We start from the raw sequence: 113,691 nt of genomic DNA, 5'->3' as shown, positions 1-113,691 counted from the left end.
GGCCGATTACTGGCCGTACCGCCTCGAACACGCCTGAGTGACGGTTTCGCTCGGACGGTTTTATTCGGTATGTTGGCGCATAACATACTTGTACGACGCTGATGTAGTGTCGCTAATGAGCAGTATAGAGAGACACAACGTTCCGGAGGCCGTACGCACAGAGCTGTTCGCCTCGAAGCGGCGATGTCGCCTCCTTCGCGCGCTGGCTGGCGCTGGCGGAGACGCGTCGGTGAGCGACCTGGTTGAACAAATCTGCGCAGCCGAACCAGACACTACCGACACCACCGACGAGGTTCGGTACGACCTGTACGACCATCACCTTCCGAAACTCGCGGCCACCGGCGTCGTCGAATACGATTCGGCACTCGACAAGCTCAGACTGCTCGATTTTGCGGCTGCCCGGACTGCTGGGGAAACCCTTTCGGAGTGAGCAGCCTGATTCCGCGCTTGCGTGTCAACCCCACACATATATGGAGAGTACCGACAAAAGGCTGTTGGAGATAGCTTTTTGCCCGGATGTGGTAAATACTCACATATGGAGTCGGAGTTAACCGTTCGCGAAATCATGGATCGGGAGTACGTGGGTGTGACCCAATCTGACGACCTGGTCGAGACAGTCGAACTTCTTCTCGCAGAGGACAAGGAGGCGGCAGTCGTCCTCCGCGGGAGCGAGCACGTCGGCGTGGTAACTGAACGCGACATCCTCGCGGCGCTGGCTCAGGGGCCAGACCCGACCGAGGCCACCGTTGGCGAGGTGATGTCAGAGCACGTCCCGACAGTTACACCGGATACGACGATTTCTGCTGCAGCCGACCAGCTGTCGACCCAGCACAACCGACGACTCGTCGTCACGGACGGGGCTGAACCAGAGGGCGTCGTCACCCAGGAGGACTTGCTCGCTGGCCGCAACTACGCCATCGAGCAGGAATCTGAGAAGGCGACCGTAATCCACGCCGAGGGGACCACTGCACCCGCCGATGACAGCTTCGAGAATCAGGGCATCTGCGAGGTCTGTGGCACGCTGACGCGCGGGCTCGCGTCGTTCAACGGTCAACTCCGGTGTCCGGACTGTCGTGAGGTGTGATGGCAGAAATCACCGACGCCGACACCGACGACGCCGACGCACTCGTCGAGATGTGGCTCTCGCTGGCTGACGGCCAGCGAAAGTACGGCTCACACATCCCTCCCGAATCGAACCGCACACCGATCCGGGAATCGATTCTCCGACACATTACGACCAACCGACTGTTGCTCGCCCGTGACGACCAGCTACTGGGGTTTGTCATGTTCAGCCTCGAGCGCGGCGACTTCGAGCAGGACGCGACCCGTGGTATCGTCGAAAATCTCTACGTCCGCCCCGAGTTCCGCGGCGACGGCCTCGGCAGCCAGCTGCTCGCGAGCGCCGAACAACGACTCCACGACCGTGGTGCCGACACGATTGCGCTCAACGTGATGGCTGACAACGAGGACGCTCGCCGATTCTACCGCGACCACGGCTATACACCCCACAGGCTCGAGGTTGAGAAGTCACTGGACCTCGACTGACCGTCGCCGGAAAACGATACTCACTCAAAGGATGACCCACAACGTCTGGGTGTGCCAGGGGAGCTTGGGCGGTTCAAGCACCCGACTTGTAATCGGGAGTTCGTGCGTTCAAATCGCACCCCTGGCTCTTCTCGCCGGTGCTGTCTCATCCGCCAGTGCTGCTGATATCCAGCGTCATTCCGTCGTTAGCGAAGCGCACGTCACCGTCGTAGCTGTCGGCAATCGACTCGAGCATCTCTTCGTGGCGGCCGTCAGTGTGGGGGTAGAGATGGGTGAGATAGACGCGGCCAACTTCTGCGTCGGCGTCAGCAAGTACGCGCCCGAGTTGTGACGGCGTCGGGTGGTTCGACACGTCCACGTCGTCGGGAAACGAGCAGTCGTGAATCAGTACTGCTGCGCCGTCCGCGAACTCGACCAGTTCCTCGAGGGCCTCGCTGTCGCCGCTGAACACGACCGGTGGCCCCGACTCGCGCTCGAAGCGGTAGGCCAGACACTGCATCGAGTGTCGCGTCTCCATCGCGTCGACCTCGAAGCCAGCAATCTCGAACGGCGCGTCCTCGGGGTCGAGGTCTGTAACCTGCAGGTCGAGGCGGTCCTGCATGTACTCGTGGGTGTCGAGCATTCCCTCGATTAGGTCCCCGGTGCCCGGCGGGCCGTAGATTGTCAATGATTCCGCGCCAGCCAGCCAGCGGGCTTTCATCAACGCCGGAATGTCCGAGACGTGGTCGAGATGGTGGTGTGTGAGCAGGAGTGTCTCGGCACCCTCGTAGCCGACCGATGTCCGTGCGAGGCCGTGGAGCGCGCCGCTGCCACAATCGACCAGCAGCGGTTCGCTCCCCTCGAACAGGAGCCCTGTCTGGAATCGCTCGCCGGTGGGCATTGCACTGCCAGTTCCGAGAAAGGTGAGTTCCATAGCTGCAGTTCGTCGCCGGCGGTGAAAACAGTCGGTGGTTGTGACGAGTATTGAGGGTGCACCGCCGTATAAAAAAGACCCGTGGTATTTTTTCAGCGTCCGCCACAGAACGTTTTTATTGGCTATTCACATACACGATGACATGGGGTTACCGAGCCACGACGACCAATCAATTCGAAGCGCCGTGGCTGAGACACTGGCTGACCATCCTGTCGAGGTTGGCTTCCTGTTTGGGTCACAGGCACGTGGTGAAACCCACGAACAGAGCGATGTCGATGTCGCTGTTGCGTTCGAAGACACGAGTTCCGGAGATCTGAGCCACGTCGACGCACGTTTGTCACTCGGTGCCGACCTCGCGCTGACGCTGGGCACTGACGAAATCGACGTTATCGACCTCCGGTCCGCATCGCAATCGCTCGCCAGAGCGGTTTTTCGCGACGGTGAGCGCCTCGCCGGCACCGAGACGGATGCGCGTCGTCTCCGCGACGCAGTACTCGAGCAGGGAAAATCCGACACGCGCTCACCAGCCGAACGGTTCGACGACTCTCTCTCTGCTATTGACGACCACCTCGCATGACGGTTCCGCCGGACGACGTCGAGCGGATTCTCGACGCGGTCGAAACCATCGAAACGAGCCTGTCTGTCCTCGCCGAGAAGCAGTCCCTCTCCCGGGAGACATACCGAAGTGACCGGGACACCCGTGATGTGGTCGAGCGTCGGTTCGTCAAATTAACCGAGGCGACGCTCGATATCGCTACGACTCTCGTCCTCCACGAACAGGGGGTCCCTCCGGAGAGCAATCCTGCTGCCATGGTTGCGTTAGACGAGATGGGCGTGTTCGAACGCGCCGACAGAGCTGAGATGGTTCAAGCGGCCCGTTTTCGAACATTCTCGCGCACACGTACGGTGACGCTATCAACCACGACGACGTCTACGCCGCGTTGCAGGACCTCAGACGGTATCGAGAGTTTCTCCACGACGTGCGCACCTATCTCGACACGACTGGCTCACTGTGAGCCGGGCTCGATTACTCCGCGTCGAACATCCCGGTGGTCATATACCGCTCGCCGGAGTCCCAGTAGACGGTCACCACGAGGGGGTCGTCGTGCTCGTCGCGGAGTCGGCTGGCGACGCCTTTGGCTGCGACGTTCGACGCGCCGGAGGACTGGCCGACGAAGATACCCTCCGAGCGGGCGAGACGGCGACATTCTTCCTCGGCTGTCTCGATGTCAACCGTCTCGACGCCATCCAGCAGCGACTGGTCGAGATTCTCGCTGATGAAGCCCGGCCCCATCCCCTGGAAGTCGTCGTCACCGGGCTCGTCACCGGAGAGGACGGCGTTTTCTGTGGGTTCGACGGCGATAACCTCCATTTCGGGAAACTCCTCGCAGAGGCGCTGTCCGATGCCGGTAATCGTTCCGCCGGTACCGACACCGGCGACCAGGGCGTCAGGTGTCCGACCGTCGAGTTGGTCGATAATTTCCGGTCCGGTCGTCCGGTAGTGGGCGTCGGGATTTGCGCTGTTCTCGAACTGGTACATCTGGACGTATCCATCGCGGTCGGTCAGTTCGTCTGCTCGCTCGCGGGCGTCGCTAATCGAGCCTTCGACGAGTTCGAGGTCGGCACCGTAGGCGCGCATGATCTGGCGACGCTCCTTGGACTGGGAGGCTGGCATCACGAGCACCACGTCGTAGCCTTTGGCTGCGCCGACCATCGCCAACCCAATCCCAGTATTTCCGCTCGTCGGTTCGACGATGGTATCGCCCGGTTGGAGGTCGGCCTCGCGTTCGGCGGTTTCGACCATCGACAGTGCGGGGCGGTCCTTGGCTGAGCCGCCGGGGTTGAACGACTCGATTTTTGCTGCGACTGTCGTTCCGTCGGGACTGTCGACCTCGACCAGTGGTGACCCGATGGTCGACAGAATGCTCTCGTCCATACGCGGGGCTACACACTCGGCCCTTGTAACTCCCGACGCCACCGGCAGGTCGTGCCCGCATCTCCGATGAGTTTGTGTGCGTATTTTCGGAGGTCGAGTTCGTTCATAGTCACTCAGCTACTTCGCTCTATGAAACCAACTCCTCCCCGAGCCAGCACACATACTATAAGTTCTGGGCTACCAAACGATGCGTATGCCTCTGGAGACGCTCGACCCGAATCCTGCGTGGGTCGCCGACGCGTACGCTGAGACCATCGACGTTCTCGAAGCCTACCGCGACGAAATTACGTACAAAATCTGGTGTGGCGACTGGTGTAAAGACTGCCGGGCAACGTTGCCGGATTTCGGCGCCGCACTCGAAGCAGCTGATATTCCCAGTAGCCACATTATCGAGCACCCACTCGACGAGAACAAACAGGGTGAGAGAGTCGAGGAGTACGGTATCGAACACATCCCGACCGTCGTTGCCGAGCGCAACGGCGAGGAAGTGGCTCGCTTCGTTGAGGATGAGGGCCTCCCAATCGCAGTCTATTTCGCCGACCGGTTTCGCGAGGAACTGGGCGACCCGACCGCCTAGAGCATTCGCTGGCCCCACCGCAGGGCGCGAGGCAGTTCGTTTCGCGGCGGTGAACAGGTCTGTGCCCGACAGGCGTACACCGTCGGTTCGTCGTTTTTCTGGCTACGTTCGGCCCAGATTGGCGGTGTCTCCTCGAGTTCGAGCGTCTCCAGCCACGGCGCTAATCCCTCCTCGTCTGCGGGCCGCCAGGCGAGAATCCTACCCGGGAGATACCAGTCTGGGAGTTCTTCACGGTAGTTCTCCGGGATGCCGTCGGCGACCATCGCCAGCTCCAGCGCACCGTCGAGCACCGTATCTGCCGCCAGCGTCAGCGAGGCGTGCTGGAGCGGATTCGACTCGATAGGTCCGCCCTGTCTGTCGATGACCGTTTCTGCAATCTCCGCGAACGCCCGGTCAGGCTGGAAGTGCGAGAGCTGTTCGAGCAACTCCGCAGCGACGCCCATACTCGATGGTGTCGACTGGTCGGTCGGCTCCTGTGGCCGGGCAATCAGCTCTTCGCCGTCCCGTGGCGTGAAATACAGCGTTTCGGCTTCTTCGTCCCAGAACTCCCGCTCGATGGCGCGGGCCAGTTCCAGCGCGAACGCGAGATGCTCGACCTCAGCGGTCGCCTGATAGAGGTCGAAGGCACCCCGTGCGAGGAAGGCGTAATCTTCGAGATAGCCGTCGATTTTGACCACGCCGTCCTTGTACCGCCGTGACAGTTGCTTCTCCTCCTCGTCCCAGAGTTCGCGTTTGAGGAACGCCAGTGCCTCGGCGGCGGGTTCGGCGTGGCTCTCGTCGAGGACGACTGCCGCCTCGGCGAAGGCGGATATCATCAGGCCGTTCCAACTCGCCAGAATTTTCTCGTCACGAGGTGGTCGTGGTCGCTGCTCTCTGGCCGCAGACACTTGCTCGTGGGCCGCCGCCAGCGTTTCCTCTACGTCCTCGACTTCCATATCGTGTCGCGTCGCGAGTGTCTCTGCCGACGCGGTTCGTGTGAGCACAGTCTTGCCCTCGAAGTTGCCGCCCTCCCTGATTCCGTAGTGCTCGCAGAACAGGTCTGCCGCCTGTTCGTCGTCGACAGCGTCCTCGACTTCCGAGGGGGTCCAGAGATAGAACGCACCCTCTTCGCGTTCGCCGTCTTCGCCCTCGCTCTGTGCGTCGAGTGTGCTGAAAAACCCGCCTTCGTCGTGGGTCAACTCATCCTCGACGAAGCCAAGTGTTTCCTCGACAACCTCGGCGTAGCGCTCGTCTTCGGTCACCTGATAGCCTGCGAGATACGCCCGTGGAAGTTCGGCGTTGTCGTACAGCATCTTCTCGAAGTGTGGGACCGTCCAGTCGCGGTCGGTGGCGTAGCGGTGGAAGCCGCCGCCGACATGGTCGTACATCCCGCCGTTTGCCATCGCGTCGAGCGTCTCGGTGATGACATCCAGATAGACATCGCGGTCAGACTCGTCGTAAGCGCGCAGTAAGAGATGCAGTCGGCCAGTCTGGGGGAACTTCGGGCCACTGCCCCAGCCACCGTGTTCGCGGTCGGCCCCGCGAACGGCCGCCTGTGCCGCCGTCGACAATACTGAATCGTCGAGCGTGGTCGTACTCTCCGGCGTCGATTCGAGTTCGTCGACTGCGAGGTCGGACCACTCCTCGGCGCGGGAGTTGATCTCTTCGCGGCCTTCCTCGCTGTTCCAGGCGTCGGCAATCTGCTCCAGAATGTCCAGAAAGCCCGGCGTCCGTCGCTTCTGCTCTTTCGGGAAGTACGTCCCTACCTGGAAGGGTTTCTGGTCGGGCGTCAGCCAGACCGACAGCGGCCAGCCGCCGCGGCCGCTGACGCGCTGGCAGACTGTCTGGTAGATGCTGTCGACATCCGGCCGTTCCTCTCGGTCGACTTTGATCGGGACGAACTCCTCGTTGAGCATCTCCGCGACCTGTTCGTCCTCGAAACTCTCGTCGGCCATCACGTGACACCAGTGGCAGGCGTTGTACCCAACTGAGAGAAAGATGGGCTTGTCCTGCTCTCTGGCGGCGGCGAGTGCTTCCTCGTCCCACGGCTGCCAGTTGACAGGGTTGTCGGCGTGGTCCTGCAGGTACGGGCTCTCTTCCTCGTCGAGCCGGTTTCGACTCGCTGGGGTAGTCATACTCCACAGTTGACTCTCGGGGACCGTAAAGCCGTCCGGTTAGCACGCTCAGACAGACAACCGACGTCAGTAGTGAATACTCTGCCCGCGTGCGCCCTTGATTGCCTCGTGGACTGCCTCCGACAGCGTCGGATGGACGTGAATCGTTGCAGCCACATCTTCGAGCGTCGCGCCGAGTTCGATAGCCAGCGCGAGTTCGGCGACCAGTTCCGAGGCCTCCGGGCCGACAATTCGCGCCCCCAGTATGAACTCTGTCTCGCTGTCTGCGATTACTTTGACAAAGCCCTCGCGTTCGTTCAGCGTCAACGCTCGACCCGACGCCCTGAGTGGGATTTTTCCGACGATGGGGTCGAAGCCTGCCTGCTCCGCCGCTGACTCGTCCATCCCGACACTGCCGATTTCTGGGTCGGTGAACACCGCCGCCGGAATCGCCTGATAATCGAGGGCTGACGGTTCGCCAGCGATGACCTCCGCTGCGACTTCGCCCTCTTTGAACGCTTTGTGTGCCAGCATTGGGTCGCCGGCCACGTCGCCAACAGCGAAGATGTGTTCTTTGTTCGTCCGCGCGCGGTCGTCGGTGTCAATTCGGCCGTCGGCTGTTTCGACGCTTGCCGCGGAGAGATTGAGCGTGTCCGTCACAGGCTCGCGGCCAACGGCGACGAGACACTTCTCGCACTCGAACCTCCCCTCCTCGCCTGCGTTTGTTTCCGTGTGGACTGCCAGCCCGTTTTCGGTCTCCTCCCAGCCTGCGGCCGCGTGGCCGAACTGGAAGTCGATACCCAGCGACGCCGCGCGCTCGCGGACAACCTCGGTCACCTCGTCGCCGTAGGTCGGCAAGATGTCGTCCAGTTGCTCGACAATCGTCACTTCGCAGCCGAGTTTCTGGAACACCGTTGCCAGTTCTATCCCGATGTAGCCGCCGCCGACGATGACCATCTCCTCGGGGACGGATTCGAGTGCAAGCGCGTCCCGCGAGGAGAGAATCTGCTCGCCGTCGAACTCGAAGCCGGGAATCTGGATCGGGCGGCTCCCGGTTGCGACGACTGCGTGCTCGAAGTCGATGGATTCTGCGCCCTGGCCCTCGCCGTCGGCGACGATCCGAGCGCTGTTCTCACCGGAAAACTCCGCCCGCCCCTCGATGAGCGTCGCGCCTGCGCCTTCACAGAGCGACTCGACACCTTTCGTGAGTCGGGTGACCAGCCGATCCTTCCAGCCGACCATCCCCTGCATATCGACCGCCGGGTCGGCGTAAATTCCCATTCGTTCGGCGTCGCCCGCCTTGTGGGCGATGTCCGTTGCAGAAATGAATGCCTTCGAGGGAATGCAGCCGTGATTGAGGCAGGTACCGCCGTAGCTATCCATCTCGACCAGCGTGACGTCGCGGCCGAGCTGTCCGGCGCGGATGGCGGCCACGTAGCCGCCGGGACCGCCGCCGATTACCAGTACATCAGTGCCAGTGGTGACATCTCCTACTACCATGTGTATCAGGATTCGAGCAACAGCAGCGTCGGGTCTTCGAGATATTCGATCACGGTGTTGGCGAACTGCGCCGCCTCGGCACCGTCGATGACGCGGTGGTCAATCGACAGCGACAGCGGCAGCGTCTCGGCAGCAACCACCTCACCGTCCTCGGCAACCGGGCGCTGCTCGATTGCGCCGAGGCCGAGAATTCCCGTCTCGGGGTGGTTGATGATCGGCGTGGCGTACTCGCCGCCGATAGCGCCGAAGTTCGTCACGGTGAACGTGCCGTCCTGCATCTCGTCGGGCGAGATCTCGCGGTTGCGCGCCTTCGTCGCGAGTTCGTTCACCTCCGAGGCGAGTTCGAGGACGCCCTTCTGGTCGACATTCTTCACGACCGGGACCATCAGTCCGGCGTCGGTCGCAACTGCGATACCGATGTTGTAGTACTCCTTGTACCGGACTTCTCCGGCTTCCTCGTCGAGTTCCGTGTTCAGCATTGGGAACTCTTTCAGCCCTGCAACCACCGCTTTCAGCACGAAGGGCATGTACGTCAGGTTGATGCCGCGGTCGTCGGCCCGCTCACGCAACTGCGCGCGTGTTTCGACCAGTTCGTCGACGACTGCCGTATCGTGATGGGTGGCGTGGGGAATCGTCTGTGAGGACTGCTGCATCTGGTTGCCGATGGTCCGGCGAATTCCGCGGTACGGCTCGGTGCGCACCGCGCCCTCGGCCGTCGACTCGACCGCTGATTCGCCTGCCTCGGCTGTCGTCTGCTCGGCTCCGACTGTCTCGGTGGTGCCGTCGCCAGCCTGTGCGCTCGCTTCCTGTGCACTGACGTATCGCTCGATATCCTCCGGCTCGACGAACGCCTCGCCGTCGCGTTCCTTCTCGGTGGGCACCTCGTCGATGTCGACGCCTGCTTCCCGCGCGGCGTGTCTGGTCGCCGGTACCGCGAGCGTGCGGTCGCGGTCTGCGGCCTCCGCCGAGGTCGCCGCACCGTCGTTGCTCCGCCGGCGCGTCGCGGATTTGCGCTCGCCCTCTTCTCTGCGCGATACGGCGGATTTTCGCTCACTACTTTTGGACTCTTCGTCCGGTTCTTCGGCCGCCTCGGCGGCCGCCCGCACATCACCCTCGGTGACCCGGCCGCTTGGCCCGCTGCCTTCGACGGCAGCAATTTCGACGCCGAGTTCGCGTGCGAGTCTGCGGACGTTCGGTGGCGCGAAGACTCGGCCCTCTGCGACGGGCGCTTCGCCGTCAGTCGTCGCGTCGGCGGTGGCTGTGCGTTCTGCAGTGCCAGCCTCCTCGGCCGGTTCTTGTTCCGGTTCCGCCTCGACATCGCCGGCCTCGGCCTCCTCGTCGGTGTCGATTGTAACGACGACACTTCCGACGGGAACGACATCGCCGGCCTGGGCGTGCAGTTCTCGAATTGTCCCGGCAACGGGAGAGGGCAGGTCGACGACTGCTTTGTCCGTCTCGATTTCTGCGAGCACCTCGTCTTCGGCCACGTGGTCGCCGACATCGACGTGCCAGGCGACAATTTCGCCCTCGGCAACGCCTTCGCCGACGTCGGGCAGTTCGTACTCGAACGGCATGGGTCAGAACTCCACCGTCTCCCGGATACCGTCTTTGATCCGCGCCGGCTCTGGCATGTAGTAATCCTCGACCGAGTACAGTGGGAAGGGCACGTCGAAGCCAGTCACGCGGGTGATCGGTGCCTCTTGGTACAGCAGGACATCCTCCTGAATCGTGGCGGCAATTTCCCCAGCTAGCCCGCCGGTTTTCGGCGCTTCGTGGACGACGACTCCTCGGCCCGTTTTCTTGAACGACTCCTTGATTGCTTCCTCGTCGAGTGGTGAGAGCGTCCGGAGGTCGATTACCTCACAGTCGATACCCTCTTCGGCGAGGTCTTCGGCTGCCTCCATTGTCGGGCGAGTCATCGCACCCCACGTGTAGACCGACACGTCGCTTCCCTCGCGCCGAACTGCGGCCTCGCCGAGTTCGACGGTGTAACTCTCTTCGGGCACGTCGCCACGGAACGCCCGGTAGATGAGCTTCGGTTCGAGGAAAATCACCGGGTCGGGGTCGCGAATCGCCGCGGTCAGCAGCCCTTTGGTGTCGTACGGCGTCGAGGGAACGACCACCTTCAGTCCGGGCTGGTGGGCGAAAAACGCCTCCGTCGACTCGGAGTGGTGTTCCGGGGCGCGAATGCCGCCGCCGTAGGGCGCTCGGATGACCATTGGACAGGACAGCCGTCCGTTCGAGCGAGTTCGCAGGCGGGCGGCGTGACTGACAATCTGGTCGAACGCGGGGTAGATGAATCCCAGGAACTGAATCTCTGGGACCGGGCGCATTCCGTAGGCAGCCATCCCGACAGCGGTGCCGACGATACCTGACTCCGCCAGTGGTGTGTCGACCACCCGCTCGGGGAACTCCTCCATCAGTCCCTGTGTGGCCCTGAAGACCCCGCCGTTCTCGCCGACATCTTCTCCCATGACGATGACGTCGTCGTCCTGTTCCATCTCTACGTACAATCCGTCTCGTACTGCCTGCACGAGTGTCAGGCTCTGTGTTTGAACTTGTTGGCTCATTCCTGTAGTGCCTCCTCTCCGTGGCGACTGCGAAGTCGGTTGAGATATGCGAGTTGCTCTTCGAGTCGCTCTGGCATATTTGCGTAGACGTTTTTGAACATCGTTTCTGGGTCGGGACGGGGCGCTTGTTCTGCCTGGTCGATTGCGTCTGCAACCGTGGCTTCGATTTCACTCTCGATGGTGGTGATTCGCTCGTCGTCGAGTATTCCCTGGTCGCGCAGGAACGCTTCCAACCGTGGGATTGGGTCGCGTTTGCGCCACTTTTCGACCTCTGCTTCGTCGCGGTAGACGGAGGGGTCGTCTGCCGTCGTGTGCGCACCGAAGCGATACTGAACGGCCTCGATCATCGTCGGGCGCGCCGCCCGGCCAATCTCCTCGTCGGCCCCACCGGGCTCTTTGGCCTTTTCGAGCGCTTCTTTGGTCACCTGATAGACCGCAAGCGGGTCCATCCCATCGACCTGCACCCCCTCGAAGCCGTAAGCATGGGCCTTCTGTGCGAGTGTCGCGCTGGCTGACTGTTTCTCTCGCGGGACTGAAATCGCCCACTGGTTGTTGTTACAGAAGAAGACGGCGGGCACGTCGAAGACGCCGGCGAAGTTCATTCCTTCGTGGAAATCACCCTCCGAGGTCGCGCCGTCCCCGAAGTAACAGAGGAAGGCCCGGTCTTCGTCCTGCAGTTTCGAGGCCCACGCTGCGCCGGTCGCGTGCGGGAGTTGTGTCGCGATGGGCACTGCCTCCGTGAACATGTTCACGTCCGACGGTGGGGCCTTGTACTCCTCACTGCCCATCCAGTACAGGAGAATCTCCGACAGCGGCCACCCGCGGACGTAGCCGACGGCGTGCTCGCGATAGCTGGGAAAAACCCAGTCCTCGTCGCTGAGTGCGAGTGCGCTGCCGACCTGTGCGGCCTCCTGGCCCGACATCGGCGGATACGTTCCCATCCGCCCCTGTCGCTGGAGGCTGACCGCTCGCTTGTCGAAGTGTCGTCCCAGTTTCATCGTCCGGTACATCTCGACCAGCGTCGATTCGTCGATATCTGGCACCGTTTCCCCCTCCACGACGGTGCCGTCCGTGTCGAGTATTTGTACGCGGTCGCTTGGATCGCGCTGTAAGACGCTCACGAAAAAGTCCACCTCACTGCGAGTAGCATATCTGACTCTTCAAAGCCCTGTGGCTTATTGTTTTGGTGGGCACGAGTGAAACTGTACAACCGAAAACCAGCTAGACACGCCGTGTGAGATGGTCTCGTACCACGTGCTGGCAATCCAAACAGAGTTCTTCGAGTCGACCTGCCGTCACAAGCACGGGGTATTCGACTGGGAAGTCCTCGTACAGTTGTGAGACGATGTGGTCGTTGCGGACGCCAGTCTCGACAGCGTCGCTCGTCGTCCCGTCAAGAAACGCCTGGCGGTCGGCGGCGAGTCGCTGACACGTCTCACGGTGGGCTGCCAACCGTTCGTGTCTGCGTGCCAGCGCGTCGAATCCCAGTTCGGACAGCGGTGTCTCGTCTGCCTCGACCAGCCAGCTGGTCACCTCCTCGACAGTCGCGGCGGCCTCGGCGAGTCGCTCTGCTTCGCTGTCCAGCGCCTGATACATCACCTCGAGTTCGGTCTGTCGGCGCTGTGCCTCGGAGACGATTGCCCGCTTCAACTCCGGCGAGAGCGGCGTCGCCGTCTCGGGAGAGAGCGCGGTCGCGACGGAGTCGGTCAACTCGACGCGAATCGTTTCGAGCAAAGGCTCGCCTCCGTCCTCGGGTGCGCTGTGCGGTTGCACCGTCTCTGCGAAGGCATTCCGGATTTTCCCACAGGAACCGGACGGACCGCCGTTCGTTCCGCCTGTCGCTGTCAGAGTCATTCCCTGTGCCGCTCCAGCCGTCGCCGCCGTGGAAGTCGATTCCGGTCCAATGCCGGCCACGCGGTCGATGAACGTCTGCATCGACGCTTCCTTCGCGGCGAGTGCTTCTCGCTCGGCAGTGGCGCGTTCTCGTGCGTCGTCGATATGTGTCTCAATCATGGCGCTGTCTGAACTGCTGAAGCTCGGCGGGTGCGGACTGTTCGTCACGGTGGGTTCGGTGTCGGTGATTGCCCGCCTGAACGACGACAATCTCGTGGACTGCCAGGGCGGGGTCGTACTCGCGCAGGCTCTGCCTGTATTGTTCGACGGCACGGGCGGCCACCCGGGCAGTCGCTCTGGACTCGAAGCACAGTCCTGTCGCCGGAACTGGCTCGTCGCCGTGGCGCGCACAAACGAGGCGGTACTCACCCCCATCCTGTGCAAGCGCTTCGATTGCGTTCCGGAGGTTCTCGAGTGAGGCGGTCATGCTTACCGTCGCACCTGCATCGGCTCTGCCGCGCGAATGAACGGCTCACTGTCGGGCGCGTCTGCGAGTGCCAGCCCCGCACAGTCACAGACGGTCGACGTGGGTAGCTCTGGGATGTCGTACGCCGAGGGCTCCTGAACGGCGGCAATTGCCCACCGCCGTGCGCGCATCTCGGCACCGTCCCTGGTCGTCTCGTCTCCCTCTGCCTGTCCAGACACGCGTTCGACTTCGCTCATATTCTTTAGGCTTGCCTAAAAGCATTAAACCGTTTCGATTTTTAGGCTGGCCAAAATCTAGGCGCGGCAGAGGCAGTTGCCATCAGAACGCGAGTTATTTGGCTGGTGCCGTGTCGCCGGCCGAACTCGAAAACAGGTTAGTCGTCGCTCCGGACGCGCTGGCGGGCGGTCTCGGCGTCCTCGCCGCGGAGCACCGACTCGACGAACAGTTCGCCAGCGCGGTACGAGGACCGAACCATTGGCCCACTCGCACAGTACAGAAAGCCGAGCTCCTGTTCGGCGACTTGCTGGTAGGTATTGAACACATCGGGATGCACAAACTCACTCACCTCCAGATGTGAGCGAGAGGGCTGGAGATACTGCCCGAAGGTGACGATGTCGGTGCCGACACTGCGGAGGTCGCGCATCGTCTGGTACACTTCGTGGTGATACTCGCCGACACCGAGCATAACGCTCGTCTTCGTGTACGCGTTGCTCTCTCGAGCGGCCTGTTCGAGCACCGATAACGACTGCTCGTAGCCCGCTCGCTGGTCCCGAACTGGCCATTGCAAACGCTCGACTGTCTCGATATTGTGTGCGATTACGTCCGGCTCGGCGTCGATAATCTTCTGTACGAGCTCCGGTTCACCCTGAAAATCCGGAATCAGCACCTCGACGAGCGTCTCCGGGTCTCGGCGCTTGATTTCTCTGATCGTCTGTGCAAAATGTCCTGCACCCTGGTCTTCGAGGTCGTCTCGGTCAACAGAGGTCAACACGACGTAATCGAGTCCGATTTCGGTGACTGCGCTGGCGACGTTTTCCGGTTCGTTCTCGTCGAGTGGCTCCATCCCGCCGGTCTGGACATCACAGAAATTACAGCCTCGTGAACAGCGGTCACCCATCAACATGAACGTCGCCGTTCCGGCGCTGCCGTCTGCGCCGGACCAGCACTCGCCCATGTTTGGGCAGGAAGCCTCTTCACAGACTGTGTGCAGGTCGTGGTCCCGAAGCGTTTGCTTGATCTCGGTAAACCGCTCACCCGACGGCGGTCGCATCTTTAGCCACTCGGGCTTGCGCGAACGACTCATGGGTTATTCTTCGGGGCTATCGTCAAAAGCTTGGGGCTCCGACGCTCCCGAACTCGGCGTCGCTCATCACTGGTGTTTGAGCGTGTAGTCTTTCGGCGTCTGGACGTAGGTGTACTCGATTGACTGCTCAACGATTCCCGCCGCTGCGTTCCGTTTGACCCGCCGGAGAATTGTCCGTGCCCGCTCACGAATCTCTGGTGTCCCCGTCGAATCGCTTATGAGTCGCTGGAGTTCCCGCTCGATCTGCTCACCTTCGAGTCGCTTGAGGTAGGCGGCGGTGAGGTCGACAACCGTCTTCTCGTCGTGCTGGAGCAAGGGAATCAGCGACTGCGCGAGTTTGTTGCCTTCGTCACTGCTCGATAACTCCCCCAACAGCCAGACGGCATACAATTGTACCTCCCGCTGGATCCCCTGGTCGTTCGCGTCCGTCGCAATCTCGAACACGGTATCCGCGACAGTTCCCAGCTCGCCGGGGTCGATTTCCCCTCTGATAGTGGCTGGAATCTCTCCGATGTCGAGTTGGTCTGTCGCCGAGAGGATTGTCAGCAGGGAGATGGCAGATCTGTACCGGACGTTGCTGGAATGGTCGGTTAGCGCACGAATCAATACCCGGACGGAGCGCTGTTGGTCGAACTGTCCGAGTTGGCGAGCTGCCACTAGTCGCAGGCGACTGTCGCTGGCACCCATCGCCGAGACGAGCACTTCCAGTGCGGTACTCCCACCGATACTCCCAAGCGTTTGCGCAGCGGCTTGGCGGACCAGCGACCGCTCGTCGCTTAGGAGCCCCTCGATTGGTTCGGCGCTCACTCCCTCACACTGACCGTACGCCCGGGCTGCGCGGGCGCGAACCCGCGCGTCGGGGTCCTCGAACGCCGCTTCCAGTTCTGGCAGGATCGACTCGTCGCCGAACCGTTCCATCGCCGCCGCTCCGACGATTCGAAACTCCGAGTCTGAGGAGGTGAGCCAGAGCTCGAAGTGGTCTCTCAGTTCTTTCGGCGTCGGTCCGTTGTTAAACTGTTTCGCGAGTTCGCTTACCAGCTCGTCGATGTTTTTGCTGTCGATGTAATACAACGAATCAATTGCTGCTGCCCGAACCGTGTCGTTTTGATCCTCCGAGATGACCGTCATCAAGTCGCGGACGATCGGATTCCGCACCGATTCCCTGCTTCCCTGACCGAGTTCACCGAGGGTGTTTGCGGCTTGTACCCTGGCTCCCGGACGTGATCCGTTCCGGAGCAGTTCGCGCAGATCCGCTATATCGTCGTCGTCAGCAGAGTCGCCGACATCGAGGACGTCTTCGGGATCACCGGCACCCATCAGTTGCACACCTCTGGTCGACGTTGCAGGTCGACACCGCATGGTGACGCTGTGCCGTTCGATACAGAACGCATGTAGCTATCTTTTTTTACCGGAGTATTAAATTTCGGGTCTAGCAACCGACTGTAAGAACTGGTCAGCCATCCCGTTCTTTCTGGTGATACTGAGGGGTTGAATTTAAATCAGAGAAACGACGATAGTTCTGTACGGTTCATCGCATGGTATATAAATGGAACTGTCGGGAGTGTGGCTACACGGCTTGGTCGGAACGCCGGTCCAGCCTTGATGCAGACATCAAATCGCATCTGTTCGATCATAACCTCAATAATATCACGAAACGCGACTTCAGATTCACGTGGAACTGTCCGTACTGTTCCAATGCTGCGACAATACACGACAAAGAAGAGGTAATCGAAGACTTCAAAGCGCATCTGTACAGCCACAACTCTGATCAGGTTATCAGTGATACCCACGTCGCCGATACAATCAATCGACGGGGAAACATTCTGGTCGAAGCCCCGGTCAACGGTGAGCAAGCGGATTACGCACGACGACACCTATTTTCCTGTGGGAACGTCGTAGTCGTCGTCACGAGAGACCCGGAGGCCCGGATCAGGTTGCTTGCTGACCAACTCGACGGCTGGCCCGAACATATCGTCGTCATGACGACGAAACGCCGCCCGATCGACTCCGATTTGGGAATCGATTTCTCGGACGTCGCTATCGAAATTGTCGAACTCGACCAGCGCCTCGGTCCCAACCAACTTGGCGAAACCATCTCTCGGGTCGTTGACCAGCACAGTGGCCCGAACAGACAGCTCTCCTTTAGCTTCGATATTATCTACGAAATCATCCAGTCGTTCGATCTCCAGACCTCCTACGAGTTCGTGAGCAATATTTCGAGTCGCCTCCGAGATGAGAACGCAGTGTCACATTTCTACATCAGCCCACATCCCCAGCTCGAAAGTATCCTCAATGTCCTCGACGATCAGTTTGACCTCAAAATCACGGTCGCGGACGATATCCTACGGCTGACGTAACGTGTCACCAGTAAGCAGTCCGGTCCCAGTTCTCCCAGGGGCGGCCGATGGCGATGAACACGCCAATTGCGCCGATGAACGCGACCAGTGTCGCGATTGCCGGCACTGTGTAGGGTGTCGACCCCAGGAACAGTTCGTTGCTCGTCGCGAGACTCGCCAGAATCCCGCCGAGGCCGACGGTGATCAACAGCACCGCTGCCCCGCCGAGAACGCGCATCTTGTCCATACCCCTCCTCTAGTTGGGGGATACAAAAGGACAAGGGAATCCGGCGGCTACTGTCCGCTATGACGACAGTTGTAGTCCTCGCTGCGCCGCCCGTCCCCGAGTGTGTCCCGACGCTGTTGCCCGACGCTGACGCTGAGCGCAACTGCGCGCTGTACCGTGCGATGCTCGCTGACGTTTGTGACACAATCCAGCACGGGGAGGCTGACCTCCTGATCAACTACGCCGACCCCGACACAGTCCCGGATGGTGTTGACCCGGAGGAGTCTGTCCGTGAACTTCTCGCGGCCGAACTCAGCGACCCCAACAGCGTCCGGTACGAGCTACAGGCTGGCTCTGACGACGCCAGCCGAATCGGCAATGCGGTGACGCACCTGCTCGACACTGAGGGGATTCCAACTGCAGCTTTTGCCCGCCCGAGCGCGCTCTTTCTGCGCCGCGAACACATCGGCACGACAGCGATGCAACTCCGGACCAGCGATGTCGTGATTGGACCCTCGACCGACGGCAGAATTGCCTTTGCGGCCTTCGGCACACCTGTCGATTTCACCGACGTGTTCGCACCGCCGGCAGTCGAGACACTCACCGAGCGTGCTCGCAGTGCCGACCTCACAGTTTCATTTCTCCCAACGACGCCGCTGTGGGAACAGCCGTCGGACCGCCAGACTGCGGTCGCGACACTTCGTGCGAGAGTCCGCGCTGGCGTACTCGTCCCCGACCGCACGGCCACACTTGTCGCAGACTGGGACCTCCACGCGCTCGCTGACTCCTGAGCTTACCCCATCTGTTCGCGGCGTTTGTCGAGGAGTTTCTCGGCCTGCTCGAAGGATTCCGCCTTTGCGACGGCGTACTCCTCTTCGTCTTCGCCAGCGCGGTCGAACTGCATCTGCCCGGTCGTCGACTCGGAGACAACTCGACAGGTCGCGGCGATGCCGTTCTCGACAATTCCTCGCTTCCCGCGCTCGACGTGGTCCAGTGCCTCCGGGTCCGCTGGCTCGAAGGTGGACATATCGTTGACCTGGTCGAAGCCCGGGTCCAGCGTGCCGCTGGCCTCGATGACTGCGTCGGCGGCCTTTTCGACTTCGTCGATGCTCAGCCGTCCTTCGAGTGTCAGATATAGCCGATTCTTCTGGTCGTCCGTGTCAACCTCCCAGTTCCCCATACTTGATTCACTGGTGTCCTCCAGTATGAACTATGTGCCCGATTATCACGACTGAAAAACCGCGGGACTGGACAACAGAAGTACTTTTAGCGAGGGCGGTGTAGCGAACGTTGAGGTGGGGTGGCAGAGCGGCCTAATGCGCCTGCCTTGAGAGCAGGTGTCCGAGAGGACTCATGGGTTCAAATCCCATCCCCACCGCATTTTGCTGCGAACAACTCGTGAGCAGCAAATGCGAAACGGCTGGGATTTGAACTCGATGGCGAGACTCGCGGTGCTCGTCTCGCGTAGTTCAAATCCCATCCCCATGGTCAAACTCGTTGCACTCGTTTGACCAGCCTTCGTTCGCACATTCTGTGCTCACGAAGACACCGCTGAACTCATTTCATTCGTTCAGCGAGCCCTCACTCGCTCCGTGTGTCACTCGTGAGGACACCGTCAGACTCGCGGTGCTCGTCTGACGAGCCTTCGCTCGTGGCTCCGCCACTCGCGAAGACACCGCCGGTAAGAGACAGACGAAGATTCGGAACCAACTCGAAGATGGCGAATCAAAAACTACAAATCGAGAGTCAGCCGTCTAACTCGAAGTCCAGTCTGTCTCCTTCGGTGACATTGTGCCTCGTCGTCCAGTTGTAGTTGACCTCGAACACGTACTGGCCAGTCCCAGAGAACCGATACTGCTGTTCGGTTCCGGAATCACCGTCTGTCGGCTCCGGTGCGTGGTGAATCGACGTAATCGTTCGGTCTACACCGACGTAGACGATATCTAGGCCAAAACTCATGTCTTTCATCCAAAACGTCAGTTCGCTTTCGGCGCCTGACTCGAACAGCATCCCGCCGTTCTCGGGCATCGAATCCGCGTCACTCAACCCCAATTGCCACTGCTCGCCGGGGTGCGCGACGGCCGCCTTTACTTTCCCAGAGATGGTACCGCTGTCGCTTTTGACTTCGACGATAGTCGTGTCGTAATCCGCGTACGGCCCCGTTGGCCAGTCTGGCTCGCTCCACTTGTCGTCGCCTGCCTGTGTATCCTCGCCCGTTCTGTCTTGACTCTCACTGTCGGCAGCGCGCTCGCTCCCATTCGTATCGTCCGTGCTTTCGTTGGAAGATATCTCGCTGTCCGGATTCGTCTCGGTACAGCCAGCGACCAGTACTGGCAGAGACGAGCCAGCCACTGCCAGCAGTTGTCGTCGTCGCATTACCAACCTATTCGAACTACCAGAGAATATATGCTTGCCCTCGGCCGTGTCAAGAGCCAACGCCAGTTACGTAGACCACTGCTCCACCGCTCTCGACGAAACGTAGCGGATTCGACTGTGAACGGCGAGTGCCGCTGACGAGACATAACGACCAGCGACGGGCTTGCTGAGACGTGGACCAGCCTGACCGTGACGTTATCAACGGTGTAACCGCCAACGTTCTCTGGTATTCACTCGCTACTTCCCAACCCGGTCTCGAATATTCGCAACCAGCGACTCGAAGTTGTTCATGTCCTCGACCTCGCTTACTTCGTCACCGACAGCGAACGTTCCCGGTTCCTCCACGCGAGCACAGATACCGCCCGCACCGTTGGCCAGCGCGCGCAACAGTCCGTCCTGTCCCGTCACTTTCTCCAGATACCGACAGGGCGGCCGCTTTCGCGTCCCCTCGAAGCGTGCGTCGCCGAGCGTGAATCGGTGGTTCAGAAGGTCGTGCACATCGCCGCCGCTGACGACGACGTTGCGGCGGTGCTGACCATCTAGGACCTCGAGATGTGAGCGCTCGCTGATGGCCTCCAGCGCTTCTTCCTGCACGAACGTCACCTGACAGACATCGTACGGCGAGTAGTGACCCTCGCCGGTGCAGTACCGGTCGCCGTCCAACCCGCCCGCGACCGCCTCGACCGATTCCTGTGGCTCCATCGCCTCGCCCGCAGACTCCGCAGTGTAAATCCCTTCGACGCGCATACTCGCCATTAGGGTGTCCCTGCTAATGTGGGTTCGCACGCGGGCCGTCGACCTGACTGGCACGCAGGCAGGCCGTCTCATAGAACCTCTCGGACGGCAGAAATATAGAAAGGTTGCCAAGAATTGTGCAGGGCACATGTGTTGTACGGCGCGCTGTTAAAATAGCGGGTGAAGGGTTGTTCGATCCCTTACAGACTGGATTTGCTTATTGCTTCTTTGTGCCTGCTGCTCAGCGCCATCGTTATAGTAACACCTAACAATCATTTTTGTCGTTCGGTATCATTAAATATCTAATCTCGATTTAGTTGAGTATGATCAACAGACGGCTCGTGTTGCAACAACTCACTTCGGCAGTAGCAGTTGCCGGATTGGCTGGGTGCGTAGGAGACGAGAGCACGCCTGACAGTGACACTGGCAGTGGCGGTGATGGGGCGGGAAATCCTGCACAATCTGATCAGAGCAACGGAACAGACGACAGCACTGACTCGTCGGACGACTCTTCGGACAGTGAATACAGCACTGATTCGGGAGTGAAACTGGCAATTACTCGCACTGAACCGACTGCCGAGGTAATCCTCGATGAGGACCCGCTCATTTCAAGAGATGGGTCGCACATCCTTCTCGTTCAACTCTCTGCACAAAATACGACAGACACGAAAGTGCAACTCCCTACTCCGTCACGATTTACCCTGGACGTCGAAACCGAGACGAAAGAGCCGTATCAAATTGTGTTCCAGGACGATCCGAATGGTGTCGCGTCAACACTTTCTGAACCCGTCAGTGGGGCGTTCTTTCCACCCACAGCCGAACTCTCTCCAGAACGTACCACGACTGGCTGGTTGCTTTTCTCCGTCCCTGTCGACTCATCTGAGGCAACCTTTCAACTACGTGGTTCCGACGGAGGGGTCCTGAACGACTGGGCGCTGTCCTACGACACCACCGCGTGACTACCGCAACGTGGCCAACGAGGAACTGCGATACGCTGGCTCCATATCGTACAGATGGTTTAAATATGGGTTCGAACAGTATCGACACGAACTCCTGTCACGAAGTAACATCGTATGGTTTTATTTTCCGCGGTGAGTGGGTACGGTGTATGAGAGCAGTTCAGGTCACCGAATTTGGCGACCGAGACGGACTCGAAGTTACCGACGTAGAGACACCCGAACCGGACGCCGGCGAGGTCCGAATCGAAGTCAAGGCAGCGGGGATCAACTTCGCGGACATCATGCAACGCCGTGGTCACTACCAGGGCGGACCTACACCGCCGTACACGCCCGGACTCGAAGTTGCAGGCGTCATCGACGCTGTCGGCGATGGCGTCGGCCGAGAGGTCGGCGACGAAGTTGTGACGATGGTCGACGGCGCTGGCGGCTACGCCGAGTACGCTATCGGCGACGCGATGGGTCTGTTCGATATTCCCGAAGGGCTGAGTTTCGAGGCCGCTGCAGGATTCCCGGTCCAGTATCTCACCGCCCAGAACTGCCTGCACGAGTGGGGTGGACTCGAAGCGGGCGAGTCTGTCCTAATCCACGCCGCGGCGGGCGGAGTCGGAACCGCTGCTGTCCAGATTGCACGCGAGGCGGGTGCCACAATCTTCGGCACCGCCTCCACGCAGGAGAAACTCGACAAGGCTGCCTCCCTCGGTGCTGATTACACCATCAACTACGAGGAAGATGACTTCGTCGAGGTCGTCAAGGAAAACACCGACTACGGCGTCGACATGGTGCTCGACGGCGTCGGCGGCGAGACCACCGAGCGCTCACTTGACGCGCTCAAAGAGTTCGGCCGGATGGTCGTCTACGGGGCCGCAAGCGGCACGCCCGGGCGACCGTCGACGGACGAACTCCTCTTTGGCAACCAGAAAGTGATTGGGTATCACCTCGGCCGTGGTCTCCAGCGCAAGCCGATGAAAGTGCTGGAGTCGGTCAACGAACTGTCGGACATGCTCGCGGAAGGCAAACTCGAAGTGCAGTTCGACCGCGCCTTCGATATCGAGGATGTTGCTGACGCACACGAGTACGTCGAGAGTCGCCAGTCGATGGGGAAAGTCGTCATCACGCCCTAGAGTCGCTCACTCTTCGTCTTCACTGCCGAATCGTCGCGCGAGCAGATAGCTCGCGCCGCCGAGCGAGGACAGAGCCGTCCCAATGCCGAATCCAGGGCCGCCGTCGTCGGAACTCTCGGAGCCATCACCGGTGGACTGGTCTGTTCCGTCATCTGTTTCGTTCGTGGCCCCGTCGCTCCCATCGGTGTCATCTTGGCTGCCGTCGTCCTGATTGTCGTCGCCGTCATCTGTCCCATCGTCGCTGTTTTCATCTGGTGCCAACCCAGCCTCAGCCCGGTCGTAGCTGGCGGTCAGTCGAACAGACCGCCCGTCCGTGGTGACGTTGCTGTCCAGTTCTCGCTCAATCAGTCCACTGATTCGGTCTGTCGCGACACTCGATTGGTCGGGATACCGGGCAACCGTCGTCGCGCTGAACTCTGTCGCCTCACTGTCGTAGCTGAGCGTCCCAATGTAGCCACTCGTTCCCTCTAGCGGTGAGTGGTCGAGGCCTTGGCCGTACTCGCCGACACTGAGCGTCCCGTCGCTGGTCAATCGTGTCAGGGTGTGACCGCCGTGGTCGACCGCTCGCAGGAGCGTTTCGAGTTCCGAAGACTGCTCGTATCGCGGTTGGTCCGGACCGTCGCCGGTCTGCTGGATTGCAGCGACCTGGTCGACATTGGCACCGATGAGGAGATAGCCGTCGCCCCAGGTGACGATTGCACCGTTCGGGTACTCGTAGAGTCCACTCTGACTGGTCTCCGTCGCGTCACTCTCATCGACGCGCTGTTGGATTGTATCGAGGTCGAATGGTCCCAGGTAGAGTGAGGTTGCCCGCCCGATGAGTACGTGTCGCTCTGCTGGGATGTTCGAGCTATCGACCTCGCTGATATCGTCGAGGGCAGTGAAATCAGACAACGAGCCGAAGACTGGTTCGGCGAGGTTAGTCCCTCCGAAAAATTCCCAGTACTGGAGCAACAGTGTCGAGTAGACGAACGGCTCGAACTGCAGCGGAATCGACTCTGCTGTGCTAACCTGTCCGAACAGGTCGACCTGTGCGTCGAGGCGGTAGGTTCCCAGTTCGAGTTCGCCTCTCTGGGAGAGGAACTCGTCGCCGGTTGGCACGAACTCCGCGTACGCAGGAAGTTCTCCAGTCTGCTGTGCGCTGACGGTGCCGAGTCCGACAGTCGAAACGAGACCAGCAGCCCCAACTGTGGCAGCCGAGGTCTGGAGGAATTGACGGCGGCTTTGGTCGGTCATCTTCTCACACCATATTCCATCACCGGGTTTAACCACTTCGGAGTCTGCCGTCCCGCCGAGCCTGTTCGATACGGACCAACGACCACAGGATGAGGCCGACGACAGTCCAGATGAGACAGAGTACGAATAGAATATCGGGGCCGAAGACTGCGCCAGCGACCGCTGGTAGTCCAAACGCAGCGACGACTGGGCTGGCGGCGTGGACTCGTTCTGTCGCTCCGTCCAGCGCGGCAGTCCCAGCCCCGAGGAGTGCTGCCAGTCCTCCACTCCACCAGACAGGCCACCCCGAACCGGCGAGTATCACAGTTACAACGATTGTCGCTCCAATCCAGAGCAGGCCGCCGACGGCGAGGGTCTGTTCTGAACGACCCTTTCCGCGACCTGACCGAAGCCACGCGAGATACCAGAACCACCCACCGACGGTGCCGGCGAGAAAGCCGGCCTGCGCTGCCGGTGCTCGCGAGGCAATCACTATCTGGACGCCGACTCCGAGAGTGCCGAACAGACAGTAGCCCACGACCGGGAGGTTTCGCGGGCAGTGACTCGCTCGGAGTGCAACGATAGCCGCGGCGATGAGTGGACCCGCGGCCAGCGCAGCGATAACGATGGCTGGCCCGGTCACCGTGGCTGGTCCGCCGCCCATACTGCCTCGTTCGCTGGGAGCTACCTGAAAGTACCTGTCGACGTCTCGACCGAACTGTTAATCGCTACGAGGCCGTATTTCGGCCAATGAGTTCCGGCCGTTCAGCACCGCGTCGCCTGCTCGACTGGCTTCGTCCGTCGCCGCGGGCGGTGGACTGGTCGATTTTCGGGGCGGTGCTACTCGCCGCTGGCTCCGGCGTGCTCTCCTTTCTCGGGATGCGGCCCGCCTGGCTCGGGGTCTTTTGGTTTCACCGCGCTGTCGGACTGTCGTTGATTGTGCTCATCGGGTTCAAACTCGCCCGCGTCCGGTACCGCCTCACCGACAGTCGACAGTGGCAAACCTCGACAGCGCTGTCCGTGTCGCTCGCGCTGACTGCGGCTGCCACCATCGGGACCGGTGTCATCTGGGTGTTCGGGTTCACTCCCGAACTGCCGTATTTTCATTTCTTGTCTCTCCACGTCGGGCTTGGACTGTTGCTCGTCGTGCTCATGGTTGCCCACCAGCAAACGCGGTTTCGACCGCCCCGGACGGTCGATTTCGACCGCCGTCGGACGACGATGCAGTACTCTGTGCTCTTGGTCGCCGGCGCGGTAACGTACCGCGGACAACAACTGCTCAACAGCCTGTTACACACCCCCGGCGACGAGCGCCGACTCACCGGCTCGAAACGCGAATCGGGCTCTGGAAACGGCAGTTTCCCCGTGACATCGTGGGTGGCCGATAGCCCGGACCCTGTCGACCTCTCTGCGTACGAGCTGACTGTCGACGGTGCTGTCGACGAATCACGCGCGCTCGCCTACGAAGACCTCGACCCAGACCAGTCGACTGAGGCTTTGCTCGACTGTACGAGTGGCTGGTACACCGAACAGGAGTGGCGGGGCCTCGATATTGGCAGTCTGCTCGACGCAGTCGAGCCGGAGCCGGCGGCGACGCACGTCCGGTTTGTCTCGGTCACTGGCTACCGGTGGAGTCTACCCATCGAGGAGGCTCGTGACTGTCTGCTCGCGACGCACGTCGGCGGCGACAGACTCGCCCACGGTCACGGCCGCCCCATCAGGTTAGTTGCCCCTGGTCGGCGTGGATTCCAGTGGGTGAAATGGGTCGAACGGGTCGAGGTACGTACCCACGGCGACCCGGCGCAGTGGCTCGCGACGCTGGTGAGTGGCTTCTAGTGTGTCGCTTCGACGTTGCCTTTTAGCACCTCGACGCCGGGCAACGACTCGCCGGTCAGCGCGTTGATATACGCGCCGCCAGCGATGGAGACGTGCGAGAAGTCCTCCTCGTCCATCCCGTACATCTCGATTGCACGGGAGGTATCACCGCCACCGACGACAGAGAAACAGTCACTTCGGCCGATCGCTTCCAGCACGCGGGCTGTTCCGTTGCTGAACCGCTCGTCTTCGAACATGCCGAGTGCGCCCTTGACGAAGACAGCAGACGAGTGGGCTGCAATGTCCGAATACTGCTCGACGGTGTCGCTGCCGACATCGAGATAATCGTGGTCCTTGTTCCTGACGTCGGCAACAGTCACCTCGGCCCGTTCGTTGTTCCCGTCGGCAAACGCCAGGTCCGACGGATAGACGAGTTCGCTGGGGTGACTCTCGATGAGTGTTCGGATTTCGTCCTTGTTCGCGCGCCACTGGCTCTCGTAGAGGTCGGATTCGTCGATATCTCGACCCACGTCGTAGCCAATCGCCCGCAGGAACAGTTCGCCGACAATTCCACCGAGGAGGAAGTTGTCGACGCGGTCCTGCAGTGAGGTCATCACGTCGATCACGTCGGTCGCTTTCTTTCCGCCGGCGACCATCGTCACTTCGCCGTCGAACTCCCGGGTAGCGATGGCGCTGTTAGCCTCGTACTCTGAGACCATCACGCGACCAGCGTACGACGCCATCTCGAGTGGGAGGCCGACAATCGAGGCGTGTTTGCGGTGTGCCGTCGAATATGCGTCTCCGACGTAGGCGTCAAACTCTGGGGCGAGTGTCTGGACGAGGTCGCTCTTTGCGTGTTCCTGGGGCTCGCGCTCGGGGAGTTCGTCGTCAGTCATCCGGACGTTCTCGAGCATAATTGCCTCGCCGTGTTCGAGGTTCTCGATTGCAGTCAGCGCAGTCTCACCGCAGGTATCAGGGATATACTCGATATCTGTTCCGACGTGTTCCGAAAGAATCTCGGCGTGTTGTTCGAGCGTGACGAACGTGTCCCGGCCCGGTCGGCCCTGGTGTGCGAGCAAGGCCACCGCGTGACCGTCCGCGAGCAGGTCCCGCACTGTCCTGGCGTGTCTGGTAAATCGCCGGTTGTCTTCCACGACACCGACCGACACGGGAGAGTTCAGGTCCAGACGTGCGAGCACCCGCTGCCCGTCCGCGAGGTCGTCCAGTGTCCGGTAACTCATTATGTATGTACTCGGCAACCTCCTACTAGTACTCCGCGATATTCTGTCGCCCCGGCAGTTTCACTTTCACTTTTAGGCGTCTTTTTAATGCCATCGGGAGCGAATCGTCACATATGTCACAGTCTACACTGGACGACGAAGAGCTATTCACCGAGGCAGCCTCCGAGATGCGCGAGGATGTCGAGGAATCACTTGCTGCGGCCCGGGCGGAGTTGCCCGAAGCCGACGACATCTGGGACGTCGAAGCTGACAACACTCTCGGCGTGTTGAACAGCCTCAGCACAGCGCTCGAACTCGGTGACGCGCGCGAGAACCTCCGCGACGCCAAAAAGTGGTACACGATGGGCAAGGAGGCCGACGCCTTCGACGACGCCGAGGACCTCGCCGAGGAAATCGAGTCCGTCGAAGCGCTGTTGGGAGACATCGAGGCGGCTGAAGAGCAGGCCAGTGAACTCGCGAGTACAATCCCACAGCTTAAATCTGCCCTCGAAGAGAGCGACGAGGATGAAGCCGAAGCCGAGCCAGCAGAGGCCTAGCGCTCTCGGTCTGCGACCGTTTCGAGCAGGTCGCCCAGTGATTCAGCCGCCGCCGTAAGGAGTTTTTTGCCAGTCTCTGCTGAGCCCTCCCGCGGGTCGCCGACGACGCCGCTGTCGGTGAACTCGCTGCTGTCGTATGCGAGGTTGACACCAGAGTGCCACTCTCCCCACTGTGTCGCCGCGCCCGCGGCCGCCCGCTCGAACTCATCGGTTCTAACGTAGTGCTCGTCGAGATAGTCGAGGAGACTCGTCTCGACAGGGCCTCCGTGGCCCATCTCGATGCCAGCGATATCGTCAGCATCGACCGCATCGAACCACGTGAATGGAACTGCATAGCCGGTGCCCGAGCGGGTGAACTTCCCACAGAGCTCTCGCAGTGCTGCCACGTTGCCGCCGTGGCCGTTGACGAGGACGATCCGGTTCCAGCCGTGGCTTGCGAGACTCTCGCACGTCTCGCGGACGTACGCGCGAAAGGTGTCATCACTGACCCACAGTGTGCCGGGAAAATCTCGGTGTTCGGCTGCGATTCCGACTGGAATCGTTGGGCCGAGCACGCACTCGACAGCAGCCTGCTCGATACCGGCCTCGGCCACCGCGCCCGCAGTAAACACGTCGGTGCCAAGCACCGCGTGCGGGCCGTGTTGTTCCGTGCTTCCGACCGGAAGCACCGCGACCGACGCTCCAGACGCCTCGGCCTCGGGCCACGTCGACTCGGTGAGCTTCATACTCGAATCTCCGGGCCGACCCGTTTATATGCTCTGTTCAGGGCTACTGATAAAGTTCCCCGATACTGCGGCCATCCGAAATGCATAAGACACGATAACCGTAAATCCGCATAGAATGCTCGGAACCGGATTCACAGGTCTGTCCATCCTCCGGCATATGCCGGTTGCCCAAGCCGGGCGAACTCAGGCGGAGATATTCGATACACTCCTCCTGGTGTTTCTCGTCATGGGCACCATCGTCGGGACACTCGTAATCTCGTACACGGTATACAACGCGTACAAATACCGTGTCTCCGGCGACGCAGAGGGCCGGTACGATGTCGACGAGGAGGAACTTGCTGCGACAGACGAGTACGACGTGGCGCGCCCACAGCAGGGAGAAATCCCGACAGGGCACGGTAAAGGCGGCGGAAAAAAACTGTTTATGTCGTTCGGAATGAGCGCGGTGCTCGTGCTCGGACTGATCATCTACTCGTACTCTCTGTTGCTGTACGTCGAAGACACTGGTCAGGACACGGAAGAAGCCATCAACGTCGACGTTGAGGGCTACCAGTTCGGCTGGGACTACGCCTACTTCGAGGACGAAACCAGTAACGGGTCGCAGGTGCTGACCAGCGACGATTACAACGCGACGACGCTGAATTCTAATGCCGACTCGAACGCATTAGTTGTGCCCAAGGGGACGACCATACAGTTAGACGTGACCTCGCGTGACGTCTGGCACAACTATGGGATCCCCGAATTTCGGGCCAAGACTGACGCAATTCCGGACGAAACGACACAAACCTGGTTCGAGGCAGACAAAACCGGCGTCTACCGCGCCAACTGCTTCGAGCTGTGTGGACAGGGCCACTCGAACATGCACGGAGACGTTCTTGTTGTCGAGCAAGATGTCTTCGCCGAGTGGTACGCCTCACAGACCGGAACGGACGAATCACAGATCGAATTCATGGAGGTGAGTAGCTAATGAGTGACCATTTGCCACCAAAATCATCGGTGAAACGCTGGCTTGTAACGACTAATCACAAAGATATCGGGATACTGTACATCATCACATCCCTGTTCTTCCTGGTCTTTGGCGGGATTCTCGCCTTTATGATCCGGGTCCAGTTGTGGAACTCGGGAGCTGTGATACTCAGCGACCTCGGATACAACCAGGTCGTTACCGCACACGGCTTACTGATGGTGTTCTGGTTCCTCTCGCCGTTCGCGTTCGGGTTCGCGAACTATCTGGTTCCGCTCCAGATTGGTGCTGACGACCTCGCCTTCCCGCGAATCAATGCGATGAGCTACTGGCTCTATCTCAGTTCGGGTCTGCTGTTCGGAGTGAGCTTCTTCCAGGGTTCGACGCTGCCGACCGGCTGGACGCTGTACGCACCGCTGAACCTGCCGGCGTTCATTCCGTCAGTTGCCGAGATTGGCGCGTTCGCAGGGATTCTCGCCCTTGCAGTGTTCGTTGCCTCCGTGACGCTGGGGTCGGTTAATTTCTTGACGACCATGTACCGCATGCGCGCAGAGGGACTTCGAATGCGGGACACGCCGCTGTTCAGCATCTCCATCCTGCTGACGGTCTGGATGATGCTCTTTGCCTTCACGGCACTGCTGGGGGCGGTTCTCCTGCTCAGCTTCGACCACATCTTCGCAGGCACACAAGGAAGTGGCTTCTTCGGCAGCGCAGCAGGTGGGTCCCTGCTGTGGACACACCTGTTCTGGTTCTTCGGACACCCTGAAGTCTACATCGTCTTCTTCCCTGCGCTGGGCGTGATGGGTGAAATCGTCCAGACGTTCTCCGGCCGACGACTTGTTGGTCGGAAGTGGTTCATCATCGCGATGGCCCTCGTCGCGATTCAGAGCTTCATCGTCTGGATGCACCACATGTTCCTCACCAGCATCAATCTCCCAATCAAGACGGTGATGATGGTGACAACAATCGGTATCTCGCTGCCGTTCGACCTGATGATCTTCGCGCTCATCTATACGATGATCAAAGGACGCGTGCGCTGGAAGACGCCGTTCCTGTTCGTGCTGGGCGCAATCTTGCTGTTCATCCTCGGTGGCATCACCGGGGTCTTCCTCGGTGCGATTGTGCTTGACTACTCGTTCCGTGGTACCTACTGGGTCGTTGCCCACTTCCACTACGTGATGGCGTCCGGTGCTGTTGCGCTGATTGGCGGGATGTACTACTGGTACCCGAAGATAACCGGAAAGATGTACAACGAGTTCCTCGGGAAAGTGCACTTCGCAGCCGCGTTCATCGGCTTCAACCTGCTGTACTTCCCGATGTTCATCGTCTGGGAGACGCCGCGACGGTGGTTCCACTACGAGGCTGGCTTCACGTTCTGGCACCAGACGGCTTCGGTCGGGGCACTCATCTTCGGGGCGTCGTTCCTCGTGATGTTCTACAACCTCACCGCGAGCCTCTACAGTGACCGTGACGTCGGCGAGTCACCGTGGGCCTACACTGGCTCCGCAGAGTGGTCGGTCTCCTCACCGCCGCCGGAAGGCAACTTCCCTGGCAAACCAAGCTTCGCAACGGGCAAGCTCAATTTCCTCGAAGGACCGACGACTGACGGCGGTGAAGCCCAGACCGACGGCGGTGTCGCCGCAGCAGCCGAAGCCGCACAGCCAGAAGCAGACCACACTAGCTGGTGGCCGCTCATTCTCTGTGCGACGGGGCTGGTTACCGCAATTGGTATCTCAGGTATCAGTGAGTCGTACTTCATCTGGCCGTTCGTGCTCGCGATTCCGTTCTTCATCGCCTTCGTCGCGATGAAGGGTGCAAGTACTGACGGCTTCGGCATTGTCCACGCGGTCTATCTGATGGCAGCTGGACCGATGCTGGCAGCGTTCTTGCTGGTTTTCCACCTGCATCACGGCTTCCCAGGCGGGATGTTCGCGGCGAACACCTACTTCTGGGTGACGCTGGTCGGAATCGTCTCCGGAGTCGGCGCGCTCGTCGGGATGGGCTTCGAGTCCTTCTTGGCGCCGGAGCCAGAGCTCTCCGAACAGTGGCCATTCGAGGGTGTCACCAACACCAAACTCGGTATGTGGGTGTTCATCGCCTCTGACATCGTCCTGTTCGGTGCCTTCATCGGCTCGTATCTGTTCATGCGCCTGCGCGCTGGCTGGCGCGAGTGGTGGGACATCGCCCACGCCAACGGCCTAGAGACTCACGCTGTCTGGCCGGGACTGCTCAACACGTACATCCTCCTGGCCAGCAGTTTCACCGTCGTGCTCGCCCTTGCGTACGCAGAAAAAGGCAACAAGCGCCGGACAGTTGGCTTCCTCACGCTAACGTTCCTCGGCGGGGTTGCCTTCCTCATCAACAAGGGCATCGAGTGGGTGGAGTACTACTTCCACTACGAGTGGACCTTCGACGCTGGGCCGGCCGCGTCGACGTACTTCCTGACCACTGGCTTGCACGCAGTCCACGTCGTGATTGGGATGTTGATCCTCCTGTTCCTGATCGCTCGCGCCGCGATGGGTGCGTACTGGAGCGATGGAGAGAACGCCCACACTATCGAGTACTTCGGCCTCTACTGGCACTTCGTCGACATCGTGTGGCTGTTCCTCTTCCCGCTGTTCTACATCCTCTGAGGTGACTGAATATGGCTAACATCAAACTATACGGTATCATATTCGTCGTACTGGGCATGATTAGTACCACGCAGTTCCTCGTCGAGTCCTTCCTCCCAGACGGGCTGTACTGGGTCGGATTGGTCGCCATTCTGGCGCTGTCGACGGGGAAGGCGATTGCGGTTGCCGGCTATTACATGCATCTGGTCGAAGAGCCACGGTCGATCACCTACCTCGCTCTCTCGGGCGTGCTCTGTGTGGTCGCATTGACTGCCGGCGCAGGCTACTCGGTCGTTTAAACGGCCAGTCTCGTTACCTTTTTCCCCGCACTGCAGCAACGGAACGTATGGTTACAGTCCGGGCCCCTGCGACGAGTGCGAATCTGGGAAGCGGCTTCGACGTGTTTGGCGCTGCGCTGTCACGCCCGGCAGATATTGTCCGCGTACAGAAAGCCTCGAAGACGACGATCGACGTGACCGGCGCGGGCAGTGATTTCATTCCCGAGGACCCAGACAAAAACACCGTCGGTGCCGTTGCCGAGGCGCTGGACGCCCCAGCCCACATCGAGATCGACAAGGGTGTCCGTCCGGCCTCGGGGCTTGGGTCGTCGGCGGCCAGTGCTGCTGCCGCCGCAGTCGGACTGAACGAACTGTACGACCGCGGCTATTCTCGCGAGGAACTCGTCCCAGTCGCCGCTGAGGGCGAGGCTGTCGTCTCCGGCGCAGCACACGACGACAACGTTGCGCCATCGATTATGGGCGGCTTTACGATTGCCACACCGAGTGGCGTCCGGACCGTCGACGCCGACATTCCACTTGTCGCCTGTCTCCCGGAGATTGTCGTCTCGACTCGTGACGCCCGCAGAGTCGTTCCCGAGCAGACGTCTGTCGAGAATCTCGTCGAAACCGTGGGCAACGCCGCCACACTCACGACGGGGATGCACCGCGACGACCCGGAACTTGTCGGTGCGGGAATGCACGACTCCGTCGTCACGCCCGCCCGCGCGAAACTCATCGACGGTTACGACGTGGTGCGCGAGGCGGCACTGCAGGCCGGCGCAACTGGTGTCACGATTAGCGGTGCCGGGCCGACAGTCATCGCCGCCTGTGCCGAACAGTCCCAGCACGCTGTCGGCACTGCAATGCTCGACGCCTTCGAGAATCAAGGGACAGAGGCTCGCGTCTACCAGACTGAAATCGGCCGCGGCGCTCGTATCCTCTAACGCTCTGTCTCGTCCGAACCGGGACCAGTGGTTTCGTCTGACGGCTGCTGTCCGTCTCCCTGACTCTGGTCCACTGGCTGGTCGGAGCCGTCTTGCTGCGTCTGGTCGTACTGGCCCTCTGATGTGGGCTGCCCAGACTGTTCTTGGTGGTCGTACTGCTGTCGGCCCTGCTGATACTGGCTGTCCTGAACCTGTTGTTGGTCCTGCTGACGCTGGCCTTGCCGGGATTGGTCATCGCTGTCGAGATAGCCTCGCTGTTCGGCGAAGACGACACCAACCGCGATACCCCCAATCACTGCAAGTATCAACCCCTGTGTCACGATTGTCCCGAACATACTATCGACGACAGCGACGATACCGTCACGCATCGCAGCGAACTCAGCGCTGTCGGCGTCGAGAGCAGATCTGGTGGCACCGGTCGCAATGCCTCCGCCGAAAAACCCGATTGCTGCGCCGAGGACGCCCGCGACTGCGAACGTGACGCCACCGAAGCGTGCCGTCAGGCGAACATCTCGGCCGCTGAAGAAGAACATCCCGCCGAGCAACACCAGCGCTACTGCCGGAAAGACGAGATTGAGCGTGTTGAGTAAGCTAACAGTGGAGGACGCGCCCTTAACCTGCGGCGGAACCGTTCCGTTCTCCGTGATATTTTGCTGTGCAGGGGTCTCTCGGGCGACCAGTTGGATAATCTGCTCTTGGTCGATCCGCGAGTTGTCCTGTAACGTATCGCGAATCGACTGATTGATCTGGTCTTGCTGCCTGCCGATTCGAACGCTAATCTGCCCGTCCGACTGCTCGCCGTTGAGTACGGCGTAAACCGTCCTGATGTTCCGCGTCAGTTCGCCCTCGACGAAGCGTTCGGTGAGTGCATTTGTGACGAACTCCCGCTGTTGTGACCGGTCCGGGAACTCGTCGTCGATCTCCTGTCGAATGAACTCCTTTTGTTGGTCCGAGATGTCTCTGTTTCCGATCCGTTCCTCGCGGCGCTGCTCTTTTTGCTCCTCGATTGTCTTGTTGACACGGTCGACTGTGTTGTCCTGGACCACTGCTGTCACGTCGGCGTAAGTGTTCTCCTCGCCGAGGGTTTCGATAGTGTGGTCGGCGTTGAGTGCGGTCCTGTTGGCGGCCATCGTTACGTTTGCCAACAGCAAGACGACAACCAGAACGAACGCAAGCAGATATACTGGAACCATCCGGGCATCCCTGCTCATTGCTGGTCACCTCTCGACTGCTCGATGTGGGCACAATAATGACTGTTTCCACTCATTACATACTCTTCTCTGATGACCAGTTGGTAATTATTTTGTTTTTGATCGAACAGTTTGGCTGCTGATTGTTCGATCAGTCTTCGGCCTGGGAGCTAACCTCGGCCCGTTGTTCCGCTGGCTCGCTTTCGCTTTCGCCCTCTGATACCCGATCCTGACTGACACGGTCGGACAGTTCCCGCTGTGGGAAGGGAATCTTGATCCCTTCCTCGTCGAAGCTCCGCTTGACGCCGTTTATCACTTCTCGTGTGGCACGCCACTTCCGAGGTGGTGTCGGCCTGTCGATCCAGAACCGCAGTTCGAGGACGATTGCTGAATCCCCGAACTCCGTCGGAATTGCTGCCGGTGGTGGCGAGGTCGCAACGGAGTCGACCGACGATATCGCCTCCAGCGCGACTTCTTCGGCCCGACCTGGGTCTGACTCGTAGTCGACCGCCACGTCAAGACGCAGGCGGAGGTGGCCCTGATCGCTCCGATTGACGACAGCGTGGTTGCTCACGATGTCGTTGGGAATGACGATCGACTCGCCGTCGAAGTTGCGCATCCGGGTGTTCATGATCGTGATCTCGGTCACGATACCCTCGTTGTCGCCAACCTCGACCCAGTCGCCGATGGTGAACGGCCGCGAGAACATCAACACGAATCCCGCAACCATCGAACCGAGCGTCTGCCGGGCGGCCATACCGACGACGATACCCAAGAAGCCGGCCCCGACGAGCAGTCCCGAGAGGTTCAGCCCCCACAGGGTGAGTGTTGCTCCGATGGCGAAGATAAACACCGTCAGATTGCCAACGCGGGTGACGACCTCTTGCTGGTGGTCGGTAATCTGCTCGGCGTCTTCGCTGAGGTCACGAATCGTCTGCTCGAAGAGGTCCGAGGCGATGTACGCCAGCAGGAAAATCACACCGGTAAGAGTCACCTGTCCGAACACTGGGAGCGTGAAAAAGACAAACGAGAGTGCGCTGAACGCGATATCGACCTGTCCCCAGACAATCAGCAGAGCAATGGCAGCACTGCCGAGCACCGTCACCTGCAGCGCCCGCAACAACAGCCCGCTGATCGTCCGGGGGATATACTCGCCGACAACATCGACTGCGTTGGCGGTTCGTCCCTCCGGGAAGCGCTTCCGGACTCGTCTGCCAACCCGGCGTACGATCCATGGCGTGACGACCACGAACGCCACCGCCAACAGAAAGACGCCGACGCTCACGGCGAGTCGGCCCTCGGTCGTCGCTAACCCTTCCAGGAAGAGACGTATCTCGTTAAACCGGCCCTGCCCCGCCACGCCCGAAGGCACGCCCATACCCGGGCAGTAGGTACGGACCAACTTGACGGTTACCCATCCGTGGAAACAGTCGGATTTATACCGCTCAAACTGTGAATAGCGAGTATAATGGACGAAGACAGTTCGGGCAAACTGACGCGACGATCACTGCTGAAACGCGGTGCTGCCGGGGCGACGGCCGGTGCTGCCGCTGTTACGGCAACCGGCAACGCAGCGGCACAGGGCTCGCTATACGGCGGCTACCTCTCGGATACGGGTAACTTCGAGAGCGAAACTGCCGACGCGACAGGGATGTCAGAGGTCACGATTGACGTCGGTGCAGGCAACCAGGGGCTGTACTTCGACCCGGCCGCGGTCGTTATCGACCCGGGAACGACGATCAAGTGGAACTGGACGGGTAACGGCGGCGCGCACAACGTCTACAACGACGACCAACTTTCCAGTGTCGAGGAGCGACTGTTCGACAGCGGCGAACCAGTCAACAATTCAGGTGTGCAATACGAGTTCACCTTCGAGAGCTCGAACACCGGCATGCACCCCTACGCCTGTAGTCCCCACCGTGCCCTCGGCATGCGTGGCGTCATCGTCGTTGGTGCAGACAACGTCCAAGGTGAGACCTATCCGTTCGGTGAAGTCGAAGAAACGCTGAACGCTGTTGCAATCTTCGGTGGTGCAGCGGTCTTCGGCACGACCGCCTTGCTCGGTCTCTCAGCCTACCGCGAGATGTTCGACGACGACGCCGAAACCGACCACTGAACAGCGCCGATTATAGCAAGTGCGAGGCGAAAACTCACGGCTTTAGCCGTGGGTAGCTCAAACGCCGCGGTCCTGGAGTTTCTCTTCTTCCGGCAAGTCGGCGTTTGCGTCGCCTTTCATCCCCTTGCCGATGTTCGAGGAAATCTCGGCCAGTCGGTCTGGGTCGTCCCAGTTGTTGACTGCCTCGACGATTGCGTGACCCATCTCGCGAGGGTTCTCTGCGCCGAAGATTCCAGAGCCAACGAAGATACCGTCACAGCCGTGTTGCATCATCAGCGAGGCGTCCGCAGGCGTGGCGATACCGCCTGCAGCGAAGTTAACGACCGGTAGACGGCCGCGGTCGGCGGCGTCGTGGACGAGCTGTGCTGGGGCTTCGTTCTCACGGGCCCAGCGCTCGCGTTCCTCGTGGGTCATCCCCTCGAGTTTCCGGATTGCACCCTTGATGTTGCGCTGGTGGTGGACCGCCTGGTTCACGTCGCCGGTGCCGGCTTCGCCTTTGGTGCGAACCATCGCTGCGCCTTCGTCGATGCGGCGTAGCGCTTCGCCGAGATTGCGCGCCCCACAGACAAACGGCGACGTAAAGTCGCGCTTGTCGATGTGATAGCGGTCGTCGGCGGGGGTCAGCACTTCAGACTCGTCGATCATGTCGACACCGAGTGCTTCGAGAATCTGTGCTTCGGCGGTGTGGCCGATTCGGGATTTACCCATCACCGGAATGGAGACTTCTTCGATAATCTCCTGGACGTCGACTGGGTCGGGCATCCGGGCAACGCCGCCGCGTTTGCGGATATCGGCCGGCACTGCTTCCAGTGCCATAACCGCGACGGCTCCGACATCTTCGGCAATCCGGGCCTGCTCCTTGTTGACGACGTCCATGATGACGCCGCCCTTTTGCATCTTCGCGAAGCCGCGTTTGACCAGCTCGGTCCCGCGCTCTAACTCTTCGAGATCGGTCGCGTCGCTCATGTTTGACAGTAGGTTTCCAGTCACTTAACGGGTGCTATCAACCGACTGTTTCGGCTGTTATCCGTCGCCGTCTTCATCGACGATTACGAGTTCGCCGTGCTGGATGTCGACGTTGATGAGCGTTTTCGGCTCGAAATCCGTCTCGTCAAGTTCGTTCGTCCCACCGACTTTCTTGATCACCGCGACGGTGTCGATAAGCTCGGCGCCGATCTCGTCGAGCGCGGTTAGTAGTGCTCTGAGCGTTCCGCCTGTCGAGAGCACGTCGTCGATCACGAGGACACGGTCACCGCTGTGGACATCGTTGATGAACATTTCACTCTCTGCGTAGCCTGTTGCCTTGGCAATCGACATCTCGTCGTCGAGTCCGTACGAGCGTTTTCGGACGACGACTAGCGGGATGTCTGTCATCAGCGAGACTGCCGTCGAAATATGGATTCCCATTGCCTCCGGTGCGACAATTTTGTCCACCCGGTCGAGATTCGCTTTTCTGACGATTCCGATCACGATTTCGCGCAGCAGTTCCGGCCGGAGCATTGGCACGCCATCGCTGACGGGGTGAACAAAGTAGTGATAGCCCTCTTTCTCGACGATTGGAGCCGATCTGAGCGACTCTCTGAGCCTGTCCATATCGTCTCTACTCACAGCGGTAGGAAAACGTTGCTGTCTGGAGCTAACGGTCAGGTCGTTCGTATCGCTGGAGCACGGCCGTGCCATCCCCTCTTTCCCACGTGATCCGGAGTTCGTCCTCGACGTGCATCCACAGCGTAAACTCCTCGCCGTTGGTGAGGGTATCGCTGGTGTTGTACCCGCTGTAGGCCGTTGCCCACCGCTCTGTCTCGGTGAGTCGGTTCCCCTCCACTTTGAGCCGACTAACCTCCAACGGCGGCCCATCCGTGTACCGCAACCGAACGAGACCAATCTTCTCACCGGGAATCTCTGCGTCAACCACGCGGTCGTAGCTGCCGTTGTACTCGGAGCTATTCGACCCGTAGAGCACGCCAAAGTCGTCGACGACCCCCTTGGATTCGTCGTCAAACGCGACGACAAATCCTGCCTGTGGCGGTGGCTCTCCTGGCGAGTCACTGGCCGTGAAGACAACGAATCCGACAGCAACCGCGACGAGGATAATCACCAGCCCCAGTAACACAATTCCGAAGGCCGGAGTGACTGCCTCGTCGTCGCTCAGCAGGCGAGTGAGTTCCATCGTTTTCTGGACGGGCCACGCGCGGGACCTGTTTGATTACAACCCAGATAAGCAGATTAAAAATATGTTTCCATTCGTACTGACAGTAACGCAGTTGGCTCGCCAGCCGGTGCCTTCGGTAGCCCAGTAGCTACGGGGAATGAAAATAAGAAAAACTGCGTCCGCCAAGCCGAGTCTAGCTCGGAATCTCGTAGTTCGCCAGCGTCGCGGAGTCGCCCTCACTGGACCAGATGACGCTAACTGTTTCACCATTGGTGAACGTCACATCTTCTGGGTAGGTGCCGTTCCCAACTACTGTCAGGCTGTCCCCAGCACTTATCTCATCATTCGGTCCAAATTGATCAATCCTAGTCTCAGTAAACCCAACTGAACTGTTAACACCAGGACCACCGACTGAGAGCGTGCTTGCCTCGATTGCTGGACCGGATGTGTGGGTGATTGTCACGTTTTCGTTCGCACCAACTGAAACGCTATCGTTATAATCGAACTGGAAGTTCGCGTTCGGTGCCGTGTCGCTGACCTGTTCACCCAGTCCGAGTACGAACGTCGCGATGACAGCCGCGAGGATAACGGTAATCGCGACCATCAGGATGACGCCGATAACCGGACTGACTGCGTCGTCGTCGGTAAGTAGTTGCTTGAGTTTCATGGGTCTCTCTAGTTACGCAGCCGTGATACTCTGCGCTTATATGTGCTCGGTAGGGCCTGCATAAAAACTATGCGGCCTCATTTCAACTGGTGAGAAATAAACCGCCAGACGTCGAAAGGGCGGCTATTTTCCGAGTTCGGCTCCGAGACGCTCAGCAACGGCGGCACCCAACTCTGCTTTCGACCCTTCGAACCACTCTGGGTCGTCGTCAACCAGTGCCGCCCGGGTCTCGGCTTCGCCCATGACGCTGGCTGCGTTTCCGACCACGAACGCAAGGTCGGCCCGCTCTCTGATTCGGCGGGCCTGGTCGACGATGTTGCCGTCGTCGTCGTCACTTTCGGCCTTGAAGCCGACAATCGGCAAGTCAGGATGGTCTGCGCGGACGCTGTCGATCAGTTTCGGTGTCGGCGTCAGTTCGAGGGTGAGGTTCTCTTGGCCGGACCGAATCTTCTCTTCGGCGGTTGACACCGTATAATCGGAGATAGCCGCTGCCGAGACGAGTGCGTCTGCCGCCGGCGCATGGTCTTCGACGGCGGCAAGCATCTCTGCTGCGCTCTCCACCTGCTCGACGGTCGCCCACGGCAGGTCCGTGCCGTCGTGGACGAGTATCACCTCTGCCCCGCGTGCGTGACACGCGCGGGCGACCGCACGCCCAGTCTTTCCAGAGGCCCGGTTCGAGAGCGTCCGAATCGGGTCGACGGACTCGGTGGTTGCGCCGCTCGTGATGATAACTGTCTGCCCGGCGAGACTGTGGTCGGTTGTTGCCCGTGCAACGCCGGTCACAATCGCCGACTCGGTCGCAATCTTTGCTTTTCCTTCCTCGATACGCGGGTCGACAAAGCTGACGCCCCACGACTCCAGCGTGTCCAGTGCGTCGAGGACGCCGGGGTGGTCGTACATCGGTTCGTGCATCGCCGGCACGACGACAATTGGCATGTCTGTACCGAAGGCCGTCGTCGCACAGGTCGTGACCGGGGTATCGTCGACGGCGTGGGCCATCTTTCCAACGGTATTGGCTGTTGCTGGTGCAACCAGCAAAACGTCGGCCCAGCCGTCACGGCCGCACAACTCGACGTGTTCGACCCGGCCGGTAATCTCGGTTACAACGTCGTTTTCGGTCGCGTATTCAAGCGACCACGGGTGAATGATTCCCTCGGCAGCGTCGGTCATGACGGCCCGGACCTCCGCGCCCTGACGGCGCAACTCGTGGGCCAGTTCGACGGTCTTGACCGCCGCGATCGATCCAGCGACGCCGAGTGCCACCCTGACACCGGAGAGCATACCAGCAGTCGGGGGCGGGCACAAATAAGTCTCAGCGTTCTACCGGAGAGTATAATCCGCTGGATCCCCAACACAACTGGTATGAAGGTGCGTGACTGGGAGGATATTCTGGGCGATGTTGTCGAAAGTGACGCAGACCCAAGCGGCTGGCGCGCGGTCGGCGGCGACCGAGCCAACGGCATCGGCGAAGACATGTACATCGGTCACCCTGCCGTCGGCGCCTACCAGCTCAAGACCTACGCGAAAAACCCATTCCAGGTTCAGGGTGTCGGCGCGAAGGTAGCCCGCTCGATCGACGACGAACTGGACCCGCTGTTCCCCGACGACGAGCAGGGCAGCGGGCTGTTCGGTGTCCAGCAACCCATCGAGGACGAGGACACTGCCGAAGCACGTGCGAAGGAACTCGAAACTGTTGTCGAGACCCACGCTGACGCACCGACCTCACCGCAGGCACTGTTCGAGGATATGATGGGTGCACTCGACAGTCCTGCCTACGGGCCCATGGAGTTCGACATGACTGACCGGCCCGAGCAGATGGACGAGTTCACCGAGACTTTCGAGGAAGCAGAAGAGCTGCTCGACACCGAGTTCGAGGAGATCATTGAAGAAGACGTCGAGCGTGGCTTTTACTGATGGAGCGCTCAGACGCTGCGACACAGCAACAACAGCTACTCCCGCGGCTCAAGGTTGCATTTGTTGTTCTCGTAGCGGTGTCTGCGGGGCTGATCGCTGCCTACGCAGACGGCTCGTTTCGTGAAGCCCTGTTCGCAGTTGGCGGTGGAACGCTCGTTGGGGTTGGGCTGGTCTGGATCGCGTTCCCGAGTTCGAGTGGCGAGTCGGAGTCACCAGACCGGTCGGTTAATCGTCGCTAGAGCTCTTTGCTGACGTACGGACCGTCCTGCCTGTAGTCGAGCTTCTCGCGGTAGTACTCCCGCACGCCAATGCCACTCAGCACAGCGAGTTTCTCGTGGCCCGCGTCCGCGGCGATGGTCTCGGCCTTTTCGAGCAACTGCCTGCCGTAGCCCTGGTGCTGGTGTTCGTCGACGAGTCCCTCCTCGCCGGCGAGGTCGCCGACGCCAACCTGGCTGCCGTAGACGTGCAGTTCTCGGACGACTGCGGCGTCGTCGAGTTCGCGCCGGACCGGATTGTTCGGGAAGCGGAGACGACAGAAGCCCACGAGGATATCCTTCTCGAAATCCTCGACGCTGATGAAGTACTCGGTGCCACCACCGGACTCGTACTCCATAACGTCCATTTCGACGGTTTCCGGTTTCTCGTCGCTGTGGCCGACCTCTCGACACCGGATGCAGTCACAGCTCCAGCCGTGTTCGTCCATTCGCTTGCGGGCGAGTTGGCGGAGGTTGGATTTCCAGACACCACCCTCGATGAAATCAGCCGGGATATCCCGCTGGACGCGCTGGAGGCGCGTGTATCGTGGAATCATCGACTTGATCTCTGCGACTAGTTCGGCTGCCTCGTCGTTCTCCAGTGGCTCGAACTCGCCGCGGTGGAACGAGTCGTACACTGCCGTTCCTTCGACGACGAGCGTCGGGTAAATCTTCAGGAAGTCCGGCTTGTACTCGGCGCGCTCGAAGATGCGCCGGAAGTCTTCGAGACACATCTCTTTGGACATGCCGGGCTGGCCGGGCATCATGTGGAAGCCGACCTTGAACCCGGCGTCACGCAGGCGACGGTTCGCGTCGATGGAGTCCTGTGTGCCGTGCCCGCGGTGCATCTCCCGGTTGATTCGCTCGTAGGTCGTCTGGACGCCAACCTCGACTTTCGTCCCACCGAGGTCGAGCATCCGGTCGATCTGTTCGGGGTCACACCAGTCCGGTTTCGTCTCGAAGGTGGTCGCAATGTTTCGCACGTCGCCAGTCTCGTTTCTGGCGATGACATCTTCGACGTACTCGAAGTCGTATTCGTCGGGGTCCTGGGCGAAACTGTGTTCCTGGGACGGGTCGGGCTGGGTGTGGGCGTCGAACTCGTTCATCGCCTGCAGGGCGCGCTTGACGAACCACTCCTGATAGTCGTGACTTCGGGCGGTCATCGTCCCACCCATCAGGATGAGTTCGACCTTGTCGACCGGGTGGCCGATTTCCCTGAGTTGGTTGAGACGCAGGCGAACCTGTCCGTAGGGGTCGTAATCATTTTGCTCCCCGCGTGCGGCCGCGGGCTCGTGGCCGGTGTAACTCTGAGCGCTCGAAAACTCCGAATCCGGGCCGCCCGGGCAGTAGAGACATTTCCCGTGTGGACACCGCTTGGGTGAGGTCATGATTGCCACCGGAGAGACGCCCGACGCCGTCCGCACAGGCTTGCGCTGCAGGACGGCCTCGAGTTCTTCGCGGCGTTCCTCTGGAGCGAAATCCAGCAGCTCAGAGTGTTTCGGAACTTTCGGCGCGGAGTATTTTCCACAGACCTCCTTCTTGGCAGCCTCGACGTCGTCGCGCTCGAGTTCGCCCGCGAGAATCCGGTCGACCAGCTCTGCGCAGGCCTGCTCGAACGGGTCAGGCTCGTCTGTGGTGTCCGTACTCATTGTCTACCATTGGCCGCTACGGGCGAATAAGCACATCGCTTGCTACCGGCTCCGAACTGGTGTGACCAGTAGCTTTTATAAGATGGTTTATGTATGCTTTCTCGTAATGGCACTACTCGATTCAGTGGGGGCACTCGCAGCGAGTATCATCGCGGCAATCATCTTCCTCGTGTTTGCGATTCTGAGCATGTTCATCACGGTGTTCATCGTCGACGCCGCCGCTGGCATTGCGGGGCTCGACCCCAGCGATGGCTTCGTCGTCCTCGGAGCGGCGATCATCGCGGGCGCGGCCATCGCCGCTGGTGGCTCCGGGCTCACAATCACCGAGTAACGCTACCGGCGTCCGGTGGGTTTTTTATTCGGTGTCTGTGCAGTAGAAACGATGAGTCGGCCCAATGTCGTGTTTGTGTTGCTGGACACTGTCCGAGCCGACCACGTCTCGGCACTGGGCTACAACCGCGAGACGACGCCGAATTTCGATAGCTTTGCCGAGGGGGCGACGCTGTACACCGACGCTATCGCACAGGCCCCGTGGTCGATTCCGTCTCACGCCTCGCTGTTTACGGGCAAGTACCCTGCCGACCACAGCACGACGATCGCGAGTCCCGTACTCGCTGGCGAACAGACCCTCGCTGAACTCCTCTCCGAGGCGGGCTACGAAACACATGCCATCTCGCCGAACGATTACGTTCGGCCAGCAACCGGATTCGCCCGCGGCTTCGATAGCTACGAGATGCCCAGCCAGCGACAGGAACCCGCCGTCGTCTCTGACCTGCTCGCGCGGCCGGTCAACTGGTTCACGAACACCGGGTGGGCGCGAGCACCCGTCGAAGCCGCGTTCAATCGCTTCCAGAACACTGCGGAGACAACGACTGACCCGCCGACGCCGGAAGACGATGGGCTCCTTGACGCAGTCGATGACCGACTGCAGCAGGTCGAAGACCCCTTTTTCCTGTTTGTCAATCTCTTCGACGCACATTTGCCCCGCTCACCGGACCCCGAACACGCGGCGCGGTTCGTCGACGACGACCTGGCCGACGCCGAGATTGTCGAACACGAGCGTACGCACACGTTAGGGGCACAACCGATGGACGAGCGTGGTCTCCGGCGGTTCCGGCAACTGTACGACGCCGACCTCCGGACGATGGACGCCCGGTTCGGTGCGTTGCTCGAGTCCCTTCGCGCACACGGACAGCTGGAGGATACGCTCGTTGTTGCCGTCTCCGACCACGGCGAGCACCTCGGGGAGTACGGACTCGTTGGTCACCAGTTCAGCGTCTTCGACGGCACCGTCTCGGTTCCACTCGCGGTCCGTTACCCCGGCGGTGGGCCTGACCGAGTCGACGGACAGGTCGAGATTCGCCGACTCTTTCATACGATTCTCGACGAGGCCGGGGTACGCTCGTACCCTGACCGCTCGCTCAAAACCGGCGGCAGGGATGACTTCGCCCGCGGCGCGTACTACTCGCCGATGCTCGACATCGAGACGCTGCTCCGGACGGGCGCAGTTCAGTACGACCGAGAGCTGCTGGGCGAACGACTCTCCTTCGTCCGCACCGGCGACACGAAGGTTGTCTCGTTCAACGGGACTGAGTGGTTGTTCGAGGTGCCAGAAGAGGGTGAACCCCCAATTACCGACGCTCCTGCTGCAGAATTGTCCGAAGAACTTCCGAGTACCAGCGGGACAGCCTCAACGGTCAGCCCCGACAGCCTGCTCGACTGAGTCGAAGCCGTCCCGTTCGAGTAAGGTGAGCAGGCCGCGGTTGATATCTCGGGCAATCGACGGGCCTTCGTACACCAGGCCAGTGTACAGCTGGACGACACTCGCGCCGGCCCTGATTTTTCGGTAGGCGTCTTCGGCCGAGGAGACGCCGCCAACGCCGACAACTGGAACGTCGACGCGCTCGGCGACGTGCCGAACCATCTGCGTTGCTCGGTTCTCGATTGGCTTGCCCGAGAGGCCGCCGCCTTCGATTCGGTTTGGTGAGCGCAACGACGCGGGCCGGTCTGTCGTCGTGTTTGTCGCCACGACTCCATCGAGGTCGAACTCCGTGACGATATCGAGCGCGTCATCGACGGCCGGTTCGGGCAGGTCTGGCGAGAGTTTGACCAGCAGCGGACTCGCGCCCGCGTCCTGCAGTGCCTCGATGATTGCGGCCATCGAATCACGGTTCTGCAACTCCGCGAATCCCTGCGAATTCGGACAGGAGATGTTTACAACGAAGAAATCGCCACCGTCGGCCACCTCTTCGTACGTCTCCCGGTAATCTGCTGGCGCGTCCTCCGGGTCGACGTGCTCTGATTTGGCGACGTTGACGCCAACTGGGAACGCCACATCAAGTTCGTCGAGTCGCTTGCCGATGACTGCTGCGCCGTCGTTGTTCAGCCCCATCCGGTTGATGAGGCCGCCATCCTCTGGCAGTCGGAACAGCCGCGGGCGAGCATTCCCGGCCTGTGGGGTTGCTGTTACGCCCCCGACTTCGACGAAGCCAAAGCCGAGTGAGCCAAGTGCCGGGGCGATTTCGGCGTTCTTGTCGAACCCGGCCGCGACCCCGACTGGATTTGGGAACTGTTGGCCGAATGCTTCCGTTTCGAGGCGACTATCCTCGACAGTGAACTGCGAGTCTGCAACCGAGCGCAGTGGTGTGTGCTGGTATATGGCCAGCGAGCGGTGAACCAGCCGGTGGGCTGTCTCCGCAGGCAGTCTGAAAAAGAGCGGTTTCGCAATGTCGTAGATCATCGGGTACGTTAGAACTCGTGTTCGACGTCGTCAGGGTCTGCTTTCTGGATAATAATCTTGTTATCCCGGACCCTGACGAACACTTCGTCCCCAATATCCATGCCAGCAACGGCAAGTTCGTCCTCGTGGAGATTGATATGCACGTTGTGATACTCGCCGTCATCGTCTTTCGCGCCACTGGGGCTGAGCTTCTTCTTTCGGACCATCGCGGCTTTCTATTCCGTCTTCACTGGACCATCCACTTAAGCTTACCGCGCGCGCCTGCACGCACAGGAACCGCCACACGGCGCGCGCGAGCCACCTAACCCGCGCACGCACCCGACTTTTTGCGGTATATCGTAGCTGCTGGCTACGACTGACTGACCTTGTTTATAAATGAACCGGCCGAATGCGGTCGATTAGGGGGTATATTTATTATCGATCGTGTGCTGACACCACACGGAGCGGCAAAACCATGGCACGCGACAACGACAAGCGCAACTTCGCGCTCAGAGAGGAGAACGGTGAGGAAGATAGCGTCTTTTCGGGGGGCACTCCACGACAGGCGGCACTGAAAGCCGCGCGTCGGCTCGATCCGGCGTCGTCGGAGGAAAGCGCAGACACAGAAGAACTGCGACTCCGCGAGAAGGGAACGCACAAGGTACACATCTACGAAGGCTGGGCCTGGGAGGAAGATGCACCAGACGACAAACCAGACTGGATGCCCGGCGAAATCACGAAAGGTAACGTCGAGAAACAGGGCGTCGAACACCTCGAAGACATCTGAGGTCAGTCCGGCTCCTTCTGCGGTGATTTCGATCTTAGCGTCGGACAGGCCACCTCTTGCGCGTGCCCGCGCGTGAACGAGCCAGTACCGCCGAACACAAATACGTCCCAGCCAACCACCAGACGCGCGGCTCTCATCCACCCGGACCTGACGCAACTGCGTGGGATGAGGGGTTGGCCTCCGGCCGCGCGACAGTTCTCTGTGGTGTGTCCACCCGGTAGCAACCCCTGTTTCAACTCGAGGTATGTGAACTTAACGCAGGCGTGAGCAGTTCCCGTGCGAGGGCCTGCCGATGAGCAATCCCTTCGACGGCCTTAAGTTATACCCTGCCCTCAAAACTGAATGCACTCGCGGCGTGGGCCGACGCCGGCCGAACCGCGAAGGCATCCGGTGTTCTCCACCTGGATGTCTCGAGCACATCCCACCCGAGCCCGGCACCGAAATGCCGGTTCGATGGCCTTAAGTATATATGGGCACTCGGATGGATTGCAAGCGCAAAACCACCCGACTCGGGTTGGGTCAACGGAGACCCAATCCGACGCCCTTAAGTGTAAACGGGCATTCGGTTGGAATGCACTCGCGGCGCGGGTTCACTCCCGTCGGACCGCGAAGACATCTCGATGTACTCCATCGAAATGTCGATTGCAAATCCATCCAATTCCGAGCGAACCTGCGGAGGTTCGTTCCGACGCCCTTAAGTGATAACGGGCACTCGGATGGTATGCAAGCGCGGTTCGGTCGGGGTCGATTTCCCGGCCGCACCGGACCAGAAACCGAGGCCAACTCGAAGGGTTTATGACCCTACGTGGTCTACGATTTGGTCCGAAGGAAATGAGGATTCCACCCCTGCGGTCCGCCGCCAAGATGGGATCTGATGTTAGCTCTGGTAGTTCGGTGACACCCGATCGATAGGATATGGGTGTGCCGAGCTTTATTCGATAGCAACACACTTCATTGTGTGTTACCCGCCTTCCCGCCTCCCTTTGGGAGGCACATTCCGGTTGATCCTGCCGGAGGCCATTGCTATCGGAGTCCGACTTAGCCATGCTAGTCGTACGAGTTTATACTCGTGGCATATAGCTCAGTAACACGTGGCCAAACTACCCTATGGACAGAGATACTCTCGGGAAACTGAGGCTAATCTCTGATACAGCTTCCACGCTGGAATTACAGGAAGCTGGAAATGCTCCGGCGCCATAGGATGTGGCTGCGGCCGATTAGGTAGACGGTGGGGTAACGGCCCACCGTGCCAGTAATCGGTACGGGTGATGAGAGTCAGAGCCCGGAGACGGTATCTGAGACAAGATACCGGGCCCTACGGGGCGCAGCAGGCGCGAAACCTTTACACTGCACGACAGTGCGATAGGGGGACTCCGAGTGCGAGGGCATATAGTCCTCGCTTTTCTGTACCGTAAGGTGGTACAGGAACAAGTGCTGGGCAAGACCGGTGCCAGCCGCCGCGGTAATACCGGCAGCACAAGTGATGGCCGATATTATTGGGCCTAAAGCGTTCGTAGCTGGCCAGGCAAGTTCGTTGGGAAATCCACGCGCTCAACGCGTGGGCGTCCAGCGAAAACTGTTTGGCTTGGGGCCGGAAGACTCGAGGGGTACGTCCGGGGTAGGAGTGAAATCCCGTAATCCTGGACGGACCACCGGTGGCGAAAGCGCCTCGAGAGGACGGACCCGACAGTGAGGGACGAAAGCCAGGGTCTCGAACCGGATTAGATACCCGGGTAGTCCTGGCCGTAAACGATGTCCGCTAGGTGTGGCGCAGGCTACGAGCCTGCGCTGTGCCGTAGGGAAGCCGTGAAGCGGACCGCCTGGGAAGTACGTCTGCAAGGATGAAACTTAAAGGAATTGGCGGGGGAGCACTACAACCGGAGGAGCCTGCGGTTTAATTGGACTCAACGCCGGAAATCTCACCGGCACCGACAGTGTGCAGTGAAGGTCAGGTTGATGATCTTACTGGAGCCACTGAGAGGAGGTGCATGGCCGCCGTCAGCTCGTACCGTGAGGCGTCCTGTTAAGTCAGGCAACGAGCGAGACCCGCACTTCTAGTTGCCAGCAACACCATTGGTGGTTGGGTACACTAGAAGGACTGCCGCTGCTAAAGCGGAGGAAGGAACGGGCAACGGTAGGTCAGTATGCCCCGAATGTGCCGGGCAACACGCGGGCTACAATGGCCGTGACAATGGGAAGCTATCCCGAGAGGGAACGCTAATCCCCTAAACGCGGTCGTAGTTCGGATTGAGGGCTGAAACTCGCCCTCATGAAGCTGGATTCGGTAGTAGTCGCGTGTCATTAGCGCGCGGCGAATACGTCCCTGCTCCTTGCACACACCGCCCGTCAAAGCACCCGAGTGAGGTCCGGATGAGGCCATCGCACGATGGTCGAATCTGGGCTTCGCAAGGGGGCTTAAGTCGTAACAAGGTAGCCGTAGGGGAATCTGCGGCTGGATCACCTCCACAGACCGGGACTGGGCCGTAGCGCCCAGCCCACTTTCACGGAGATGCCTCGCATCTCCACGGAGGCGTTTGGCACACACACCCGATCGATCGGGCACCGAAGAACTACCAGAGCTAACGAATGCGGACGGGCCCATAGCTCAGTGGCAGAGCGCCGCCTTTGCAAGGCGGAGGCCCTGGGTTCAAATCCCAGTGGGTCCATGTCCCGTACCCGAGCGAAGTCGTGTCCCTTAAGTGGGGCAAGACACTCAATCCGGGTACGGAGAACCGATGCACCATCCCGGGCAACCGTGGTTGGGAAGGGTCGATGCACGCCCCCCGCACAGGGGCTTGTATATGACACCGTGTGTACGTGCGATCCAGACGTCCACTGGACTCGTTCATCGAGTCACTACAGTGGCTGCTATGCCGTCTGGTGAATGGCTCGGCTCGGAAGCCGACGAAGGACGTGCCAAGCTGCGAAAAGCTCTGGGGAGCCGCACGGAGGCGTAGAACCAGAGATTTCCGAATGGGAATCCCCACCGCAATTGCTTCGCGCAATGGGGAACGCCGGGAACTGAAACATCTCAGTACCGGCAGGAAGAGAAAACGCAATGTGATGTCGTTAGTAACTGCGGGTGAACGCGACACAGCTCAAACTGAAGGTCTTACGACCAATGTGGTGTAAGGGCTAGCGATCATCACTCGAACACCGTCACGAAGTCCCCTGGAACGGGGCGCGAAACAGGGTGAAAGCCCCGTACTGACAGTAAGTACAGTGTGAGTTAGTTCCGGAGTAGCATGGGTTGGAAATCCCATGTGAATATGGCAGGCATCGACTGCTAAAGCTAAACACTCTCCGAGACCGATAGTGAACAAGTAGCGCGAGCGAACGCTGAAAAGTATCCTCCAACGGGAGGTGAAATAGGGCCTGAAATCAGACGGCGATTGAGCGACGGGGCATACAAGGTCTCGTGATAAACGACACAGCCGCGAGGCTGCAGTAGGACTCACGAGAAGCCGATGTTCCGTCGTACGTTTTGAAAAACGGACCAGGGAGTGTGCTTATTTGGCGAGCCTAACCCGATTATCGGGGTAGGCGCAGGGAAACCAACATGGCCGCAGGGCTTTGCCCGAGGGCCGCCGTGTTCAAGCGCGGGGAGTCAAATGGGCACGACCCGAATCCGGACGATCTATGCGTGGGTAAGGTGAAGCATGGCGAAAGTCATGTGGAGGCCTGCTAGAGTTGGTGTCCTACAATACCCTCTCGTAATCTACGTATAGGGGTGAAAGGCCCATCGAGTCCGGCAACAGCTGGTTCCGACCGAAACATGTCGAAGCATGACCTCCGCCGAGGTAGTCTGTGAGGTAGAGTGACTGATTACCGTGTCCGCCCTCGAGAGAGGTCGGCGCGGTTGTCAAACTCCGAACTCATGGACGCTTTTGACGCGGGGAGTCCGGTGCGCGGGGTAAGCCTGTGTACCATAAGGGAGACAACCCAGCGCTGGGTTAAGGTCCCAAAGTGTGGATTAAGTGCGATCGAAGGTTGTCTCGAGCCCTAAACAGCCGGGAGGTGAGCTTAGAAGCAGCTACCCTCTAAGAAAAGCGTAACAGCTTACCGGCCGAGGTTCGAGGCGCCCAAAATGATCGGGGCTCAAATCCACCACCGATACCTAGCCGCACCCGTTACAGGGTGGTTGCGTAGGTCGGCGCTCCGCGTGGGTGGAAGTACGGACTAGAGTTCGTATGGACCGCGTGGTGACGCAAATCCTGGTTGTAGTAGCAGCGAAAGTCGGGTTAGAATCCTGACGGCCGAAAGGGCAAGGGTTCCTCAGCACTGTTCGTCAACTGAGGGTTAGCCGATCCTAAGTGATATCGTAACTCGCGTATCACAAAAGGGAAACTGGTTAATATTCCAGTGCCACAGTACAGTGAAAGCCGACGCTCTGGGGTCGACCGAACCGGGCCTTCGCCCGGTCTAACTGTCCAAATCCGTGGAAGCCGTAATGGCACGAAGCGGACGAACGGCAGGATAGCGAAAGTCGGTTCAACCTAGAGCCCGTGAAAAGGTGAGTACTGTGTCCGTACCAAGATCCGACACAGGTGCCCATGGCGGCGAAAGCCTAGGCCTGTCGGGAACAACCGACGTTAGGGAATTCGGCAAGTTAGTCCCGTACCTTCGGAAGAAGGGATGCCTGCTCGGGAAACGAGCAGGTCTCAGTGACTCGGACGCTCCGACTGTCTAATAACAACATAGGTGACCGCAAATCCGCAAGGACTCGTACGGTCACTGAATCCTGCCCAGTGCGGGTATCTGAACACCTAGTACAATAGGACGAAGGACCCGTCAACGGCGGGGGTAACTATGACCCTCTTAAGGTAGCGTAGTACCTTGCCGCTTCAGTAGCGGCTTGCATGAATGGATTAACGAGAGCGTCACTGTCCCAACGTTGGGCCCGGTGAACCATACATTCCAGTGCGGAGTCTGGAGACCCCCAAGGGGAAGCGAAGACCCTATGGAGCTTTACTGCAGGCTGTCGCTGAGACGTGGTCGCTGATGTGCAGTGTAGGTAGGAGTCGTTACCGAGGCCCACGCGCTAGCGTGGCGCCCAGACACACATGAAACACTACCCGTCAGTGACTGCGACTCTCACTCCGGGAGGAGGACACCGGTAGCCGGGCAGTTTGACTGGGGCGGTACGCGCTTGAAAAGATATCGAGCGCGCCCCAAGGCCACCTCAGGCGAGTCGGAAACTCGCCGGAGAGCGCAAGAGCAAAAGGTGGCTTGACAGTGTTCTTCCTAACGAGGAACGCTGACGCGAAAGCGTGGTCTAGCGAACTTATGCACCCGCTTGATGCGGGCCATAAATGACAGAAAAGCTACCCTAGGGATAACAGAGTCGTCACTCGCAAGAGCACATATCGACCGAGTGGCTTGCTACCTCGATGTCGGTTCCCTCCATCCTGCCCGTGCAGAAGCGGGCAAGGGTGAGGTTGTTCGCCTATTAAAGGAGGTCGTGAGCTGGGTTTAGACCGTCGTGAGACAGGTCGGCTGCTATCTATTGGGGGTGTTTGGTGCCTGACGGGAACGACCGTATAGTACGAGAGGAACTACGGTTGGTGGCCACTGGTGTACCAGTCATTCGAGAGAGTGTTGCTGGGAAGCTACGCCACACGGGGTAAGAGCTGAACGCATCTAAGCTCGAAACCCACCTGGAAAAGAGGCACCGCTGAAATCACTTGTCTAAGACAAGATCGATAGACTTGGGGTGTACGCGTCGAGGCAACGAGACGTTCAGCCCACGAGCACTAACAGATTGAAGCCACCATTCATACCGCATTGACTCGATCAACGAGTCCAGGCGTTAACTGGATCGCACGTATACACGGATTGCACATCGGCCGACACCGACTACAGGCAAGACGCGGTTCGACACCGCAAGTCGGCGTTAAGGCGGCCATAGCGGCGGGGTTTACACCCGTACCCATCCCGAACACGGAAGTTAAGCCCGCCAGCGTTCCGGTGAGTACTGGAGTACGAGAGTCTCTGGGAAACTCGGTTCGCCGCCTCCATTCATACCGGTTCCATCTTCTGGAACCACTTCATCACCCTTCGACTAGTGACGACACTAGTCGAGGGGTATTTGTATTTCGAACCGTCGTTGAGCGTGCGATAGTATTTTGTCGCCGGATGCAAACAGTACGCACATACCTCCAAATGGCAGACAACGGGCCGATTCTCGCTGCGCACTCTCGCCCAGAACTTCCGGGCGTCGAAATCATCGACCGGATCGAACAGGTCCGGTACCAGCTGCAGACGCCCGAGTCTGTCTCGCCGTCCCCAGTTTCGACTGAGGAGTTTCTCTTTCCTGTTACCGAAGCTATTTCTCTCGAAACGACTTCGATTACGCTTTCAAATCCAGTGAGTGTCATCGTTCGTAACCGTGATGGAGATATGGTCACCGAAGTCGAACATCTCGACAGCCAGTCTCTGCCAGCAGGTTCGTACAGTCTTGACCTCAGTACACAAATAAAGACGTACATAGAAGTTACCGGCCCACTCAATATCAATGCCGAACTGTTCGGTGTAACCGTCGAGTTCCCCGAATCACAGAGTGTCAATATTGGGTTTCGCTCTCGACACACTCGTCCCGCAGCTACAATAACAACCTCTGAGTCCCCGAGAGATGTGATGGAAGCACTGAGTCAGTTCGGCTCGGCGTTGAAATCGACAAGCCCAGAACGGTCCTTTCCGACACTCCGTGGTCATCCACCGCGTATTGAACTCGGTGATAGCCTCGACATCCCATCGGAGTTGGAGCCACCGGATACCGGAATCGAAATTGTCGTGCCGCCATCGTTGGAGTACGTCTATCCGGTCGCGCCACTCGCATACTACCTCGGAGCAGACGTGGTCCCCGGCGAGCGACCACATCTGCGGACAGACCACGGCACTGTCACGGACTTCGGATTCGAGAAATTCGAGGCTGCCGTCGAACAGACGCTGAAACAGACATTCCTCCTCGACTGTATCACACGAACTGAGGGGTTCTACGATGTCTCGCTGTCCGAGCGTGAGCAACTTGACGACGTGGTTGACCTCAACTGGGCGGACCTGTACGATCAGCCCATCGCAGACCGCAATCATTCGTACCTTGATGTGCCGTACGAACGGGTAGAATCTCAAGTTCCGCGGTGGCGACTCGTCGCCCACGCCGAACCGACGGCTCAGTCTGTTGAACAGATTCCGTTTGTCGTTGATGATCTCGCGGTCGTTCGTTCTGTCCAGGGCCCCACCCGGACTGAGCCGTCGCTCAATGTGGTCAATAACAAAGATAGATCGTCTGTCCTAACCCGCTCAGCACAAACTCGGGGCAGCCACACCAACCAACAGCCGTATATCCAGTTCGAACCGACGGATTCGCTAGAACAGGGCTGGATTGGTGACGGCGTTCCCATTGGAGCAAGCAAGCTCATGACAACGGCGTTCGAGAATCGACTGGACCGCGATGTCAAAACCGGCGACATCTCGATTACCATCGTCCTGAACGATACCCGGATGGACGAAGAGCGTGACCTCGTCGACGACGCCTACGGGGACCGCGAAGAACTGCCGTTCGACGTTTCGGTCCGGCGTAACCTGACTGTCGAGGAACTCCGTGAGACACTTCAAAATGAGTGTGACTTCCTACACTATATTGGACACACTGACGCTGATGGCTTCGAGTGTACTGACGGAAAACTCGACGCAGCAGAGTTAGAATCGACGGGCGTTGACGCCTTTCTGCTTAATGCCTGTCGTTCGTACCACCAAGGTGTTGCGCTCGTCGAAGCAGGAGCCATCAGTGGCATCGTCACGCTTGCTGACATCATCAGCAACGAGGCCGTCTCTGTCGGTGAGTTGATCGCGAAACTGCTGAATACTGGCTTTCCTCTCCGCTCCGCGCTGACTATTGCACGCGAGGAAAGTATCTTGGGCGGTCAGTATATCGTTGTTGGTGACGGCGGAGTGGCTGTTACCCAATCGGTGAGCCGTACTCCAAACCTCGTCGACATAACGCCTGATGGTAATAAATACAAAATTAACATACTGCTGTTTGCTACCGATACTGCGGGGCTAGGAACTATTTATACCCCTGTGATCGAGTCGCTTGGCAACCTGTACTTTTTGATTCCAGGCCATACCGGTAATATCTCGATTTCAGAAAAGGAACTCTCTCACTTTTTAGAACTGGATAACGTTCCGGTTCGGATTAACAGCGAATTAACTTGGAGCAGTTCAGTGTCTTTCAAAGACCTTTGAGTACAGAACGAACCGTTTGATTACGGCCCGCTAATCGCACTCCCATTCGCAGCAACAGGCCCGGCCTGAGCCAGCAGGGCAGTTAGTCCGCACAGTGCAGCGAGCAGTCGTGGGTGTTCCTTCAGGAACTCCGCCGTAGTAGTATCTGACATGATACACTTCTCTGTTTCTCGCGTTTTAAATTAAATTTAACGTAATATTAGATATAGTAAACGCTTAAGTACAACTTTTGCCGACGTAATATTAACGAACTGACCTGTCACGCACACAGCAGGGGTTCCGTAGCCAAGCGGCTATCCCTGGCTGCCTGTTCCGCTTTCGGCACCGATACTCGCGGGGGAATAATTATAATTTTGGCCTTGCAAGGCATACACGTTCAAATGCTCGGCACAGAACCAGCCTGTCGGTGCAGAGTCGTCGAAGGTCTCGGAGGGTGGCGGTATGCGTGACCGCTGGACGCTCTCGCGGTCGGTGTTGCGGGGGAGCCGTCGTGCTACCCGAGAGCAATCGCCGCTGCTCCGTAACGAGAGTCCAGGGCAACTGGAGGACGAACCGCTCGAATTCGCGATTCCGGCCGCCACTGTCGACGAACCTGCGGAGATTCGTGTCCTCCACGTCGACGACGACCCGCAGATTGTCGAGCTGACGGGTGAATTCCTCGAACGGACCGACGACGCGTTTTGGGTTACTGGTGAGACGACGGCTGTGGAAGGTCTCAACCAGCTCCGAGACGGGGAGTTCGACTGTATCGTGAGTGATTACGACATGCCACAGACAGACGGGCTGGAATTTCTCGAACTCGTTAGAGAGCAGTTCCCCGATATTCCCTTTATTCTCTACACTGCCAAGGGCAGCGAAGAGGTTGCTAGCGAGGCAATTTCTGCGGGCGTCACTGAGTACATGCAGAAGGAGACGAACACCGAGCAGTACGAGGTGCTCGCCAACCGCATCCGCAACGCCGTCGACCGCTACCGCTCACAACAGCAGTTCTGGGACGCACTTTCGTGGTATCACCAACTCGTCGAACGCGGTATCGCCGGCGTGTTTGTCGTTCAGGATGGGGAGGTTGTCTACGCGAACGAGCAACTGGCCGAAATTTTCGACTGTCTGCGCTCGGACCTGCTCGGCGAGTCTCCCGACACGCTCGCTGGGACGGCCTCAGCAAGCGAGACGCTCTCGGAGCTGTCAGCCCACGACGGGTGCCACTCGTTCGACCGGACGTTTACCGGCCAGTACGGTGACGGGCCGTCCGTGACCGTCGAACTCCATGGTGGAACGATTCAGTACAGCAACGAGCCCGCCTGCATCGGCGTGCTCTGGCCAGTCGACTCCTAACTCTTCGACAGGGAGAGCCTGCTATCAGCCAGTTCATCGCCAGTACACCCACAATCCTCCTTACGTTCTGTCGACGCTCACTCGTCCGGTGTTACTGACTGTACCTGTTCGGCACCGGGGGCATCCTGCAGTGCGGACTCGACTGTCCGTTCGCAGTACGCATCGACTGTCCGGAGTTCGACGCGGATGGTGACGATAGTTGCCGAGAGCGTCGGTTTCAGCCCGACAACGGTCTGGACTTCAGCAGTCTCGACTTCGGCAGGTGTTTCGATGCGCCTGGCCGCCGCGTCGGCGAGAGTCCGCTCGCTCTCACAGGGGACACGAACCGCAACGTCTGCCCTCCAGTGTCTCGTGCGTGTCATGCCGGGAACATCGGGTGTGCTCATACGACGCGAGGGGCGAGTCGAACGCCCGAACCGGTCCACACCGCTCGCGTTATCGTCGATACCGCGCGTGGCGAGCGCGCTCGCGCTCGCGGCGGTCTGAGTGTGGCTGTGCGTGTTTTCTTGCTCTGCGGTAGAGTCTGATATCCATCATAACGACCAGCGCCGGTGACGAACCGGGGGGCTGTCGCTGGCTGGTGCTGTCGCTCCAGAGCTTTTGTTCGACCGGGGACGACGGGAACCGTCGCTTCCTGGTCGTGTCGTCGTCGAAAACGGCCCGCGTTCACCACCCCGGCTGGGTACTCCAACCGGGTGACGGTTATTCGGGCGTCAGGCCGGAATTAGTCCGACCGGGTGTGCCAGCGTCGCGATGACCTGCCATCCCGGCAAAAATCCGGACCCGGCGCTATTTTTCGTAGCAGGCCGGGTGAGTGGGATGGCAGTCATCTGTGACACCTCAGTATTCATTTTGTTCACATGAGGGATGTGGTATTAAATCTACTCGGAGTGTGAGTCACATACGCATCCCTGCGGGTATCCGACGGGCTTAAGCAATTTCGACGCGCACGTACGTATGCGCCAGGGTGGCAGAGTCTGGCCGAACGCGTCCGCCTGCAGAGCGGATCATCGCCGGTTCAAATCCGGCCCCTGGCTCTTCTCGCCGAGCAACTGTGAGGCGTGAGAGACATCTCGGACGGATTTGAACGAGAGAAGAGCTTTGCTCCGACCGTGGTTCACAATCCGGCCACTGGTTCCGTAACCCGCCTACGAGTAGTCGTCGGAACGACTTTCGGATTCCTGCACCCACTTCTTTTCGACGTCGCGGTTTGCGAGCACGATCAGGTCGCCGTTGTCGGCTTCGATTCGGGTTTTCCGCAGGTCGATCCGTCGAATCGTTCCCGACACCGACGCCGTATTCACGCTGTCACCGATGTTGAAATCCTCGTCCCGGAGCAGGTAGACGCCAGCGACCGTATCTGCAATCATCTCTTTGAGGGCAAAGGCGATACCGAGGCCGATAAACCCGGCAGCGGTCCCGAGACTGGCAGCGACTTCCCCCAGGCCAACGATTTTCAGCAGCGCAAGTGCGGCCCCGAACCACAGGAACAGGCCAACGACAACCACCTGCAGGTCGACAATCAACGTCTGACTCTCGGGATACACCCGACTCAGTATGCCACGTACCACCGCAAGGATCAGCTTGATACTGACGTAGGACAGGACGAGAAAGAGGATGCCAGACAGCACGTTCGGGATTGCAGCGATAATTCCGCTGAAGAACTCGGTCGTAACTGAATCTATTGTGGCGTCTGACGATGCCATCCTAAACAGTCGCATCACCTGTCGATTTGACGAGGACGCTGTTATGCTTTGGGAGCAGAGTGCTGTGGGGGGGCCGTTCTGTCAGTACACCCGGATGCCGAAACGAAAGAATATTTTATCCACCGAGTAAACAGAATTGGTATGTCGTTCCTGTCAGTTTCCCTCCTTGTGGGCGTCGTCGTCCTCACTGGTATCATCGCTACCTGTACCGTCTGCCTTACTCCCGAGCAGGTCAGAAACGCCCGCCAGAATTACGACTCACGGCTCTCCGACCTCGCACCGTATCTCGTCCTCGCTGGCGTCTTCTTCGTGATCCGACGCTTCACGCAGGGTCCGAGCCAGCGCATCTCCGAAGAGATTGGCGTCGAAATCACCCGAACAATCTACCAGATTGAAGGGCTGTTCGTCGAAGTTATCCAGAACGCGACGCCCGAGTTTCTCGTTCCCGTCTTCTCGGGCTTCTACATGTTTGGGTTTGCGTTCCTGCTGGTCGCGCCGATCGTGGTTTACATCCTCACGCCGGCGATGCGGCCACTGAAAGAACTGCTCGTGGCGTACATCCTCAACTATGCTGCCGGTGCAGTCTTTTACACGTTTTTTGTGGCTGTCGGGCCGCGAATTTACGTCACGAAACACGTCGACGGACTCATGTACCAGTTCTACCCGTCGACGGCCGACCTGACGAGTGTTGTTTCAGAGAACACTGACGTCTTCCCTTCACTGCACACCTCGCTGTCGGTGATCGTGTTGTTGTTCGCGTGGCAGACTCGCCACATTCAGCCCCGCTGGTTCAAGATAACTGCTGTCGTTTCGACGGGAATCGTCTTGGCGACGATGATTTTGGGCATCCACTGGCTGATCGATGTCATTGCCGGTATCGCGCTGGCATTTGCCTGTGTCTTCCTCGCGAGCCGGATCGTCAGAGTGACCGAAGACCGCCTCAGCGAGCCACAGGCGAACGAAACCGAGGCGGTGTAACTACTCGCTGTGCGTTCGCAGGTACTCGACCCAACACTGTCGGTAGTACCCCGAAACGGCAAAGAGCCACAGGCGCAGACAGAGCGTCGCGAGTACGACCCCAGAGAGAACGATACTCAGCACCGGCTCACTTGCCATCAGCGCTGGCTTTCTGGCGAGCATCTCGACCGGATGCTCGATGAACAGCTCGACCAGCGGGTACCCTGACGGGTCGTTCTCTCGGAGCCAGTACTCGAAGTACTGGCCGGCAACGGAGAGTGAAGCGCCGACGCCGAGTGCTCCGAACCACGAAAGCATACTGTAGGTCTGGCGGCGCGACTGTGATTCGGAGGCTGTCATCGCGAGATAGTGGTAGTTGACCGAGAGGGTGTTTGATACTTGTGCCTCCGCAGGGTCCGCGTGCTACTCCGCGGCCGCTTCGCGTTCGATGATTCCGAGTCCAATCCAGCTGATGACGGCCTCGTCGTCCTGATTGTAGGCGGTCAGACGTGAGTCGACGTAGCCGATGTAGGGATTGTCTTCATCGGGATATTTGTCGACAACTTCACTCTCGGCGGTGAGCGTGTCGCCCGGGCGGACCGGCTTTATCCAGCGGAGTTCGTCGACACCACGCGCCCCCTGCGACGCGTCGTCGATCATATGCTCGACGTACATTCGCATACAGATGGCGGCGGTGTGCCAGCCACTCGCGGCAAGCCCGTTGAACATCGTATCCTTGGCAGCCTCTTCGTCGGTATGAAACGGCTGTGGGTCGTATTTCTCGGCGAATTCGATTATCTCTTCTTTGCTCACCGTCCGCTCGCCGAACGCTCGCGTGTCGCCAATTTCGTAGTCCTCGTAGTACCGTGTCATGCGTCTGCTACCGCGCACCGCAGAATTATAATTGTCCGGACTTGTCCGTGGCTGCCCGCCGAACATCTCAGCTAACTCACTGTGGTATTTATACTCGTGGGGGTCCGTTAGATATGTATGACGGTGTCACAAGACACAGGCGCCTTTGGGGAAGGGGAAACTGAACGAATGATCCGGGAAACAGCCCGCGAGGTTGCAGCAGGGTATGACGACGACTACTGGCGGGCGGTGACTGGTCCGGAGAAACGCGAACCGACAGAGTTCTGGCAGGAGTGTGCCGACGTCGGGTTCCTTGGAACGACAGTCCCACAGGAATACGGCGGGGAAGGGATGGGCGTGACAGAGCTGTCGGCTATCGTCGAGGAACTGACGAGAGAGGGCTGTTTCGGCTCGGAGATGCTGTTCGTGGTCAACATCGTCTTCGGTGCGATTACGCTCACGAAACACGGCTCTGACGAGCAGAAATCAGAGTATCTTCCGAAACTGGCAGACGGCGAGATGAACTTCTGTATGGCGCTGACCGAACCCAACGCGGGCCACAACGCGCCGAACATGAGTACGTTCGCCGAGGAGACTGAGGATGGCTACGAAATCACCGGGAGCAAACAGTGGATCAGCGGTGCCGACCGCGCCGACAAGATGCTGTTGATTGCTCGCACCACGCCGCTCGACGATGTCGAGAAGCGCACCTCGGGGATTACGCTGTTCCTCGCTGACCCGAGCGACGACGCCATCGAACTCCGGGAACTGGACACGGGCATCCCGACGCCGGAACGACAGTTCGAGCTTTCGTTGGACGGCTACGAAGCCGCCGAAGAAGATATAATCGGAACGAAAGGAATGGGATTGTATCAGTTGTTCGATACCGTAAATCCGGAGCGACTCGTCGGCGCAGCAGGCGCAGTCGGCACCGGCTACGCAGCACTCGAACGGGCCGCCGACTACGCACGCAATCGGGAAGTCTTCGACCAGCCAATCGGTGCCCATCAGGCAGTCCAGCACCCAATTGCGGAGTCGTACTCGAAACTCGAAGCCGCGAATATGCTCGTCCGAAAGGCCGCGTGGATGATGGATACCAACGTCGACCCCAAGGAAGTTGCAGAAATCTCGAATATGGCAAAACTGCGGGCATCAGAGGCTGCACACGAGGCTACTGACGTTGCTGTGCAGGTCCACGGCGGAAACGGGTTCAGCCGAGATTACGGCGTCATCGAGATGTGGAAAGGCACTCGCCTCGGTCGGGTCGCGCCCGGGTCGACAGAGATGATGCGAAACCACATCGCCGAACACACGTTGGACCTCCCGCGGTCCTACTAGTCGTAACGCTGTCATACTAAACAATATTGTAATTCTGTGCAGAGTTCGTTCTGAATCGAAGTGCAACAGCGTGTTCGAGATGGACGAACTCGAAGAGAAAGCGCAGCGAGCTAGAAGTACGCCTGGAAGCCAGTCAGCTCCTCGCCGAGGATGAGCGTGTGGATGTCGTGGGTCCCCTCGTAGGTGTAGACAGTCTCCAGATTCTGCATGTGGCGCATCGGCGAGTAGTCGGTGGTGATTCCGTTGCCGCCGAGGATTTCCCGAGCGATGCGAGATTGGTTACGCGCCATGCGCACGTTGTTTCGTTTTGCCATCGAGACGTGCTGTGGCGTCAGTCGACCTTCCTCTTTCAGGTCGGCCAGTCGGTAGGCAAGCAGTTGTGCGAGCGTAATCTGGGTGGCCATCTCCGCGAACTTGCGCTGCTGGAGCTGGAACTTGCCGATTGGCGTGTCGAACTGCTCGCGGTCGGTCGCGTACTGGCGGGCAACCTCGAAACAGTCCCGTGCAGCGCCGATTGCGCCCCACGCGATTCCGTAGCGGGCCTGGGTGAGGCAACCCAGCGGCCCTTTCATTCCCTCGACACCCGGAAGGAGGTTTTCTTCTGGGATTTCGACGTCGTTGAGGCTTATCTCGCCAGTAATCGACGCCCGCAGCGAAAGTTTGTCGTCGATCTTGTTCGTCGTGACGCCGTCACGGTCGGTTTCGACGAGGAACCCGCGCACTGGGTTGTCGTCGACAGACCTGTCGCGCGCCCAGACGACCGCCACGTCCGAAATTGGCGAGTTCGTAATCCACGTCTTCGAGCCGTTGAGAACGTAGCCGCCCTCCGAGCGTTCTGCCCGGGTTTCCATCGCCGATGGGTTCGAGCCGTGTTCGGGTTCGGTCAGTCCGAAACAGCCGACGGCGTCTCCCTCGCCGAGTTTTGGCAACCACTCCTCTTTCTGTGCTTCGCTGCCGTAGGCGTGAATTGGGTACATGACCAGTGCCCCCTGCACTGAGGCCATCGAGCGCACCCCCGAGTCAGCGGCCTCCAGTTCCTGCATCAGGAGTCCGTAGGCCGTCTCCGAGACGTTCGGTGAGCCGTATCCCTCCAAATTTGGTGCATAAAAGCCCAGCTCACCCATCTCCTTGATTATCTCCTTCGGGAACGTCCCCTGCTCGTAGTGTTGCCCAATGTCCGGTTTCACGTGTTCCTCGACGAACTCTCGGGCCGTGTCCCGGATCATTCGCTCCTCTTGGTCGAGATCCTCCTCAAGCTGTACAAAATCCAGCATATGAGATATATCGGATTGCACGTACATATATGCTCCTCTTGATGAGGGTTGTGGTGACACACTTCTGTTACTACACCGGCCACATGTTTTATTAATAATCCCTCACACACGAATGTACAGAACAAACTCACAACAACGAGTCGATAGTGGGGGGTTGGGGAACCACGAACGCGACGCCGCCGAGTCAGCACTGATTGCCACTCTCAAATCTCATTCAATAGTCCTTTTTCCGAAATAGTGTTACGAAATGGTAGAAATATCGGCTATAATTTACAATTTTTTAGAAAGATTTATACTCTGATGCTCGGTGGCCACTGTTGTCATGGTGGGAAACAATGACAACCAAAGGGGGACTGGGGATGCAAATGAGCAGACAGAGGGTGAGCTCTCTCGACGTAAGATTCTGAAGACGACAGCGACCGCCGCGGTGGGGGCCGCTGGCGCGACCGCTGCCACGGGGACAGGCGCCGCCTACGACGAAGACGAGGAAGACAAAGAGATTGGAGACTATCTCGAACTGGGCGAGTGTCTCACCGGGTGGCCGAGCGGTGACGGCTTTGACGTCGTCGACCTCGACCCGTGGTGGGGCGACTACGACGCGCAGTTCGACGTGAGTGGACTCTCTGATTCTGTCTGTATCTACGTCCACGGCTTCGGGTCCGATGGTCTCGCTGCCGAACAGGGGCAATCGCTCGCGAATAACATCTACTTCGATGGCGATTTCCTCTCTGCGAAGTGGCCTGCAACCACGCTCACCTACACGGAGGCGTGGGACCGGGCGGCGGAGTACGGAGAGAAACTTGCAGATTGGCTGATCGACGAACTCTGGGACGAGAACGGCTGGACAAAAGTGAACGTCGTCGGCCACTCGCTTGGTGGCCGTGCCTGTTTCAACATGCTCAATCGGCTCCAGGAAGAGCTTCCGTGGTGGGAGTACGACCGAATTGGCAACGTTGTCACCGTTGGACCGGCAGACCACCAGCGGTTCGTCTGTGACCGCTGGGAGAGTGGTGACCGCATCTTCCACTACCACGATAGCATCGAATACGTTCCAGACAACGCCTACGCCTTCTATTCGGGCTCCGACGAGGCGGTCGGGACGCTGCACGAGCTCTGGGCAGACCTGCTCTGGTGGACACCTGACGGAGAAGGCCTCGGTGCAGAAGGTGTCCAGTGCTCGAACGCGCCGGACAACCTCACGACCGTCGACGTGACCAATTCGGTCAGCAACCACTGTGATTACTTCAAGTCAGATGGTGCACCAGGCCGCGTCGAATCCGCAGTCTGGGGTGACCAGAGTCCCTGAGCAGTCGTCGGCAGTTTGTTCTGGCACTCGCAGGACTCGAAGACGTTACCACTGGAAAATACAAGGCGCAATTCTTTTGACGGTTTACGACGACCAACGACCGTATGACAAATCTCGTTACAGATGTCGGCGAAACTGTCGAGGAGCATCCGGACTCGCCAGCAATCGTCTACGAGGGGACTGAACTCACCTACGACCAGTTTTGGACCCGCGCAGGCCAGTTCGCGCAGGCCTTGCACGACAGCGGCATCGAGGCGGGAGACCGTGTCGGCATTTACCTCCCGAACCTCCCGCAGTTCGTGACTGCGTTCTACGGGACGCTCCGCGCGGGCGGCGTCGTCGTTCCGATGAACCCACAGTACAAAGCCCGAGAGATCAGCCACCTGCTTGCCGACAGTGGTGCCGAAGCTGTCGTCTCGCTTGCAGACAACGTCCCAGAAGTGCTCGACGTACTCGACGACACCGACGTCCACGAGGTCATCAGTGTCGGTGCTGATGTCGACGGCGCAACGGAGTTCAACGACTTCCTCGCCGACGAGGCCGCTGATATCGTTGACCGAGCGGACGACGATATTGCCGTCCAGCCCTACACCTCGGGAACCACCGGGACGCCAAAAGGCGTTCTCTTGACGCATCACAACCTCGGCTGGACCACTCGGACGAACGCCGGTGTTATTCCCAACGAAATCCAGCCTGACGACAAACTGCTCGGCGTCCTCCCCCTGTTCCACATCTACGGCATGAGCGTCGTGATGAACGGTTCGATGTACGCTGGCGGCACCTACTACCCCATCCCCGAGTGGGACGCGCCGATGGTGATGGACCTGCTCGAAGACGAGGGAATCAGCATCATGTTCGGTGTCCCCGCGATGTTCAACGACATGATCAACCAGCCTACCGCCGAGGAGTACAACTTCGACTCACTTCGGTTCACCAACTCCGGCGGTGCCAGCCTCCCGGTCGAAGTGCTCGAACGGTTCGAGGACCTCTACGGCGTCCAGCTCAACGAGGGCTACGGCCTGACCGAAACGTCGCCGGTCACGCACGCCAACACCCCGGCAGCCCGCCGGAAGGGCTCGATTGGCCGGCCGCTCGACGGCGTCGACGCCAAGGTTGTCGGTCCGAACTTCGAGACGATGCCCCGCGTCGAGGAAGGGCCAATAGACGAAGAAGAGGCCGACCTCGACGAGATTACGGGCGAACTCGTCGTCTCCGGTCCGAACGTCATGCAGGGCTACGCCGGCCTTCCCGAGGCTAACGAGCAGGCATTCACCGAAGAAGACGGGACGACGTGGTTCCACACCGGCGACGTCTGTTACTGGGACGAAGACGACTTCTTCTTCGTCGTCGACCGAGAGAAACACATGATCGTCACCGGCGGCTACAACGTCTATCCCCGGGAGATTGAGGAACTGCTCTTCGAGCACGAAGACATCGCCGACGCCGCCGTCGTCGGCATCCCGGACGACCGCCGTGGCGAGATTCCTGTCGCCTACGTCGTTCCGACGCCGGACGCCGAAGCGACGCCCGAGGACATCAAACAGTACTGCCTGGACACGCTCGCGGAGTACAAACACCCGCGTGAGGTCCACTTCGTCGAGGAACTGCCCCGAACCACGACTGGCAAGGTCCAGAAGTTCAAGATTCGCGACGAAGACGCCTGATTACCGCAGTTCGTCGATCGTCGCCGAGAGGTCTGCCGCCACGTCTTTCTGGTTGTCGGCGGCTTGCACCACGTCGTCGGTAGTCTCGACTACCTCGTCGGCCCGGTCCTGTACCTGGTCGACTGTCGCCGCCACCTCCTCGATTCGGGCAGCCTGGTCGTCGTTGGCGTCTGCGACCTCTGAGATGCCCGTCACTGCGTCGTCGACTTCGCCCGCGATAGCCTGCAGCGAATCGAGAACCTCGTCGATTTGCTCGGCGGCGGTGTCGACACGCTCGTAGGAACTCTCTGCGCCATCGATGGTCCGCTCGGCGTGGCGCTCGATTTCCTCGACACGGGCGGCGATATCGTCGGCGTGTTGCTGGGTTTCGGTCGCCAGTGTCTTCACCTCGTCTGCGACGACTGCGAAGCCGTCGCCGCTCTGGTCGGCGCGAGCCGCTTCGATGTTGGCGTTCAGCGCGAGCATGTTCGTCTGCTCGGCGATGTCGCCGATAATCTCGACGACTTCGCTAATCTCGTCCATCTTCGTGCCGAGTTCTTCGACTGTCTCGACCAGTTCCTCGGTTTCGTCCCGGACCGCCGTCGTCGCCTCGCGGGCGTCCTCGCCGGCGTCGACACCGGCATCCGTCGTCCGTTTGGCACGTTCGGCGGCCTCTGTCACCTCGCTGGCGTTGGCCGCAACCTCCTCCATCGTCGCGGAGACGTTCTCGATTTCCCGGCCGATTTCCCCGAGTGAGCTGTTTTGTTCGCTTACCTTGCCGTCGATTCGTTCGGCCGCGTCGGTCAACTGCTCGATAGACGCTTCGAGTTCGCCCGTCTCGCGGGTGACATCTTCGATGAGTTCCTCGAAGGAGTCGGCCATCTCGTTGACATCGCTCGACAGTCCAACCAGTCCGTCGTCGATGTGGCCGTTTTCGTCCTCGTACTCGACGCGCGCACCGAGGTTTCCGTTGCCGATGGCCGAGAGCGTCGCACTCACCTCTTCGATGAGCTCGACCATCTCTCGCTCGCGGGCGACCTCCTCAGAGCGGTCTTCGATGAGCTCGAAGACGGCCTTCAGGTCGCCGTCGTCGTCGAAAATCGGGACGGCGACGAACTCGATGTGGGTATCCAGTCCGTCGTCGGTGTTGGTGACGCTCGTGTCGCGGTAGACCGGGAAATCGACCAGTCGGTTGTCGTCGTCGGTTCGCTCGACGTCCCAGGCCTCGTCTGCGTCGTAGGGGTTTTCGACCACCTTGTCGGCGAGGGTGTTGGCGCGGTCTTTGTCGGTGTAGGTTGCGACGGCGAGACTCTCCCGGCAGTCCTGTCCGAGAAACTCCGAATGGTTGTCGTCCAACCCCATCAGCCGTCCGGTGTAGGAGAGGACACTGTGGTCCGCGCCGATAAGAATTGCAGACATCGGGAAGGCCTTGATGACCTCGTCGACAGCAACGCCGTCGTCGAACGCCGCCAGCCCCGTCTGTAGGCTGTCTACCGTCGACTCGACGTTTGCCTTGGCCTGTTCACGAGCCTCCTCGACCGGCGTTCCCGACTCGATGGCATCGAACGCCCGGTCCAGCGCGGCCTCGACAGCGAGTTGGTAGGAACCGGCGTACGTCGCCGCGTCGACGCCCGCTGCGGCCTGTGCGCGGGCGAGGTCGCCGACTACCTCGGCTGTCGCCTCTCCGTCCGTCGATCTTGATAACTGTGTCTGGTGGGCGGTCAGTGTCTCCTCGTCTAATCCGTCGTACTGTGATTCCAGCGCCGCCCGTGGAATCGACTCGGCGGCTACTCCCCCGTCCGGTTCCGGTGACCGGTCGCCTGAGCTCGGCCCGCTGTCGTCTCCGCCACTGTCTCTGTTAAATAATCCACTGAACAGGCTAACCATGGTAATATTTGTGTGACTCTCCTAAACCAGTATTAATTCCTCGGTTCGAGTATCATAAATGAAACCACGCGGCAACGCTTTCCCGACGACGCGAGTGCCTACACTCGGAACTCGATGGCCGCGCCCTGCCCGTAGCCGACGCACATTGTCGACAGTCCGAGTCCGCCACCCTGGCGCTGGAGTTCGTGAATCAGCGTCACGGGGAGTCGAGCGCCGCTGGCGCCGAGCGGGTGGCCGATGGCGATTGCGCCGCCGTTGACGTTGAACTGCTCGTCAGCAAACCCGAGTTCGTCCTGACAGTACAGCGTCTGGCTGGCGAAGGCTTCGTTCAGTTCGACGAGGTCGTACTCCTCGGCCGAGCGACCGTTCTCCGCCCAGATGCCCCGCACTGCCGGCACCGGGCCAACGCCCATCATCGTCGGGTCGACGCCGGCGACGTTGTGACCCTCGATACTCGCCATGATTTCGAGGCCGTGTTCCTCGGCAACTTCTCGTGCCACAAGCAAAAGCCCGGCAGCACCATCAGAAATCTGTGAGGCGTTGGCGGCGGTCACTGTTCCGTCTTCCTCGAATGCCGGTGGGAGCTTGCCGATTCCCTCCGCCGTCGTCCCCGGCCGTAACCCCTCGTCTTCACTCACGGTCCCGTCGTCCGTCTCGATGGGGAGAATTTCCTCGTCGAATTTCCCTGCTTCGGTCGCCGCGCAGGCCCGTTGCTGGGACCGTGCGCCGTACTCGTCCTGCCGTGCTCTCGGAATCTCGAACTCCTGTGCGACCTTCTCGGCGGTCATCCCCATTGCGAGTCCGTCGACGTCGTACTGCTGTGCGATTCCCTCGTAGGAATCGATTCCTTTCCGGCGCTCGTTGCGAGACATATTCTCGACGCCACCAGCGACGATGATATCGCGCGTTCCGGCTCGAATCTGGTCGGCTCCGCTCATGATTGCCTCGGCCGAGGACGCACAGAGTCGGTCGATGGTCGTCCCTGGCACAGACTCTTCGAGGGCGAGCATCGCAATGACGCGGGCAATATTGTTGCTCTGCTCGTTCACCTGTTTCGCACAGCCCCACCGGACATCATCGACGTCCTCGGGGTCGATTCCGGTCTGGTCGACCATCTCCTCGACGAGTGGGACCGAGAGTTCTTCGCTCCCTGTTTCGGCGAAGACGCCGCCCTGTTTTCCTTGCGGTGTCCTGACTGCGCTTACGACGACTGGCTGTCGCGTACTCATACGTCACGGTACACCCGCCCCGTGGTTAATCACCCGGGTTGGCCCACGGCCGGCATCGAGTGAGAGTCAGGACATGATTTAAGCCCTCTGACAACTACTCACCGATAGTATGGACGACACGCCAGTCCACGAGTTGATGACCGACCCGGTACTGACCGTCAACGACGATGACCGCGTCGGCGATGTCGGCAACGCAATGCTCGACCAGGAGATCAAATCTATCGTCGTCATCGACGAGGAGTGCCAGCCCGCCGGAATCCTCACCTCGACAGATTTCATCGAGGTTGCCACCGCCGGCCCAGGGGCGACTGCGGACCCAGTTGCAGAGTGGATGACGACTGACGTCCACGCTATCTCACAGGAGGAGACAGTCACTGCGGCCGCGGAAACGATGGCAACACACGGAATTAGTCATCTTCCAGTTGTCGACGACGACGGCACAGTCGTCGGTCTCATCTCTACCACCGATATCGTGGCCGGGCAGGCTGACCCCTCGGCGTAGGATACCACTTTCCTGTGTGTGTGAGTATCCCGATCTGCGCCAGTGCGGCACAGAAATATAAGAAAAATAGGTATACTACTGGCGCTATACACTAACTGACAGTCGGTAAGTTGAATAGATACGCGCCGACGAGACAGCCTGAGCGCAGCACTCAGAGCGACTCTTTTGACACTGAGGTCTTCGTTGGATTAGTGACAAAATATGACAAAACAGGCAATAAGGCGCTGTTTCGCATGCACATACTCAGATTATGCGGGGTGATTCTGTCGTCAGTTATCATCTCACGACAGACCCATCCGATTTCTCACGCTGTACAGTCGTTCAATATTTCTTAACTAAGTTGTGAAGTGTCGCCTATCTTAGCAACAACTGATACCGTATGCGGACAAATTGCTTACATCTGGTGTCTGGTCAGCGTAACTGGTCCGTGTCGAGGCTGGGACCATCCGGATTTATTTTCCTTCGTCAAAACGTACCGTAGTGATGGCGCCGGAAGATGACGACGGTCGGTCGCGGCGTATCGAGAGCAAGGTTGCACGACTCATCGAGGAGTACGGACTCGGCCAGCAGTTCGGTGACCAACTCGAGACCCGCTGGACAGCTGATGGTGAGCAGCGAGACAGCCTCCGGACGCTGGCGGACCACTTCAACGAACGCTTGCTCGAAGCTGCGGCGGCCGACGCAGGGCTTTCCACAGTCGACGGCGAGAGTGCCAATCTCTATCGACTCCTGACTGACGACGATGTCAGTGGCGGCAACCGGACGGAAGCGCGGCGGCGACTGGAACAGGCGGGCGTCGATGTCGACCAACTCGAGGGAGACTTTGTGAGTTATCAGGCGATTCGCTCGTATCTCACGGAGTACCGCAACGCCGAATACGACCACGAGCGCGAACAGGCCCGCCCGGACCGTGTGGTCCAGACGCTCCAGCGACTCACCGAGCGAGTCCGGTCGGTCGCTGACCGAAGCCTCACTCAACTCCGCGACACCGGCCGGATCACACTCGGCGAGTTCCGACTGTTTGTCGACGTGAGTGTGCTCTGTGAAGACTGTGGCTCACAGTACAGCGCTGTCGAACTCATCAGGCGGGGTGGCTGTGACTGTACGGACTGACTAAATCTCGGTGACGCGCGTGTACTCGTCCGACAGCGCCTGTGCGTCCTCCGGGAGCAGGGCAACCACTAGATACTCGCTGTACTCGGCAAAATACGAGACGAGGTCGGCGAGTCGGTCCGAGTCGATTGCTTCCAACGAGTCGAGCAACATGAACGGCACCGTTTCGTGAACATCGTGGACGAGATAGCCCGCGAGCGCGAAGGTCAACCCAGTGACCTCTCGTTCACTCTCGCTGAGGTGGTCGATGGTGTCCTCGTAGCTCGCTCCTGACTCGGTCGTTCGGACCACGTGAAGCTCGAAGGTCGTGTCCCGGTCGCTGTGGCCCGACTGCTGTTTGCGCTCGATCCAGATTCGCGCCAGATTATCGTACTGCAACATTTCGAGAATCTCTGCCATCCGTTCGTTGAACTCCTCGACGGCCTCCCGTTCGGTCCGGTCGATCCGTGTGCGCTGCTCCTGTAACTCCTCGACAATCGTTTCACGGCGCTCCCGTAGTTCCGTCTCTCGCGCCAGTTCACTCTCGATGGCTTTGATCCGGTCGGTGACCTCTGCGAGTTCGGATTCCAGTCGCTCTAGCTCGAACTCCTGTTGGTTCGCCTCTCGGTGGCGCTGTAGTACCTCGGAGAACTCCTCAGATTCGAGTTCTGTGACCGTCTGTTCGAGTTCGGCAACCTCCTCGCTCAACTGCTCGCGGCGCTCGCGCAACTGCTGGAGCCGCGAGGTGCGCTGCTGGAGTTCGGCTTCAGCGTCGGCAATCTCCGCTGCGAGTGACTCTTCGCGGCGCTGTTGGCGCTCGTAACGTTCCTTTTGCTCACGTAACTCTGCAAGTTCTGTCTCGATACTGCGAATCTCACTCGTTTGCTGTTGGCGCAGTTCCCGTAGCGTCTCGATGGTCTGCTCGACTCGCTCTGTGGGCACCTCGCTCCCGCAGGTCCAGCAGACAGTCTCGGCGTCGTCGAGGAGTTGGTCGGTTGGGTTGTCGGCTTCGGTGTCACGCAGTACTTCACTGACCGCTGTCTCCTCTCCGTCGAGCATCTCCTCGTTGAACTGGAGGATATCCTGTAGCTCGCTTGCCTCAGATTCGAGCGTTCGCTTTCGAGTCCGGAGCTGTCTGAGCTGTGACTCGACCGCCTGTGGGTCACCGTCGAGCGTGTCGAGTTCCTCCCGTTCCGCACGACTCTCCGCAAGCTCTTCTCGAAGTGATTCGATACTCTCCTGCTGGATGTCGATATCAGACCGGACGCTTTCGAGGTCGGCACGCAGGTCACGCAGCTCTTCGAGTTTTGCGTCGAGCTCCTGTTTCTCCGCGCGGGTCTGTTCAACATCACTCTCCATCGATTCGAGGTCAGCCTCTATCGCGGCCAGCTCTTCGCGGCGTTGCTCGATTTCGCCCGCTAGCTCCTGTTTGCGCTGTTCGAGCCCCGGCAGTTCTTCTTTCAACTCCGCCACAGCGTCCAGTTCGTCGTCAACCTCGGCTCGGGTGGCTTCGAGCCGGTCAATCTCGGCCTGTATCTCGTCGGTGTCGACCGGCTCCATGATCAGGTCTCGGAGCTCCTGCTTTCTGATGACGGCCTGGCGGGCGTCGTTCGATTCGAGCAAAAACGCAAAGAGATTCCCGAGCGTCGGGTCGTCGAGATACGGTTCGCCCTCGAAGCGCACACCACCCTCTGTGCGGTGGAGCGTCCGTCGATACTGTTCACCGTCGATGCTGAGTTCGACAGCACCCTCCTCGGCGTCACCCTTGAGCGTCGCAGCGTCGCTTCCCATTGCCGCCATAATCGTCTGCAGAAACGAGGTCCTGTTCGTCGCGTTCCGGCCAGAGAGCACAGTTACGCCCGGCGGAATGTCCACTTCCGTCTCGCGTATTCCGCCGATGTTGACGGCGTGGACCGTCACCTGTGACTCTGTCGCATCAACACCCTGCATACACGCACGTCAGTATGGATGAATAAGTAAGTAGCTATTCCAACAGCTTTTCGACTCGTCTGGCTGTGGGTCCGCTTGCAGAGCCCTGCCGTAGTTGCCAACTCGACAGCTACAATAACATGTATAGTGTTGTTATTTTGTCTTCGGTCTGTCTTCAGAGCCACACAGTGAGGAGTGCTAACGCGTCCGAGCATTGTGAACGGCATAGCGTCAGGATTGGCTGTTCATGTTGATGTTCACTTCGATGACGTTGGCAGAGCGAGTCACTCGTTCTGGGAGGGTCTCGCGGTAGCGTTCCCCCTTCATAACACTGGTCGGGCCAGAGATGCTCAGCGACCCCCTGACTCGGTCGTCGGCGTCTCGAATCGGTGCGCCGATTGCCCGAAAGCCGTCGATTTCTTCTTCGTCGTTGTAGGCGAAGCCACGCTCTCGAACTCGGTCGAGTTCGTCGAAGAGCGTCTCACGGTCGGTGATCGTCTTCTCTGTCTGGGCTGGGAGACCATGGTTGTCGACGATTTCCTCGACACGCTCGCGCGGAAGCGCGGCGAGAATTGCCTTGCCGGCGGCGGTGTAGTGGAGGTGGTCGCGTCGTTGAATCTTCTCGGTCTGGTACTCTCCTTCGATACTGGTGTCGCCTTTGACCTGGTAGAGATTGATTCCAGTTCCGTTCTCCTCGGTCACGATGTGGGTGTACTGGTTGGTCTCCTCGGCGAGGTCGTCGACCTCCGGCTTGCCGTATCGGTAGAGCGGACTCCGGTTGCGGACGTACTCTCCAAGCACCGTGAACGTGAACGCGAGTCGATAGCCCGAGTCAGTCTGGACGAGAAAGCCGTTCTGTTCGAGGGTCGTGAGGTGGATGTGTGCCGTGCTTTTGGAGATGTCGAGGGACTCGGCCAGCGCAGAGGCACCAATTTCGTCGTGGGCACGGACTGCGTCGAGCACACGCGCGGCCGTGGTAACGGTCTGTAGCGTCCGCGGTCCGTCGTCGCCGGTCATGGGCCAGTCGACGACCCACACGCTCATTAACCTTCGGCGGGCCTGCGGGGAACTGCGTTCATTCGACACAATGACAGGTCTGTTCGAGCATACCGAACGCACTCTGTCGCTTCTCCCGCGTTCGAACCGTTGCTTTTGGTCGTTCGTATGATTGTCTGGGGAATTATTGACTTCATAATTTTTCTAACTCACTATTGCTGTCCTATCAACTCTTCACTGGATATCCTGTTCGGCATGTCCGAACGCGTCCTGTACAAACAGCACCAACTCCTGAACAAAACCAGACGCAGCCGTACAAATATACAAAATATTTTTACACTCGTGGGGGAAACGAGAGAGTGTTCACGATGTTCCTCGCTGTAGCCGTGGGGTCCTCTGGCGGGTGCGACCGGGTGACCCGCCGCCCGGGGACGCCAGACTGCACCGCTTCGGAGTCGACTGACTGCCTCACACGGGGGTCCTAGTAGTGTCGCAACTGTCCATCGACGGCAAGTCGTTGCGGGCGGCCATCGAGCAGACGGCGACCTTCGGTGCCGTCGACGCGGCCGAGGGGCGGGGCCGCACCGCGCTGCCAGCCAGCGAAGCCAACGGGGCAGCACGAGAGTACTTCTGTGAACGACTCCGCGAGGCGGGACTCGATGTCAGAGTCGACGCTGTTGGGAACATCGCTGGTCGCTGGACGCCGCCGTCGGCCAACCCCGAGGCTGCCCCGGTCGCTGTCGGTAGTCATCTTGACTCGGTGCCGCGCGGTGGCATCTTCGACGGCGTTCTCGGGGTCTATTCGGCGCTGGAGGCTGTCCGTGCGATTCAGCGGAGCGAGGCGGCCCCAACCCGCCCCCTCGAAGTCGTCTGTTTCACCGGCGAAGAGGGAACCCGATTCGCAGACGGCGTGCTCGGCTCCTCGGTTGCGACGGGCAAACGAAGCGTCGAGGAAGCGCTGGCACTGTCCGACGGCGAAACGACACTTGAATCTGCCCTCGACGCAATCGGGTACCGCGGCACGGGTCGACTCGACGCGGGCGACTGGGACGCGTGGCTCGAACTCCACATCGAGCAGACGACCCGTCTCGCCGACGCTGGCGTGCCACTTGGCATCGTGACTGACATCACCGGCACCACTCGCTGTCACGTCACTATTGCAGGCGAGGCTGACCACTCCGGAACGACTGCGATGGACGACCGAACGGACGCGCTCGCGGCCGCCAGCGAACTCGTCTTAGAAGTCGAGCGCCGAGCGACGGCAACCGCCGAGACAGGCACTGGGACGGCCGTTGGGACTGTCGGCAGCCTCGACGTGGACCCTAACGTCGTCAACGTCGTCCCTGGGTCAGCCTCGCTGCAACTCGATATTCGGGCGACCGACCAGAGAGAAATCCAGCGCCAACTCGACGCTGTCCGCCGACTGCTCGACGCACTCGAGCGCCACCGTGGCGTCTCGACATCGCTCACCTGTGACTACGATGTCCCACCGACGGCGATGTCCGAACGCTGCCAGCAGACCGCCGCCGACGCCGCCGCAAAGCGCGGGATTCCGACGCGGCGGGTCCACTCCGGGGCTGGCCACGACACGATGCAGGTTGCCACTGTGACCGACGCCGGACTGCTGTTCGTTGCCTCTGAAAACGGCCACTCTCACTCGCCGAAGGAACTGGCCCGCTGGGAGGACTGTACCGCTGCGACGACTGTCCTCGCCGACGCGCTGCTCGCCCTCGCAACTGAGACACACCACGACACATGATCGAACTCGATATCGACGGTACGACCCTGACGGCTGAACTGCACGACGACCGAGCACCCGAATCTGTCGCCGCTGTCCGGGAGTTTCTCCCGCTGCACTCTGAGCTGATGCACGTCCGCTGGAGCGGTATCGCGACGTGGATAAACATCGACGAAATCGAGTTGCCGGAGATTCCCCGAGAGAATCACACGGTCTACCCCTCCCGCGGTGACCTCTTGCTGTATCCGGGCTATCGCAACGAACAGGAAATTTTGTTGCCCTGCGGGCCGACCTGTTTCAAGAGTCCGGCCGGCGAACTGGCGGGCAACCATTTCGCCAGCGTGGACGCCAGCGCCGAGCAACTCAAAGAAATCGAGGAAACCACGCTGCGCGACGGGATGCAGAGCGTGACCATCCGCGAACTCGACTGACGCCGACGAAAGTCTAAGTACGTCGGCCTGTGGATGCGTAGTATGGAGCGTGCGACCCCGCGCGACGCGACCGACAGGGACGTGTTCAAGTTCCTCCGCGAGCAGCGCGAGGCGGGTACAACAGCGGCAGTGGCAACAGTCGTCGATGTCGAGGGCTCCGCTTACCGCCGTCCCGGCGCGAAACTCGTGGCGACGGCCGAGCAAACCCGCGGTGCCATCACGGCTGGCTGTCTCGACGGCCCGGTGTCGGACCTGGCGACCGAGGCTCGCGATTCGGGAACAATCTCGGTCGAAACCTTCGATATGACGGCTGAAGAGTGGGGACTCGGCCTCGGCTGTAACGGCGTCATCGACGTGCTGGTCGAACCGCTCGACGACTCCGTCGACCCGGTACTCGCGGCACTGGACGCCGGGGAGTCTGCCACGGTGCTCACAGTGCTTGACAGCGACGACGAGACGGTCCCGCGTGGCTCGCGAACCGTCCTTCGCGACGGCGAGAGTGCGACCGGGACCGACCGGGCTGGAGTGCCGAACGACGCCCTCGCCAGCCTCCGGGAACCCGCGGCCAGCGTCGCTGAGTCTGGGGCTGGCGCTGTCATCACCATCGAGCGGGAGGCGGGTGACCTGTGCGTCTTTCTCGATGGAGTCGAACCCTTCCCAGCGCTGTTGCTGTTCGGCGCACAGGGCGATATCAACCCCATCGCTCGGCTGGGTGCACAGGCTGGCTTCGAGGTGACGGTGGCCTCGCCTCGGGGTGGGCGGGCCGACGCCGACCAGTACCCACACGCACACCGCGTTCGTGCAACGCACCCGGACGACGTTGCCGAACTGGTCGACGTACCCGAACACACCTATGCGGTGCTTGCCTCGCACAACCTCGTCGACGATAGACTGGCCCTCGACAGCCTCCTCACGGAGACGACAGTCCCGTATATCGGGTTGATGGGGCCGCGCAAACGGTTCGAGGACCTCCGGGCGAACGCTGCCGAGGCGGGCCGGACGTTCACCGAGGCTGAACTGGACCGGGTCTCGACACCGGTCGGACTGGACCTCGGAGACGGCAGTCCGACGGGGATTGCCATGAGCATCGTCTCGGAACTGCTCGCAGTGACGAACGACGCGACTGGCGGTCGTCTCAGCGAGGGGTCGGGACCCATCCATCCTCGGCCGAATCTCTCGGACTGAGCGGGAAAACTGCCGACCCTTCCGACCATTCATGTCAGGATTTCATATATCCAAAGGATTTAATCGAGATGGTGCGCAATAGGAAAAAGAATGAGCCAAGCCGGTATAGAGATTCATCTGACACTCAACGGCGAAGACGTAACGTTCGAGGCCGCACGCTCCGACACGCTGCTGGATGTCCTCCGTAACAATAGCTACACGGGCGCAAAGCGCGGCTGCGATACCGGAGACTGCGGCTTCTGTACCGTAGTCGTTGACGGGGACCCGGTCAAGTCCTGCATCCGTCCGGCCGCACAACTCGACGGAGCGAAAGTGGAGACAATCGAGAACCTGGGCACACAGGACAGCCTCGACCCGCTGCAGTCGGCCTTTGTCGACAACGCGGCCCTCCAGTGTGGGTTCTGTATCCCGGGGATGATCATGCGCTCGAAGGTCCTCCTCGACGAGAACCCCGACCCCGACGAGGCCGAAATCCGCGAGGCGCTCTCAGAGAACCTCTGTCGGTGTACCGGATACGAGAAAATCATCGACGCCGTACAGGACGCGTCGAGTCGGATGGCAGATGGCACGGACGTGGCAGCGGACGGTGGCCGACTGCCCGACGAACAGGGCTGTACGGGCTGTGACTGTTACGACGGGGGTGCAGATCTATGAGCAAAACTGACGAACCTGAACCGGAGGAAGAGGCTGCAGATGTCTCACCGGCCGAGGAAGAAAATCCACTCGAGTGGGAGGAAGCAGCCAACAATCAGAAAGACCCCGACGAGCGTCGGACGGTGTCCAAACGTGAGGAGAAAGACGACGCTCGGAAAATCGTCACCGGCGAGGCGAAATACGCAGCCGACTACGCGCCGGAGTTCCCGGACCTGGCTGGCTCGAAAATCGTCCGATCAGACATCGCACACGGCCGCGTGACGGACCTCGATACCAGCGCAGCAGAGTCGATGGACGGCGTCTATGCCGTCCTCACGCCCGACTCGCCCGAGGTCCCCGACAAGTCCTACACCTCTGCCGGACAGTCCTATCCCGAACCGTCACCGTGGGACATGAAAGTTCTCCGCAAGAAGGTCCGCTTTGTCGGCGACCCCATCGCGGCTGTTGCCGCCGAAGACGCAGAGACAGCGAGCAAGGCCGCCAGAAAAATCGACGTCAGCTACGAGGAGTACGACGCTGTCTTCGACACCGAGGCGGCGATGCACCCCGACGCCCCACAGATTCACGACGCCGACGACGTCGAGAACGTCCAGTCGGGAGCGGACTACGAGCGCAATATCGAGGCCCACAGCGAGGGAGAAATCGGCGACGTAGACGCGGCCTTCGAGCGGGCCGAGCAACGAGACGACCTGACCGTAACTGAGACGGAGTGGGAGACGCCGTACCAGTCTCACTGTGTCCCCGAACCACACACGGTCATCGCGCACCGCGACGAGGACAACCGTCACCACCTCATCGCCAGTACGCAGGTGCCCTACCACACGCGCCGACAGCTCGCCCATCTGTTCGATATTCCGATTCGAGACATTCGGGTGTCGAAGCCACGGATTGGTGCCGGCTTCGGCTCGAAACAGGGGATGCAGATCGAGCCAATCGCGCTTGCACTGTCGGAAGCCGCAGACCGGCCAGTGATGGTCGAAACGACGCGCCGCGAGCAGTTCCACGCCGTCCGAAACCGACGGCCAGCCCGCGTCTCGGTCAAAAGCGTCGTCAGCGACGATGGCGATATCGAAGCAATCGATATGGCGGCGGTCACCAACTCCGGTGCGTACGGCCCGCACGGGATGACCGTCGCCAGTGCTGTCGGCAAAAAGCCCCTGCCGCTGTACACCCACACGCCAAACATTCGCTTCCAGTTCGACGCCGTCCATACGAACCTCCCGATTGCGGGCGCGATTCGTGGGTACGGCGCGCCACAGGGCCACCTCGCCATCGAGGGACACATGGACGAAGTTGCCCACGAACTCGACATCGACCCCATCGAACTCCGCTCGCGAAACGCCATCTCCGAGGGTGACCTCGACGTGGCCTCGGGGATTCTCAAAGAGAAAGAATACGGCCGACGGATCCGCTCCTGTGGGTTGAGAGAGTGTGTCGCAGAAGGGCGCGCGGCAATCGGCTGGGACGACATCGAACAGCCCGACGCCGACCACCTCCACCGGGCCTGTGGTATGGCGCTGACTATCCAGAGCAGCGGCGTCCCAGGCGAGGAACTCGGGGCAGCCCACATCAAAATGAACGAGGATGGCTCCTTTATCCTCCAGACCGGCGCTGTGGACATCGGTCCCGGTGCCGATACCGTGATGGCACAGATTGCGGCCGAAGTGCTCGGCGTCTCGCCGGAGGACGTGCTCGTTCAGCCCTCGGACACGGATATCTCGCCGTTCGACCACGGCGCGTATGCGTCCTCGACGACGTACGTCACCGGACAGGCAGTCAAGAAGGCTGCCGAGGACGCCCGCGGGATGTTGTTCGAGTTCGCGTCGCGGATGCTCGACGAACCCGAATCAGCGTTCAAGATTGCTGAGGAGGGTGTCGTCTCCGAGCAGACCGACGAGTCAGTTTCCCTCGAAGAGATCGGCTACGAGTCCATGTACGGCGACGAGGTTCGGGCACACGTGATGGGCGAGGCGAGTCACTGCACGGAGGAATCACCGCCGCCCTTTGGCGCGCAGTTTGTCGACGTGACGGTCAACGAGAAGACCGGCGAGTTCGAGGTCCACAACATGGTCTACGCTGTCGACTGTGGCGTTGCGCTCAATCCCGACCTCGTGGAAGGCCAGATTGAGGGTGCCGTGCACATGGGCTACGAACTCGCAACCGGTGACGGCATCACCTTCGACGAGGACGGCCAGCCCGAAGTACTCAGCTTCCGTGACTACGATATGCCGACGACCGGCGACCAGCCACCGATTACGTCGCGCATTGTCGAGACTCACGAGCCGACCGGTCCATTCGGCGCGAAGTCCGTCGCCGAAATCCCGGTCAACGGCGTGTCGCCGGCACTCAGCAATGCTATTCGCCGCGCTGTTGGCGTTCGCATCACGGAGATGCCGGTCACTGCCGAGAAAATCAAGGCTGCTCTGGACGAGGAGTAACGAGCAGGGTTCCAATTCCGTTTTCAATCGGCGTTTTACCGCTGGATTCCGACGCGCTCGACCAGGCCTGTGGCCGTCTCTGCTGCTTCAGTGAGCAACTCGCCTGTGTCGCCAAGCGTTTGCACTGACCGGTCATCCAGCAGTACGTCTCCCGCACAGAGCACCGTCTCGATTTCCGTCCCCTGTGCGCCGGTGACCAGGGCGTGCACCGGGTCCGGGGCCGGAGTGAGGTGTGGTTTGTTCGTATCGAGTACAGCGATGTCGGCCTGTTTCCCGACTTCGAGCGAGCCAAGTTCCGCTTCGCGGCCGATGGCCCGGGCGCCGTCGATGGTGAGCATGTCGAGCGCCCTCTGTGTGTCGAGGACGCCCGGGTCGCGATGGAAGCCTTTGTGTGCCGCTGACGCTGCCCGCACGTCACTGAGCGGGTTGACCGTGTCGTTCAGGTTGGCGTTGTCTGTCCCCAACCCGACCGTGACGCCGTTTTCGAGCATCCTGACGACCGGCGCGAACCCGGTTGCCAGCCGCATATTCGCGAAGAAGTTGTGTGCAACTTTCGTGTCTGTCGCCGCGAGTCGTCGCACGTCGCCGGCGTCAATCTGGACGCAATGGCCAAGCAGCGTCCGCTCGCCGAGATACCCGACGTTGCGCAGGTACTCGATACTCGACAGCGCAACCTCCTGCTCCTGTGCTTCGGCCTCGGACATGTGTGCGGTGGTCATCACGTCGTACTCCTCGGCGAGTCGATAGGCTCCCTGAAAGCCCTCGGCCGAGGTCGTTTCGAGGACGATTGGCGAGGGCCAGATTGACTGGCGGCCGTCGGCGCTGCCGTGGCGGGCCTCGATGAGCCGTTCCGTCTCACTCAGCGCCGTCTCGGTGTCGATGGTGAGACGGTCGACGTGGGCGTGGTCGACGCTCGGGTCGCGGGCCTGAATATCGCTGAGTAGCTTCGCGAACGCTTCGTCTGGCGAGACGTCGGCGAAGCCAGCGCCGTAGACGTTCCTGACGCCGGCGCGGTCGTAGACATCGAGTTTCGCTTCGATTTCTGCCCAGTCCTCCCAGAGCACTTCGGTGTCGGCTTCGACGAACGTCGTCACGCCTGCCCGGATAGCCTCCGTGCAGTACAGCCGTGCCGCGACGGCGTGTTCGTCGGGCGTCATCGCGACAGAACTCGGTCGTTTGATGTTGTATAGCCAGTCGTAGAGGCCACGGTCTGGGTCGAAGGCCCCGCGCAGGAGAATGTCGGAGACGTGAACGTGAGCGTCGATGAGTCCGGGGATAATCATCCCGCCCTCGGCGTCGACAACCCGGTCAGGGTCAGCCTCGATACTATTTGCTGGCCCAACGGCAGCGATGGTGTCCTCTCTGACCAGCACCGCCCCGTCGGATATCACCTCTCGGCCCTCGTTCTGTGTGACTACTGTGCCGTTCGTGAGTAGCGTCTCCGTCATTACTGCACCACCCAGTCGCGTCGGACCGGCGGTGACGGGCTGTCTGTGGCTTCGGTCGGTTGCATGCCCGCGGATTCCCCCGCCAGTTGCTAAACAGTTGCGGGTAGTTCCACCCACCAGCAGATTTACCGGCCCGCTGGCCATCTGTTGGGCTGTGTTCCCCAACTCTCTGCACCGCTTGCGGCCGACTCGGCCGGTGAGTGAACGATGACGGTTGGGGCTGTGCTGCTGGCCGCCGGACGGAGCGAGCGCTTCGGTGGCTCGAACAAACTGCTGGCGGAGCTCGCGGGACGGCCACTCCTCAGCCACGCCGCACAGACGGTGCTCGACGCTGATCTTGCGGGGAGGGTTGCGGTTCTCGGCCACGAGGCTGATGCCGTCCGGGCGGCCCTTCCCGATGGCTTCGACACCCGGCGCAACGACCGCTTCAGCGAGGGTCAGCATACCTCCGTCCGAGCAGGTGTCAGGGCCGCACGCGAGGCCGGGTGGGACGGCGCCGTCTTCGTCCTCGGTGATATGCCACTCGTCGACTCCTCGACCATCGACGCGCTGGTCACAGCCTTTCAGGAGAATCGCGGGACAATCGTGGTCCCGACCGTCGACGGGCGGCGTGGGAACCCAGTGCTGTTCGGTGCGGAACACTTCGATGACCTCGCCGCTGTGACGGGTGACAAGGGTGGCCGGGAACTCGTCGAAACCCATCCCGATGTCGCCCGTGTCGCTGTCGCTGATTCGGGAATCCACCGCGATATCGACACGCCGGCGGACCTGGAATCGGTTCGCGAGGAGTACTGACCGGCAGCTATAATCGGGACGGCAGTGTAGCAGGGGCCATGTCAGTCGAGACAGTCATTGCTGGCGGGACGCTCGTCACCGCCACTGCGACGGTCGAGGCTGCCGTCGCTATCGATGATGGCAGTATCGTCGGCGTGGGCAGCGAGCACTCCCTTCCCGACGCAGAGAACCGAATCGACGCAACAGGACAACTGGTGCTGCCGGGCGTCGTCGACCCGCACGTCCACGCCGACGACCACGTTTCGATTGATAGCTACCAGACAGCAACGAGCGCGGCCGCCCTTGGCGGCGTCACGACGGTTATCGACTTTGGCTGGCAAGCCTACGACGGACCAGAGAGTCCGTGGGACGACCCCGCACCGCTTGCCAAGGGGGTCGACGAAAAGCGCGCAAACGCCGAGGAAGCACTGGTCGACTTCGGCCTGCACGGCGGAATCCTCCGCGAAGGCGAGGACCTCTTCGCGGAGATTCCCGACCTCATCGAGGCAGGCATCACGTCGTTCAAGATGTACACGGCCTACGAGTTTGGCGTCTCGAACGGCTACCTGCGGCGCGTGTTCGACACGCTCGCGGACCACGGTGCGGTCGGCGTTGTCCACACAGAAGACGACGCTGTCTGTCAGTCGTTAAGTGCCGAACTGCAGGACGCGGGCGCGGACGACCCCGAATCGTATCCCCAGTCCAGACCGCCCTATACCGAGGCGATGGCGGCCGACGACGCGGCCCGGATAGCTCGCGAAACGGGTGGGAAGTACTACGGCTTTCACACCTCCTGTCGGGCCGCTGGCGAGGTGTTCGACCAGTTCCAGGAGGATGGCTCACAGATCCGTGCGGAGACGTGTACCCATTACACCGCCCTCGATGACTCAATTCACGCTGACCGTGGCACTCTCGCCAAGATTGCGCCACCGATTCGGTCGCCAGACGACGTCGAAGCGATGTTCGAGTATCTCGAACGCGGTGTGTTGAGCGTCGTCTCGACTGACCACGTCGCCCAACTACGCGCGAGCAAGGAAGACCGGCCGTGGTGGGAGGGGCCGTACGGAGCCAACAGTATTCAGGTGAGTTTGCCGGTGTTTCACGACGAGGCAGTGAACGAACGCGGCTTCTCGTACCCGTTTCTCGTCCGGATCATGTGCGCAAATCCGGCGGCCACCTTCGGCCTTCCGAACAAGGGGACGCTCGACCCCGGCACCGACGCCGACATCGTGCTGTTCGACCCCGAGAAGACCCAGACGATTACGGCCGAGGACAACGCCTCGAAGGCAGATTACTCGCTGTACGAGGGCCGAACCGTGACTGGTGCAGTAACGAAGACGCTCGTCCGTGGAACGGTGGTCGCCGAAGACGGCGACATCGTGGCAGAACCCGGGCACGGCCGGTTTATCGAGCGGGAGATTCCGAACTGGGACGCCTGACTGACGCGACATTTTAAGTTATGCCGCCGAGGAATCCAACCGATGACCGTGGATACGCTTGCGGAACTCAATAGCGTAGACGAACAGACCTTCGTGGACGAACTGGGCGGGATTTACGAGCATTCGCCGTGGGTTGCCGAGCAGGTTGTGAGCGAACGACCATTCGACTCCATCGAGGCGCTTCGAGACGCGATGCGAGCGGCAGTCGACACGGCCTCTGAGGAGCGGAAACTCGAACTGTTGCGCGCCCACCCCGACCTCGGCGACCAGACTGGCGTCACCGACGCCTCCAAATCCGAGCAGGCGTCGGCCGGTCTCGATAGCCTCTCACCGGAGCTGTACGAGGCCTTCGAGCGACTGAACGACCGCTATCGCGAGCAGTTCGGCTTTCCGTTCATCATGGCTGTCAAGGACGAATCGCCCGACGCGATCAAGGACGCGATGGAGCGCCGCGTCGAGCACGCAGAATCCGAGGAGTTCCAGATTGCGCTCTCGGAAGTGCATACGATTGCCCGCTTCCGTCTCGAAGACCGGTTCGACTCCTGAGTCGCTCGGTCCCGAATCCGTCAGCCTCGAATACCGTGATTGTGCTGTCTTTGGGCTGTGTTCGTGTCTTTTATTGAGCGGATACGAGGATTTTTGTATGCTGCTCTGAACAGTATTGCTAGACGATGACGATTAACCAGAAGCGTTCAGCGCGTAGCGACAGCGATTCCGAGGAGCGAACGATGAACTACGGCAAAGAGAAAGTGGCCGTCTACCGGACCTACGCCACGCCCCTAGAGGGCATCGAGCCGATTCCCGAATCGACCTTCACCGGTCGCGATAACACGCTGTTCGGCCTCGACGTCCGCGTTCAGGTCGAAGGTGAGGAGTTCCTGCCCTCGTTCAGCGAGGGTGACAACAGCATGGTCGTCGCGACGGACTCGATGAAAAACTTCGTCCTGCACCAGGCTGGCGAGTTCGACGGGTCGACGCTTGAAGCGTTCCTGGAGTTTGTCGGTACCAAATTTCTGGAGACCTACGACCAGATGGAAGCAATCCAGATGTCCGCCGACGAAATTCCGTTCGAGGAGCGACAGGTTCCAGCCGAGGACGGCTTCGAGGCCAGTGACCTGGTCTTCCGACAGTCCAACGACGAGTCTGCCTTCGGCGAACTCTATCTCACGCGCGGCGAGAACGGCCCGACCATCGAGGAACAGATCAGCGGCGTGACCGACATCGAACTGGTCAAAGTCGAAGGCAGTTCCTTCGAGAACTACGTTCAGGACGAATACACGACGCTGCCGGAGCGCGAGGACCGCGCGCTGCACATCACGCTCGACATCTTCTGGACGTACGACGACCCAGCGCACGCGCTCGGTGACGACCCCGGGGCCTACGTCCCGGCCGAGCAGGTTCGTGACATTGCCCACGTCGTCTTCGATGAAGTCGACTCGAACTCGATTCAGGACCTGATTTACCAGATTGGACTGCGGATTCTGGAGCGGTATCCAGGGCTCGAATCTGTCAGTTTCGAGGCGAACAACCGAACCTGGATTCAGGAGCGTGCCGACCTCGACGGCGAGGGGATGGTGCTGATGGAGCCACCGCGGCCGACTGGATTCCAGCAGTTTTCGATGGACCACACCGACCTGGAGGACGACGAATGAGCGGGGACCTGACGACACACGTCCTCGACACGGGGCGGGAGGGGCCAGCCCCCGGCGTCGAGGTAACCCTCCAGCGACTCGAGGACGACGGCACCACTGAAACAATTGCGCAAGGGACGACCAACCACGACGGCCGACTCGAGGAGCCACTGCTCACTGCCGAGGAGATGGCTGCCGGCACCTACCAGCTCACCTTCGACGTGGGCAGTTACTACGAGTCGGTCGACTCAGAGTCGTCGTTTCTCGACACTGTCCCGGTTCGGTTCGTGATTGCCGACCCGGACGAGCACTACCACGTCCCACTGTTGCTCTCTCCGGGTGGCTACACCACCTACCGTGGCAGTTGAGACTTGTACGGCCGCTCCGTACGCTCGCTCTCGGTAAAAAGCGTGGAGTGTCGTCTCCGAGTTACGGCACTTCGCCCTCGACGTTCTCCACGTAACTGCCCATCTCTTGGAAGAGGAACTCGTCGCTTTCACCCTCGAACTTCGAGCCAGCCCACACGTCGAGATTGTCGTTGATAATCTCTTCGCGGGAGGCATTGACCTCATCTTTGACATCCTGGGGCACCTCTGGTCCCCAGTCGTCGATGTCACAGATGCCCGAGTCCATACCTTCCCAGTAGGCGTCAGCTTCCCACTCGCCGTCTCTGACTGCTTCGATTGTCGGGCCGTAGAACTCCTCCCAGTGCCAGATTGGCGACGTGAGGTAGTTGTCGCCGGCCTGTTCCTGCATCGGCGCGTCGTAGCCTGTCGCCCAGATGTCCGCGTTGGCCGCCTCGGTGAGCGCTGCCGGGGAGTCCTGGTGCTGTGCCATCACGTCGACATTTTCGTCGAGCAGCGCACCGGCGGCCTCACTCTCACTTGGCGGGTCGAACCAGCTGTTCGTCCAGCGCACCTTCGTCGTGACGCTGTCGTTGACTGACGCCGCACCGAGGGTGTAGGCGTTGATTCCCCGGACAACCTCTGCAATCGGGAACGCGGCCACGTAGCCCAGCGTGTCTGTCTCGGTGAGCATCCCGGCGGCCTGGCCGGCGAGATACCGTGCCTCGTAGATCCGACCCATGTACCGACCCATGTTCTCCTTGGTCGTGTATCCCGTGTTGTGCTCGAAGTACACGTCCGGATACTCCTCAGCGACGGTTGCCATCGGGTCCTGATAGCCGAACGTACAGCCGAAGATGATGTCGACGCCGCTGTTGGCGTACTGCCGGAACACCTGTTCGGACTCTTCTGGGGCGACAGCCTCTGTATACTGCGTATCCAGCCAGTCGTTCTCGTCAGCGACAGCCTTGCGGCCCTCGTTGTGCGCCCACGACCAGCCGAGGTCGCCGATTTCTGAGTTGTAGACCCACGCTGCGCTGACCTCCGCGTCACTCGAACTGACGCTCTCGCTACAGCCAGCGAGGCCCAGTGCGGCCGCCGAGCCGATTCCTGCGATTGCCTCACGTCGTGAAACTTGCCTTGTCATGGTTTGTGTCCTCTGTTATGGTCCGTTTCTACCCGAACCGATAGCGCTCCATTAGCTAGTTTTGTCTATAGGTTATAAATCTGCGCATGAATGGCAGTATTGCGATTTCTCTGGAAGAATCTAAAGATATTGTTCGATATTTGTTCTTTTACAACTATTTTGTGTCTACACGGTTGGTCTTGGGCATAATTCCTCACAGCTGTTCAGTACTCGCCAAATCGAACCGTGACAACCATGCTTGGCCCAGCGCGCGCACGAGCTCGCCAGCGGCCGAATCACACTGTAGCGAACATTTCCCGCAGAGAGCCACACAAATGCCCATCCTCAGCAGTAGAAAAATTTATGTCCCGGCATTCTCGATTGTACCCTGTGAGAACCCATCATGCCTGAGTCTGCCTTTTTAGAGATGCAGAACATTCTGAAAGAATTCCCGGGTGTGGTTGCAAACGACCACGTCGATTTGCGGGTCGAACGCGGTGAAATTCACGGGTTGCTCGGTGAGAACGGGGCGGGCAAGAGCACGCTGATGAAGATTCTGTACGGGTTATATTCACAGGATGACGGGGATATCTATCTTGACGGCAAGCGACTCCAACTCGACTCTCCGCAGGACGCCATCGACGCTGGGATTGGAATGGTCCACCAGCACTTCCAGTTGATTCCGCGACTGAGCGTCGCCCAGAACGTGGTGCTCGGCGAGCGCGAACCAGCGACGATGTTCCGGAGTGACGGCGAGGGCCGACTCCCCGAAGCGGTCCGCTCGAACGGGTTCGTCCAGGCGCTCGCACGACGATTCTCGCTCGGAATCGACGTCCCGACACAGCGAATCGATGACCTGGCCGACCAGTACGGCTTTGATATCGACGCCACTGCGAACATCTGGGAACTCGACGTTGGCCAACAACAGCGTGTCGAGATTCTCAAAGCACTCTATCGTGACGTCGACCTGCTCATTCTCGACGAACCGACTGCTGTCCTTACGCCGACAGAGGCCGAACGACTGTTCGACTCTCTGGAGCGACTTACCGAGGAAGGCATGGCAATCATCTTTATCACACACAAACTCAACGAGGTGCAGGCTGTCGTCGACCGGGTGACAATTCTTCGTGAGGGGAAAAACGTCGGCACAGCGACTGTCTCTGAGGTAACGCAGGCTGACCTGGCCGAGATGATGGTCGGCCGTGAAGTCCTGTTTCAGGTCGAGAAAGACGGAATCGAACTGGGTGAGCCGGTGTTACAACTCCAGAACGTTCACGCTGACAACGACCGCGGGATTGAATCGTTGTCAGGAATCGACCTCACGGTCCGGGCAGGAGAGGTGGTCGGAATCGCTGGCGTGAGCGGGAACGGACAGACAGAACTCGCCGAGCTGGCTGCGGGACTCCGCGGGCTCACTGCCGGGAGCATCACCGTTGGCGGGACTGACCTCACTGGTGCAAAACCCAAACACTTCGTCAACAACGACGTTTCGTTCGTTCCCGAGGACCGTCTTCGATACGGCTGTGCAGAAGACCTCTCGGTGATGCACAATGCGGCGATGAAAGAGTTTACCGACGAGCGCTTTGGCGGCCGAACGGGACTGGATTACGGCGAACTGGCAGCCTACGCAGAAGACTTGGTCGACGAGTTCGACATTCGCGGGGTCAGCGATGTCACCGAAACGAAGGCAGGTGACCTCTCTGGGGGGAATCTCCAGAAGCTGATCCTCGCGCGGGAACTCGCCAGAGACCCAGACCTACTCGTTGCGAACCAGCCAACGAGAGGTGTCGATGTCGGTGCCATCGAGTTCATCAGAGAGACACTGCTCGAACAGCGCAAAGACGGGACGGGAATTGTTCTGCTCTCAGAGGACCTCGATGAAATCACTGACCTGAGCGACCGGATTCTCGTCATCTACGAAGGCGAGTTCGTCTACGAGACGACTGCCGAGGAGGCCGACCGCGACCGAATCGGACTGGAGATGACTGGCGGCGGAGCCGAAGCCTCGCCGGCGTCGCCACAACCTGTCGCGTCAGATGGTGAGGGCCGATGAACGTCGAAATTGACCTGACTGCACGGGAGCGAGTTCCGCGCTGGCTCAACTACGCAACACCAGTGCTCACGGTGCTTGCGGCACTGGCTGTCAGCGCAGTTGTCCTGCTCGTCATCGACGTGAATCCAATCGCGGCGTACCGGTTGATGCTCATTGAGACGCCAACAACAGAGTTGGGGATGGCGGATACACTGATCACAACTGTCCCGCTGGTCCTCGCTGGTCTCGCTGTCTACCTGCCGCTGAAAGCCGGACTGTTCAACATTGGCGCTGAAGGGCAACTTGTCATCGGTGCGCTCGCGGGGTCGTGGGTCGGGCTGAACGTCTCCCTGCCGGGCGTCGCGCTCGTCCCGCTCATGCTTCTCGCCGCGGGGATTGCTGGCGGTGCGCTGGCTGCAATTCCCGCCTGGCTCCGCGCGAAGTACGATGTGAACGAGATCATTACCTCGCTGCTGCTATCGTTCGTTGCGCTGCAGATTCTCAGTTACATGGTTCGCGGGCCGATGCGAGGCTCTTCGGGGAACTTCCCACAGACCGACCGGTTTTCGGCGGCTGCCACTATCCCGGAACTGTACATGCGCGTCCACCTCGGTCTCGTCATCGCGCTGCTTATCGTCGTCTTCACGTATCTCCTGATGACCCGGACGCGACTTGGATTCGAGATTTCCTTCGTCGGCTCGAACGACGAGGCTGCTGTGCAGGCCGGCATGAGTCGGTACAAGGTGTATCTGCTCGTGTTTATCCTCGGCGGTGCGTTTGCTGGCATCGGCGGCATTAGCGAAATATCGGGCGTACAGGGCCGACTTCGTGCTGGCTTCGAGCCGGGATACGGGTTTACAGCAATTCCAATCGCGTTGCTCGGCCGCAACAGCGCTATCAAAGTGTTACTCGCGAGCCTGTTTTTCGCGCTGCTGTTCACTGGCGGGACGAACATGGAGATTTTCCTCGGTATCCCGGCTGCGCTGGTCGAGGTCATTCAGGCGCTAATTATCCTCTTTTTGATTACTGGTGAGTTTTTCAAGCGGTACCGAATCGACCTCAACGTCGAGCGCGACCCAGCGCCGAGTCCGAGCGAGACGGCCGGAGGTGACGCCTGATGACGGGTTTTCTTGCAGGGCTTCTCAACGCGACTGTTTCGGCTGCAACCGTGTTCATCCTCGCCGGACTTGGCGAACTCATCAGCGAGCGCGCTGGTGTGCTCAACCTGGGCGTCGAGGGGATGATGCTCTCTGGTGCACTGGGCGGGTTCATCGTGACGGTTGTCACCGGGAGCACCTGGCTCGGCCTGCTCGCCGGAATCGTCGCCGGGATGGCGCTCGCGTCGATTCACGCCTTCCTCTGCATTAGCCTGAAGGCAAACCAGGTGATCAGCGGCGTCATGCTCACCCTGCTTGGGACTGGGCTGACGACCTTCTACGGGTCTCGGTGGGTCGAGAACAGCATCGATGGCTTCTCCGAGGTGTCGATTCCGCTGGTTGGCCAGTATCTCGTCGACATTCCGGTCATCGGTGTGGCGCTGTTCAGAAACACGCCGACCGACTACATCGCGCTGGCACTCGTCCCGATTACGTGGTATTTCCTCAATTACTCGAATATCGGGCTCGAACTCATCTCGGTTGGTGAAGACCCCGAAATGGCCGACACGATGGGTGTTGCGGTGTTCAAACTCCGCTACCTGGCGGTGATCATCGGCGGCGGCTTCGCGGGTGCGGCCGGCGCTCACCTCTCGCTTGCGTTCTCGCAACTGTGGGTGCCCGGGATGACTGCCGGTCGGGGGTGGATTGCCGTTGCGCTCGTCATCTTCGCGCAGTGGACGCCCAGCCGGATGCTCGTTGGGGCCTATCTGTTCGGGATGCTCGACGCGCTCCAGTTGCGCTCACAGGCGCTGTCGTTTTCTGTGGGCTCGGAAACACCACTTGCTGGTCTCATCAACGCGACCATTGATTTCCTCATGAATGGGCAGATAATGGCAACCTATCCGTATCTGGCGACGATTCTCGTCCTTTCGTATGCTGTCATCAGGACGAAAAACGACCGGCTGGCTGTGCCGTCTGCACTGTTAGAGTCCTACAGCCGCGAAACTGACTAACCGTCCCTTCGAAGGGTTTATGCCCCTTGTTCGGGAATTACGGTCGGAATGAGAATAAGCGGGACAATCATTACAGATTCATCTACGGTCATTGACGACGGGACGGTCGTTGTCGATGGATCAGAAATCGCGGCCGTCGGAGACCGTGAGCGCCTCGCACAACAGTATCCCGACCACCGCGAACAATCCTGTGACCTCGTTGTCCCCGGGATGGTCGGCGGACACATTCACTCGGTCCAGAGTCTTGGCCGGGGTATCTCTGACGATAGTGAACTGCTCGACTGGTTGTTCGATTACATCCTGCCGATGGAGGCCACCCTGACCGCCGACGAGATGGAAATCGCCGCGAAACTTGGCTATCTCGAACTCATCGAGTCCGGTACGACGACGGCTATCGACCACCTCTCGGTCGCACACGCCGACCGCGCGTTCGAGGCAGCCGGCGAGATGGGTATCCGTGGACTGCTCGGGAAGGTGCTGATGGACCAGCGTTCACCCGAGGGCCTGCGTGAGGACACCGACGAGGCGCTGGCGGATACTGAACGACTCATCCAGAACTATCACGGCAGTTTCGACGACCGGGTTCGTTACGCTGTCACTCCACGGTTCGCAGTCTCCTGCACCGAAGACTGCCTGCGTGGCTGTCGAGAACTGGCTGACAAATACGACGGCGTCCGAATCCACACCCACGCTAGCGAGAACCAGGGGGAAATCGAGACGGTCGAATCTGATACGGGGATGCGAAATATCCAGTGGCTGGACGAAGTTGGCCTGACTGGCGAGGATGTTGTCCTCGCACACTGTGTCTGGACCGACGACGACGAGCGAGAACTGTTAGCCGAGACTGGCACGCACGTCACCCACTGCCCCTCGTCGAACATGAAACTCGCCAGCGGCATCGCACCCGTCGTCGACTACCTCGACCGCGGCATCAACGTCGCGTTGGGCAATGACGGCCCGCCCTGTAACAATACACTGGACCCGTTCACGGAGATGAAACAGGCCAGCACGCTCCAGAAGGTCGACCAACTCGACCCGACGGCAACGCCGGCAGAGACAATCTTCGAGATGGCGACAATCAACGGGGCCAAGGCGGCCGGCTTCGACCGTCTCGGTAAACTGAAAGAAGGCTGGCGCGCAGACATTGTTGGCCTCTCGACTGACACCACGCGGGCGACGCCGCTGTATGACCCACTCTCTCACCTCGTGTTCGCCGCCCGCGGTGAGGATGTGACGTTTACGATGGTCGACGGCGAGGCGCTCGTCGAAGATGGCGAGGTTACTGTTGCGGACGCAGACGCGATTCGCGAAGAAGCCACAGCGGTCGCGGAATCGCTGGACATCGAAGCAGCACGCCAGAACGCTCAGCAGTTCAAGCCCTAATTTTCGACGCTGTGCCACGGAACTCGTGGCCTGGACGTTCAGTAGCAGCGCTGTCTTGCGGTTTTTCCGGAACTGGTCATGCCAGCCGGCAGTCGAAACGAAGCGCAGTGCTCGCAATTCTATATCGCGTTATGTGGTTTATTGACGGCAGACGAACCACCGGCCTAAGAATGCAAACAGAACAGAAAAGCAGCCTCAGTCGTCGTCAGCGGCCGCTCGCGGGGTCTGCTCGGATTCGAGTTCGTCCAGTGATTTCGGGAACTCTCGCATCTCCATATGTAGCGAGATGCCGGCTTTTGCGCCCTTGCCCATCGCAATCGGGATCTGGTTGCCGCCGGGAGTGATGTCGCCGACTGCGTAGACGCCGTCGACGCTGGTCTTGCCGTCCTCGTCAACCGCAATGGTGCCGTCGTCGTTCACCGCACAGCCCAGTGCCTCGGCGAGGTCGTTGTTGTAGTTCGAGCCATACATCGCAAAGCCGCCCTTGTACTCGCGGACCGACCCATCCTCGAACTCGAAGCCACCGAGCCAGCCGTCGTCTTCTTTGAACATGCTGTCGATCTCGGTGTCGATCAGGTCGATTGGGTGTGCTCGAACGAGTTCGTCCGTTTCGTCGCTCCATTGTGGCTCTTCTCCCCGGAGTAGGAGGTCGACATCGTCGGTGAAATTCAGCAAAATCATCGCGACGTGGGCAGCACCCTCGTCGTGACCCATCACGTAGACCGACTCGTCGCGGAACATGTAGCCGTCACAGTGCAGGCAGTAGTGCAGGCCTTTGCCGGTGCGTGGCAGCGGCGGGTCCGGTCGGCCGTCGCTAAAGCCAGTCGAGAAGACGACGGATTCGGTCAGGAACTGCTCGCCACTGGCCGTTTCGACCTCGAATCTGACGCCGTCTTCGTCGCTATGGGTAACGTCGGTGACGAAATCCTGGTACAGGTCGGTGCCGTAGTGGTCGAGTTGGTCCTTCGCCGTCGAGAGGAACTCGTTGCCCGACGTTTCTTCTGGGACACCGATGACGTTGTGGGTATCAACCATCATCGCGGCACGACCGCCGCCCCGGTCGATCAGGGCGGTATCGTGGTTCAGCCGGGTGGTGTACAATGCCGTCGTCAGTCCGCCAGGACCACCCCCGACGACCACAACTTCGTATGTATCTGATACTTCTGACTCGTCTGCCGTCTCCGAACTCATTACACGTCAATTGGGGTTCCGGCCTTAAGACTCCTACAACTGCTGTGCGAGCAGAACGCACGCGCGTTCGGCAATTAAACCACGATACAGGCCAATTCTATATATCGGTATTGGGTTTATTAGAACGGCATAGGACGACGTTACCAACCGACAATTCCAGTTAGAGACGTCCTACGCGTCAAGAAATTGGGTGATACTCTCGAACTCGTCGTCGGCGACGGCTGCGGCCAGTCCATCGATGTCTGCCTCACCGACTTGACTGGGATATTTCCGCTGGAAATACCCCAGTGTGTTCTCGACATCGCGTCGAAGCAACTCGTCGCTGTTCTCGTGTTCCGTCGGGACAGCCTGGGGCCAATCGAAAATCGTCACGCCGTCCTCGGCAATGAAGATGTTGTACTCACTCATATCGGCGTGAACGTAGCCCTCGCGGTAGGCTGTCGTCATTTCGTCGAAAATCAGGTCGACGACTGGCCGGACCTGCTCGGGTTCCAGTTTCGAGCGCGCGAGTTCGACGCCGTCGATACGCTCCATAATGATTGCGTGGCGGCTGTGGCCCATCGGCTGGGGGACTGATACCGTCGGATACAGTGCTTCGAGGGTTTCGTACTCCTGTTCGGCGGCTTTTCGGGCGGTGTACATCCACGAGACGTGCTCGTGGTCGGCGGTGTACTCCCGCTCTTTGTTGACTTCACGGAATTCAGTGTAGCCCTCGCGGTGGAACTTCAGCGCGAGTGGCTTGTACGAGCGCACCTCGTACACGTCGCTTTCCTTGCCAACGCCGAGCGGTGCGCCGACGCCTTCGATAGTCTCCCGCTCGGCAAAGGTGTGCAGCGCCAGCGCGTCGTACCCCTCGAACGTCAGGCGAAAGCCTTCGTACTGGATGGTCTTGCGCTCGATCAGGTCGCGTCGCTCACAGCGGTCCAGCCGATACTCCACCTCTTCGTCGGTGAGGCGAGCGTACTCCGGAATTTTCGGCCGGGCGACCCACTCGGAAAAGCGCATCCCCTGTTCGAGGCCGGACAGCAGATAGAAATCCTCATCTTCGAGATCCGCCATCTCTGACGCCACGTTTTCGACCATTACTGGCCGCTAGACGCCGGATTCGTATAAGAGCAGCGCGTTCCCACGGCTGTCGCAGTAAACCGTATATCGCTATATCAAAATCGGCGGACAGGTCCCAGCCAGAAGCCCAGCATAGACTGCGTGTTGTTGTAGAAGAGCAAGTCCCCAGTGTCCACGAAACCCTACAACGTCATCTGAGAAGGGCTATCCCGTGTGCTGAGTGGCTCTCTGCTTTTCCCGGCGGGCCCTCTCACGCTGGCTAATACAAATTCAATTGTTCTATCTCAATTGAATTGGGAAGGTTTTATGTGGGTGCCGTAGACACTAGATGTTGCGGTTGAACGCAATTACCCCCACATGTGGGGTTAAGACGCTGGAGGGACAAACAGTGACAACTATGAACTGCCCGGACTGCGGGAACGAGCGCACAGGCGTCATCGATACCGAGACCAGTGCTGACGGAACGTCGGTTCGACGTCGCCGTGAGTGTCAACGCTGTTCATTCCGGTTTACCACCTACGAACGTCCGGAGTGGGACTCCCTCCAGGTGAAGAAACGCGACGGAACCATCGAGCCCTTCGACCGTGGGAAACTTCGCGCGGGGATCGAGCGTGCCGTAGAGAAGCGTGACGTGACCGAGCGAACGGTGACGGACCTCGTCGAAGAGGTCGAGAGCGCGCTGCAGGACCGGGACGCGCGGATCGTCTCGTCGAGTCTCATCGGCGAACTCGTCTCTGAGCGGTTGCAGCAGGTCGACAAGGTGGCCTACATCCGATTCGTCTCAGTCTACAAGGCGTTTTCTGAACCTGAAGAGTTTCTCAGCGAACTCGATGCGGTCCTCGACGCGGAAGTCGATGACTTCGAAGCCTCGAACAACTCACTATGACACAAATATACGCAAATCAAGCGAATGTTCGGTCAATTCTTGACCGGGCGAGCATGGACCACGTCCAGACGTACAGAGAACGACGGAAACAGAAACCAACCAACAGAGGACGATCCCTTCGGAGTACGTGCCAATGACTGAAAACAAAACTACAGGCGGGGAGACCAACATCTTCTCTGAACGAACGCAGCTCAAACCGTACGAGTACCCCGACATCCTCGAGTACAAAGACGCGATACGGAACAGCTACTGGGTTCACACGGAGTTCAATTTCTCGGGAGACGTGCAGGACTTCAAGGTCAACACGACTCCGGCCGAAAAGACCGTAATCAAGCGAACGATGTTGGCCATCGCGCAGATCGAGGTCCAGGTCAAGACTTTCTGGGCAGAAATCTACGATGAGATGCCCAAAGCAGAGGTCGGGAGCGTCGGCATGACCTTTGCCGAGAGCGAGGTCAGACACATGGACGCGTACAGCCACCTCCTCGACATCCTGGGAATCACGGAGGGCTTCGAGGAGGTGACCGACGTCCCCGCAATCGAGGAGCGGATCGACTACCTCGACGAGTATCTCGAGAAGAGCGAGAGCGACGACACACAGGAGTACGTGATGAGTCTCCTCCTGTTCTCCACGTTCGTCGAGCACGTCTCGCTGTTCTCGCAGTTCCTCATCATGACGAGCTTCGACAAACACGAAAAGAAGTTCAAGGGGATCGCGAACGCCGTCGAAGCGACCAGCAAGGAGGAGCAGATTCACGGACTGTTCGGTGTCGAACTCGTGGAGACGATTCGCGAGGAGAATCCCCACCTCTTCGACGAGGATTTCGAAGAAGAGGTCCAAGCGGCCTGTCAGCAGGCGTTCGAGGCAGAGATGAAGATATTGGACTGGATCTTCGGTGAGGGCGAACTGGAGTTCCTTCCCCGGGCGCACGTCGATGCGTTCCTGCGGGACCGGTTCAACCAGAGCCTCGAGAACGTCGGTGTCGAGCCGATGTTCGACCCGGACGATGACCTGCTCGAGGAGACACGGTGGTTCGACGAGGACATCATGATGACGAAGGATAACGACTTCTTCAGCAAGCGGTCGACCACGTACAACAAACACGCACAGAGCGTCACCGCGGAGGACATGTTCTAACGATGGCACAAACAGAACCAGCACTTGACGAGGTCAACCAGCAGCATGAGGAACCGTTCTACTGGCTGAACGAGGACAGCCGGGCGTTCCTCGACGAGGGGTACCTGATTGAGGGCGTCACGGCCGAGGAGCGTGTCAGGGAAATCGCGGAACGGGCTGAGGAGATCCTGGAGGACGACGGCTTCGCGGACAAGTTCTACGACTACATGAGTCGGGGCTTCTACAGCCTCGCGAGTCCGGTGTGGTCGAACTTCGGTCTGGACCGAGGCCTGCCCATCAGCTGCTTCGGTAGCTACATGGAAGACAACATGGAGAGCATCCTCTACACGCAGGCCGAAGTGGGCGAGATGACCAAGCTGGGCGGCGGGACCAGCGGGTACTTCGGCGAGATCCGGCCCCGAGGCAGCCCGATCACGAACAACGGCAAGAGCAACGGGAGCTACAGCTTCACCGAGCTGTTCGACACGATCATCAACGTCGTGAGCCAGGGTGAGACGCGGCGCGGCCAGTTCGCGGGGTACATAGACGTTGAACACGACGACCTGGACGAGTGGCTCAACATCAAGACCGAGGGCGACCCCGTACAGGACATCTACTACGGCGTCATCATCGGTGACGACTGGTTCCGGGCGATGGTTGACGGCGACGAGGAGAAGCGAGAGACGTGGGCAGAACTCATTGAGGCGCGGATCAACAGCGGTGTCCCGTACATAATCTTCCGGGATAACATGAACGAAGGGAAGCCACAGGTCTACAAGGACAAGGGCTACGAAATCAATGCCTCCAACCTGTGTACCGAGATTGCACTGCCAGCCACGCCAACTGAGAGTTTCGTCTGTTGTCTCTCATCGATGAACGCGCTCCACTTTGACGAGTGGAGGGGTACCGACGCAGTGGAAACGCTGACGCGGTTCCTTGACGCCGTCATGGAGGAGTTTATTCAAGAGGCGGAGGGGACGCAGTTCATGGATCGCCCGGTGCGGTTTGCGAAACGGCACAGGGCGATCGGCATCGGCGTCCTCGGCTGGCACAGCTACCTCCAGAGCGAGATGATTCCGTTCGACAGCATGGAGGCGATGGAGAAAAACGAGGCAATCTTCCGCACCATCAAGGAGCGAAGTTACGAGGAGAGTCGTCGACTCGCCGACGAGTTCGGCGAGCCTGAGGTACTCGAGGGCTACGGTCGCCGGAACGCGACGACGATGAGCGTGGCCCCGACGAAATCCAGCAGTGTCATCCTGGGGCAGGTCAGTCCGAGCATCGAACCGCTGAAATCGAACTATTTCGTCCGCGACGGTGCGAAGCTGAAATCGACGCAGAAGAACCGGTTCCTCGAGGCGATACTGAAACAGCGAGGCAGAGACGAGCGCGAGGTCTGGGACAGCATCGCACAGAACGACGGGAGCGTGCAACATCTCGACTGTCTAACCGACGAGGAGAAGGAGGTGTTCAAGACCTTCGCCGAGATCCCACAGATGGCGATCATCAACCAGGCAGCGCAGCGGCAGAAACACATCGATCAGGCACAGAGCCTGAACGTCTCGATCGATCCGAGCGAAGTGAGCGTCAAGGAGATCAACCAGCTCTACATTGAGGCGTGGAAGAAAGGGGTGAAGAGTCTCTACTACCAACACAGCGTGAACGCCGCACAGAAGTTCAGCCGAGACATCCTCGAATGCAAGGCCTGTGAGAGTTGATCTCCCATCGGCCGGTATTATCGAGTGGTCCATGCAAACTACGCCACCCTACCCCTCGGCTATGTGTGCCTCGGTCCGTGACGGCTTCGGCGAGGAGGTGCTTGCGTTGATCACCGACGCTGTCGAGTTGGAGAAAATCTACGCCTACGAGGCCTGTCCTGCGGACATCCTCGGCACGAGTGCCGGGCAGTCTCGACTGGTAACAGACGAGTGCCGTCTCAACCTGAGCAGCGGTCTGGGGGTCCTACTCGCTGAAATACTCCGCAATCGACTCAAGTTCTCCCTTCCGGAACGGTTGTCCGGTCTCGTCAGCGTCGTCATCATCACGTGCACCAATCTCGAAGAGAATGCCTGCTCGCATCTGTGGCTTTGGCGGCAAGGAGTCGTGGTCGATACGATAGCCGACGCTGTCGCAGATTGCCGCGAGGTCTTCTTTCGTGAACGCGGCTGAAATCTCGCGCTCGAACCGACCTGCCGCTACTCTGATCTCGTTTCTGAGGTCGTCGACGGTTTTTGCCATATACACGCATCTGGAGGGAGCGACTGTGTCAGTTCTGGTGAGAGCCGTTCAGCAATACCCGTACGTTGTGCCACCTGCAAGTCCACTCGGCTCCGTTTGGGCGGTACAATTATCACGGAGAGGCCGAATACAGGTGATAATGGGCTGGTTGGGACTGGAATGGTTGGTAGCAACCGGTCCATTTCAAGACCAGTTTTCGCTGTGGTTGTCGGTAACGTTGGTCGTGGTCGGCGTGCTCAACGGCGGCGTGGGCACACTCATTCTTCGTACGCGCTCGAATCAGACCGCGATGCCGGTCTTCATCTCACTCTCTGGCATTGCAGTCTGGACGGTTTCACAGGGGCTCCTTCTCGCCGCCTCGACCAACACTCTGGCATACATCTTCACGACGACGATGCACGTCGGGGCGATGGTGGGGGTCACCGGCGCGCTTCACTTCTCGCTGTCGTACGCCAGCCGAAACGACTGGCTACGACTTCGCCGTCTGGGTGTCATCTACGGAGTCTCTGGGCTGTGGATACTGCTGTTCGTGACGAACCCACTCCACGAACTGCTGTATGTCCCCTCCAGCCACGCCGGTGCGATTGTTCCGATCCGCGACGCCCTCAAACCGCTGTATTTTCTCTACCTGCTCAACAGCTATGCACTGACAAGCGGCGCGATGGCGCTGATGGGAATCGAGTACTGGAACGCAGAGCGTGGCAGCGTCTACTCGAAGCAGGCCGGACTCATCGTCTTTGCCCTGTTCATCCCGTTCTTCCCGAACATGCTGGCGTACTCCGGCGTCACGGACCTCAACTACTCACACTGGGCCTTTGGTGCGACGGGACTGTTGATTGCGACTTCACTGTACCGATACCAGTGGCTCGATCTGGTTCCTGTTGGTAGGGGACAGGTCATCGAACAGATTCGGGACGGCTACCTTGTTATCGACAGTCAGAGACGGGTTGTCGACTCGAATCCCTCCGCACGAGCATTTCTCGACGTCGACGAGGTAGTTGGTTCCTCCGTCGCAGACGTGTTCCCTGATTGCCTCCCCTTGCTCAGCGGCGAGGAAACCGAACTGCAACTGACGCTCGGTTCGGCCGTCGTCACTGTTTCGCGCTCGCCAATCACGACCGACAGCGGTGAAGGCCACCTCCTCTTGCTCCGGGACGTGACTGAACAGCGCCGCACCGAGCGCCGGTTCCGGGCGCTGATCGAGAACATCTCGGATGTCATCACAGTCGTCGACTACGACGGGACGGTGACCTACGAGAGTCCCTCTATCGAGACTGTCCTCGGGTACGAGCGCGGCGAACTGCTCGACACGCAGACCCTCGACCGCGTCCACCCCGAGGACCGCGAGGACGCCAGCGAACGGCTCGCCAACCTCGCTGCCAATCCTGGCCAACGAGAGCGTTTCGAGTACCGGGTTCGTCACGCAGACGGATCGTGGCGGACACTCGAAGGCGTCGCGACAAACCCGGAAGACGATGACCTCATCGACGGAATAATTCTCGTTTCCCGAGACGTGACTGACCGACGACAGCGTGAGCGGGAACTCGAACAGAGCAACGAAAGACTCGAACAGTTCGCTGGCGTCGTCTCTCACGACCTGCGAAACCCACTCAACGTTATCGCCGGCCGTGCTGAACTCGCCATGGAAACCGACGACGAGGAGCACATCGAACAGATTACCACCGCCGCTGACCGCATGGAAACGATCATCGAGGACCTGCTCGTCCTCTCTCGGAGCGGCCAAACTGTCGACGACCCCAGCCGTGTGTCACTGGCGGCAGTGGCCGCTGAAAGCTGGGAGACTGTCCAGGCGACAAACGCGACGCTCGAACAGACAATTCCTGAGGATGTTCACGTCGAAGCTGACCGCGACCGCCTACTGAACGTCTTCGAGAACCTCTATCGCAACAGCCTCGAACACGGCCGCCCAGCGGACGGAGACGGACACCTTACCATCCGTGTCGGGCTGCTCGCCGACGACGGCACAGAGTTCTACGTCGAAGACGACGGCCAGGGAATCCCGGCCGAGGAGCGCGACCAGGTCTTCAATCACGGCTACAGCACACACGACAGCGGCACCGGATTTGGACTCTCTATCGTACAGGATATCCTCACGGCTCACGGCTGGGATGTGACGGTGACAGACAGCACTGAGGGTGGGGCGCGGTTCGAGATTACGACCGACCCGCCAGAAGCGGAGCTCCCGCCGACGAAAAGCAGTTAGGCGAACGCAATCGGCGTGCCCGCAGAGTCGTCTTCCTCTTTGACTTTCTCCAGGGCGTTCTCGAAGTCCTCGATGTGGATCTCTGCTCGCTCTTCACGGATGGCGAACATGCCGGCTTCGGTCGCCAGCGAAGCGAGTTCTGCGCCCGAGAAGCCTTCGGTGTCGTCAGCCAGCAGCGAGAGGTCGACGTCGTCGGCGAGGTTCATTCCCTGCGTGTGGATTTCGAGAATCTTTACGCGGCCCTCGACGTTCGGCTCTGGCACCTCGATGAGGCGGTCGAACCGACCGGGACGGAGAATCGCGCGGTCGAGCATGTCGAAGCGGTTCGTGGCGGCGATGATACGAATCTCGCCGCGGTCGTCGAAGCCGTCCATCTCCGAGAGCAGTTGCATCATCGTCCGCTGGACCTCGGCGTCGCCGGAGGTCTTCGATTCGGTCCGCTTCGAGGCGATGGCGTCAATCTCGTCGATGAAGATGACCGCAGGTTCGTTCTCGCTGGCGAGCTCGAACAGGTCCCGGACGAGTCGCGCGCCCTCGCCGATGAACTTCTGGACGAGTTCGGAGCCAGCCATCTTGATGAATGTGGCGTCGGTTTCGTTTGCGACAGCCTTGGCGAGCATCGTCTTCCCTGTTCCCGGTGGGCCGTGAAGCAAGACGCCCGATGGTGGCTCGATGCCGACTTCGCGGAACTGGTCGGCGTTGATGAGTGGCTGCTCGACGGCTTCGCGAACCTCCTGAATCTGTGTTTCGAGGCCACCGATGTCGTCGTAGGTCACGTCGGGGCTGCCGTCGACCTGCATCGCCTGTGCGCGAGCGTCAGTCTCGGGTTCGAGGACGCTCTGGACCGCGAAGGAATCGTTGATTGCGACGCGGTCACCGGCTTCCAGTTCCTGACGGATGCCCGGCGAGACTTCAGTCAGAACCTCCTGGTTGTTACCGTGCTGTTTGACGACAACACCGTCGTCGAGCATCTCCTCTGCGGTTGCGATGTACAGCGAGGAGGATTTCAGGGTATCATTCTCCCGTTCGAGACGGTCGACTTTCCCCGTGAGGTTCTCCCGGCGGCTGTTTGCCTGGTCGAGCTGTGTTTCGAGTTGGTTGTTGACTTCGAGGACATCTTCGAGGTGATCTCGGAGCGCTTCGAGTCGCTCGTCCGGCGACATGTCTGGGTCGAGGTCCAGACGAGGGCGCTCAGGAAGTGACGGACTGCGAGACATTTGGGTATCTCGAAGTTAGACGGCGGTAAATATAGGTCCTTCGGCACCGGGAAGAACGACCAGCCCTACCCTCAGTGGGTTTTTGCAACTCGACACGAATATCCTGCTATGCGGCTTGTCCGTGGCCGGGGCTCGACGCCCACCAGAGACCGCGAGCACTCCCACGACCTCATCGACCGCGCTGCCGACGAGGAAACGTCCGTCCTGCGTGTCTGGCAGCCACCAGCACATCTCGCCTTCGGCCGGCGCGACGGCTCACGAGAGGGCTACGACCGCGCCCGCGAACGCGCTGAGGCCCACGACCTGCCCGTGATCGACCGCTCGACTGGCGGCCACGCGGTTGTCTTCACCGGCAACACGGTGTCGGTGGTGCTCGTCACACCAATCGAGGACGCGCGCTCGGGGATTCCCGAGCGGTACGAGCGCGTCACTGGACAGCTTCGGGGCGCGCTGGCTACCCTCGGCGTCGACGCCCACGAGGGCGAACCTGACGGCGCGTTCTGTCCGGGGACACACTCGCTCTCCGCAGGGGGCAAGATTGTCGGCCTCGCTCAGCGAGTCCGTCGCGACGTGGCCGTCGTCGCCGGAATCGTCACGCTCCGTGACCACGACGAAATTACCGAGATTCTCGGGCCGGTCTACGACGCGCTCGATATCCCCTTCGACTCGGATGCGACGGGGAGTATCGCCCGTGCTGGTGGTGAAACCGACTCCGAGGTGGTCTGTCGAACTATCGAGTCGGCACTGGCCCCGGACGACGCTGTCGTCGAACAGATATAGCGGTCCGGGAGTTTTACTGCAGTGGGCGTCCAGTCGACTGTATGCTCATACAAAACGTGACCCTCGCCGACGGCTCTCGCCACGATGTCCGTATCGACGGCGAGCGAATCGCGGCCGTCGAGCGGGCCGGCGAACTCGACCCCGGACCGGACGAGACTGTAACCGAAGGGTCTGGAAACAGACTCCTGCCGGGGATGATCGACGTTCACGTCCACTTCCGACAGCCCGGATTCGACCACAAAGAAACGTGGGAGACCGGGAGCAAAAGCGCCGCCGCCGGCGGTGTCACCACAGTCGTCGACCAGCCCAACACCGACCCGGCGACAGTCGACGGCGAGGGCTACGACGAGAAGGCAACCTTGGCCGCTGACTCGCTGGTCGATTACGGGATTAACGGTGGCGTCACCGGCGACTGGCGTCCCGAGGAACTGTTCGACCGGGACCTGTTCGCGCTGGGTGAAGTCTTCCTCGCCGATTCGACGGGTGATATGGGAATCGACGGGGACCTCTTTGCTGACGCGCTGGAGCGTGCAATCGAGGCCGAAACGACCGTCACCGTCCACGCAGAGGACGCGACGCTGTTCAACAAAAGCGCTCGTGACCGCGACGACCCCGACGCCTGGAGCGCCTACCGGACAGCGCGCGCAGAGATTGAGGCGGTCCGGCGGGCCTGTTCGCTCGCCGACGACCGCGACACGCAAATCCACATCGCCCACACCAGCACGCCCGAGGGCGTCGATATCGCAAGCGAAGCCGGAATGACCTGCGAAGTCACGCCACACCATCTTTTTCTCTCCCGTAGCGACCTCACCGACCTCGGTACCCACGGACGGATGAACCCGCCGCTGCGGCGTGAACGCCGCCGCCAGCAACTCTACGAGCGAGTGGCTGATGGGACGGTCGACATGATTGCGACCGACCACGCGCCACACACGCTGGGAGAAAAAGAGACGGACATCTGGTCAGCCCCCAGCGGCGTTCCGGGTGTCGAGACGGCGCTGCCCCTGCTGCTGGCGGAGGCGGCGGCGGACCGACTCAGCTTCGAGCGCGTCCGTGACCTGACTGCGACCAATCCTGCCGAGCTATTCGACCTTCCAGACCGCGGCCGGGTCGAGGCCGGAAACTACGCCGACCTCGTGTTGGTCGACCCGAGTGAGCCAGCGCAGATTCACGCCGAGAACCTGCACACGAAATGCGAGTGGACGCCCTTCGAGGGCCGCGACGCGGTGTTCCCCGAGTGGACGATGCTCCGCGGCGAGACTGTCTACGACGGCGAGGACGACTCCTTCGGCGAGGTGCGTGGCGAAAACGTCCGAGTCAACCCAGATGAGGGGTCGGACCCAGAGCCACCTGAAGCAGAGGAGTAACGCCGGGCGAGACTGTTATGCCGCTGTGGCCGTACAGCATAACGATGACAACCACAGCCTCCACTCGCCTCGAGCGCGTCCAGCGGGATCTCCGCGACCGCGGCTTCTCATTTGAGACCGCGGCCCGGCCGACAGTTGCGCGTGACGGGCCTGCGGACTTTGCCGGCGTTGACGCACCGCTTGACCTCCGTCCGCTGGCGAGCGACCGCCCGCTGGAGATAATCTCTGCGGTCGCAAATGCCGCCCACGACGGCCGTGTTCCCGTGCTGGTCGTCGACGACCACGATTACGACACCGTTCAGGAGTTCCTGTCGCCACCGTTCGCGCTGGCTGGCAACGAGGATGGTGTGGGGCAGTTCTACACCATCGAGGACCGCATCCAACTCACTGACGACAGCTTCGCCTGCGTCGCCTCTCCCGGGGAACTCTCGTGGTCCGAAGCTCCGGACGCCGGAAGCGACTCGCCGCCGTTGCGTCTCTCTGTCGGCGGAGAGACAGCTGCTGTCCTCGATTCCGTCGAGGGATTAGCCTGTCCTGGGCCGTCACCGGCGGCGTTCCGCCATCGCTACGCCCGCGGCGAGGACGGTCGGTTTCGTGTCTACGAGGGCGACTCGGTCGTCGGCGAATACACCGGCGTGACAGCGATGCGGCAGGCTGGCGTTCGTCCGGTCCCGCTCCCGCTGGTGCCAGAACACCACGTCCGAAACAACGGTGACCTCGCGCGTGCCGTCATGCTCGCAACAGTCGAGGACGGAACCGTCCAGTACACCGGCTGAGTGACAGCGCAGGGAAAGACCCTCAACGGTGGCCGTCGTGGTGGAACTATGACTCTCGAACTCGGCTTTGTCACGCAGACGACGATGCACTACACGAGTGCGTTCCCGGCTGCGAAGGCGATGGAGGTCGAGTACGTCGAACTGCTGCTCGACGGTCACCACGAACGCCAGACACTCGACCCCGAAGGAGTCGCCGCAGCAGCTGATGACCACGATATCGACACCGTTGTCCACCTCCCATTTGCGTTCGATATTGCGTCGCCGTACGAGCACGTCCGGGAGGGCGCGATTCGTGAACTCTCGGCGACACTCGAAGCCGCGAGTACGTTCGACGCTCGCAAGGCGGTGGTCCACGCCACCAGCAACGCGTGGGGGCCGGCGTGGGATTCTGAACCAGTTGCTGACGGTGTCGTCGACGCACTCGATGAGCTACAGGTTGTCGCCGAGGAGTTCGGTATCGAACTCTGTGTCGAGAACATCCCCGGCGAGTGGTTCGGCCTCGCTGACTTCCCGCGCCTGTTCGAGGCCACCGATGTCTCGATGACATTCGACACGGGCCATGCCTACGTCGAAGGGTACGACGCCGCCGACCAGGCCGAGTTCATCGCTGACCACCGTGACCGAATCAGCCACGTCCACGTCAACGACGTTCGCACCCAGCGCGACGACCACGTTCCGATTGGGTCGGGCGTCCTCGATTTCGGAACCATCTGTGCTGACCTCGAAGACGCGACACTCTCTGTCGAGGTGTTCACTCCTTCCTACGAGTACGTCGGCACGAGTGTGAACAACCTCCGCCGGCAGGTTGCGGCACTGGACGACCCCTGACGAGCCGTGAGATTCTTCGCGCTGTCGCCCTCACTACCAGTCGATGGAGGATTCGCCATCGAGTTCAGCCGACCCGCTGCCCCGAGAGTCCCTCTCGGAGGCCGCAGCGCGAGTCGACAGAGCGCTCGCACAATATGGCTACGAACTCGACGCTGCTATTGCGGCTATTGACGACGCAACGGCTGGCTACGGCGGGCTGTTTGATCCTGACACAGATGCTGCGGAGTTGCGTGCGGCCTGCGAGACAGTTATCGCTGCGGGGCCGCCCGAGGCCACTGCCAAGGACGACACGGTTCCGCCGGAACTCGTGCTCTACGTCGATGGGAGTTCGCGGGGCAATCCGGGGCCGGCCGGGGCCGGTGCTGTCGTCCAGACTGCGGACCAGACGCTCGCAAAACTTGGCCGACCAGTTGGCAGACACGCCGACAACAATATCGCCGAGTACGCCGCGCTGCAGCTCGGGTTGACCGCAGTCTCGGAGTACGAGCCCGCGAGTCTGGAGGTTCGAATCGATTCGATGACCGTCATCGACGATGTCTGGCGGGGTGGCTCTGACGAATCGTTCTTGCCCTACAGCGACGCTGTCGCGGAGTTGCTCTCGGCTATTCCGGCCCACCGGTGGACCCATCTGGCTGACTCAGACCCGAACCCGGCAGATTCGCGAGCGACAGTCGGTGCTGATATCGCCGCCATCGGTCCCGGATGACCCCCTGGCTTTATCAGGACTGGCTCCGTGTGTGAATGCCAGACATGACGACCGTTACCGAACTACAGGAGTTCAACACCGCTGACTGGGCGCTCGATAACAGTTTCATGGAGCAGCTGACAGACCCCGGCGAGCCCTACACCGCGGTCTGCCCGTTCTACGTCGTCGACCACCCCGAGGGAGTAGCAGTAATCGACACTGGTCTCAGCCACGACATGCTCGATGACCCGGCGGGATACGGTCCCCACGGTGCCGAGTTCATGGAGGCGTTTCTGCCGGCCATCGAGTACGGTCCCGACATGCACCCACGCGCACAGTTGGAAGACGCTGGCTACTCCCCCGAAGATGTCGATTATCTCGTCCTGACACATCTGCACTCAGACCACGCGGGCCACATCGACACCTTCCCAGACGCCGAGATTATCGTCCAGAAGGAGGAACTTCGATACGCCCACTGGCCCGTGCCAGTTCAAGAGGTGTTCTATCTGGAGGGCGATTTTGACATGCTGCGCTCGGGCGCGTACGACGTGACGCCCGTCGACGGCGAGTACGATGTCTTTGGCGACGGCAGTCTCGTCACCTTCCCGACACCGGGACACACCCCTGGCCACCAGTCCGTACAGGTGGAACTACCCGAGACTGGCACCGTGATTCTGGGTGCCGATGTTGCCCACAAGCAGTCTGGGTACGAGAGCGAACATCTCGCGTCGTTCAACTACAACCTCTCGCAATCTATCGCCTCACTCAGAGACCTGAAGGCCCGCGCTCGCCGGACCAATGCAGCGGTGTTCGTCACCCACGACAACGAACACATCGACACGATGGCTGAGGGACTGCGCTAACGACCGCTACAGGTCGTACAGCGCCTCGAACTTCTCCCGGGCGTACTCGACGAACGGTTCGGCAGATAGTTTCTGCCCAGTTGCTTCCTCGATGAGTTCAGGCGTCGGGTAGCGCTGGCCGTGGTGATGGACATTCTCGGTCATCCACTCGTGAATCGGCTCGAACTCACCTTCCCGAACCAGGCCGTCGACGTCGAGGTCCTCGCGGATGGCGTCGTTCAACTGCGCGGCAACGACGCTACCGAGCGTGTAGCCGTGGAAGGCCGCGAACCCGCTGGTCCAGTGAATATCTTGCAGAGAGCCCTCGCTGTCGGAGTCGGGTGTAACGCCGAGATACTCGTCCATCTTCTCGTTCCACAGCTGCGGAATCTCCTCGGCCTCGATGTCGCCCTCGACGAACGCGCGGCCAATCTCACACCGGAGGATGATGTGCATATGGTAGGTGAGTTCGTCCGCCTCGACACGAATGAGATTGTTCGGATAGATGCGGTTGGCTGCCTCGTAGGCCTCCTGCACAGTGAGGTCGTCGTGGCCGTCGATGTGCTGCTTGAATGTGGGCAGGAAGACCTCCCAGAACGGCTTGGTTCGACCAATGTGGTTCTCCCAAAACCGAGATTGTGACTCGTGAATGCTCATCCGAGGTGCGCCAAGCGGTGTCCCGTACTCGTCCTGTCGCAGTCCGAGTTGGTAGCTTGCGTGTCCGAACTCGTGGATGGTCGCGGTCAGCGCGTCCATTGGGTCGCTCGGCTTGTAGCGCGTGGTCACGCGTGCGTCGAACTGGTTGCCGGCCATGAACGGGTGAGGCGCAGTATCTATCCGCCCGCGCTCGAAGTCGTAGCCGACGAACTCAAGCGCCGCCTCGGTGAGTGCTTTCTGACTTTCGTCGGGGTACTCGCCGTCCCACGGGTCCGCGAGGTCACGCCCAGACTCGCGGATCTCTTCGACAAGCGGCGGAATCTCCGACCGCAGCGTCTCGAATATCTCGTCCATCGTCTCGATATCGATATACTGGTGGCTCCCCTCGTACAGCACCGTGTATGGACTCGTTTCGGGGTCGATATGCTCGGCCTTCTGGCGCTGGAGGTCGCGCATCGTCTCCAGTCGCGGCGCGAATAAATCGAAGTCGTCCTCAGCCTTTGCGTCCTGCCAGATCTGCTGGTTCTCCGCGGCGGTTTGTGCAATCGTCTCGTTCAACTCGCCGGGTACCTTCGCCTCGCGCTCGTACTCGTTGCGGATTTCTCGGACGTTCGCAGCCTGTTCGTCTGTGAGCTCTGCGTCCTCGAGGCTAGCGAGCCAGTCGGCAACGTCGTCGTCAACGAGCAGTTCGTGTGTCGTCGCGGACAGCGCCGACAGTTGCTGTGCACGCCCTTGCGCACCGCCTTCGGGCATCATCACCTGTTGGTCCCAGTTGAGATACATCGAGGCGTAGTCGAGGTTCGTCAATCGCCGGTTCCGTTCGAGCAACTCCTCGTATGCCTCAGGTGTTTCAGAGTCAGCTGTTGCCATACCTCTGGCCACGGAACAAACACATAAGAAATTCCGGGAGTACCCCAAATTACCCTGCTCTCGATGCTGGCTCGACTCTTAATTTACAGGTAGGAAATATCGCTATCGCTCGTCGTTTCGTCGTGGGGTGAAAATGGGCCGGCGCGAATTCGAACTGGGCGAGACTCGCGTCCGCTCGTCTCGCTGGCTCGAATCCGCGCGACGTGATTTTCACACTCACTACAGACTCCTCGCTGCTCGCGGCAGGGCCGCACGCTGTAACGAGACGTTCGCTTTGCTCACGCCTCACTGCTCACGGCTTCGCCGTTCGCTATATCGTGCTGCGTGGCGCCACGCAACGCTCGTCGCGTTGTAGTGGGGCGAAAATGGGCCGGCGCGAATTCGAATCACGCGAGACCTGCGGTCTCGCTTGCCTTCGTTCGCTTCCGCTCACGAAGACGCGGTTACGACCACCCGAACGCAGTCGCTCAAGCGTGTAAAAATGCGGGAAGAAGTGGGCCGGCACGAATTTGAATCGTGGTTACGGCCACCCGAAGGCCGAAGGATACCAAGCTACCCCACCGGCCCGCGTCTGAGATGTGTTGGTCCGGCAGTTTAACCGTTGCGAAATGACCGGCCTACTCCGCCGTATCCAGCCAATTATGGGCGACAGCGATGGCGTGGTCGGCGTGGATTGCTTTCGGTCCAAGACAAATCTCTCCGTCTGCGTGACTCGCAATTGTCTCTGCATCAGTCTCGTGGAACTCCTGGTGATTCGACAGCACGAACGCCGCGTCAGCTGGCGGCGACAACTCCGCTTTCTGCGTGCCGTCAGGATGGAGTCGATAGATTGGTTCGTCGATTTCGCCAAGCGTCCTATCGAGATCCATCCGGACCAGCGAGACACCCGACGAAATCTCTACGGGAATCTGTCCGATGGCTTCCTCGCGCTCCGAGAGTGCATTTCGGATCACCGCGGCCGTCGAGCGCTCGTCTGGGTGGAGTCCTCGCAGGTCCGCACTCTCGAACTGGACGGTAAACTCGTCGCCGAGAACGAGATGTGTTCGCACGTCTTCGCGAAGGCCGTGTGAGAGCAACAGCGAGGCCGTGACACAGCGGGCGAGCAGGTCGACCCGTCCCGCCGCAGGCAGCGCATCGAGCGAGAACTCCCCCGTTGTTGGCCCTTCCCGAGCAACGACGATGAACTGGCGCATACGTGATTCTCGCGGCCACATCACATAGACACACCGGTCGCTCGTGTGTCGGTGTCGATGTCGACAGCACGGCTCAGATTATCGTGAATAACAACTGCCGCGAGCGATTGATAAGTGAGTCTCACGTAATGTTTCGAATGAGTCTTGCTGACGAGGCGTACTCCGGTCCGATTTCTGTTCTTTACGTGAACAACGATGCTGATTTTGCCGACCTCGCGCGAACGAAGCTGCTGGCTGCGGACCCGGACTTTTCGATCACGACTGCCGGGACCGCCGACGAGGCACTCGAACTCCTCGAGACGTCTCCAGTCGACTGTGTCGTAACCTCCTATGCGCTCCCAGAGGGGACGGCGATCGACCTCTTGGGGCGGCTCCAGTCTGCACGACCAGAGCTACCGACAATCCTGTTTACCGGACGCGGGAGTGAACAGATTGCGAGCGAGGCGACTCAGGCGGGGGTCTCCGATTACATTCCAATCCGGTCGGACCAGAACAACTTCGAGTTGCTCGCACGCCGCATCCAGACACTCGTGGACGCGGCCCGCAAAAACGAAACTGCAGAGCGCATGACGACCCGGTTTCGCCGGACGCTCGAACGGACGACCGACGCTATTTACGCCGTCGACGACGAGTGGCGTGTCGAATACATGAACGAGCAGATGGCAGACCGGGTCGACCACGACCCGGCGGCCATCATCGGGACGACAATCTGGGAGGAGTTCCCGTCGATCGTCGGCACGGAACTGGAGGAGCGGTATCGAACTGCGATGGAGACCGGCGAACCGACGTCTTTCGAGCAGCGCCTCGGCGAGCCGTTCGATTACTGGGTCGAAGTACGAGTGTTCCCGGACGACGACGGGATGACCGTCTTCTCACAGGAGATTACTGCCGAGCGCGAGCGCGAACGAGAGCTCGAACGGAATGAGACGATTCTCGAAAACATCCACGACGTCGTGTTCGTTCTCGACGACGAGGGCACTATCGAGTTCGCCAATGCGGCCGCGGAGCGAGTGCTTTTGGAATCCGGCCCCGAACAGGCCACCGGCCACCAGCTCGAGGCCGTGGTGGGCGACCGCATCGGGACGGCCGACGCAGAACGGTTCGTGCAGGCAGTCGAGACGACGCTGGACGAGATGGAGGGCGACGGCGGACACAGGGGGCTGTACGATGTCGACCTGCAACTCGACGTTACGACCGACGACGCCGAACGGACCTTCGACGTTCGAATCACGCCCTTCGAGAGTGGGCCCGGCCAGCAGGTGCTCGTCGTCGCTCGGGACGTGACGGAGCGAACCGAGACGAGCCGGCAGTTGCAGAGAGAACGGGACGCGCTCAGGCAACTCCAGACGGTCATGGCAAAGCCCGACGTCTCGACCGAGACGCGACTGACAGAACTCCTCGAAGTTGGCTGCCAGACACTGGGTCTGGACATCGGAATCGTCTCACACATCGAGGACAGTGAATACACGGTCGAAGCCGTACACGGACCGAGCGCCGACATCGAGGCCGGTGACCAGTACGACCTCCAGTCGACGTACTGCGAGCAGGTCGTGCGGGAAGATAGCGTCTGTTCGTTCGCGGATGCCGGCGCCGCCGGGAAGGCGACACATCCCGCCTACCGCGAACTCGGACTGGAGTCGTATCTCGGGGTGCCACTGGTCGTCGACAACGAGCGCTACGGGACCCTGAACTTCTCGAGTACAGAGCCAGCCGAGACCTCGTTCGGGAGGCTCGAACGCACGTTCGCCGAGCTGTTCGCCGAACTCGTGAGTGCCGAACTCTCCCGGCGCCGAGACCGGGTCGAACTCGAACGGCAGGAGTTTCTGTTCCAGCGGATTCAAGACGTAGCAGACATCGGCGTCTGGGAGTACTCCCCAGCGACGGGTGCCCTCGACTGGTCCGACGGGGTCCGACAGATTCACGGCGTCGAGGAGGGGTACGTCCCGACACTCGAAGAGGCACTCGAGTTCTACCACCCTGCCGACAGGGACACCATCACCGCGGCAGTCCAAGCGGCTATCGAAGACGGCGAGTCGTACGACCTGGACTTACGAATTGTTCGGACAGACGGTGTCGTCCGGGACGTTCGAGCGTGGGGCGAGCGTGTCGACAGCCCGACACACGAGGACTCGGTCATCCGCGGCGTCTTCCAGGATATCACCGAACGCAAGTCACAGCGGCGCGAGTACCAGGAACTCGCAGAGGAATACGAGGCGCTACTCGACAACTCGGGCGACGCAATCTTCATGCTGGACGTCGACACGGGTGGACCGGAGCCAGCCTTCGAGTTCGCCCGGCTCAGCACCGGATACGAGACCCAGACCGGACTCTCAACTGCGGACGTCCGGGGACAGACGCCTCGGGAGGTCTTCGGTGACGACCGGGGCGCCGAACTCGTCGCGAACTACACTCGCTGTGTCGAAGCAGGTGAGCCAATCTCCTATCGCGAAGAGCTGGACATCGGTGACGACGCCCGGTTCTGGGACACGAGTCTCGCGCCCGTCGTCGTCGACGGAGACATCATCAGAATCGTCGGCATCGCCCGAAATGTGACCAGACAGGTCGACCGCGAGCGTGACCTACAGAGGACCAACCAGCGACTGGAATCACTCATCGAGGCGACCCCGCTCACCGTCATGGAAATCGACACCGAGGGAACGGTGGTCCGCTGGAACGACGGGGCCGAAGAGATGTTCGGCTGGTCGCGTGAGGAGGTGCTCGGTGAGTTCAACCCAATCGTTCCCGACGAGCGAGCGCCGGAGTTCGACACGCACCGCCAGCGCGCACTGGAGGGCGAGCAGATCCGTGGCAAAGAGGTCCAGCGCGAACGGAAAGACGGTCGTGTGCTCGATTTGCTCCTCTCGGTCGCACCGATTACCGACTCTGACGGAGACATCACCAGTATTCTCGCAGTACTCGAGGATATCACCGACCAGAAACGGCTCGAGTCGAAACTTCGCTCGCTGCAGGCGACCGCACAGCGACTCAGTGGCGCACAGACGAGCGGAGAAATCGGCGACATCGCCATCGACGCAGTCGTCGAGACACTCGGCTTCGAGTTCACCGGCCTCTGGGAATACTCCGCCCAGACCGACACACTCGTCCCGGCGAGCGCGAGTCAGGCTACGAAAGACCGCTTCGGCGAGTTACCGCGCTTGGAATCCGAGGAGAGCCCCGCACGGCAAGTGTTCGAGGCGTCGGAGCTGCGTGTGTACGACGATATTCAAACCATCGAGGACTTCGAGGCCGAGACAGAGATGCGGAGCTGTCTGTTCGTCCCGCTCGGAGAGTTCGGCGTCCTCGGGGTCGGCGCGCTTTCGGCCCAGAGCTTCTCGGAGACAGACGTCGACCTGTGTCAGATTCTGGGTGCAACCGTCGAGGGGGCGCTCACCCGCGCGAGCCGCGAAGCGGAACTACAGCGTCAGAACGACCGCCTCGACGAGTTTGCCAGCGTCGTCGCCCACGACCTCCGCAATCCGCTGTCCGTTGCTATCGGCTTTCTTGACGTCATCGAACAGACGGGAAGCCTCGAACACGTCGACCGTGTTTCCTCGGCACACGAGCGCATGGAGCGTCTCATCGACGACCTCCTCACGCTGGCGCGCGGCGATACGACGATTGCCGAGACAGAGCAAGTCGACCTCGAGATGGTCACGACGAAAGCGTGGGGCTTCGTCGATACTGCCGACGCGACGTTGACGGTGACCGAGGCGGTTCCGACGGTGGCCGGCGACGGGAGTCGACTGACCCAGTTCTTCGAGAACCTGTTCAGAAACGCCATCGAACACGGCGGAGACACCGTGTCGGTGACCGTCGGTCCCCTGACGGACGAGCCCGGGTTCTACGTCGAGGACGACGGCGACGGCATCCCACCAGACCGACGCGACGAGGTGCTCGAACACGGTGTTACCTCGAACCAGGGTGGAACCGGCTTTGGACTCTCTATCGTGTCCGATATCGCCGCGGCCCACGGCTGGACCGTCCGCGTGACGTCGGGGACCGACGGCGGCGCACGCTTCGAGTTCGCCGGCGAGATGTAACTGCTAGAAAACTCCGCGTACCGTGTGAACGAGGCGTCTCAGTCCTCGCGCTGGTCCATGCACTCAGCCAGCGGTTCGACCACGCGGTCCGACACGCTGTACGGGTCCGTCTCGCGGTCGATAACCTGCGTGACGAACCCGTCGAGGCCGCCCTGTGCGTCCAGTTCCTCGGTGAGGAGTTCGTTCACATCCTCGCGGATGAGTGTTCGAATCTCCTCGGCGTAGCGCTGGCGCTGTTGAATCTCGTGTTCGCCGGAGTCGTCGAGATACTGGCGGTGGTCTGCCAGCGTCGCCAGCAATTCGTCGACGCCCTCGCCGCGCTCGGCAACAGTCTCGACAATCTGTGGCTCCCAGCCACCGCTATCGCTGTTGCCGTCGACGGAAACATCCATCTCTGTCGC

Annotated in this window: 104 protein-coding genes, 5 tRNA genes, 3 rRNA genes and 1 pseudogene (2 of these 113 only partly in view); 62 read left to right on the top strand and 51 right to left on the bottom strand. The window is 60.3% G+C overall.

Annotated elements, in window-relative coordinates; all coding sequences use genetic code 11:
* From ACMGFM_RS08080 to ACMGFM_RS08060, 5 genes are all read left to right on the top strand, one after another.
* Positions 1-37, top strand: partial view of a DUF5785 family protein gene (locus tag ACMGFM_RS08080; RefSeq protein WP_436901946.1) — the final stretch only. 266 nt of this gene lie to the left of the window's left edge; the window shows 37 of its 303 coding nt (coding positions 267-303); its start codon lies off the left edge, out of view; its stop codon occupies positions 35-37.
* A 78-nt stretch (positions 38-115) separates the two neighbouring features.
* Entirely contained in the window at positions 116-430 is a 315-nt protein-coding gene (locus ACMGFM_RS08075; RefSeq protein ID WP_436901945.1) for a DUF7344 domain-containing protein, read from the top strand.
* A gap of 105 nt (positions 431-535) precedes the next feature.
* On the top strand, positions 536-1,084 hold the full coding sequence (locus ACMGFM_RS08070; RefSeq protein WP_436901944.1) for a CBS domain-containing protein: 549 nt from the start codon (positions 536-538) through the stop codon (positions 1,082-1,084).
* Positions 1,084-1,545, top strand: coding sequence for a GNAT family N-acetyltransferase (locus ACMGFM_RS08065; protein WP_436901943.1), 462 nt, complete (start codon positions 1,084-1,086; stop codon positions 1,543-1,545). The genes ACMGFM_RS08070 and ACMGFM_RS08065 overlap by 1 nt, the downstream gene beginning before the upstream one ends.
* Before the next feature lie 53 nt (positions 1,546-1,598).
* Positions 1,599-1,672, top strand: a tRNA-Thr gene (locus tag ACMGFM_RS08060).
* 18 nt (positions 1,673-1,690) lie between these two features.
* On the opposite strand, the gene ACMGFM_RS08055 is transcribed toward ACMGFM_RS08060, so the two are convergent.
* Entirely contained in the window at positions 1,691-2,458 is a 768-nt protein-coding gene (locus ACMGFM_RS08055; protein WP_436901942.1) for an MBL fold metallo-hydrolase, read from the bottom strand.
* 142 nt (positions 2,459-2,600) lie between these two features.
* On the opposite strand from ACMGFM_RS08055, the gene mntA reads away from it, so the two are divergent.
* Together mntA and ACMGFM_RS08045 are read left to right on the top strand one after the other, a co-directional pair.
* Positions 2,601-3,035: a type VII toxin-antitoxin system MntA family adenylyltransferase antitoxin gene (gene mntA, locus ACMGFM_RS08050; RefSeq protein WP_436901941.1), complete on the top strand. Its 435-nt coding sequence runs from the start codon at positions 2,601-2,603 to the stop codon at positions 3,033-3,035.
* A pseudogene (locus ACMGFM_RS08045) lies at positions 3,032-3,283 on the top strand (HepT-like ribonuclease domain-containing protein); the annotation flags it as partial. The gene mntA and the pseudogene ACMGFM_RS08045, both read left to right, overlap by 4 nt.
* A gap of 202 nt (positions 3,284-3,485) precedes the next feature.
* Here ACMGFM_RS08045 and ACMGFM_RS08040 read toward each other — a convergent pair.
* Complete coding sequence (locus tag ACMGFM_RS08040) at positions 3,486-4,394, bottom strand: PLP-dependent cysteine synthase family protein (protein ID WP_436901940.1); 909 nt, start codon at positions 4,392-4,394, stop codon at positions 3,486-3,488.
* A 187-nt stretch (positions 4,395-4,581) separates the two neighbouring features.
* Here ACMGFM_RS08040 and ACMGFM_RS08035 point away from each other — a divergent pair, with 187 nt between their 5' ends.
* A complete protein-coding gene (locus ACMGFM_RS08035; protein WP_436901939.1) occupies positions 4,582-4,971 on the top strand; it encodes a YbbN family protein in 390 nt (129 codons plus the stop codon).
* Here ACMGFM_RS08035 and ACMGFM_RS08030 read toward each other — a convergent pair.
* From ACMGFM_RS08030 to ACMGFM_RS07985, 10 genes are all read right to left on the bottom strand, one after another.
* Positions 4,968-7,085: a thioredoxin domain-containing protein gene (locus tag ACMGFM_RS08030; RefSeq protein ID WP_436901938.1), complete on the bottom strand. Its 2,118-nt coding sequence runs from the start codon at positions 7,083-7,085 to the stop codon at positions 4,968-4,970. The genes ACMGFM_RS08035 and ACMGFM_RS08030 overlap by 4 nt on opposite strands.
* Positions 7,086-7,151: 66 nt before the next feature.
* Positions 7,152-8,564: a dihydrolipoyl dehydrogenase gene (gene lpdA / locus ACMGFM_RS08025; RefSeq protein WP_436901937.1), complete on the bottom strand. Its 1,413-nt coding sequence runs from the start codon at positions 8,562-8,564 to the stop codon at positions 7,152-7,154.
* A gap of 5 nt (positions 8,565-8,569) precedes the next feature.
* Entirely contained in the window at positions 8,570-10,138 is a 1,569-nt protein-coding gene (locus ACMGFM_RS08020) for a dihydrolipoamide acetyltransferase family protein (RefSeq protein WP_436901936.1), read from the bottom strand.
* Positions 10,139-10,141: 3 nt separating this feature from the next.
* On the bottom strand, positions 10,142-11,134 hold the full coding sequence (locus ACMGFM_RS08015) for an alpha-ketoacid dehydrogenase subunit beta (protein WP_436901935.1): 993 nt from the start codon (positions 11,132-11,134) through the stop codon (positions 10,142-10,144).
* Entirely contained in the window at positions 11,131-12,255 is a 1,125-nt protein-coding gene (pdhA, locus tag ACMGFM_RS08010; protein WP_436901934.1) for a pyruvate dehydrogenase (acetyl-transferring) E1 component subunit alpha, read from the bottom strand. Before pdhA ends, ACMGFM_RS08015 begins: the two co-directional genes overlap by 4 nt.
* Before the next feature lie 100 nt (positions 12,256-12,355).
* Positions 12,356-13,147, bottom strand: a complete 792-nt coding sequence (locus tag ACMGFM_RS08005; protein ID WP_436901933.1) for a DUF7260 family protein — start codon at positions 13,145-13,147, stop codon at positions 12,356-12,358.
* Positions 13,140-13,454 (bottom strand): DUF7552 domain-containing protein, encoded by a 315-nt coding sequence (locus ACMGFM_RS08000; protein ID WP_436901932.1) that lies wholly within the window; start codon positions 13,452-13,454, stop codon positions 13,140-13,142. The genes ACMGFM_RS08005 and ACMGFM_RS08000 overlap by 8 nt, the downstream gene beginning before the upstream one ends.
* A gap of 2 nt (positions 13,455-13,456) precedes the next feature.
* Positions 13,457-13,690: a hypothetical protein gene (locus tag ACMGFM_RS07995; protein ID WP_436901931.1), complete on the bottom strand. Its 234-nt coding sequence runs from the start codon at positions 13,688-13,690 to the stop codon at positions 13,457-13,459.
* 137 nt (positions 13,691-13,827) lie between these two features.
* Entirely contained in the window at positions 13,828-14,757 is a 930-nt protein-coding gene (gene lipA, locus ACMGFM_RS07990; protein WP_436901930.1) for a lipoyl synthase, read from the bottom strand.
* 66 nt (positions 14,758-14,823) lie between these two features.
* A complete protein-coding gene (locus tag ACMGFM_RS07985; RefSeq protein ID WP_436901929.1) occupies positions 14,824-16,074 on the bottom strand; it encodes a HEAT repeat domain-containing protein in 1,251 nt (416 codons plus the stop codon).
* Between the two features lie 218 nt (positions 16,075-16,292).
* On the opposite strand from ACMGFM_RS07985, the gene ACMGFM_RS07980 reads away from it, so the two are divergent.
* On the top strand, positions 16,293-17,114 hold the full coding sequence (locus ACMGFM_RS07980) for a DUF7504 family protein (protein ID WP_436901928.1): 822 nt from the start codon (positions 16,293-16,295) through the stop codon (positions 17,112-17,114).
* Between the two features lie 4 nt (positions 17,115-17,118).
* Here ACMGFM_RS07980 and ACMGFM_RS07975 read toward each other — a convergent pair whose 3' ends face one another.
* Positions 17,119-17,340, bottom strand: a complete 222-nt coding sequence (locus ACMGFM_RS07975; RefSeq protein ID WP_436901927.1) for a hypothetical protein — start codon at positions 17,338-17,340, stop codon at positions 17,119-17,121.
* A 59-nt stretch (positions 17,341-17,399) separates the two neighbouring features.
* Between ACMGFM_RS07975 and ACMGFM_RS07970 the strand changes: the two genes are divergently transcribed.
* Positions 17,400-18,110, top strand: a complete 711-nt coding sequence (locus ACMGFM_RS07970; protein WP_436901926.1) for a hypothetical protein — start codon at positions 17,400-17,402, stop codon at positions 18,108-18,110.
* Between the two features lie 2 nt (positions 18,111-18,112).
* Here the strand turns inward: ACMGFM_RS07970 and ACMGFM_RS07965 are convergent, their stop codons facing one another.
* Entirely contained in the window at positions 18,113-18,499 is a 387-nt protein-coding gene (locus tag ACMGFM_RS07965; protein WP_436901925.1) for a hypothetical protein, read from the bottom strand.
* A 114-nt stretch (positions 18,500-18,613) separates the two neighbouring features.
* On the opposite strand from ACMGFM_RS07965, the gene ACMGFM_RS07960 reads away from it, so the two are divergent.
* Positions 18,614-18,697, top strand: a tRNA-Ser gene (locus ACMGFM_RS07960).
* A gap of 368 nt (positions 18,698-19,065) precedes the next feature.
* Here the strand turns inward: ACMGFM_RS07960 and ACMGFM_RS07955 are convergent.
* Positions 19,066-19,695, bottom strand: a complete 630-nt coding sequence (locus ACMGFM_RS07955; RefSeq protein ID WP_436901924.1) for a DUF192 domain-containing protein — start codon at positions 19,693-19,695, stop codon at positions 19,066-19,068.
* Positions 19,696-19,932: 237 nt separating this feature from the next.
* The gene (locus ACMGFM_RS07950) at positions 19,933-20,442 is read right to left on the bottom strand and encodes an MOSC domain-containing protein (RefSeq protein ID WP_436901923.1); all 510 of its coding nucleotides are present in this window, start codon (positions 20,440-20,442) and stop codon (positions 19,933-19,935) included.
* Between the two features lie 1,096 nt (positions 20,443-21,538).
* Between ACMGFM_RS07950 and ACMGFM_RS07945 the strand changes: the two genes are divergently transcribed.
* Positions 21,539-22,510 (top strand): quinone oxidoreductase family protein, encoded by a 972-nt coding sequence (locus ACMGFM_RS07945; RefSeq protein WP_436901922.1) that lies wholly within the window; start codon positions 21,539-21,541, stop codon positions 22,508-22,510.
* A gap of 6 nt (positions 22,511-22,516) precedes the next feature.
* On the opposite strand, the gene ACMGFM_RS07940 is transcribed toward ACMGFM_RS07945, so the two are convergent.
* Both ACMGFM_RS07940 and ACMGFM_RS07935 read right to left on the bottom strand, forming a co-directional pair.
* Complete coding sequence (locus ACMGFM_RS07940; protein ID WP_436901921.1) at positions 22,517-23,746, bottom strand: twin-arginine translocation signal domain-containing protein; 1,230 nt, start codon at positions 23,744-23,746, stop codon at positions 22,517-22,519.
* 28 nt (positions 23,747-23,774) lie between these two features.
* Positions 23,775-24,389, bottom strand: a complete 615-nt coding sequence (locus ACMGFM_RS07935; RefSeq protein WP_436901920.1) for a hypothetical protein — start codon at positions 24,387-24,389, stop codon at positions 23,775-23,777.
* Positions 24,390-24,475: 86 nt separating this feature from the next.
* Between ACMGFM_RS07935 and ACMGFM_RS07930 the strand changes: the two genes are divergently transcribed.
* On the top strand, positions 24,476-25,561 hold the full coding sequence (locus ACMGFM_RS07930; protein WP_436901919.1) for a molybdopterin-dependent oxidoreductase: 1,086 nt from the start codon (positions 24,476-24,478) through the stop codon (positions 25,559-25,561).
* Here ACMGFM_RS07930 and ACMGFM_RS07925 read toward each other — a convergent pair.
* Positions 25,558-26,781: a phosphoglycerate kinase gene (locus ACMGFM_RS07925; RefSeq protein WP_436901918.1), complete on the bottom strand. Its 1,224-nt coding sequence runs from the start codon at positions 26,779-26,781 to the stop codon at positions 25,558-25,560. The genes ACMGFM_RS07930 and ACMGFM_RS07925 overlap by 4 nt on opposite strands.
* Before the next feature lie 113 nt (positions 26,782-26,894).
* On the opposite strand from ACMGFM_RS07925, the gene ACMGFM_RS07920 reads away from it, so the two are divergent.
* A complete protein-coding gene (locus ACMGFM_RS07920; protein WP_436901917.1) occupies positions 26,895-27,317 on the top strand; it encodes a DUF5790 family protein in 423 nt (140 codons plus the stop codon).
* On the opposite strand, the gene ACMGFM_RS07915 is transcribed toward ACMGFM_RS07920, so the two are convergent.
* On the bottom strand, positions 27,314-28,042 hold the full coding sequence (locus tag ACMGFM_RS07915; RefSeq protein WP_436901916.1) for a creatininase family protein: 729 nt from the start codon (positions 28,040-28,042) through the stop codon (positions 27,314-27,316). The two genes, ACMGFM_RS07920 and ACMGFM_RS07915, sit on opposite strands and share 4 nt — an antisense overlap.
* A gap of 157 nt (positions 28,043-28,199) precedes the next feature.
* On the opposite strand from ACMGFM_RS07915, the gene coxB reads away from it, so the two are divergent.
* From coxB to ACMGFM_RS07895, 4 genes are read left to right on the top strand one after another with little or no spacing between them, the layout of a single operon-like run.
* On the top strand, positions 28,200-29,009 hold the full coding sequence (gene coxB / locus ACMGFM_RS07910) for a cytochrome c oxidase subunit II (protein WP_436901915.1): 810 nt from the start codon (positions 28,200-28,202) through the stop codon (positions 29,007-29,009).
* Complete coding sequence (locus ACMGFM_RS07905) at positions 29,009-31,639, top strand: cbb3-type cytochrome c oxidase subunit I (protein WP_436901914.1); 2,631 nt, start codon at positions 29,009-29,011, stop codon at positions 31,637-31,639. Before coxB ends, ACMGFM_RS07905 begins: the two co-directional genes overlap by 1 nt.
* An 11-nt stretch (positions 31,640-31,650) precedes the next feature.
* Positions 31,651-31,917 (top strand): cytochrome C oxidase subunit IV family protein, encoded by a 267-nt coding sequence (locus tag ACMGFM_RS07900; RefSeq protein WP_436901913.1) that lies wholly within the window; start codon positions 31,651-31,653, stop codon positions 31,915-31,917.
* A 47-nt stretch (positions 31,918-31,964) separates the two neighbouring features.
* Complete coding sequence (locus ACMGFM_RS07895; RefSeq protein WP_436901912.1) at positions 31,965-32,840, top strand: homoserine kinase; 876 nt, start codon at positions 31,965-31,967, stop codon at positions 32,838-32,840.
* On the opposite strand, the gene ACMGFM_RS07890 is transcribed toward ACMGFM_RS07895, so the two are convergent.
* On the bottom strand, positions 32,837-34,051 hold the full coding sequence (locus tag ACMGFM_RS07890; protein WP_436901911.1) for a hypothetical protein: 1,215 nt from the start codon (positions 34,049-34,051) through the stop codon (positions 32,837-32,839). The genes ACMGFM_RS07895 and ACMGFM_RS07890 overlap by 4 nt on opposite strands.
* A 130-nt stretch (positions 34,052-34,181) precedes the next feature.
* A complete protein-coding gene (locus ACMGFM_RS07885; RefSeq protein ID WP_436901910.1) occupies positions 34,182-35,408 on the bottom strand; it encodes a mechanosensitive ion channel family protein in 1,227 nt (408 codons plus the stop codon).
* 90 nt (positions 35,409-35,498) lie between these two features.
* On the opposite strand from ACMGFM_RS07885, the gene ACMGFM_RS07880 reads away from it, so the two are divergent.
* Positions 35,499-36,146 carry a halocyanin domain-containing protein gene (locus ACMGFM_RS07880; RefSeq protein WP_436901909.1) on the top strand — a complete coding sequence of 216 codons (648 nt, stop codon included), beginning with the start codon at positions 35,499-35,501 and terminating at the stop codon, positions 36,144-36,146.
* A gap of 57 nt (positions 36,147-36,203) precedes the next feature.
* Here ACMGFM_RS07880 and pdxS read toward each other — a convergent pair whose 3' ends face one another.
* The 5 genes from pdxS to coaBC form a co-directional block, all read right to left on the bottom strand.
* Positions 36,204-37,112 carry a pyridoxal 5'-phosphate synthase lyase subunit PdxS gene (pdxS, locus tag ACMGFM_RS07875; protein ID WP_436901908.1) on the bottom strand — a complete coding sequence of 303 codons (909 nt, stop codon included), beginning with the start codon at positions 37,110-37,112 and terminating at the stop codon, positions 36,204-36,206.
* Between the two features lie 57 nt (positions 37,113-37,169).
* Positions 37,170-37,739, bottom strand: a complete 570-nt coding sequence (gene hpt / locus ACMGFM_RS07870) for a hypoxanthine/guanine phosphoribosyltransferase (RefSeq protein WP_436901907.1) — start codon at positions 37,737-37,739, stop codon at positions 37,170-37,172.
* Between the two features lie 43 nt (positions 37,740-37,782).
* Positions 37,783-38,316 carry a hypothetical protein gene (locus tag ACMGFM_RS07865; RefSeq protein ID WP_436901906.1) on the bottom strand — a complete coding sequence of 178 codons (534 nt, stop codon included), beginning with the start codon at positions 38,314-38,316 and terminating at the stop codon, positions 37,783-37,785.
* A 175-nt stretch (positions 38,317-38,491) separates the two neighbouring features.
* Positions 38,492-38,965, bottom strand: a complete 474-nt coding sequence (locus ACMGFM_RS07860) for a type IV pilin domain-containing protein (RefSeq protein WP_436901905.1) — start codon at positions 38,963-38,965, stop codon at positions 38,492-38,494.
* 123 nt (positions 38,966-39,088) lie between these two features.
* Positions 39,089-40,246: a bifunctional phosphopantothenoylcysteine decarboxylase/phosphopantothenate--cysteine ligase CoaBC gene (coaBC, locus tag ACMGFM_RS07855; RefSeq protein WP_436901904.1), complete on the bottom strand. Its 1,158-nt coding sequence runs from the start codon at positions 40,244-40,246 to the stop codon at positions 39,089-39,091.
* Positions 40,247-40,327: 81 nt separating this feature from the next.
* On the opposite strand from coaBC, the gene ACMGFM_RS07850 reads away from it, so the two are divergent.
* Both ACMGFM_RS07850 and ACMGFM_RS07845 read left to right on the top strand, forming a co-directional pair.
* The gene (locus ACMGFM_RS07850) at positions 40,328-40,879 is read left to right on the top strand and encodes a hypothetical protein (protein ID WP_436901903.1); all 552 of its coding nucleotides are present in this window, start codon (positions 40,328-40,330) and stop codon (positions 40,877-40,879) included.
* A complete protein-coding gene (locus ACMGFM_RS07845) occupies positions 40,879-41,118 on the top strand; it encodes a DUF8527 family protein (protein WP_436901902.1) in 240 nt (79 codons plus the stop codon). The genes ACMGFM_RS07850 and ACMGFM_RS07845 overlap by 1 nt, the downstream gene beginning before the upstream one ends.
* Here ACMGFM_RS07845 and ACMGFM_RS07840 read toward each other — a convergent pair.
* Positions 41,115-42,782 carry a tRNA uridine(34) 5-carboxymethylaminomethyl modification radical SAM/GNAT enzyme Elp3 gene (locus tag ACMGFM_RS07840; RefSeq protein WP_436901901.1) on the bottom strand — a complete coding sequence of 556 codons (1,668 nt, stop codon included), beginning with the start codon at positions 42,780-42,782 and terminating at the stop codon, positions 41,115-41,117. The two genes, ACMGFM_RS07845 and ACMGFM_RS07840, sit on opposite strands and share 4 nt — an antisense overlap.
* 106 nt (positions 42,783-42,888) lie before the next feature.
* Here ACMGFM_RS07840 and ACMGFM_RS07835 point away from each other — a divergent pair, with 106 nt between their 5' ends.
* Together ACMGFM_RS07835 and ACMGFM_RS07830 are read left to right on the top strand one after the other, a co-directional pair.
* Entirely contained in the window at positions 42,889-43,113 is a 225-nt protein-coding gene (locus ACMGFM_RS07835; protein ID WP_436901900.1) for a hypothetical protein, read from the top strand.
* Between the two features lie 51 nt (positions 43,114-43,164).
* Positions 43,165-44,505 carry a sulfatase gene (locus tag ACMGFM_RS07830; protein ID WP_436901899.1) on the top strand — a complete coding sequence of 447 codons (1,341 nt, stop codon included), beginning with the start codon at positions 43,165-43,167 and terminating at the stop codon, positions 44,503-44,505.
* Here ACMGFM_RS07830 and ACMGFM_RS07825 read toward each other — a convergent pair.
* Both ACMGFM_RS07825 and ACMGFM_RS07820 read right to left on the bottom strand, forming a co-directional pair.
* Positions 44,473-45,522, bottom strand: a complete 1,050-nt coding sequence (locus ACMGFM_RS07825) for a quinone-dependent dihydroorotate dehydrogenase (RefSeq protein WP_436901898.1) — start codon at positions 45,520-45,522, stop codon at positions 44,473-44,475. The two genes, ACMGFM_RS07830 and ACMGFM_RS07825, sit on opposite strands and share 33 nt — an antisense overlap.
* 8 nt (positions 45,523-45,530) lie before the next feature.
* Positions 45,531-45,728: a hypothetical protein gene (locus ACMGFM_RS07820; RefSeq protein ID WP_436901897.1), complete on the bottom strand. Its 198-nt coding sequence runs from the start codon at positions 45,726-45,728 to the stop codon at positions 45,531-45,533.
* Between the two features lie 248 nt (positions 45,729-45,976).
* On the opposite strand from ACMGFM_RS07820, the gene ACMGFM_RS07815 reads away from it, so the two are divergent.
* The 6 genes from ACMGFM_RS07815 (at position 45,977) to ACMGFM_RS07790 (ending at position 54,535) form a co-directional block, all read left to right on the top strand.
* Positions 45,977-46,288, top strand: a complete 312-nt coding sequence (locus ACMGFM_RS07815) for a non-histone chromosomal MC1 family protein (protein WP_436901896.1) — start codon at positions 45,977-45,979, stop codon at positions 46,286-46,288.
* A gap of 994 nt (positions 46,289-47,282) precedes the next feature.
* Positions 47,283-48,754: ribosomal RNA gene (locus tag ACMGFM_RS07810) — 16S ribosomal RNA — on the top strand.
* 128 nt (positions 48,755-48,882) lie between these two features.
* Positions 48,883-48,954, top strand: a tRNA-Ala gene (locus ACMGFM_RS07805).
* A gap of 190 nt (positions 48,955-49,144) precedes the next feature.
* Positions 49,145-52,064: ribosomal RNA gene (locus ACMGFM_RS07800) — 23S ribosomal RNA — on the top strand.
* A 118-nt stretch (positions 52,065-52,182) separates the two neighbouring features.
* Positions 52,183-52,305, top strand: a 5S ribosomal RNA gene (rrf, locus tag ACMGFM_RS07795).
* Together the 16S, 23S and 5S rRNA genes with 1 tRNA gene alongside form the textbook arrangement of a ribosomal RNA operon.
* Before the next feature lie 145 nt (positions 52,306-52,450).
* Positions 52,451-54,535: a CHAT domain-containing protein gene (locus ACMGFM_RS07790; RefSeq protein WP_436901895.1), complete on the top strand. Its 2,085-nt coding sequence runs from the start codon at positions 52,451-52,453 to the stop codon at positions 54,533-54,535.
* 20 nt (positions 54,536-54,555) lie between these two features.
* On the opposite strand, the gene ACMGFM_RS07785 is transcribed toward ACMGFM_RS07790, so the two are convergent.
* Positions 54,556-54,687 (bottom strand): DUF7503 family protein, encoded by a 132-nt coding sequence (locus ACMGFM_RS07785; protein ID WP_436901894.1) that lies wholly within the window; start codon positions 54,685-54,687, stop codon positions 54,556-54,558.
* A 289-nt stretch (positions 54,688-54,976) separates the two neighbouring features.
* Here ACMGFM_RS07785 and ACMGFM_RS07780 point away from each other — a divergent pair, with 289 nt between their 5' ends.
* Positions 54,977-55,870, top strand: coding sequence for a response regulator (locus tag ACMGFM_RS07780; RefSeq protein ID WP_436901893.1), 894 nt, complete (start codon positions 54,977-54,979; stop codon positions 55,868-55,870).
* Positions 55,871-55,947: 77 nt separating this feature from the next.
* Here ACMGFM_RS07780 and ACMGFM_RS07775 read toward each other — a convergent pair whose 3' ends face one another.
* Both ACMGFM_RS07775 and ACMGFM_RS07770 read right to left on the bottom strand, forming a co-directional pair.
* Positions 55,948-56,256, bottom strand: coding sequence for a hypothetical protein (locus ACMGFM_RS07775; RefSeq protein WP_436901892.1), 309 nt, complete (start codon positions 56,254-56,256; stop codon positions 55,948-55,950).
* Between the two features lie 327 nt (positions 56,257-56,583).
* Complete coding sequence (locus ACMGFM_RS07770; RefSeq protein ID WP_436901891.1) at positions 56,584-56,721, bottom strand: hypothetical protein; 138 nt, start codon at positions 56,719-56,721, stop codon at positions 56,584-56,586.
* 110 nt (positions 56,722-56,831) lie between these two features.
* Between ACMGFM_RS07770 and ACMGFM_RS07765 the strand changes: the two genes are divergently transcribed.
* Positions 56,832-56,907 (top strand) — tRNA-Cys (locus ACMGFM_RS07765).
* Between the two features lie 111 nt (positions 56,908-57,018).
* Here the strand turns inward: ACMGFM_RS07765 and ACMGFM_RS07760 are convergent.
* Complete coding sequence (locus ACMGFM_RS07760; RefSeq protein ID WP_436901890.1) at positions 57,019-57,576, bottom strand: mechanosensitive ion channel domain-containing protein; 558 nt, start codon at positions 57,574-57,576, stop codon at positions 57,019-57,021.
* 141 nt (positions 57,577-57,717) lie between these two features.
* Between ACMGFM_RS07760 and ACMGFM_RS07755 the strand changes: the two genes are divergently transcribed.
* On the top strand, positions 57,718-58,554 hold the full coding sequence (locus tag ACMGFM_RS07755) for a phosphatase PAP2 family protein (protein ID WP_436901889.1): 837 nt from the start codon (positions 57,718-57,720) through the stop codon (positions 58,552-58,554).
* Here ACMGFM_RS07755 and ACMGFM_RS07750 read toward each other — a convergent pair whose 3' ends face one another.
* Entirely contained in the window at positions 58,555-58,893 is a 339-nt protein-coding gene (locus tag ACMGFM_RS07750) for a hypothetical protein (RefSeq protein WP_436901888.1), read from the bottom strand.
* Between the two features lie 63 nt (positions 58,894-58,956).
* The gene (locus ACMGFM_RS07745) at positions 58,957-59,406 is read right to left on the bottom strand and encodes a MaoC family dehydratase (RefSeq protein ID WP_436901887.1); all 450 of its coding nucleotides are present in this window, start codon (positions 59,404-59,406) and stop codon (positions 58,957-58,959) included.
* Positions 59,407-59,523: 117 nt separating this feature from the next.
* Here ACMGFM_RS07745 and ACMGFM_RS07740 point away from each other — a divergent pair, with 117 nt between their 5' ends.
* Positions 59,524-60,723 carry an acyl-CoA dehydrogenase family protein gene (locus ACMGFM_RS07740; RefSeq protein WP_436901886.1) on the top strand — a complete coding sequence of 400 codons (1,200 nt, stop codon included), beginning with the start codon at positions 59,524-59,526 and terminating at the stop codon, positions 60,721-60,723.
* Positions 60,724-60,833: 110 nt separating this feature from the next.
* Here ACMGFM_RS07740 and ACMGFM_RS07735 read toward each other — a convergent pair whose 3' ends face one another.
* Positions 60,834-61,997 (bottom strand): acyl-CoA dehydrogenase family protein, encoded by a 1,164-nt coding sequence (locus ACMGFM_RS07735; RefSeq protein ID WP_436901885.1) that lies wholly within the window; start codon positions 61,995-61,997, stop codon positions 60,834-60,836.
* A 322-nt stretch (positions 61,998-62,319) separates the two neighbouring features.
* Here ACMGFM_RS07735 and ACMGFM_RS07730 point away from each other — a divergent pair, with 322 nt between their 5' ends.
* Complete coding sequence (locus ACMGFM_RS07730) at positions 62,320-63,303, top strand: alpha/beta fold hydrolase (RefSeq protein WP_436901884.1); 984 nt, start codon at positions 62,320-62,322, stop codon at positions 63,301-63,303.
* Positions 63,304-63,407: 104 nt separating this feature from the next.
* Positions 63,408-64,967, top strand: coding sequence for a long-chain-fatty-acid--CoA ligase (locus ACMGFM_RS07725; protein ID WP_436901883.1), 1,560 nt, complete (start codon positions 63,408-63,410; stop codon positions 64,965-64,967).
* Here the strand turns inward: ACMGFM_RS07725 and ACMGFM_RS07720 are convergent, their stop codons facing one another.
* The gene (locus ACMGFM_RS07720; protein ID WP_436901882.1) at positions 64,968-66,833 is read right to left on the bottom strand and encodes a methyl-accepting chemotaxis protein; all 1,866 of its coding nucleotides are present in this window, start codon (positions 66,831-66,833) and stop codon (positions 64,968-64,970) included.
* Between the two features lie 98 nt (positions 66,834-66,931).
* Positions 66,932-68,062, bottom strand: a complete 1,131-nt coding sequence (locus tag ACMGFM_RS07715) for a thiolase family protein (RefSeq protein ID WP_436901881.1) — start codon at positions 68,060-68,062, stop codon at positions 66,932-66,934.
* A gap of 109 nt (positions 68,063-68,171) precedes the next feature.
* On the opposite strand from ACMGFM_RS07715, the gene ACMGFM_RS07710 reads away from it, so the two are divergent.
* Both ACMGFM_RS07710 and rdfA read left to right on the top strand, forming a co-directional pair.
* A complete protein-coding gene (locus ACMGFM_RS07710) occupies positions 68,172-68,564 on the top strand; it encodes a CBS domain-containing protein (RefSeq protein WP_436901880.1) in 393 nt (130 codons plus the stop codon).
* Between the two features lie 483 nt (positions 68,565-69,047).
* Positions 69,048-69,677 (top strand): rod-determining factor RdfA, encoded by a 630-nt coding sequence (gene rdfA / locus ACMGFM_RS07705; RefSeq protein ID WP_436901879.1) that lies wholly within the window; start codon positions 69,048-69,050, stop codon positions 69,675-69,677.
* On the opposite strand, the gene ACMGFM_RS07700 is transcribed toward rdfA, so the two are convergent.
* A complete protein-coding gene (locus ACMGFM_RS07700; RefSeq protein WP_436901878.1) occupies positions 69,678-71,606 on the bottom strand; it encodes an archaea-specific SMC-related protein in 1,929 nt (642 codons plus the stop codon). It abuts the gene before it with no gap.
* Positions 71,607-71,816: 210 nt separating this feature from the next.
* Complete coding sequence (locus ACMGFM_RS07695; RefSeq protein ID WP_436901877.1) at positions 71,817-72,629, bottom strand: IclR family transcriptional regulator; 813 nt, start codon at positions 72,627-72,629, stop codon at positions 71,817-71,819.
* A gap of 448 nt (positions 72,630-73,077) precedes the next feature.
* Here ACMGFM_RS07695 and ACMGFM_RS07690 point away from each other — a divergent pair, with 448 nt between their 5' ends.
* From ACMGFM_RS07690 to ACMGFM_RS07670, 5 genes are all read left to right on the top strand, one after another.
* Positions 73,078-74,340, top strand: coding sequence for a Zn-dependent hydrolase (locus ACMGFM_RS07690; RefSeq protein WP_436902213.1), 1,263 nt, complete (start codon positions 73,078-73,080; stop codon positions 74,338-74,340).
* Positions 74,337-74,750: a DUF3830 family protein gene (locus tag ACMGFM_RS07685; RefSeq protein ID WP_436901876.1), complete on the top strand. Its 414-nt coding sequence runs from the start codon at positions 74,337-74,339 to the stop codon at positions 74,748-74,750. The genes ACMGFM_RS07690 and ACMGFM_RS07685 overlap by 4 nt, the downstream gene beginning before the upstream one ends.
* 42 nt (positions 74,751-74,792) lie before the next feature.
* The gene (locus ACMGFM_RS07680) at positions 74,793-75,935 is read left to right on the top strand and encodes an XdhC family protein (protein WP_436901875.1); all 1,143 of its coding nucleotides are present in this window, start codon (positions 74,793-74,795) and stop codon (positions 75,933-75,935) included.
* Between the two features lie 105 nt (positions 75,936-76,040).
* Entirely contained in the window at positions 76,041-76,589 is a 549-nt protein-coding gene (locus ACMGFM_RS07675; protein ID WP_436902212.1) for a (2Fe-2S)-binding protein, read from the top strand.
* Positions 76,586-79,027, top strand: a complete 2,442-nt coding sequence (locus tag ACMGFM_RS07670; RefSeq protein ID WP_436901874.1) for a xanthine dehydrogenase family protein molybdopterin-binding subunit — start codon at positions 76,586-76,588, stop codon at positions 79,025-79,027. Before ACMGFM_RS07675 ends, ACMGFM_RS07670 begins: the two co-directional genes overlap by 4 nt.
* 35 nt (positions 79,028-79,062) lie before the next feature.
* On the opposite strand, the gene ACMGFM_RS07665 is transcribed toward ACMGFM_RS07670, so the two are convergent.
* Positions 79,063-80,475 (bottom strand): amidohydrolase family protein, encoded by a 1,413-nt coding sequence (locus ACMGFM_RS07665; protein WP_436901873.1) that lies wholly within the window; start codon positions 80,473-80,475, stop codon positions 79,063-79,065.
* 207 nt (positions 80,476-80,682) lie between these two features.
* On the opposite strand from ACMGFM_RS07665, the gene ACMGFM_RS07660 reads away from it, so the two are divergent.
* The 5 genes from ACMGFM_RS07660 to uraH all read left to right on the top strand — a co-directional run bounded on the left by ACMGFM_RS07660 (position 80,683) and on the right by uraH (position 84,687).
* Positions 80,683-81,270: a nucleotidyltransferase family protein gene (locus ACMGFM_RS07660; RefSeq protein WP_436901872.1), complete on the top strand. Its 588-nt coding sequence runs from the start codon at positions 80,683-80,685 to the stop codon at positions 81,268-81,270.
* Positions 81,271-81,308: 38 nt separating this feature from the next.
* Positions 81,309-82,688, top strand: a complete 1,380-nt coding sequence (locus tag ACMGFM_RS07655) for a dihydroorotase (protein ID WP_436901871.1) — start codon at positions 81,309-81,311, stop codon at positions 82,686-82,688.
* Positions 82,689-82,730: 42 nt separating this feature from the next.
* A complete protein-coding gene (gene uraD / locus ACMGFM_RS07650; RefSeq protein WP_436901870.1) occupies positions 82,731-83,234 on the top strand; it encodes a 2-oxo-4-hydroxy-4-carboxy-5-ureidoimidazoline decarboxylase in 504 nt (167 codons plus the stop codon).
* Positions 83,235-83,359: 125 nt separating this feature from the next.
* Positions 83,360-84,340 (top strand): factor-independent urate hydroxylase, encoded by a 981-nt coding sequence (pucL, locus tag ACMGFM_RS07645; RefSeq protein WP_436901869.1) that lies wholly within the window; start codon positions 83,360-83,362, stop codon positions 84,338-84,340.
* Entirely contained in the window at positions 84,337-84,687 is a 351-nt protein-coding gene (gene uraH, locus ACMGFM_RS07640; protein WP_436901868.1) for a hydroxyisourate hydrolase, read from the top strand. Before pucL ends, uraH begins: the two co-directional genes overlap by 4 nt.
* A 61-nt stretch (positions 84,688-84,748) precedes the next feature.
* Here the strand turns inward: uraH and ACMGFM_RS07635 are convergent, their stop codons facing one another.
* Positions 84,749-85,810 carry a BMP family ABC transporter substrate-binding protein gene (locus ACMGFM_RS07635; RefSeq protein WP_436901867.1) on the bottom strand — a complete coding sequence of 354 codons (1,062 nt, stop codon included), beginning with the start codon at positions 85,808-85,810 and terminating at the stop codon, positions 84,749-84,751.
* Positions 85,811-86,192: 382 nt separating this feature from the next.
* Here ACMGFM_RS07635 and ACMGFM_RS07630 point away from each other — a divergent pair, with 382 nt between their 5' ends.
* From ACMGFM_RS07630 to ACMGFM_RS07615, 4 genes are read left to right on the top strand one after another with little or no spacing between them, the layout of a single operon-like run.
* Positions 86,193-87,842, top strand: a complete 1,650-nt coding sequence (locus ACMGFM_RS07630) for an ABC transporter ATP-binding protein (protein WP_436901866.1) — start codon at positions 86,193-86,195, stop codon at positions 87,840-87,842.
* Positions 87,839-88,939, top strand: a complete 1,101-nt coding sequence (locus tag ACMGFM_RS07625; protein ID WP_436901865.1) for an ABC transporter permease — start codon at positions 87,839-87,841, stop codon at positions 88,937-88,939. The genes ACMGFM_RS07630 and ACMGFM_RS07625 overlap by 4 nt, the downstream gene beginning before the upstream one ends.
* Positions 88,939-89,931, top strand: a complete 993-nt coding sequence (locus ACMGFM_RS07620) for an ABC transporter permease (RefSeq protein ID WP_436901864.1) — start codon at positions 88,939-88,941, stop codon at positions 89,929-89,931. The genes ACMGFM_RS07625 and ACMGFM_RS07620 overlap by 1 nt, the downstream gene beginning before the upstream one ends.
* 48 nt (positions 89,932-89,979) lie before the next feature.
* A complete protein-coding gene (locus ACMGFM_RS07615; RefSeq protein ID WP_436901863.1) occupies positions 89,980-91,314 on the top strand; it encodes a 5'-deoxyadenosine deaminase in 1,335 nt (444 codons plus the stop codon).
* 195 nt (positions 91,315-91,509) lie between these two features.
* Here ACMGFM_RS07615 and ACMGFM_RS07610 read toward each other — a convergent pair whose 3' ends face one another.
* A complete protein-coding gene (locus ACMGFM_RS07610) occupies positions 91,510-92,505 on the bottom strand; it encodes an NAD(P)/FAD-dependent oxidoreductase (RefSeq protein WP_436901862.1) in 996 nt (331 codons plus the stop codon).
* A gap of 171 nt (positions 92,506-92,676) precedes the next feature.
* Positions 92,677-93,588 carry a serine/threonine-protein kinase RIO2 gene (locus ACMGFM_RS07605; RefSeq protein WP_436901861.1) on the bottom strand — a complete coding sequence of 304 codons (912 nt, stop codon included), beginning with the start codon at positions 93,586-93,588 and terminating at the stop codon, positions 92,677-92,679.
* Between the two features lie 379 nt (positions 93,589-93,967).
* Between ACMGFM_RS07605 and nrdR the strand changes: the two genes are divergently transcribed.
* From nrdR to ACMGFM_RS07590, 3 genes are all read left to right on the top strand, one after another.
* Complete coding sequence (nrdR, locus tag ACMGFM_RS07600) at positions 93,968-94,456, top strand: transcriptional regulator NrdR (RefSeq protein WP_436902210.1); 489 nt, start codon at positions 93,968-93,970, stop codon at positions 94,454-94,456.
* Between the two features lie 133 nt (positions 94,457-94,589).
* Positions 94,590-95,594: a ribonucleotide-diphosphate reductase subunit beta gene (locus ACMGFM_RS07595; protein WP_436901860.1), complete on the top strand. Its 1,005-nt coding sequence runs from the start codon at positions 94,590-94,592 to the stop codon at positions 95,592-95,594.
* Positions 95,595-95,596: 2 nt separating this feature from the next.
* Positions 95,597-97,291: a ribonucleoside-diphosphate reductase subunit alpha gene (locus ACMGFM_RS07590; protein ID WP_436901859.1), complete on the top strand. Its 1,695-nt coding sequence runs from the start codon at positions 95,597-95,599 to the stop codon at positions 97,289-97,291.
* Between the two features lie 244 nt (positions 97,292-97,535).
* On the opposite strand, the gene ACMGFM_RS07585 is transcribed toward ACMGFM_RS07590, so the two are convergent.
* Positions 97,536-97,811 (bottom strand): hypothetical protein, encoded by a 276-nt coding sequence (locus ACMGFM_RS07585; RefSeq protein ID WP_436901858.1) that lies wholly within the window; start codon positions 97,809-97,811, stop codon positions 97,536-97,538.
* Between the two features lie 139 nt (positions 97,812-97,950).
* Here ACMGFM_RS07585 and ACMGFM_RS07580 point away from each other — a divergent pair, with 139 nt between their 5' ends.
* Positions 97,951-100,035, top strand: a complete 2,085-nt coding sequence (locus tag ACMGFM_RS07580) for a histidine kinase N-terminal 7TM domain-containing protein (protein WP_436901857.1) — start codon at positions 97,951-97,953, stop codon at positions 100,033-100,035.
* Here the strand turns inward: ACMGFM_RS07580 and pan2 are convergent.
* On the bottom strand, positions 100,032-101,252 hold the full coding sequence (pan2, locus tag ACMGFM_RS07575) for a proteasome-activating nucleotidase Pan2 (protein ID WP_436901856.1): 1,221 nt from the start codon (positions 101,250-101,252) through the stop codon (positions 100,032-100,034). The two genes, ACMGFM_RS07580 and pan2, sit on opposite strands and share 4 nt — an antisense overlap.
* A 108-nt stretch (positions 101,253-101,360) precedes the next feature.
* Between pan2 and ACMGFM_RS07570 the strand changes: the two genes are divergently transcribed.
* The 6 genes from ACMGFM_RS07570 to ACMGFM_RS07545 are packed head-to-tail and all read left to right on the top strand — an operon-like array spanning position 101,361 to position 106,551.
* Entirely contained in the window at positions 101,361-102,032 is a 672-nt protein-coding gene (locus ACMGFM_RS07570) for a lipoate--protein ligase family protein (protein ID WP_436901855.1), read from the top strand.
* A gap of 41 nt (positions 102,033-102,073) precedes the next feature.
* Positions 102,074-103,399, top strand: a complete 1,326-nt coding sequence (locus ACMGFM_RS07565; RefSeq protein ID WP_436901854.1) for a dihydroorotase — start codon at positions 102,074-102,076, stop codon at positions 103,397-103,399.
* 44 nt (positions 103,400-103,443) lie between these two features.
* Positions 103,444-104,175 carry a hypothetical protein gene (locus ACMGFM_RS07560; protein ID WP_436901853.1) on the top strand — a complete coding sequence of 244 codons (732 nt, stop codon included), beginning with the start codon at positions 103,444-103,446 and terminating at the stop codon, positions 104,173-104,175.
* Between the two features lie 48 nt (positions 104,176-104,223).
* Complete coding sequence (locus ACMGFM_RS07555) at positions 104,224-105,003, top strand: sugar phosphate isomerase/epimerase family protein (protein ID WP_436901852.1); 780 nt, start codon at positions 104,224-104,226, stop codon at positions 105,001-105,003.
* Positions 105,004-105,046: 43 nt separating this feature from the next.
* Positions 105,047-105,709 (top strand): ribonuclease HI family protein, encoded by a 663-nt coding sequence (locus ACMGFM_RS07550; RefSeq protein WP_436901851.1) that lies wholly within the window; start codon positions 105,047-105,049, stop codon positions 105,707-105,709.
* A gap of 35 nt (positions 105,710-105,744) precedes the next feature.
* A complete protein-coding gene (locus ACMGFM_RS07545) occupies positions 105,745-106,551 on the top strand; it encodes an N-acyl homoserine lactonase family protein (protein ID WP_436901850.1) in 807 nt (268 codons plus the stop codon).
* A gap of 6 nt (positions 106,552-106,557) precedes the next feature.
* Here the strand turns inward: ACMGFM_RS07545 and ACMGFM_RS07540 are convergent, their stop codons facing one another.
* The 3 genes from ACMGFM_RS07540 to trmY all read right to left on the bottom strand — a co-directional run bounded on the left by ACMGFM_RS07540 (position 106,558) and on the right by trmY (position 109,250).
* Positions 106,558-108,057, bottom strand: a complete 1,500-nt coding sequence (locus ACMGFM_RS07540; RefSeq protein ID WP_436901849.1) for a carboxypeptidase M32 — start codon at positions 108,055-108,057, stop codon at positions 106,558-106,560.
* A gap of 494 nt (positions 108,058-108,551) precedes the next feature.
* Positions 108,552-108,624 (bottom strand) — tRNA-Pro (locus ACMGFM_RS07535).
* Between the two features lie 50 nt (positions 108,625-108,674).
* Positions 108,675-109,250, bottom strand: a complete 576-nt coding sequence (trmY, locus tag ACMGFM_RS07530) for a tRNA (pseudouridine(54)-N(1))-methyltransferase TrmY (protein ID WP_436901848.1) — start codon at positions 109,248-109,250, stop codon at positions 108,675-108,677.
* 137 nt (positions 109,251-109,387) lie between these two features.
* Between trmY and ACMGFM_RS07525 the strand changes: the two genes are divergently transcribed.
* Complete coding sequence (locus ACMGFM_RS07525) at positions 109,388-113,290, top strand: PAS domain-containing protein (RefSeq protein WP_436901847.1); 3,903 nt, start codon at positions 109,388-109,390, stop codon at positions 113,288-113,290.
* Between the two features lie 38 nt (positions 113,291-113,328).
* Here ACMGFM_RS07525 and meaB read toward each other — a convergent pair whose 3' ends face one another.
* A protein-coding gene (meaB, locus tag ACMGFM_RS07520) for a methylmalonyl Co-A mutase-associated GTPase MeaB (protein ID WP_436901846.1) crosses the window boundary here: on the bottom strand, positions 113,329-113,691 show its end. It continues 669 nt past the right edge of the window; 363 of the gene's 1,032 nt are visible here — the last part of the coding sequence; its start codon lies off the right edge, out of view; the stop codon is at positions 113,329-113,331.

It is taken from the genome of Halovenus halobia (assembly GCF_051414135.1).
GTDB classification, from domain to species: domain Archaea; phylum Halobacteriota; class Halobacteria; order Halobacteriales; family Haloarculaceae; genus Halovenus; species Halovenus halobia.
This window is presented reverse-complemented; position numbering and strand designations above follow the sequence as displayed.

Coding starts and splice junctions, on each gene's coding strand:
- ACMGFM_RS08075 (WP_436901945.1), top strand. CDS start 116: ATGAGCAGTATAGAGAGACACAACGTTCCGGAGGCCGTACGCACAGAG.
- ACMGFM_RS08070 (WP_436901944.1), top strand. CDS start 536: ATGGAGTCGGAGTTAACCGTTCGCGAAATCATGGATCGGGAGTACGTG.
- ACMGFM_RS08065 (WP_436901943.1), top strand. CDS start 1,084: ATGGCAGAAATCACCGACGCCGACACCGACGACGCCGACGCACTCGTC.
- ACMGFM_RS08055 (WP_436901942.1), bottom strand. CDS start 2,458: ATGGAACTCACCTTTCTCGGAACTGGCAGTGCAATGCCCACCGGCGAG.
- mntA (WP_436901941.1), top strand. CDS start 2,601: ATGGGGTTACCGAGCCACGACGACCAATCAATTCGAAGCGCCGTGGCT.
- ACMGFM_RS08040 (WP_436901940.1), bottom strand. CDS start 4,394: ATGGACGAGAGCATTCTGTCGACCATCGGGTCACCACTGGTCGAGGTC.
- ACMGFM_RS08035 (WP_436901939.1), top strand. CDS start 4,582: ATGCGTATGCCTCTGGAGACGCTCGACCCGAATCCTGCGTGGGTCGCC.
- ACMGFM_RS08030 (WP_436901938.1), bottom strand. CDS start 7,085: ATGACTACCCCAGCGAGTCGAAACCGGCTCGACGAGGAAGAGAGCCCG.
- lpdA (WP_436901937.1), bottom strand. CDS start 8,564: ATGGTAGTAGGAGATGTCACCACTGGCACTGATGTACTGGTAATCGGC.
- ACMGFM_RS08020 (WP_436901936.1), bottom strand. CDS start 10,138: ATGCCGTTCGAGTACGAACTGCCCGACGTCGGCGAAGGCGTTGCCGAG.
- ACMGFM_RS08015 (WP_436901935.1), bottom strand. CDS start 11,134: ATGAGCCAACAAGTTCAAACACAGAGCCTGACACTCGTGCAGGCAGTA.
- ACMGFM_RS08005 (WP_436901933.1), bottom strand. CDS start 13,147: ATGATTGAGACACATATCGACGACGCACGAGAACGCGCCACTGCCGAG.
- ACMGFM_RS08000 (WP_436901932.1), bottom strand. CDS start 13,454: ATGACCGCCTCACTCGAGAACCTCCGGAACGCAATCGAAGCGCTTGCA.
- ACMGFM_RS07995 (WP_436901931.1), bottom strand. CDS start 13,690: ATGAGCGAAGTCGAACGCGTGTCTGGACAGGCAGAGGGAGACGAGACG.
- lipA (WP_436901930.1), bottom strand. CDS start 14,757: ATGAGTCGTTCGCGCAAGCCCGAGTGGCTAAAGATGCGACCGCCGTCG.
- ACMGFM_RS07985 (WP_436901929.1), bottom strand. CDS start 16,074: ATGGGTGCCGGTGATCCCGAAGACGTCCTCGATGTCGGCGACTCTGCT.
- ACMGFM_RS07980 (WP_436901928.1), top strand. CDS start 16,293: ATGGTATATAAATGGAACTGTCGGGAGTGTGGCTACACGGCTTGGTCG.
- ACMGFM_RS07975 (WP_436901927.1), bottom strand. CDS start 17,340: ATGGACAAGATGCGCGTTCTCGGCGGGGCAGCGGTGCTGTTGATCACC.
- ACMGFM_RS07970 (WP_436901926.1), top strand. CDS start 17,400: ATGACGACAGTTGTAGTCCTCGCTGCGCCGCCCGTCCCCGAGTGTGTC.
- ACMGFM_RS07965 (WP_436901925.1), bottom strand. CDS start 18,499: ATGGGGAACTGGGAGGTTGACACGGACGACCAGAAGAATCGGCTATAT.
- ACMGFM_RS07955 (WP_436901924.1), bottom strand. CDS start 19,695: ATGCGACGACGACAACTGCTGGCAGTGGCTGGCTCGTCTCTGCCAGTA.
- ACMGFM_RS07950 (WP_436901923.1), bottom strand. CDS start 20,442: ATGCGCGTCGAAGGGATTTACACTGCGGAGTCTGCGGGCGAGGCGATG.
- ACMGFM_RS07945 (WP_436901922.1), top strand. CDS start 21,539: ATGAGAGCAGTTCAGGTCACCGAATTTGGCGACCGAGACGGACTCGAA.
- ACMGFM_RS07940 (WP_436901921.1), bottom strand. CDS start 23,746: ATGACCGACCAAAGCCGCCGTCAATTCCTCCAGACCTCGGCTGCCACA.
- ACMGFM_RS07935 (WP_436901920.1), bottom strand. CDS start 24,389: ATGGGCGGCGGACCAGCCACGGTGACCGGGCCAGCCATCGTTATCGCT.
- ACMGFM_RS07930 (WP_436901919.1), top strand. CDS start 24,476: ATGAGTTCCGGCCGTTCAGCACCGCGTCGCCTGCTCGACTGGCTTCGT.
- ACMGFM_RS07925 (WP_436901918.1), bottom strand. CDS start 26,781: ATGAGTTACCGGACACTGGACGACCTCGCGGACGGGCAGCGGGTGCTC.
- ACMGFM_RS07920 (WP_436901917.1), top strand. CDS start 26,895: ATGTCACAGTCTACACTGGACGACGAAGAGCTATTCACCGAGGCAGCC.
- ACMGFM_RS07915 (WP_436901916.1), bottom strand. CDS start 28,042: ATGAAGCTCACCGAGTCGACGTGGCCCGAGGCCGAGGCGTCTGGAGCG.
- coxB (WP_436901915.1), top strand. CDS start 28,200: ATGCCGGTTGCCCAAGCCGGGCGAACTCAGGCGGAGATATTCGATACA.
- ACMGFM_RS07905 (WP_436901914.1), top strand. CDS start 29,009: ATGAGTGACCATTTGCCACCAAAATCATCGGTGAAACGCTGGCTTGTA.
- ACMGFM_RS07900 (WP_436901913.1), top strand. CDS start 31,651: ATGGCTAACATCAAACTATACGGTATCATATTCGTCGTACTGGGCATG.
- ACMGFM_RS07895 (WP_436901912.1), top strand. CDS start 31,965: ATGGTTACAGTCCGGGCCCCTGCGACGAGTGCGAATCTGGGAAGCGGC.
- ACMGFM_RS07890 (WP_436901911.1), bottom strand. CDS start 34,051: ATGAGCAGGGATGCCCGGATGGTTCCAGTATATCTGCTTGCGTTCGTT.
- ACMGFM_RS07885 (WP_436901910.1), bottom strand. CDS start 35,408: ATGGGCGTGCCTTCGGGCGTGGCGGGGCAGGGCCGGTTTAACGAGATA.
- ACMGFM_RS07880 (WP_436901909.1), top strand. CDS start 35,499: ATGGACGAAGACAGTTCGGGCAAACTGACGCGACGATCACTGCTGAAA.
- pdxS (WP_436901908.1), bottom strand. CDS start 37,112: ATGAGCGACGCGACCGATCTCGAAGAGTTAGAGCGCGGGACCGAGCTG.
- hpt (WP_436901907.1), bottom strand. CDS start 37,739: ATGGACAGGCTCAGAGAGTCGCTCAGATCGGCTCCAATCGTCGAGAAA.
- ACMGFM_RS07865 (WP_436901906.1), bottom strand. CDS start 38,316: ATGGAACTCACTCGCCTGCTGAGCGACGACGAGGCAGTCACTCCGGCC.
- ACMGFM_RS07860 (WP_436901905.1), bottom strand. CDS start 38,965: ATGAAACTCAAGCAACTACTTACCGACGACGACGCAGTCAGTCCGGTT.
- coaBC (WP_436901904.1), bottom strand. CDS start 40,246: ATGCTCTCCGGTGTCAGGGTGGCACTCGGCGTCGCTGGATCGATCGCG.
- ACMGFM_RS07850 (WP_436901903.1), top strand. CDS start 40,328: ATGAAGGTGCGTGACTGGGAGGATATTCTGGGCGATGTTGTCGAAAGT.
- ACMGFM_RS07845 (WP_436901902.1), top strand. CDS start 40,879: ATGGAGCGCTCAGACGCTGCGACACAGCAACAACAGCTACTCCCGCGG.
- ACMGFM_RS07840 (WP_436901901.1), bottom strand. CDS start 42,782: ATGAGTACGGACACCACAGACGAGCCTGACCCGTTCGAGCAGGCCTGC.
- ACMGFM_RS07835 (WP_436901900.1), top strand. CDS start 42,889: ATGGCACTACTCGATTCAGTGGGGGCACTCGCAGCGAGTATCATCGCG.
- ACMGFM_RS07830 (WP_436901899.1), top strand. CDS start 43,165: ATGAGTCGGCCCAATGTCGTGTTTGTGTTGCTGGACACTGTCCGAGCC.
- ACMGFM_RS07825 (WP_436901898.1), bottom strand. CDS start 45,522: ATGATCTACGACATTGCGAAACCGCTCTTTTTCAGACTGCCTGCGGAG.
- ACMGFM_RS07820 (WP_436901897.1), bottom strand. CDS start 45,728: ATGGTCCGAAAGAAGAAGCTCAGCCCCAGTGGCGCGAAAGACGATGAC.
- ACMGFM_RS07815 (WP_436901896.1), top strand. CDS start 45,977: ATGGCACGCGACAACGACAAGCGCAACTTCGCGCTCAGAGAGGAGAAC.
- ACMGFM_RS07790 (WP_436901895.1), top strand. CDS start 52,451: ATGGCAGACAACGGGCCGATTCTCGCTGCGCACTCTCGCCCAGAACTT.
- ACMGFM_RS07785 (WP_436901894.1), bottom strand. CDS start 54,687: ATGTCAGATACTACTACGGCGGAGTTCCTGAAGGAACACCCACGACTG.
- ACMGFM_RS07780 (WP_436901893.1), top strand. CDS start 54,977: ATGCGTGACCGCTGGACGCTCTCGCGGTCGGTGTTGCGGGGGAGCCGT.
- ACMGFM_RS07775 (WP_436901892.1), bottom strand. CDS start 56,256: ATGAGCACACCCGATGTTCCCGGCATGACACGCACGAGACACTGGAGG.
- ACMGFM_RS07770 (WP_436901891.1), bottom strand. CDS start 56,721: ATGAATACTGAGGTGTCACAGATGACTGCCATCCCACTCACCCGGCCT.
- ACMGFM_RS07760 (WP_436901890.1), bottom strand. CDS start 57,576: ATGGCATCGTCAGACGCCACAATAGATTCAGTTACGACCGAGTTCTTC.
- ACMGFM_RS07755 (WP_436901889.1), top strand. CDS start 57,718: ATGTCGTTCCTGTCAGTTTCCCTCCTTGTGGGCGTCGTCGTCCTCACT.
- ACMGFM_RS07750 (WP_436901888.1), bottom strand. CDS start 58,893: ATGACAGCCTCCGAATCACAGTCGCGCCGCCAGACCTACAGTATGCTT.
- ACMGFM_RS07745 (WP_436901887.1), bottom strand. CDS start 59,406: ATGACACGGTACTACGAGGACTACGAAATTGGCGACACGCGAGCGTTC.
- ACMGFM_RS07740 (WP_436901886.1), top strand. CDS start 59,524: ATGACGGTGTCACAAGACACAGGCGCCTTTGGGGAAGGGGAAACTGAA.
- ACMGFM_RS07735 (WP_436901885.1), bottom strand. CDS start 61,997: ATGCTGGATTTTGTACAGCTTGAGGAGGATCTCGACCAAGAGGAGCGA.
- ACMGFM_RS07730 (WP_436901884.1), top strand. CDS start 62,320: ATGGTGGGAAACAATGACAACCAAAGGGGGACTGGGGATGCAAATGAG.
- ACMGFM_RS07725 (WP_436901883.1), top strand. CDS start 63,408: ATGACAAATCTCGTTACAGATGTCGGCGAAACTGTCGAGGAGCATCCG.
- ACMGFM_RS07720 (WP_436901882.1), bottom strand. CDS start 66,833: ATGGTTAGCCTGTTCAGTGGATTATTTAACAGAGACAGTGGCGGAGAC.
- ACMGFM_RS07715 (WP_436901881.1), bottom strand. CDS start 68,062: ATGAGTACGCGACAGCCAGTCGTCGTAAGCGCAGTCAGGACACCGCAA.
- ACMGFM_RS07710 (WP_436901880.1), top strand. CDS start 68,172: ATGGACGACACGCCAGTCCACGAGTTGATGACCGACCCGGTACTGACC.
- rdfA (WP_436901879.1), top strand. CDS start 69,048: ATGGCGCCGGAAGATGACGACGGTCGGTCGCGGCGTATCGAGAGCAAG.
- ACMGFM_RS07700 (WP_436901878.1), bottom strand. CDS start 71,606: ATGCAGGGTGTTGATGCGACAGAGTCACAGGTGACGGTCCACGCCGTC.
- ACMGFM_RS07695 (WP_436901877.1), bottom strand. CDS start 72,629: ATGAGCGTGTGGGTCGTCGACTGGCCCATGACCGGCGACGACGGACCG.
- ACMGFM_RS07685 (WP_436901876.1), top strand. CDS start 74,337: ATGATCGAACTCGATATCGACGGTACGACCCTGACGGCTGAACTGCAC.
- ACMGFM_RS07680 (WP_436901875.1), top strand. CDS start 74,793: ATGGAGCGTGCGACCCCGCGCGACGCGACCGACAGGGACGTGTTCAAG.
- ACMGFM_RS07670 (WP_436901874.1), top strand. CDS start 76,586: ATGAGCAAAACTGACGAACCTGAACCGGAGGAAGAGGCTGCAGATGTC.
- ACMGFM_RS07665 (WP_436901873.1), bottom strand. CDS start 80,475: ATGACGGAGACGCTACTCACGAACGGCACAGTAGTCACACAGAACGAG.
- ACMGFM_RS07660 (WP_436901872.1), top strand. CDS start 80,683: ATGACGGTTGGGGCTGTGCTGCTGGCCGCCGGACGGAGCGAGCGCTTC.
- ACMGFM_RS07655 (WP_436901871.1), top strand. CDS start 81,309: ATGTCAGTCGAGACAGTCATTGCTGGCGGGACGCTCGTCACCGCCACT.
- uraD (WP_436901870.1), top strand. CDS start 82,731: ATGACCGTGGATACGCTTGCGGAACTCAATAGCGTAGACGAACAGACC.
- pucL (WP_436901869.1), top strand. CDS start 83,360: ATGACGATTAACCAGAAGCGTTCAGCGCGTAGCGACAGCGATTCCGAG.
- uraH (WP_436901868.1), top strand. CDS start 84,337: ATGAGCGGGGACCTGACGACACACGTCCTCGACACGGGGCGGGAGGGG.
- ACMGFM_RS07635 (WP_436901867.1), bottom strand. CDS start 85,810: ATGACAAGGCAAGTTTCACGACGTGAGGCAATCGCAGGAATCGGCTCG.
- ACMGFM_RS07630 (WP_436901866.1), top strand. CDS start 86,193: ATGCCTGAGTCTGCCTTTTTAGAGATGCAGAACATTCTGAAAGAATTC.
- ACMGFM_RS07625 (WP_436901865.1), top strand. CDS start 87,839: ATGAACGTCGAAATTGACCTGACTGCACGGGAGCGAGTTCCGCGCTGG.
- ACMGFM_RS07620 (WP_436901864.1), top strand. CDS start 88,939: ATGACGGGTTTTCTTGCAGGGCTTCTCAACGCGACTGTTTCGGCTGCA.
- ACMGFM_RS07615 (WP_436901863.1), top strand. CDS start 89,980: ATGAGAATAAGCGGGACAATCATTACAGATTCATCTACGGTCATTGAC.
- ACMGFM_RS07610 (WP_436901862.1), bottom strand. CDS start 92,505: ATGAGTTCGGAGACGGCAGACGAGTCAGAAGTATCAGATACATACGAA.
- ACMGFM_RS07605 (WP_436901861.1), bottom strand. CDS start 93,588: ATGGTCGAAAACGTGGCGTCAGAGATGGCGGATCTCGAAGATGAGGAT.
- nrdR (WP_436902210.1), top strand. CDS start 93,968: ATGAACTGCCCGGACTGCGGGAACGAGCGCACAGGCGTCATCGATACC.
- ACMGFM_RS07595 (WP_436901860.1), top strand. CDS start 94,590: ATGACTGAAAACAAAACTACAGGCGGGGAGACCAACATCTTCTCTGAA.
- ACMGFM_RS07590 (WP_436901859.1), top strand. CDS start 95,597: ATGGCACAAACAGAACCAGCACTTGACGAGGTCAACCAGCAGCATGAG.
- ACMGFM_RS07585 (WP_436901858.1), bottom strand. CDS start 97,811: ATGGCAAAAACCGTCGACGACCTCAGAAACGAGATCAGAGTAGCGGCA.
- ACMGFM_RS07580 (WP_436901857.1), top strand. CDS start 97,951: ATGGGCTGGTTGGGACTGGAATGGTTGGTAGCAACCGGTCCATTTCAA.
- pan2 (WP_436901856.1), bottom strand. CDS start 101,252: ATGTCTCGCAGTCCGTCACTTCCTGAGCGCCCTCGTCTGGACCTCGAC.
- ACMGFM_RS07570 (WP_436901855.1), top strand. CDS start 101,361: ATGCGGCTTGTCCGTGGCCGGGGCTCGACGCCCACCAGAGACCGCGAG.
- ACMGFM_RS07565 (WP_436901854.1), top strand. CDS start 102,074: ATGCTCATACAAAACGTGACCCTCGCCGACGGCTCTCGCCACGATGTC.
- ACMGFM_RS07560 (WP_436901853.1), top strand. CDS start 103,444: ATGACAACCACAGCCTCCACTCGCCTCGAGCGCGTCCAGCGGGATCTC.
- ACMGFM_RS07555 (WP_436901852.1), top strand. CDS start 104,224: ATGACTCTCGAACTCGGCTTTGTCACGCAGACGACGATGCACTACACG.
- ACMGFM_RS07550 (WP_436901851.1), top strand. CDS start 105,047: ATGGAGGATTCGCCATCGAGTTCAGCCGACCCGCTGCCCCGAGAGTCC.
- ACMGFM_RS07545 (WP_436901850.1), top strand. CDS start 105,745: ATGCCAGACATGACGACCGTTACCGAACTACAGGAGTTCAACACCGCT.
- ACMGFM_RS07540 (WP_436901849.1), bottom strand. CDS start 108,057: ATGGCAACAGCTGACTCTGAAACACCTGAGGCATACGAGGAGTTGCTC.
- trmY (WP_436901848.1), bottom strand. CDS start 109,250: ATGCGCCAGTTCATCGTCGTTGCTCGGGAAGGGCCAACAACGGGGGAG.
- ACMGFM_RS07525 (WP_436901847.1), top strand. CDS start 109,388: ATGAGTCTTGCTGACGAGGCGTACTCCGGTCCGATTTCTGTTCTTTAC.